Origin of the sequence: Wenjunlia tyrosinilytica, assembly GCF_014646055.1 — a bacterium.
Taxonomy (GTDB): Bacteria; Actinomycetota; Actinomycetes; order Streptomycetales; family Streptomycetaceae; genus Wenjunlia; species Wenjunlia tyrosinilytica.
The window spans coordinates 57,672-156,422 of the sequence record NZ_BMMS01000023.1 but is presented as its reverse complement, the minus strand read 5'-3'; the positions used below and the strand labels follow the sequence as shown (position 1 = coordinate 156,422).

Sequence of the window (98,751 nt, the reverse complement as noted above, 5' to 3'; positions counted from 1 at the left end):
ACGGTCTCGGACTCGGACACGTTCTCACTGGTCATCGATGCATCTTCCACGATCGGGAGTTACACCGAACGATTTACAGTCCCTAGGCACTCAGCAGCAGAAGGCCGAGGGTGACTGCGAGCGCCTGGTGCTCGTGCTCCTGGTGGGGCGGTGGGGTCCGGGGTGCCCTCCGGGCCCGGGTTGCCTCGGGTCCGGGTCGTGTTCGGCGGTGTGCGGGAGCTTCTCGTTGTGATCCGTGTCCTGTCAGCGCCGAACCCGCGAGAGCAGCAGCTCCCACACCTCGACGACGCCCTCTGCTTGATCGAACTTGGACCGGCGCAGGCGGATCGGTCCGGGCCGCCGCGGTGCAGTGGTTCGTGATCGCAATGCGGTGTGCTACCGGCTGTTGCGGATCGAGGGGTTGACGGGCCGTTCGTTGTCGTCCGCTGCCGGCCGGGCCCGTGGTGGCCGGTGCCGGCCGGGTGGGGGCGGTCCAGCGGTCGGGCGGGGCACGCCGTGGTCCCGGTGGGTCGTGACCGGGAACGCGGTCCCGCCGGTCAGGGCTGATCGGGGTCGGTGTGGATGTCGCCGAGATCGACGAGGGAGCGGCGGCCGAGGACGAACCACACGGCTTGCACGGGCTCGTCGCCGATGGTGAACAGCCGGTGGGGAACGGTGGAGTCGAACGCGATGGAGTCGCCGGGCCCGAGCTCGCAGGTGTCGAAGCCCACGGAGACGCCGAGGCGGCCGCTGATGATGTATCCCCACTCCCGGCCGCCATGCCGTTGGAAGTGGCCTTCGAGGCTTGACGCACCCCCCACCTCGTAGGTCACATGGAGAAAGTCGGCACCCGGTACCGACCGGGGCGTCAACTGCTCCCACCGCACCCCCCCTTGCAACTCGAGCGTCTTGCGGTCGGCTGCCCGCTGCACCATCGCGGACAGCGGCTCGGCGAGCCGCGCGGGGTGCTCATCGGGTGCGCTGGGCTGCGCCTCCGCGGGGAGGGCGGGCAGGGCCTGCCGGGGGCTCGGGCCGCTGTGCCCGCTGTCGAACAGGTCGTCGAGGGACCCGCCGAGCTGCGTCACGATCGCGTAGAGCGTACTGACGGACGGCTGGGACTTCCCCGTTTCGATCTGCGAAATCAAGCTGGCGGACACCCCGATCCGGCGGGCCAGCTCACGGATGCTCCACTTGCGGCGCATGCGCTCGGTCCGTAGTCGCGGCCCTAGATCCGCCGCGAACCGCTCGGGGGTGGGCCCGGTCTGCCCGGACATCTGCGTCATTGAACCGTCTCCTCGTGTTTACAGTCAGCGTACACGTGCGCGGGTGCCACTGGACAGGCAGTGTCACCGGCGGAACACATCTGGTCATACAGCGCATACGGTGGCGAAAGCAAAGCTTGACACGTCCAAGAATGAAGAGTAATCCTTAACGCCGTTGAGTAATACTGTACGAGACAGGGGGCCTGTCCAGTGGCGCAGGATGTTGTCTCCGAGGCGGAGGTTCCGGCAGCACGAACCGTAGGGACGCTGCGGCGCCTGTCCGCCGGATTCGGTACCGAAGCGCAGGTCTTCGTGGTGCTGGCCGTCCTTCTCCTGGTGTTCGCGGTGGCCTACCCTTCCTCGTTCGCGACGGCTGGAAATGTGGTGAACGTCGGCCGCCAGGCGGGGATCTTGCTGGTCGTCGCGGTGGCGCAGATGTTCGCCCTCGTCGTCGGCGGGTTCGATCTGTCGGTCGCGGCGAATATGGCCTTCGCCAGTACCGTTTCGGCGTTGGCCATGACGCATCATCACGGCGTCGTGGTGTCGGCCGCCTTGGGGGTGGCGAGCGGGGCGGTCGTCGGTCTGGTCAACGGAATCGCCATATCCGGGTTCGGCGTCAGCCCTTTCGTCGTCACCCTGGGCATGCTGACGTTCCTCGGCGGCTTCGCCAACCAGCTCGCGGGCGGCGCCTCGATCGCGGGACTGCCGCCCTCGTTCATCGAGTACTGGGGGAGCGGCAGCTGGGGCGTGATCCCGTCGGCCGTGGGAATCGCCGCCGTGGTGATGGTGCTGGCCTGGCTGGTGCTGTCCAGGCTCCGGATCGGTCTTTACATCTTCGCCGTCGGAGGGGGCCGCGAAGCGTGCCGGCTGGCGGGGATCCGGGTGGTCGGGGTGGAGATCGCCGCATACACCATGTGCGGCACTTTGGCCGCGCTGGCGGGCCTGATGCTCTCCGCGCGTGTCGGCATCGGGCAGGCCGGGCTGGGGCAGGGCTACGACCTGCTGTCCATCGCGGCGGCGGTCATCGGGGGTGTGGCCATCGGCGGTGGTACCGGACGGCTGTCGGGTGTCCTTCTCGGCGTCGTCTTCTTCTCGGTGCTGACCACCGGGCTCAATATCGCGGCCGTCACGGAGTTCGCCCAACAGATGATCATCGGCGTGGTTCTGGTGGCCACCGTCCTGCTCGCCCGTACCGGCAGTCTGACGCAGCGGCTTCTTCCCCTCGTCCACCTGCTCACAGCACGACGCCACCGACCGGGCGACCCCGCATAACCAGCGCTTTTCGAACTTCGAGTCCACCTGCGGAGGAGACGACAGTGCACATGACACGGCCACGGCCCCGAAGACGGCACCCCATCGCGGCGACCGGCGCAGCGGTGGCGACCCTGCTGGTCGCTGCCTGCGGTACCGGCGCGAATAGCGGTACCCCCGCGCCGGGTTCGGACACCAGCGGCGGCTCCCCACTGCATCGATCACTGCACTGTGATGCCAGGTACAGCCCCGAGCAACTGCTGGGCCATTCGGTTCCCAAGGCCAAGAAGCGGTTCCGCGTCACCGTGATGGAAGCCAGTCTGGCCGGGTACTTTTACCAGGCCGTCGCCTACGGCGCCGAGAAGGCGGCTCGCGAGGCCGGTGTGGATCTTCGTATCGTCGCCGGAAACGGCTTCACCACCCCCGGCCCGCAGTTGTCCCAGGCCGAACAGGTCATCCAGCGCGGCACCGACGCGATCGCCTTGATGCCCGTGGACACCAAAGGATCCGTCCCGATCGTCGCCAGGGCCAAGGCGGCCCACATCCCGCTCATCGACTTCGGAACGGAAGTCGACAGCCAGGACGTCACCGCGTCGGTGCTCCAGGACGACTATCTGATCGGGAAGATCGGGGCGGACCAGCTCGCGCGGGTGGTGCCGTCCGGCGGGCCGGGTATCGTGATGGCCGGTCCGGCGACGGCCACCTGGTCTAAGAAGCGGATCGCCGGCTTCATGGACCAACTCCACGCCAAATACCCGAAGTTCACGGTCGCGGCGGCGCCGACCGGTCCGGTGGACCCCGCTGCCGGGCTGAAGGACTTCACGGATGCCACGCAGACGCATCCCGACATCAAATGGGTCTACTCCGTCTTCTACTACCAGCTGCTGCCGGACTCCCTGACCGGGCGCTTCCACGGCATCCCGTTCGTCACCACGGGATACGAGCCGACCGCTGTCAAGTCGCTGCAGAACGGAACCCTCGCCGCCACGATCCCCGTCGACAACGTCTGGATGGGTTATATGGCCGTCGTGCAGGCGGTCCGATCGCTCAACGGGGAGACGGTCCCGAAGACGACATGTCTGCCGGTATCGCAGTTCAACAAGTCGGACATCGGAACCGCGCAGGCCAACGCAGAACTGTATCCGGCATCGTTCACCGCCTCGTCCGGGTGACGATCCGACGGCGCGTCGGCCGGTGAGCACGGGCACACCGGACGCCTTGCCCGGGCGGGACCGCATCGGCATCGCTGCGGTCCAGCCGACGGCTTCCCCCGGCGTCCCGCCGCCCACCACGGCCGCACCGCTCTTCCGTGTGCCCGGCAGCCGGACCTGGCGCGATGCAGTGATCTCCCTCGCCTTTTCAGAAAACTCAAGGAGCATGCGATGACGACAGCACACCCCGCACTGCTGCCCGCTCCCGGGTGTGCAGGGGTGGACTTCGAGACCCGGGTCGACTTCGATCGACTGCGCTCCTTCCGGCTGGACCGAGCCCGTGCGGCGCTCGACGCGTCGGCACTCGGCGCTCTCCTCGTCTTCGACACCAACAACATCCGCTACCTCACCTCGACGGTGATCGGAGAGTGGGCTCGCGACAAGATGACTCGCTATGCGCTGCTGGCCCGGTCGGGCGAGCCCATGGTGTGGGACTTCGGCTCGGCCGCCCGGCACCATCAGCTCTACGCCCCCTGGCTGAAACCGGAGAACAGCCGGGCCGGAATGCTCGGACTACGCGGCGCTGTCGCGCCGGACGCCGGACTGATGGAGCGGGCCGTCCGCGAGATCCGCGGAATCCTGGCCGATCTGGGACTGGCCGATCAGCCGCTCGGCGTGGACATCGTGGAACCGGCCATGCTCTTCGAAATGCAGCGGCAGGGTCTGGACGTGCGTGACGGACAGCAGATCATGCTGGATGCCCGGCAGATCAAGTCCGCCGACGAGATCACCCTGCTCTCACAGGCCGCGGCCATGGTGGACGGTGTGTACCAGACCATCGCGGAGGTGCTGAAGCCGGGCATTCGGGAGAACGAGATCGTCGGCATCGCCACCAAGCAGTTGTACGACATGGGTTCCGACGACGTCGAGGCGATCAACGCGGTTTCCGGCGAGCGGTGCAACCCGCACCCGCACAATTTCTCCGACCGGCTCATCCGACCCGGCGACCAGGTGTTCTTCGACATCATCCAGTCTTTCAACGGATACCGCACCTGCTATTACCGGACCTTCACGGTCGGACGGGCGACGTCCGCCCAGCGTGACGCCTACAAGCGTGCCCGGGAGTGGATCGACGCGGCGATCCAGCTCGTCAAGCCCGGCGTTTCGACGGACCAGATCGCCCGGGCCTGGCCCAAGGCACAGGAATTCGGATTCGGCAGCGAGATGGACGCCTTCGGCCTGCAATTCGGACACGGCCTCGGTCTGGCGCTGCACGAGCGCCCCGTCATCAGCAGGCTCAACAGCCTGGAGCATCCTCAGGAGATCCAGGAGGGCATGGTCTTCGCTCTTGAGACGTATTGCCCGGCCGCCGACGGACATTCGGCGGCACGCATCGAGGAAGAGGTCGTGGTGACCGAGGACGGAGCCAGGGTCATCACACTCTTCCCGGCTGAGGAGTTGTTCGTCGCCAACGCCTACTGACCAGACCGTCGGTCCGGCAACACTCGCAGTACACGGAGATCAGATGTGATGACCAGCACCGTCCCAGACCTCCCGGATATCGCTTCGGAAACCCGTATGGAGCTGTACCGCCTCCAGTTGGAGATGCGGCACTTCGAGAAGCGGGCATACGACCTCTTCATGCAGAGCCTGGTGAAGGGGACCAGTCACCTGTCACTCGGCCAGGAAGCCATCGCCGCGGCGTTCGGAGTCGCCATGATGCCGGGCGACTGGACCTTCGCCACATACCGGGGGCACGCGCACACCCTGGCACGCGGGGTGCCGATGACCGCGGTACTCGCCGAGCTCATGGGCAGAGCCAACGGACTGATGGGGGGAAAGGGCGGCTCGATGCATCTCACCAGCGTCGAGCACGGTGTCATGGGCTCGTACGCGATCATCGGCGCCCACCTGACCATCGCCAACGGAGCGGCGTGGTCGGCCCAGTACCGCCGCTCGGGCCAGGTCGCCGTGTGCTTCTTCGGCGACGGCACGACCAATATCGGCGCATTCCACGAGGCGGTGAACTTCGCTGCGGTCTGGAAGCTGCCCGTCGTCTTCGTATGTGAGAACAACCTGTATATGGAGTACACGCCGATCGCCGCCGTCACGGCGGTGGACCGGCCGGCGGCAGACCGTGCGGCGGCCTACGGGCTGGAGCCCGTCGTCGTCGACGGCAACGACGCGGACGTGATGTACCAGACCGCGGTACGGGCCGTCGAACGCGCCCGGTCAGGTGCCGGACCCAGCCTGATCGAGGCGCTGACCTACCGCCACGGCGGCCACTCGCGGGCCGATCCGGGAAAGTACCGTCCGGCCGAGGAGATCGCGGCATGGCTGGAGCGCGACCCCGTTCCGCTCTACCGTTCCAGGCTGCTGTCCCTGGGAGTGCCGCGAGCGGAGCTGGAACGCCTGGAGCAGGCCGTGGCCGAGGCGGTCGACCTGGCCACCGAGGAGGCGAAGGCCGGGCCGCCGCCGGCCCCGGAACTGCTGATGAGCGACGTATGGGCCGATGGAGGCTCGTCATGGCGCAACTGACCTACCGCGCGGCGGTGGCCCGGGCCATCGCCCAGGAGATGCGCCGGGACGACAGCGTGGTCTTTCTGGGCGAGGATGTGGCGGCCGCCGGCGGGGTGTTCAAGGCGACCCCCGGCCTGTTGGACGAATTCGGCGCCGAACGGGTACGTGACACGCCGATCAGCGAACAGGCCATCCTGGGCGCGGCCATGGGCGCCGCGATGACCGGACTGCGGCCCATCGCGGAGATCATGTTCGCCGATTTCTTCGCGGTGGCCTGGGATATCGTCGTCAACGAGATAGCCAAGTCACGTTACATGACAAACGGTCAGGTGAGTTTTCCCCTGGTCATCCGTTCGGGGAACGGCGGCGGCCTGCGCTTCGGTGCCCAACATTCACAGAGCGTGGAGAACTGGGCGATGGCCGTCCCCGGACTCAAGGTGATCGCGCCGTCGAACCCCAGGGATGTGATCGGACTGCTCGCCGCCGCCGTACGCGATCCCGACCCCGTGCTGTTCTTCGAGCACAAGGCGCTCTACGCCGCCAAAGGCGAGGTGCCCGACGGCGAGATCGTCGATGAACTCGGTACCGCGCGGGTGCTGCGCCGCGGGCGGGACTGCACCATCGCCGCCCTGGGGGCGATGGTGCCGCGTGCTCTCGCCGCCGCCGGACAACTGTCGTCCCAGGGTATCGAGGCGACGGTCGTCGATGTCCGCTCGCTGGTCCCGCTGGACACCGCCACCATCTTGGAGACCGTGGCCGCGACGGGCAGATTGTTCACGGTCGAGGAGAACCCCCGGCTGTGCGGCTGGGGAGCCGAGCTCGCTTCGATCGTGTCGGAGGAGTGCTTCCACGACCTGGACGGACCGATCGTCCGGATCACCACGCCGCATGTCCCGCTGCCCGCCGCCGACGTTCTTGAGGACATCGCCCTGCCGTCGGTGGCCCGCGTCGTGGAGTCGGTCCGCACCGCCGTCGGATGACGGACGCACGGCGACCGGCACTGGGATCGGGAAAGTCACCGAGGGAGGCGGCGGTGCCGGGCCGCTCGGCCAAGGGCTCCCCGGCCGTAGTCGGCCTCCCCCATCCGGTCCATCGTGATGAAGGTGAGGGGGTGGCGTCCGGCTTCGCGCATTTATTGTACGAATAGGTGACAGTCAGGGGTTTGACGATGGAGGTGGGGGTGTGAGCCGTCGTGGATCCCGCAAGGTGGAGCAACCCGACGTTGGGGTGCTCGTCGGCCGCCTGCTGTTCTCCATCGGGGAGGAACTGGATCACAATAGGCAGGTCGATTCGCCGGGCTTGCGTCACGCTCGGACCGGCGCCCGACGCTGACACGTCCCGATGTGTCAGCGGATGTCGGCGTCCTGCCTCCTCGTTCCTTGTGCCCGAGCGGTGAACTGCTCGTCCTGCCAAGGGCGTTATGGGCCCGAGGGCGTCACCGACCGGTGCGCGCCGCCAGGGCCGCCGCCGAGGGCCGCGAAGCGCCGTCCCGTCACCGGCTGCGCGACTGACCGCGTGGTCGGCCGCCGCCCCTGGGCCGGTGCAGAGGTTCTCCGGGGCGCATGGCGGGCAGGCTGCGGCCCGGTCGGGTGCCGGCGCGGCGACGCGCTCCGATGATTAGTGACACTTGACGCACTTCTTTCAGCCGATGTTAAATAACGCTCAACATCAGGGACCGGTGCCGTACCGACTCCCACCCTCCTGTCTCAAGCGGCTACGCCGTAGCGTGCGACGCTGAACAGCCTCTTCGAGTAAACCACAGTCCTCACCAGGGAGTGTTCACTATGACTGCCCAGACTGGGCGCGGCCGGGTGGTCCGCGACGTCGTCGATGGAGAGGGACTGTACTTCTCACGGTTCGCCACCGCCGGTCCCTATGTGTTCATGTCCAGCCTCCCGGTGGACGAGACCGGGAGGCTGCCCGGTGAGTCGGAGGTGAAGGCGCCCTACCACCTCTCGCCCGCGGCCCACTGCACCCTGCAGACCCGGTATATCTACCAGCGCTACGTCGACATGCTTCCGGAACTCGGTTCATCGATCCGGGACGTGGCCCAGATCGAGCAGTACATGCCGGCGAAGAAGTACGGCGACGCATACACCGAGGAGAGCCGGTCCCCCGGCTTCCTCGACAAGGCCAGGCCGACCAGCGCCAACATCTCCACCGGCCCCCTGGTCCCCGGATTCGCCACGATCGCGCACACCGGTATCGCCGTCAGCCCCGAGAGAGGCTTCACCAAGCAGATAGCGACCGCCAGCGCCGGATACCACGAGAGCCTGACCGAGCGCACCTATGGCGATTCGTTCAGCGAGGAGGGGCCCTTCAACGAGGTCATCACGGTGGGCCCCTACGTGTTCACCGTCGGGGACACCGCGATCGACTACGCGGCGCACGACATCCACCAGGACGCCAAGGTCGACGACATCGTCTGGTGGGGGAGCGAGATCCGCAGCGAGACGGAGTTCGTGCTGACCAGGCTTGAGACGTACCTCGCCCGGGTCGGCGCCTCGCTCGACGATGTCGTCCATATGACCGTGTACCTGACGGACCTGGCCGACCTGTTCGAACTGGACAAGGTATGGCGGCGGCGGTTCACCGGCGCTCCGCCGGCGCGCACCGTCGTCCCATGCCAGGGACTGGGTATCCCCGCCTTCGAAGGAAGCGACCTCCACCATCGGGATCGTGCGGTGCGCATGGAGCAGATGAGCCAGTCGGTGCGCCCCGGGCTCGGCTACCAGCGGGAGATCGTCAGCACCGGAAGAGAGCCGCTCGGCCACGAATCGGAGGCGGTCAAGGCGGGTCCGCTGCTGTGGGTCTCCCAACTCCTGGCTGGGGACGCGTCGGGCCTGCACAGCGCCCCGGATGTGATGAGCCAGCTCGACTGCATCTTCGATCGGCTCGACGAGGTGTGTCGGGCCGGGAACACCAGCATCGACAACCTGGTGCGGCTCCGCGCCTTCGTCACCGATCCGACCGACGGCTACGCCGTCTACCGGATGCTCAAGCGGGTCATGCCGGACAGTCCGCCCACGGTCTGCGTCACCGCGGTGCCCGGCCCCCTGCATGTGCCCGGCTGTTCCGTCCTGGTCGACGCGGTCGCCTATGCCGAGCCCTCACAAGCGGTCTGAGGAGCGACCTCACCAGCCTTCACGCCAACCAGGAGAGTCCATGACAATCGCCGAACTGGAGTCGGTCGCGGCGCGATGGTCTTCCGACGACGAGGCGGGGTCGTTCCCGGTCCACGAGGCGGCGACCGGGAGACTGCTCGCCCGGATCCGCGCCGCCGACGCCGCAGAGATCGACGCGGCGGTGCGCGGTGCGCACCGTGCCTTCACCGAGGACTGGCGCCATCGCACCGGCGCGGAGCGGGGCCGGATGCTCAGGCGGGCAGCCCAACTCCTGCGCGAGCACGCGGACGAGATAGCCGAGATCGAATCGCGCGAGGTCGGCAAGCCCATCGAGATCTCCCGGCACTACGACATGGTGGTGTGCGCCGAGTCGTTCGAGTTCTTCGGGGCGCTGGCGGACAAGATCCACGGCGATTTCTTCCCGGGCGGCCCGATCGACACGTACACCATCCGCGAGCCGTACGGCGTGGTCGCCGGCATAATCCCGTTCAACTGGCCGCCGGTGCATACCGCCGCCAAGGCGGCGCCCGCGCTGGCGGCCGGCAACGTGGTCGTCCTCAAACCCCCCGAGCAGTGTCCGCTCACCGTTCTGCGGATCACCGAAATCCTCCAGGAGGTCTTCCCCGGACAGGTGGTCCAGGCGGTTCCCGGTCGCGGTTCGGAGGCGGGCAGGGCTCTGACCGGTCACCCGCTGGTGCGACGGATATCCTTCACCGGCTCACCGGCCACCGGACGCGCCGTCCTCAAGGACGCCGCGGAGCACTTCACCGGCGCCCTGCTGGAGCTGGGTGGCAAGTGCCCCCTGATCGTCTACGAGGACGCGGATCTCGACCTCGCGGTGAGCGGCGCCGTCGAGGGGACCTTCTTCAACCAGGGAGAGGCGTGCACATCCGCCTCGCGGGTGCTGGTGCACGACGCGGTCGCCGACGAATTCATCCGCCGGTACATCGCCGCGACATCCCGTCTGGTGGTCGGGGACGGCCTGGACCCGCGGACGCACATCGGAGCCATGGTCACCGCGGAGCACAAGCGGAACGTGGAGGCGTTTGTGGAAACCGGGCAGCTGGAGGGAGCGGTGCTGGCCTTCCGCGGCCGGATCCCGGACGACCCGCGCCTGGCGGGGGGCTACTTCGTGCCGCCGACGGTCTTCACCGACGTCACCCCCGGGATGCGGATCGCACGCGAGGAGATCTTCGGACCCGTGGCGTCGGTGATCCGCTTCGCCACCGACGAGGAGGCCATCGAGATCGCCAACGGCACGGATTTCGCCCTGGTGGCCGCCGTCTACACGCAGGACGACCAGCGCGCCAGACGGGCCGGTCGGGAGATCGACGCGGGAGTGGTCTTCGTCAACAACTACAACCGCATGTTCCTGGGTACGCCGTTCGGCGGCAACCGCGCCAGCGGATACGGAAGGGAGCACGCGGCCGAGACATTGCAGGAATTCCTGCGGACCAAGAGCGTCAGGACACCGTCCGGCAGATCGCAGGTCCCCACCTGGAGCGGAGCCCGCGGCACCTGAGGCGCGCGGTATCGGACCGGGTCGGCTGCCGTGGCACCGGCCGCGGTGCGGCCCGCAGGCCCCGGGAAGCGATCGCCTCGGTCGGCCCCCGGTGCCGCGCGACCGCCATCCACCGGGACGGATCCCGGGACAGACCATGCAACTACCGAGGCGGAAGGAGACCGGGAGCATGCAGCACGCGGAATCCCGGCTGTGGGACCTGAAGGACAAGGCAATCGTGGTGACCGGCGCGAGTTCCGGGATCGGCGCGCAGATCGCGAAGACGATGGCCGCGGCGGGAGCGCGGGTCCTCCTCGTGGCCAGGGACGCCGGGCGGCTTGCCGCCTGTGCCGAGGACATCACGGCCGCGGGCGGGGAGTGCGAGGTCTGCCAGGCGGACGTGACCGCGCCGGATGCCGCCGAACACGTCGTCGCCGCCGCGCTGCGCGTCTTCGGCCGGATCGACTGTCTGGTCAACAACGCGGGCGTCTTCACCATGAAGCCGTTCACCGAGACCGGAACCGACGAACTGGACGCCCAGTACGCGACGAACGTGCGGGCACCGTATGCCCTCACCCGCGCCGCGGTACCGCACATGGGCCGCGGCTCGACCGTGGTCTTCGTCGGCTCCAACCTCGCCCAGTTGGGGCTCGCCGGCACCGCCGCGTACTCGGCCAGCAAAGGAGCGGTGGAGTCCATGGCTCGTGCGCTGGCCGTCGAGCTTTCCGAGCGGGGCATCCGGGTCAACACGGTGGCACCCGGGATCATCCGCACCCCGATGACGTCGTATCTCGACGATCCCTCGGCGTTGGCAGCCGAGACGCGGCGCACGCCGGCCGGCCGCGTCGGCGCGCCGCAGGACGTGGCCGCCGCGGTGCTCTACCTCAGCTCCCAGGCGTCCGGATTCATGGTGGGCTCGGTGCTCACCGTCGACGGTGGCATCAGCGCCTACTGACCCCCGGCACGCCCGGGACCCGCGCCGCCCGGGCCCCGGGCGATCAAGGACAGGACCTCGGCAATGACACTGCAGGCCACGGCCTCGCGCCCACGGAAGACCCACGGCACCCCGGCGCCCCGGACGATGCCAGGACCCGCGCAGCTGTGCCGCCGTCCACCGGCGTCCGCACCGCCTCTCGGCCACGGTCCCGGCGCCCCGACGCGGACCTGGGCACCGCGGCCCGGCCGACGCGTCGGCGCGGGGGTGGACTGACATGCGCGTCGACGTCCACGCCCACTACTTCCCCGAGCGCTACCTGGACTTCCTCGACCGGCACGGTGGCCCGCCGACGGCGATCGCCCGCGATCCGTTGGCCGGGGACGCGGGCATGGGCCAACGGCTCGCCGCGATGGACGCCGCCGGGATCGGCCGGCAGATCCTTTCGGTGGCTCCCGTCCTGCCCGACATCGCACGCGCCGACGCGGGTGTGACGGCGGCTCGCCTCGCCAACGACGCCTTCGCGGCGCTCATCGGGCGCCACCCCGACAGGTTCGCCGCCTTCGCAAGCCTGCCGCTCCCGCACATCGACGCCTCACTCGCCGAGCTCGCACGCACCGCCGACCAGCTGGGATTCCCCGGCGCGGTGATGGGAACCTCGATATTCGGCCGCTCGCTCGCGTCGCCCGAACTGGCCCCGGTCTTCGAGGAGTTGAACCGAAGGCGCGCCGTGTTGTTCCTGCATCCACTGGGCACCGGGACCGGACCGCTGACCGCGGAGCACGGTCTGACCTGGCTGGTCGGGGCGCCATACGAGGACACTCTGGCCGCAGCGCACCTGATGCTGTCGGGGCTGCTCGACCGCTTCCCCGGCATCGACATTATCGTGCCCCATCTCGGCGGAACGCTTCCCTTTCTCCTCCAACGCCTCGACGACCAGTACCGGCGCCACCCCAACCAGGCCGCCGCGCCGCCCAGCCGACTCGCTCGACGGCTGTGGTACGACACCGTCAACTCGCATCCCGCGGCGCTGCGCTGCGCCCGCGACAGCGTCGGGGCCGACAGACTGCTGCTGGGCACGGACTTCCCCTATCTGCCGGGGCCGATGTTCACCCGGGCGGTCGAGTACATCGCGGACTCCGGCATCCCGGCCGGCGAGGCGTCGGCGATCACCGAGGGCAACGCCCTGCGGCTGTTCGCGCGGAGCGGTCGCGTGCAGGCGGGGCCCACAGCCGAGGGCCGAGGCGATCCGCACGCGGCTGCTCGTAGCAGCGACTGACGAGAGACGGAACAGGTGGGTTGGATGACCATGCCAGCGAAGAACGGCGCTGCGGCTGTTGAACTTGCCGGCGTCACCAAGAGGTTCGGGGGCGTGACCGCTCTCGACGCGGTGAACCTGCGCGTCGACTACGGCCAGGTGCATGCCGTACTCGGTGAGAACGGCGCAGGCAAGTCCACTCTCATAAAGATCCTGACCGGTGTCATCAGGCCGGACCAGGGAAGGATCACCGTCAACGGCCGGCCGACCGCGTTCCGTCATCCGCGGGCCGCCATGGCCGCCGGGATCAGCCTCGTCCCGCAGGACATCGTCGCCGTGCCCCGTCTGACCGCCGGCCGCAACGTCCTTCTCGGGCTCGAATCCCGGAATGCCCGCAAAGGCCGGCTGAACCGCCGGGAGCTCACCGCGGCCCGCCAGGCGCTGCTGCAAGCTGGGGCGGAGTTCGACGCCGCGACGAGCGCGGGGTCACTGAGCGTTCCGGAGCTCAGACTGGTCCAGGTGGCCAAGACGCTCGCCCGTCCCGGCGAAGTGATCGTCTTCGACGAACCCACCGCCGTACTGTCCGAGCCGGACGCCGAATCAGTACTCGACCGCCTGGAGGCGTTGCGGGACCAGGGCAAGGCGATCGTCTACGTCACCCATCGCCTGGGCGAGGTGATGCGGATCGCCGATCGGGTGACGGTGCTGCGCGACGGCCGAGAGGTGGGGAGCTTCGCGCGCGGCGAGTACGACCGTCAGCGCATCATCGATCTGATGAGCAGGGTGACGACCGGTCCGGCTCCGGAGCCCTCCGGCGGCGTGCCCCGGCGCGAGCGCGCCGAGCGCAAGCGGGTTCTCACGGTCACCGGGCTCGGCCTGCCACGGGCCTTCACCGATGTCGACCTCGCCGTGCACCAGGGCGAGATCGTCGGTATCGCCGGGGTGCAGGGCTCCGGCCAGGGCCAATTGCTGCGGGCGATCGCCGGCCAACTGCCGTACACCGCGGGCACGGTCCAGATGGCCGGCACGCTGTTGCGCCCCGGCTCGGTGCGCGAGGCATACTCCCACGGGCTGGTGCTGGTACCCGCGGACCGGCGTGGCGCGGGTGTGGTCACCGGCATGTCCATCCGCGAGAACACCGCGCTCCCGGTGCGGGCCCAACGGGACATCCGCCGGTTCGGCTTCCGCCGGGCGCGGCGTGAGCGGGAACTCGCACAACGATACGGGCGGATGTTCGACGTCCGCAGTGCCGGTACCGAGCAGCGCGTCGGCTCGCTCAGCGGCGGAAACCAGCAGAAGATCAGCCTGGCCCGTGCGGTGGAGAGCGCACCGACCGTGCTGTTGGTCGACGAGCCGACGCAGGGCGTGGACGTGAACGCGAAGGCCGAGATCAGGGCGGCCCTGCGCCGCCTTGCCGCCGACCGGTGCGAGGGTGTCGTGATCGCCAGTTCCGAATTCGAGGATCTGCTCGGACTCGCCGATGTCATCCATGTGATGAGGGGCGGGCGCGTCGTCACGGTGGTCCCGGGCCCCAGCGCCACCTACGGGGAACTGCTCGGGCACGCCGTCGGTTGAACGCCCCCGAGTCCGACCGGGAGCCTGCCGCCCGCCGGCCCGCCGTCGACGCGGCCTGCCCGGGCTACTGGGGCTCCGAGGGTGGGAAAGTTGCGGCCTGCCGGGGCTACTGGGGTCCGGGGATGGGGAAACCAAGACCAACCGCATGGCGCACCGCAGAGAAGTCTTGACTCCGGGTGCGTGAGGTCCTCGCATGCCAGAGCGGGGCCGGCCGGGACCGGCGGGCGCCGGGTGAGAAGACGATCACTCTCCGGGAAGGACACGCCGGACGGACGGCACGGCGCTCAGACACCGAAGACTGACGGGCCGACCCCGCCACAGATCATGCTGATGCATTCCTCTTGTTGTTGCAAGGTATTCGCAATAGAGGCATAGGCTGTCCCCAGACGATCACTCACCCGGAAAGGGGACGTGCCTGATGGGCACCTATGCGCTTCCCGACCTGCCCTACGACTACGCCGCGCTGGAGCCGGCCATCACCGGGCAGATCCTGGAACTGCACCACGCCAAGCACCACGCCGCCTACGTCAAGGGCGCCAACGACACCCTCGAGCAGATCGCAGAGGTCCGCGACAAGGACCAGATCACGCCCACCTCGCTGGTGGGGCTGGAGAAGACCTTCGCCTTCAACCTCTCCGGCCACGTCCTGCATTCGATCTTCTGGCAGAACCTCTCCCCGGACGGCGGCGACCGACCCGACGGCGCCCTCGCCGACGCCATCGACGAACACTTCGGCGGCTTCGAGCAGTTCAAGAAGCAGCTCACCGTCGCCACCGCGTCCGTCCAGGGATCCGGCTGGGGCGTCCTGGCCTGGGAGCCGCTCGGACGCCGCCTGATCGTGGAGCAGGTCTACGACCACCACGGCAACGTCGGCCAGGGCAGCACCCCGCTGCTGGTCTTCGACGCCTGGGAACACGCCTACTACCTGCAATACAAGAACGTCCGCCCCGACTACGTCACCAAGCTGTGGGACCTGGTCGACTGGGAAGACGTCGCCGCCCGCCACACCGCGGCAACCGGCGCCTGACCCAACATCACAACATCACCCGGCGGGCCGGGAAGCCACTATGGCTTCCCGGCCCGCCAACTCGTTTCGGCGGCCCTCCAATCAAGATCAGAAACACACGCACTCAAGATCCCCGACAGCGTCACGCACTTAGGCAGCGGCGGCATGAGGGTGGTCTACCTGGCCCGTTCAGCCTCCGGAGAGAAGGCGGCCGTCAAGGTGGTGCGCCGGGAGTGGACCGAGGACCCCCAGTTCCGGGCACGCTTCGAACTCGAGGTCGCCGCGGCCCGCATGGTCCACAGCGCCTTCAACGCCCCCGTCATCGACGCCGACCCCTACGCGCCCCGACCCTGGACGGCCACCCTTTCGTCCCCGGCCGGTCCCTGGACGAGCAGGTGCGCGAAGGCAGCCCGCTCACCGCGGAGCAGTTGCAGGACCTGGCCAAGGCACTGGCCAAGGCACTGATCGACATCCACCGCACCGGGGTGGTGCATCGCGACCTCAAGCCCACCCACGTCCTGCTGACCGCGGACGGCCCGTGCGTGATCGACTTCGGGATAGCCCGCGCCATGGACGGCAACCCCCTCGCCCGGGCCGGACAGGCCGTCGGAACCCCGCCGTTCATGGCACCCGAGCAGTTCACCGCCCGTACCAGGCCGGACCCCACACCGACCTCTTCGCCCCGGCTGCGTACTGGCCTTCGCCGCCACCGGACGCAGCCCCTTCGACGCGGGCAGCCCCCACGCCACCGCCTACCAGGCCGTCCACGAACCCCCGAACCTGGACGGACTGCCCACCCCCTTGCTCTCCCCTGGTGACCCACTGCCTGGCCAAGAAGCCCACCGACCGGCCCGCCCCGCAGGAACTGCTGCACACGCTCAGCGCCCCGCGCCCCGCCCCCACCAGACGAAAGCAGCTGCTGGCACGCATCCCGGTCCGCCCGCCCCGCCCCGGCCGACTCACCACACCGGCGGCCGCCGTCGCCGCGCTCGCCGCGCTGTGCACGCTGAGCTTCCTCGCAGGCGGAGCCGTCGCCGACAGCGACGCGCCGCACCGTCCCAGCCGACCGGCTCCGAAGCCGCTGCCCCCTCAACCATGGGAAGCCCGAGTCCCCACGGGCGGGCACGATCCCATGGAATGCATCGCGGAACCGCATGACATCTTCTGCGGCCGGCCCTACGCCACGTACCTCGCCCGGCCCAACGGGTCCCTCATCCGCCTGGACATCGAGACCGGCAAGCGCGCATGGCAGCGGGACAGACCGCCAGCCTCGAACAAGATGGGCTTCGACGGATGCGACAGCCCCTCGGGGTCTCCGCAGGACACCTCATCGCCCGCCGCCCCCGCACGCTGTGTGCCCTGGATGCGAGAACCGGCAAGACGGCTTGGACACGGCCGCTGCCCGATGTCATGCAGTGCGACCTGGTCGGCTCCACGGTGTACCTCGCCGACCCCAAGATCGTCGCCATCGGTGTCCGGAAGGGCCGGATTCGGTGGACCAAACCCTTGCCCCACCGGACGCAGTTCATCGCCACCGAGCAGGGCATCTACACCCTTGCCGACCGCGGCCTCAAGATGGATCTGACCGCACTGGACCAACGCACCGGCCGGCCCAAGTGGAACACCCTCGTGCCAGACCACTCCCTGACCTTGGCGAAGTACGACGCGATGGACCGCGAGGCACGCGGCCTGCCTGTTGCACGCGACGTCGAGCTGTACCTCGCCCAGCTGACGTCCTCGGTCGTCGAGACCGGCGTCTGGCGTCGTGACGGACCTGTTCGCCGAGGCCGGCCTGGAGACCGCCGACCTGACACCTCTGAACGGCGCGCTCGTCGTCCAGTCGCAGAACAGTGAGGCCCCCACCTGGCGGCGAGGCGCTGCGGCGGCTCATCGAGCGGAAGATGCGCGAGGTGACGCGGCACAACATCGTCCGGCGCACGACCTTCTCCGAACGACTGTAGGATCTGATGGTCCGGTACATGAGGCAGCAGTACACGAGCGCGGAGTTCATCGCCGAGCTCGTCGAGATGGCGAAGCAGGTCATGGGACCCTCGCCGATCAGGCTGGCAAAGGCACCTTCCGTCGGCTCGCCGAGCGCGGCATCAACGGCGCCTTCTCTGAACTACGAGTGAGGGCGGCAATCAAGGTTCGGTCGTCGGCCTTGCCTTGCCGAAGGTCAGAGTTCCTTCACGTGAGAGGCGCGCTCGTGGTCGTGTTACGAGCGCGATGGGAGAAGCCGCCCGTATGTCGTCCGTAGCAGTCGGCTGGACGAGTCGAGTGTGTACGCGGCGACTTTGGGGGCCGCGCTGGACAGGAAGCCCGATCCGCCATTGTTCAGGACCGTCTTGCCGGCTTTTCCCGCAGCGACCCAGTCGATCTCGACGGCGAAGGCACAAAAGCAAGTGTTGTTCTCCAGGGTGAGCTCGAACACCTCGGGGTCGTTCGACGAGATCTTGTAGGGAAAGGTCACCGGCGGGTGCGCAGCCGCCTTCGCGATGATGGGTGGATCACTCTTGTTCAGATCGGTCCAGAACGGTCTGACGTCCACTGCCGCTCCGCACCCTCCGTCCGCGACGGCGATGCCGGTGGCGGGAGGGTCCTTCCGCTCCAGGTCCAGCACACGCATGCCCACCAGCAGTACGGCCTCTTTGGACGACGTCTGGCTGGTGATGTCGACGGCTACCGGCCCCAGGCGCCTCTGCCCCTTGTGCTCTCCCCTTCGGTAGTCGTCGGCCGTCTCCGCGTAGTAGTTGACGCTGGAGGCACAGTGCTCCTGCGCCTGGATGTGCACGTATGACGGGAGCTTCGCATTGCCGGGATTCACCGGCCGTGGCACCGGTATCCCCTTCGGCGTCCCGCCGAAGGACCCCAGCGCGTACACCGTGTACGCGCCTCCCGCGACCAGGACCAGCGCCAGTGCCGCTGACCGTCCCGTCGCCCGCCGCCACCACTTGCGTGCCTGAGGCTTAGCCGGGGGCACACTGTAGTAGTGGATGTTCTGGACGCCCTCGGTCTGGAAGGGGCCTTGGAAGGTGTTGTCGCGGAATGCGAAGTCGTCCTGCGCGCCGTACTGTCTGTTGTCGTCGGTCATGTGGCGGCGCCGCGGTGGATGTGCTGGACGCCCTTGACCTGGACCGGACCGCCGAAGGTGTTGTGGTGGAACTCAATGTGGTCCCCGCCAGGCTGGCTGCCGGGTGCCCGGGCAAGGGATTGCAGGTGGGCCAGCGCCTGCTCAAGATCGGACGCGAATCCGGTATCGGTCTCGTCGGCTTCCTCCAGCATGAGCAGCACCCGCTGCCGGGTCCGGTCGCTGGGCGACTCACGCCCGCTTGCCGCTTCCTCCGTCAGCCGGTGCAGCGCGGGGTCGTCTCCGAGTTTCCGGCTCACCACGTCGTGCAGGCGGTCCATCCCGGCGTCCAGCGCCCGGTCGACTTCCCCGTCCGCCCGCCCAGTCACGCGCTGAGCCTTCCGGACAGCCCACGCGAATAAGTACCCGATCGCGATCTCGATGCCCGTCACCGTCACCCCCCACGGCCAGTGCTGACCCCACAACAGACGGTACCGCCTACTGGGCGGCGAATCAGGCCGATCGGCCCGAAAAACACGCCTTACAACTGGGTGAGTTCGTCCGTACGCAACTGAGGAGAGACGTCCGTACGCGGACACCCCGACCAGTGCAACGCGCTGTGTGGTGTCCTCGGGCAGCGCCAGGACGGCGTCCAGGGCCGGGCGTGGCAGCGAGACGGAACGGAAGAACGGCTGGACCCTGGCCGAGACCGCCGGTGACACAGGTCCCCGGGGGATGCAACGGCTGGTGAACCACTACCTGTGGGACACCGACGCCCTGCGTGACGACGTCCGCGACGCGGTCGTGGGGCACATCGGCGATCCCCAACGGGGAGTTCTACGGCGTCGGTGAGTTTCCACCGTGCCTCGGGTGCCGCAGGGGCCGGCCACAGGCGCCCGTGCCGTCCCGGCTGGGGGTGTGCGTGCCCCGCGCGGCCTACCCGCGGGTGAAGAGCCGTTGTCGGCAGTGCTGTCCGCTTGTTGGGCAGGTGGCCAGGTGCCGGCCGACGCGGTTACGGCATCAGGCGGCGAGGGATTCCTGACTCGCCGGCCTGCAGGCGCCGTTGCACCGGGTTGGTGCTCAGCTTGCGCGTGGGCCCCATGACAGTGGCGTCCGGGTCGGGCACGGCCGCACGCTGGTCGGCTCCGTACTGCGGCGGCTGCCAGCACACCCACAGGCTGCGGCGCAGCGGGCCAGGCCTGCGCACCCCCAGCCCGCCGGAGGCCGAGTGCGCCGGGATCTCGACGATCTCCTGCCATCGACCGGGGTCCGGGGCCGGTTCGGCGCGGTGAAGGGGGACAGTGACCTCGACGTTCCCGGTGTGGATACCGGTTTGCACGTAGGCCTCGCCGTCCTCCGCGTGCACGAGCCCGTTGTGGTGGGGAGGCAGTTCCGGGCCGAGGCCGCCCTCCTCGTCGCTGATCAGGAACTGGTGGTAGGAGGCGGAGACGGCTGCACAGCCTTGTCCGATCGGCTCGTTCATGGCGTGGTTCCGGCGTGTGAGTCGTGTGGTCAGGGCTTGATCCAGACCTGGAACCTGTCCCTTCGCGGGCAGGCAACTTCGAGGTGGCGCGGCGCGCGTTGTGGAGTTGCAGGCGGCAGGTCGTACCCGGATCCGGCCGATAGCGGCTGTGGTCGGACGACCGGTTGGACAAGAGCATCTATTCCGTGGTCTCCCGCTCCTGCGGCCAGGACCTGATCACCGCCGGTACCTACACCGAGATACTCGCCCGCCTGCTCCCCTGCGCCGCCTACGGGGCCTGCGACTGGCGCGGCGGCTGCCATCTGCGCCGTCAGTACTGCGGCTACGGGTTCGGGCGTCGGCGCGGGTACGGGTTCTGCAGGGAGTGGGATGAAGGCGGATGGGGTCGGCGGTAACGGTGAGCCGGGCTCTCCGCGCCGTGTGCCGATCGGAGTCGGAGCTCCGGTTGGGGCGTGTTTGCCAGACTTCGCGCGGAATCCTGGTCACCGCCTGGCCCGTGCTGGAGGGCCTGCTCACCCGCCCGCCCGGCGGATCCACCAGAATCTGCGTCGGCTCCAGCACCGCCCCGACTGAGGCTTTCGGTTCGGGGTGATGGTGGTCTCGGTGGTGGGTGCATCCCGGTGTCATCGGTATCCCGATGGGGGCCCGACCGCGAGACAGCGGGCCCGGCGGGAGCAGATGCGGTTCGAGGCTGCCGAGTTGGTCGTGCGAGGGGTGACGTCGCCGCAGGTGGCGCGGCGGTTACGGGTCTCCCGCAAGTCCGCGTATGCCTGGCATGCCGCCGGTGGGACGGCGAACCGGAGTCCTGCGGTCCAGGGGGCCGTCCGGACGGCCGTCACGGATGACACAGGACCGGCGGGCCCGGTCGGCTTCCGAACCGGGGAAGGGCGCCGCGCACGGCTGGGTGGAGGACCGGCGGTGGAGGCCTGCCCGGGTGGCCACTGCGATCGCGGTTCCATGTCCGTTTCGGCCCGGCGCGGACCTGGCGCATCCTGCGCCGGATGGGCTGGGCGGTGCGGGGCCCCGGCGCGGCGTACTGCCGAGCGGGACGAGGACGCAGTGGCCACCCGGATCAAGGAGGCCTGGCGCAGGTGGAAAGCCGGCCGCAGGTGGAAGGACAGTGAGGGATCAGGACGCCCGGCTGTGCTTCGAGGACGGGTCGGGGCAGATGCTGCGGCCGCCGACGGCACGCACCTGGTCCCGGCGCGGACACACGCCCGCCGTCACGGTCCGCGCCGCGGGATCGCGAGGGATCCCGCTCGCCGGCCCGGTCTGCCACAAGGCCCGGTGACCGCACCCGGCCGATCTTCCGGATGCTGGTGCGCCACGGCCGCACGTGCGAGAAGAAGGGCTTCGGGGAGAAGGGCTTCGCCCGCCTCCTGGACGCCGCCCATCAGCGTCGCGTCGGTGACCTCGTGCTGCTGTGGGAGGACTGCACCCACCACTGCACCGACCACGTGGACGCCGCGATGCGGCGCGAGCTGATCGCGGCTTCTCGCAGTGGCCCAAGGATTCCCTCGCGGCCGCACGCATGCCGACTCCGATCCGGTCAGCGGGACTCCCACGGGACTCCCACCTGATGTCGAGACCTCGCTGACAGGCGCAGATGCCGGTGCGGGCCCGAGGATCCGGGGCCGCGCGAACGGGTCTCAGCCGGCGATGGCGCTCGCGACGTACGCGCGCGCCCCATCCTCCAGCCGGGCCTGCAGGGTGAAGAACAAATCGGCGGCGCGGATCCCGATCCAGTCCGGCGGGAGCAGTTCGTGCGGCAGCCCCGGGTCGAGGTAGGGCAGGTGCCGCCAGTCGGTGAGCGTGCGCACGTAGTCGATGAAGGCGTCCCGCTCATCGACCGCGGAGCGCTGCCGCCACCGCTCCAGTACCGGCGCGTGCTCGTCGACGAACTCGGTGTACAGCTGTTCCAGCTGGTCCAGGTCCCACCACTGGCGTACCTTCGCCTTCAGGTCGCTGAAGGCGAGGTGATCCGCGCGGAAGAGGTCGGCGTAGCCGTCGAGGCCCAGGCGCCGCAGCACCTCGGAGGTCGGTTCGTGCAGGTGCGCAGGCGCGATGTACACCCCCGACGCGGTGGTGCCGAACCCGAGCCGGTTCAGGCGGGAACGCAGCAGGTGCCGTTTGCTGCGTTCGGACTCCGGCACCGAGAACACCGCCAGGAGCCAGCCGTCGGCCAGGGACGAGCGCTCCCGCCGGAAGATCCGGTGGTCGCCCTCCCGCAGCACCGCCATGCCCTCCTCCGACAGCGCGTAGCCCGCCGCGCCGCCCCGTCGCTCGGCGTGCAGGATGCCGCGCCGCTTGAGTCGGGAGATCGAGGACCGTACGGCGGGTGCGTCGATACCGAGGTCGGCCAGGAGGTTGATGAGCGACCCCACCGACAGCCAGCCGCCCTCGGTGCGGGAGTACAGGCCGTACACCGTCACGATGAACTGACGGGGCTGCGCCGTCCGTGGTGCCCCGCTGCCCTCGGCCGGTTCGCTCGGTTTTGCTGCGACCGTCATGTGAGCAGGATAGCAATGGCGAACAGCCGCCGTGCCGGGGCAGGTACGGCGGCTGTTGCCCGGGGGCGCAAGGGCGCTAGCGTGCCGCGGGCGGCGGGGTCGTCGCATACCTGCCGGACAGCAGGGATCCGGCGCCCGGGGCGACGGCGGGCAGGTTCAGGGCCCCCATCATCTGATGGGCGGTGGCGACGGAGGCCGAGAGCACCGGCTTGCCGATTTCGTTCTCCACGATCTCGATCGATTCCAGTGACGGCATCTGGACGCACGCCGACAGCACGATCGCGCCGGCGTCGGAGTGGTCGAGCCGCCGGACGATGGGGATCAGTTTCTCGGGGTCGTGCGCGGCGACCTGAAGGTTGTCCGGGATCTCCAAGGCGGTGTAGTCGGTGACCTCGACCCCCTCGTTGCGGATGTAGGCCACGACCAGCTCGGTCAGCGGCCGCAGGTACGGCGCAACGAGGGTGATCCTGCCGGCCCCCAGTACCTCCAGCGTGCCGACCAGGGCACCGGCGCTGGTCACCACCGGCGCCGGCGCGCCGTTGTCCGCCGCGACCTTGGCGAGCGTCTGCTCGGAGGTGCGGTGGTAGCCGTGGCCCATGCTCATGATCGCCACCAGGCAGGCGTAGCCGAGCACATCCACGTGCGCGTCGGAGAGTTCGGCCGCGCACCGCACGTAGTCGGCGTCCATGGCGGCCAGCTCCTCCTTGCGTACCTCCTTCATGCGCATCCGGCTGGAGTGGAAGGTGAACCGCTCGGGCTCGACCGTCTCCCGGGCCCGCAACAGCGCCGGGATCTCGGTCTCCATCGTGACGTTCGAGCTCGGCACGATCTGGCCGATACGGAATCTTCTCGCGCTCATCGGACGTCCACCACGGGGTTGCGCAGGGTACCGATGGACTCCACGGTCGCCTCGACCACGTCGCCGGGCCGCAGGAACTGCTGCGGGGTGAAGCTCGCGCCCACTCCGGCCGGTGAACCGGTGGCGATCACGTCGCCGGGCTCCAGGGTCATGCCCGCGGTGATGTCGGCGATCAACTCGGGGATCCGAAACAGCATGTAGCCGGTGTTGGACTTCTGCTTGACCTCGCCGTTCACGCGCAGGGACAGGTCCAGCCGGTGCGGGTCCGTGACATCGCCGGCGGTGCGGATGGCCGGCCCGAACGGCGCGTAGGAGTCCTGGCCCTTGGAGTAGAACCACTGCCCGGACCGCCTCTGGTCCCGTGCGCTGCCTGGGCGGGCTGTACTTCGCCGCCCTGGCCAAGCAGCTGGACCCCAGCCGCGAGATCACGGTCTGGGAGCGCAACGCCGACGACGACACCTTCGGATTCGGCGTGGTCTTCTCCGACGAGACCCTGGACGGCATCGCGGCCGCCGACCCGCGGATCTTCGCCCGCATGGAGAGCGGATTCGCCCGCTGGAGCGACATCGACATCCACTACCGCGGCCAGGTGCAGACCTCGGGCGGACACGGCTTCGCGGCGATATCCCGCAAGCTCCTGCTGCAGATCATGCAGCGGCGCTGCGCCGAGCTCGGGGTCGAGGTGCGCTACCGCACCCTGGCACCCCCGGCGGACGAGCTCGCCCGCACCCATGACCTGGTGATCGCCGCCAACGGCTTCAACTCCATCACCCGCGGCAAGTACGCCGACGTCTTCCAGCCCTCCCTCGACGAACGCGACTACCGGTTCATGTGGCTCGCCACCGACCGGGCTCTGGAGGCGTTCACCTTCATCGTCGCCGAGACCGAGTGCGGGCCGGTGCAGGTCCACGCGTACCCCTTCAGCGCCGACCGCAGCACCTTCATCGTCGAGATGACCGAACGCACCTGGCGCAACGCCGGATTGGACGTCCTGGCCGCGCGGGAGTACGGGCCCGGGGAAAGCGACCACGACAGCGTCGCCCGCTGCGCCGACCTCCCCGTGACCACCTCGGCGGCCACCGGCTGCTGACCAACAACTCCAAGTGGGTGCGCTTCACCACCGTACGGAACGCCACATGGCGGCACGCGAACATCGTGCTGCTCGGCGACGCCGCCCACACCGCGCACTACTCCATCGGCTCGGGCACCAAGCTGGCCATGGAGGACGCCCTGGCACTCGCCGCCAGCCTCGAGCAGCCCGGCGACCTCGCCGCCGCGCTCGACCACTACGAGCGCACCCGCAAGCCGGTGGTGGAGTCCACCCAACGCGCCGCCCAGGCCAGCCTGGAGTGGTTCGAGAGCATCGACCACGCGATCGGCACCGAGCCCGCGCAGTTCGCCTTCAACCTGCTCACCCGCAGCCGCCGGGTCACCCATGACAACCTGCGCCTGCGCGACGGTGCGTACATCGCCTCACTGGACCGCTGGTTCGACCGTCGGCAGCCCGGCGCCGCAGCGGTACCCGCCCCGCCGCTGTTCCAGCCGTACACGCTGGGCGGCCTGCGGCTTCGGAACCGGATCGTCGCGGCCCCCGTCGCCTTGTACAGGGCCCAGGACGGGATGCCCGGCGACATCGATCTGATACACCTCGGCGCCAAGGCGCTCGGCGGGGCGGGCCTGGTGCTGGCCGACATGACGGCGGTGAGCGAGACCGGTCGGGTCACTCGGTTCCAGCCCTCCTTGGCGGGGGTGACCTCGGTGAGCAGGCGGACGGGCTGGGCGTCGTCCTGAGTGGTCATCGTGCGGGGTCCTTCACAGAGACGGAGGGCAGGGTGTGAAGTGGTGCGGGCCGCGGCGCCGGCGGCGCCGCGGCCGCAGGGGGTCACTGTCGGCGGTAGCCGTAGCCGCCCAGTTGACGGGCGAGTTCCGCGACGACGGTCTCGTCGCGGCCGAGGATCAGGCTGGGCAGCGGCTGGCCCTTGGCGATGGCCTCGCGGATGAACGGGCCGACCTGGAAGTCCTTCCAGACGGGGCCGCGTTCGCTCTGCGGCCTGACGGTGAAGCCGTGGCCGGCGGCGGCCAGGACGACGGCGCAGTCCAGGGCGGGGCTGGCGTTGTGCACGGCGGCTGCGGCACTGCGGTGGATCAGTGCCTCGGTGATGGCGGCGGAGGTGTCGCCGACGTGGTGGATCTCGGGGAACGTCCGCTTGAGCACGCCGTCGTGCTCGCGAACGGCGCGGGGCAGGACGAGGTGGTCGCGGTCGGCGGGCGGGCGGGGGGTCTCCTTGCTGAACTCCTCCCACTCCTGCTCGGGAAGGCGCAGTCGCCACGCGCTGGAGCAGTCGGCGGTCAGCGCGCAGTTCGCGGTCACGACGCTGGCGCCCACCGGGTGGCCGGGGATGTGCACCAGCATCGAGATCGAGGCGGCGTGGTGGTCGCCGACGGAGAGCAGGTTCTTCGGGGATCCGGTGATGGAGATGGAGGCGAAGGAACGCTTCCGTGCCAGAGCGTGTTTGGCCTGGGCCAGGCATGTGTCGGCGGACTCGGCCTGGGCTCCGATGACGTCGACGTTCCCGTGGTTGTCGCGCATGTACTTGTCGAACGCGGTGAGGATCGCCTCGATGGTGCGCTGGGTGATGGTGCCCCAGTGCTCCTCGGCGTGCGGGGCGCCCACCGGCGGGCGCCGGTCGGGGGTGAGGTGGAAGTCGTCGGTGTCGGAGAGCAGGCGCATGAAGCGCTTGGCGTCGCGGGCTTGCGGCATGGAGACGGTGCGGTCCGAGTCGTCGATGTCGACGGCCTGGTGGAGGGCCGTGCTGGAGCTTCGCAGCGCACGGGAGACCACTTCGGCTCCGCCCCGGGCTATGCCGACCGCGGTGGTGCGCGGCGGTCCGCCGCCGTTGACGCTGGGGTTCTGGTTCACGTTGGCCCATCCTCCTGATGACCGAACGGGTGTAGAGCGGCGGGAGGGCCCGCGCACGTCTACGACGAGGGCAGCTCAGACTACAACCCTGCATGTAGGAGCCATGTCGACACATATACTCGACACGCATGACTTGTCGCTAATCACTTTAGAAGTCTATACATCGCACCGGCGAACAATACGTGCAATTAGAACTACACAACTACAAGAAGGTCAGAAACCAAGCAAGGGTGACTGTACTGTAGTGCCGCCGGGGAGCGTCTCCGGTGGCAGCCGCTCACCCACACGACTGCCGGAGTGTGCGGAGGAGGCGTGCCATTCCACCTCTCGGTCGGAGCGTCAGGCACGCCCAACGTCCGTAGAAGGGGCTCACGTGAGTGACCGTCAACGCGAGAACAGTCGGGCCGAGAGCAGGGAGCGGCAGGTCGTCGTCTCCGTACGGCTGAGCGAGGGCTTGCTGCAGCGTGTTCATGCCTTTGCGGCGGTGAAGGACTCCACGGCCAATGCCGTCATCCGACAGGCAGTTGAGGACCACATCCGCCGTGAGGTGCGCACCAAGGAATTTCAGGAGGCAAGCCGGGCCCATGTCCAACGCGCACAGGCCGAGGTCGAGGCCCTGACGATTGAGGAGGGGGACCAGGATGTCGCCTGAAGACCGCACGGGCTGTACGCCGACAGGGCAATCCACGGCGCAGCACTGAAGGCGCAGCACCAGCTTTTGATCACCGCCGACCGCTCCTACCGGGCGGCCGTGGCGAACGCGTGATCCGCGGGGGTCCGGCACCGGTGCCGGACCCCCACTTTTCGCTCCCGTGCCCCGTGTCGCAGCGCCCCAGGAGCGCCGGAGGCGACGCGTGCCGTGACGAGCGAGGGTGCACTTGGCCCGCCATCGGCCATCATCGTGCGACCTGCCGTCCGGCCGCCCGTTCGGGGCCGACCGGGGGTTCGCGGCCCGGGGCCGCTCACGCCGCTCTCGACGGCTCGAGACGTCCGCCGATCCGACGGGCGCACCGCCCGTCGGCACCTGCCGCCTCCCCTGTATCCGCTCATCCACCCGCTTCGTCACATCCCTTCAGGGACCGCATCCGCAGCAGGGCTCAGGCCTCGGGCTCACGCAGCTCCGGTCGATCGCCGGGCGGACTCCCGGGCCTGCCACTGCTCTTCTCGCGCACAGCGCGAGAACCGCCCGCGGCCCAGGGGGTCACCCTGCGGCGACGCGGGGGCGCATCCGCCGACGCAGCGGGGTCGCGCGCCGGACGGAATTCACCAAATGATCAAGGACTCCCAGTGCGACGCTACGACTACAACACGTGTTCCCACCGTTAGTCCAATCGTGGTATTTCCATACCGACATAAACTCATCCAAAAGATAATGAACAGCTGCCCATATCCCGTCAACTCCGCATATGTCCAATAGAACTGACTCACGATCGAGCGTGAAGGTCGCTCACAGACCGTGGTCCCTCTCGTCCGCGCCATCGCCACAGGACGTGCCTCACCGCCGACGGAATCGCCCCCCGGTTCCCCCCGGGCCGGCGCCCGGCAGCCAACCCCCGCGAAACCTGGGTCGGCGCGTCATCGCCCCACCGCGAAGAGCTGTCTGAGGCGGGCCTGGACCAGCGGCAGGCCGACAACGGGGACGTCGTAGTGTCCCGCCCCTTCCAGGACCGAGAGGTTGATGTCGTTGCCGTTGGCCACCATCTTGTTGATGACGTTGTAGGTGACGGAGTTCGGGCTGGTGATGTCATCCGTCCCGTACAGCCACAGGACCGAGCCCGGCAGGGTCGAGCGTTCGAGCCTGCCTTGGTTCTGTTCGAAGAACCGTCTGATCTCCGGAAGCGAGTTGGGCCTGTCTCCGCGGACCCCTGGATAGGTGTTCAGGCGGTGGGACGCAGATGCACTGAGGTAGCTTTGGATGTCCTGCCTGACGGCGGCGTTCAGGTCGTCGATGCAGGCCTGCCAGTCCCGACGGTAGAACTTGAGCATGTTCGGGCCGTAGACCTGGCGCGGGTCGACGTCGTAGCCCGCGTAGCGTTCGGTCTTCGTGAAGTAGATGGTTTCCGCGTTGGCGAAGACCAGCTGGTCGATCTGGTGAGCCGTCGGGGGGAGCCCGGACCGGGAGGCGTTGTCGATGTCCTGCCACAGGATCGTGTTCATGGCGGGAACGTCCGGCACGGGGGCGAGGGTGATGGCGCCCCGGTACTCAAGGGCGGGGTCCGCCTTCGCGGCCGAGGCGGACCTGTAGGCGGCGGCAAGCGCCGCGAACCCGCCTTCTGACCATCCCGCCGGGGCCCACTGCCCGGACAGTCTGCCGCCGAGGTATCGCTGTGCGGCGACCGCGGCGAAGATCATGGAGTTGCCCTCGCTGGACAGGTCGTAGTAGCCGTGCCCCGTCGTGACGCCCGCGGACACCGGTCCCAACCCCTCGTAGTCCGGCGCGACGACGGCGATGCCCATCGTCAGGACGGCCGCCAGCAAGGCGGCGTTCGGACCGTCGATCCACGTGCCGTGCTCCTGGAGCTGCACGCTGGGAGCGCAGTGCGGTGCCCATCCGGTGGTTCCGTGCCCCCACACGAACAGCGGCCGGCCCCCCGCCGGAGGTGCCTTCTTGGGAAGGAACAGCATGGCCGTCGCTTTGACCTGCTTGCCTTGCATACCTGGCATGCGGTAGACGATCAATTCACCGTTGGCCACGGCGGAGATGTCCCGGGGCACGTTGCGCAAAGGGGTGGGCGTACCCACCACGTCGCCGTCGCGTGCCGAATCGGAGGGGCCGACCGGACCCCCCGAGGGAGCGATGAACCCACCGATGAGGAGCGCGGCCAGCAGCACGACCGCGCACGCCCTCCCCTTGCGAAGGAACGCCCTCCGGCGAAGTCCGCGCCGGCCCGGCCCCTTCGGGCGACCGGCGTCCCCGGGGGACGGCCCGGGCGGAGGATTGTGGATGGCTGCGTCGGACATACCCGCGACCCCGCCTTCGTCTTCTTGCCACCCTGTGCTTCCTGCGGCGCGCTGAAGCGTTTGCGAGTCCGCGGCTCAAGGACGGAAAGGCCGTGTGCTCATGAGTGACCGTAGGCGACAGGGTGCGGCCGCGCCTGCCGAGGGCCGGTTCGGTGCGTCATTCGGGGTTTGCTCCGCGCCGGATCGACGGTGGGCTGCGTCGCGGAGGAAAAGCCTGACGGGTCCTCCGACGACTCCGTCGCATGTCCGGGTGAGCATGTCCGGGTGAGGCCGCGCCTGCCGAATGGCCTATCCGAGTTGCTTTGAGCAGGCACAGCCCGCTCTTGCTGCCTACCGTTACCCGAGGAACAACCCCTCGATCTTGATCATTCCGGATTGCAGGGGTGAACCGGACAAAGATTTCAAACACTAGCGGCACCGCCATCGCAGAAGGGGCCGGGTGCCAAGGAGGTCGGCAATGGCGACGCGACAGCCGCGGGCTCCCCGGAGACGGAGAAGGACCCGCCGCACCGTCGGTGCCTGCGTGCTCGCTGCGGGATGTGTCGTCGCAAGCGCCGTTCCCTCGGCCGCGACGGGTCCGCAAGCGGGCGCAACCCACCTGTGCGCGACGACACCCTTCCCTCCGTCGGAATCCACTCCGCCCCCGATCCTGTCGGGCAGCGACGTGTGGAGTTTCGTCTCCGAGCAGGGCCTTAACCCCATGCGGGTGACCGTGACGGCGAACAAACCGGGGACGGCTCGCGGAGACGTCTTTGCCGCCCCGTTCAGCGCGGACCAGATGGTCGGCCAGACCGGGGCACTGGTCAACGACAACTCCGGTGATCCGGTCTGGTTCCGCCCACTGCCCTCCACGAACCTCCAGAACGCCGACTTCAAGGTCCAGACCTATTACGCCGGCGGCGGGGACCGGGGGCAACCGGTGCTGACCTGGTGGCAGGGCACCCTCGCGCTTCCCCCGGCCTATACCAACCTGCCGGCCGGTGCGCCGGAACCGGGCGGGTGCTACTACATCTACGACACCCACTACCGCCTGCTCAAAACGGTGTTCGCGCATCACGGCTACTACCCGGACGAGCACGAATTCACCCTGACGCGCAGAGGAACGGCGCTGTTCATCGCCTCCAAACCGGTGCCCATGGATCTCACTCGCTATGGGGGCCCGAAGAACGGGGCCATCGAGAACAGCGAGATCCAGGAGGTCGACCTCGCCACGGGCAGACTCCTCTACTCGTGGAACGCGCTGGACCACATCGACCCCGCCGATTCCGAGGAGGCGGCCTCGAGTGCGTCGTCGTCCGGCGGGGTGTGGGACGCCTTCCACATCAACTCGGTCGACGAGGGTCCTGACGGCCGGCTGTTGATCTCGGCCCGGAACATGTGGGCGGTTTACGACGTCGAAAAGAGATCCGGGAAGGTCCGCTGGCAACTCGGAGGGAAGAAGAGCGACTTCACCTTCGGGCCGAACGCGGACTTCTACTGGCAGCACGATGCCCGATTCCGGCCGGGAAACCGGATCAGCATGTTCGACGACGGCTGCTGCGACCTTCCGGACGGCGCCCCCGAACAACGGTCGCACGGCCTGATCCTCAACCTTGACCTCCACAGCCGGAAGGCGACCGTGGACAGGACCTACTACCACCAGCCGCCGTTGGAATCACCGACCCAGGGAAACACCCAGGCCCTTTCCAACGGCAACGAATTCATCGGGTGGGGCCAGAGCCCGTACTATTCGGAGTACGCGGGTGCGGGGAACACCGAGGGCAGCGGCTTGCACAACCTGCTCTACGACGCGAAGCTGCCGGGCTCCAACATCTCGTATCGAGCGTTTCGGAACGAGTGGATCGGCACGCCGTACTACCCGCCGAGAACGGCGGCACGGTCCGACGGCGGGCACAGCGTCGTCTACGCCTCCTGGAACGGCTCGACGCAGACCAGAGCATGGCGGGTACTCGCCGGACCCGACGCCGATTCCCTGTCGGTCGTCGTCGAAAAGGCTCCACGGTCCGGATTCGAGACAGCCGTCACCACGAACGCCCCCGGACCGTACTTCCAGGTGAAGGCGCTGAACGCGCAGGGCAAGGTCCTTGGGACCTCCCACGTCGTGACCCTCTCCAGCCGACAGTCGACGAAGGACACCAAGAGGTAGTCGCTGCATGGCCACGGCATGCCCACGGCATGGCTGAAGGGGCAGAGCCAGCCCCCGGCCGCCCTCCGCTCGGCCGTGCGAGAAAACGATCTCTGTCCGGCTCTTCGGCGCCGCGGCCGGTAGTGGTACTTCCTCGTCCGCCTCGAACTCGACGTCCAGGCCGCGGGTCGAACGCGTCCGGGCGCGGTCAGCTCCGTGGTGGCGCAGGCGCTGTTCGCCGGACCGGCGCGACGGCCGGCTGGGCGCCGGGCTTCCACCCGCGGATCAGGTGGGGCAGGCGCAGCAGGTCGGGCCACCACGGCAGCGCCTGGCCGGCGAGTGCGGCGACGTCGCCCCACTCGGCTTCGTACTCGATGCGGGGATGCGCGGTGCCGGAGGCGACCACGGCGGGTCCGGCCAAGCCATGTCCCCGTCCGGGGCGCACACGGTGAGCACACCGTCCGGGATTCCGGCTTCGGTAGGGGCGGATGCGACATCGGTGGCGACCTCGCGGTCGTCGCTGTGCACGATGCGGATCGTGACGAGGGCGGTGTGCCGGTCCAGCACCGGCCCCCTCACCGTGTCCGCATGCAAGGTTTGCCCGGGGGTGCTGCACGAGAGGGCTGGAGGAAACGCCCGTTCCTCGAGAACTCCGAAAAGCGCCGACCCATCACCACCCGGACGCGCGTGGTGATGGGTAGTGCAGGTGACCACCCCGACGCCGTGCCGGGCCGGGTGACCTGACCCGACGACGTCCGCGGCAACCAGGCGGCCCCGACGTCGTGCAACGAATCATCCGCCGACACACCTGCCAGTGACCACAGTCCGCGCCACCCCTGCCTCGTGGTGGTGCGGGGCGGCCGTGGCCGCTCGTGGCCCAGCAGGGCGGACAAACGGCAGGCCCCGGGGGCGCAACCCCGGGGCCCTGCCTACAGGACCCACCTGACAGAGAGGCGGACCTGATGGTCCACATCATGGCAGTCGTGATCACCGCGGCTGACGACCACCCCACCCAGCAGGACGAAGCGCTGCGCCGGGCCCGCGAGGCCGACAAACGCAGGACGGGCGGTGCCCGATGAGCGAGCGCCTGACCGAAGACGTCGCACGCAGGCTCGACCGGATCAGGGAGGCTGCCGCCGCCGCGGAGCGCGCCAGGCACTTGCGGGAGGGCCGGTAGATGGCATCCTGCCCGCTGTGCTCCGACTGGGGCACCCTCCCCGGCGGTGACCCCTGCCCCGTCTGCCGCAGCCCCAGCGCTGCCGAAAGGGCCGGGCCGGACGGATCAAGACCCGATGCGCAGACAGGCACGTCAAGCTCCGGGCGGACAGGTCTGCTGTTGGTCGGCAACCCGTCCACCAGGAGCTTCACCTCCACGGTGGTAGGGACCATCGGCACCCCGGAAGGCCCGACGGCGGTCGCAGGACGACTGGACGCCGGATGCCCCACCGCTACGGCCGCGACGCCGCCCGGGTCTCCTCCTGGACGTGCGGGTACTGGGCGGTTCGGTGCTGGAAGGCGAGCACCTTGCGGTTCTGGACGACACCCCGGCGGATCTCGATGGCGCGCCCGATCGTGTCGTCGGCGTCCCAGCCGTCGGGGCCCTGGAGCACGACGTCCAGATACGGCAGGAGGGCCTCGCTGTTCTCCCAGGTCGCGGAGTCCCACAGGTAGGACGGGCTGTGGTCCACCCCGTAGTACCTGACGTGGTCGCCGACGGTGAACATCGGGTCGGTGAAGGTGGTGGGCCGGGCCCAGTCGAAGCCCATGCCCTCGTCGCAGGAGACGTCGATGACCAGGGTACCGGGGGCCAGCTTGGGCAGGTCCTCGTCTATCAGGAACATCAGCGGCGCGTCGGTGTCCTGCAGCACGCAGTTGACGATGATGTCGTGCCCGGCGAGGAACTCGGCCAGCGGCAGCGGGCCGTCCTCGGTGAGGGCGACACTGCGTCGCGGGTCGAGGGTCCCGTCGGCCTTGTCGTGGTCGAAGTGGACGATCCGCGCGGAGTGGATGGGAGAGCTGACGGCGGTGACGCCACGCGCGGTGAGCACGTCGACGTCGTGCACGCCCAGGGCGCTGAGCGCGGTCACCGCGCCGCGGGCGGTCGCGCCGAAGCCGATGACGACCGCGCGATGCCGCCGCCCGTAGTCGCCTGTCACGCCGGTCAGCTGCATGGCGTGCAGGACCGAGGAGTACCCGGCCAGCTCGTTGTTCTTGTGGAAGACGTGCAGGTTGAAGGCGCCGCTGCGGGTCCAGTGGTTCATCGCTTCGAAGGCGATCAGGGTCAGCCGCCGGTCGATGGCGGTCTGGGTGACCTTCTCGTCCTGGACACAGTGCGGCCAGCCCCACAAGACCTGGCCCTCGCGCAGTTCCGCCAGGTCTTCGGGGAGCGGTTTGGCCAGCAGGATGACATCGCAGCCGGCGATGAGTTCCTCGCGTGTGCGGAAGCCCGCGACGAGTGGGGCGAGCCGGCTGTCCGGGACGCCGAAATACTCCCCGTAGTTCTCCTGGAGGTAGATGCGCTTGCGGAGACCGGCGTCGATTCGGTCGAAATGAGCGGGGTGAACGGGCAGACGATGCTCGTTCTCCTTGCGGGTCTGCGACATGATTCCGAGCGTGAGCTGCTGCAAAATACCCCTTTGGTTGCTCCCTGTTTAGCACACCGGGGCAGTCCGGCAGCCGGTCGCGACGGGCGGGGCCGAGAAGCCGGGGACAAGTGAGCCGCTCCTTTCCCACCGCCGCAGCGCTCTCTGTCGTCCTGCTCGCGCCCGGCCAGGGGCGCTGGGACCTGCTGGCCGTGCCGCCGGATACGACCGAGATCGAAAAGGCCTGGTGGCCCAAGCCCTGCCCAGCCGCTGCTCCGCGAAGGCCGGCGCGCGGCCAACTCCCCCCGCCTGGACGCCTCGCAGGCGGGAGAGCCAGAGCCTTTTGGGCCCGGTTCGGAACGTGAGCGCTGCGCTCAACGAGCTCCATGGCCCGGAAAACGTCCGACTCGTCGTCTGGTTCCACTGAGCACGAAGCCTCACGCCGGTAAACGCCCAGGCAATCAGTTGGCCGGGGCCGCGTCCGGGGACACCTCACCGTACGGCTGATCGCGCCGGCCGAACGGATGCGGGTGCAGCGCGGGTTCCGGCCGACGATGTCCGCGGCCCGGCCGGCGGGCGGCCCAGGGCGTGGAGGGGCGGCGTACGCCGACGCGGTGTCGGAGTACGCCGCCCTCGGGCGGGACGAGCTGCGGGATACGGCCCGCGCGGTCGTCTCGGCTACTTCGGGTCGCGGTTGAAAACCGCCTTCGACCACAAGTAGCCGAGCGCGGAGAGAGCCAGGCACCAGACGATGGCGAGCCATCCGTTGTGGCCGATCTCGCTGCCGAGCAGCAGGCCGCGCAGGGTCTCGATGGCCGGGGTGAACGGCTGGTACTCGGCGATCGGCTGGAACCAGCCGGGCATCGCGTCGACCGGGACGAAGGCGCTCGAGATGAGCGGCAGGACGATCAGCGGCAGTGCGTTGTTGCCGGCCGCCTCGGCGTTCGGGCTGACCATGCCCATCCCGACCGCGATCCAGGTGAGCGCCAGGGCGACCAGCGCGAGCAGCCCGAACGCCGCCAGCCACTCCAGGGCCGTGGCATCCGTGGACCGGAAGCCGATGGCCACGGCGACGGCACCCACGATGACCACGCTCATGACCGACTGCAGCACGCTGCCGACGACGTGCCCGATGAGTACCGAGCCGCGGTGGATCGCCATCGTACGGAAGCGGGCCATGATGCCCTCGGTCATGTCGTTGGAGACGGACACCGCGGTCCCGACCACGGTGCCGCCGATGGTCATCAGCGCGATGCCCGGCACGAGGTAGGCGATGTAGGCGGAGCGGTCGGCGCCGCCGCCGCCGATGCCCGCGCTCATCACGTCTCCGAAGATGTAGACGAAGAGCAGCAGCAGGACGACCGGCGTGAGCAGCAGGTTCAGGGTGAGGGACGGGTAGCGCCGCGCGTGCAGGAGGTTGCGGCGCAGCATCGTGGACGCGTCGCGCACAGCGAGGGCCAGGGAGCTCATCGGACAGCCTCCTTGGGCTGGTTCGGCTGGTTCGGCTGGTTCGGCTGGTTGGAGCCGGTCAGGGCGAAGAAGACGTCGTCGAGATCGGGGGTGTGCACGGTGAGTTCGTCGGCCTCGATGCCGGCCCGGTCCAGCCGGTCGAGGATGGAGCGCAGTTCGCGCTGGCTGCCGTCGCTGGGGATCTGCAGCGACAGCGCCTCGTCGTCCCGGGTGACCTCGCGGATCGCGTCGGCTGCGCACCGGTAGGTGGACGGGTCGCAGAAGCGCAGCCGCACGTGCCCGCCCGGGATGAGCCGCTTCAGCTCGTCCGCGGTCCCCTCGGCGGCGATCCTGCCCTCGTGCAGCACCGCGATACGGTCCGCGAGCTCGTCGGCCTCCTGCAGGTACTGCGTGGTGAGGAGAACGGTCACCCCGTCGGAGACCAGCTCGCGGATGATCTGCCACATGTTGTGGCGGCTGCGGGGGTCGAGGCCGGTGGTGGGCTCGTCGAGGAAGATGATCCGCGGGTCGCCGACCAGGGTCATGGCGATGTCGAGGCGGCGCTTCATGCCGCCGGAGTAGCTGGAGGCGGGCTTGTTGGCGGCTTCCACCAGGTCGAAGCGCTCCAGCAGCTCGGCGGTGGTGCGGCGGGCCTCGCGCTTGGACAGGTGGTGCAGGTCGGCCATGAGGAGCATGTTCTCCTCGCCGGTGATCAGGCCGTCCACGGCGGAGAACTGCCCGGTGACGCCGATCGCGGCGCGCACCCCGTCCGGTGACGTGGCGACGTCGTGGCCCGCGACCTGGGCCCGGCCGCTGTCGGCGGCGATGAGGGTGGACAGGATGTGCACGGTGGTGGTCTTGCCGGCGCCGTTGGGCCCGAGCAGCGCGAACACGGACCCGGCCGGGATGTGCAGGTCGATGCCGTTGAGCACGGTCTTGTCGCCGTACGACTTGCGCAGACCGGCGGTGGAGACGGCGGCGGGCGACTGCCGACCATCGATCCTGGACGTGGGCATGACAGAAGAGGGCATGGAACCTTCCCTTGCGAAGGCTGAAGTGGCTGGGGAGTGGGCGGGTTTGCGGGGGGCCGGTGTTCAGGCCCGGGCGCGGCGGATGTCGATGTTGCCGTAGCGGGTCCGGGCGCGGACCTCGACGGTGTCCTCGGTCCTGTCCGGAGTCTCGGAGGCGGTGAGTGTGTTGCGCACCTGCCCGCGGTCGGAGCTGACGTTGAGCCAGGCGGCGGTGCCCTCGCGGATGCCGACCTCGATGGCGCCGTGGGAGGTCTCCAACTGCACGGTGCCGCGGGCCACTTCGGCCGCGCGCAGGGTGCCGTTGGCGGTGGTCGCGGCGACCGAGCCCTCGGCGCGCGCGATGTCGATGTCCCCGTTGGCGCCGCTCACCCGCAGATCGCCGGTCACGGCGCCGACGGTCGTGGTGCCGTGCGAGTTCTTCAGGACGGCGTCACCGTCCACGGTGCCGACGCGCAGACTGCCGGAGCTGGTGGTGATCTCGGCCGTGCCCTCGACACGGTCGACGGTGATGGACCCGTGCGACGCCTTCAGGTGCAGCGGCCCGGTGGTGTCGAGGCACACATCGCCGGACGAGGTCTTCACGCGGACCTCGCCGAGCCGGCCCTCGCCCAGCACCTGGGCCCAGGCGCCGGTCATGTCGATCCGCGAGCCCGTGGGCAGCTCGACCGTCACGTCGACGGTGCCGGTGCGGCCGAGCAGATTGGGCTTGGGCGTCCTGACGGTCAGTGCGCCGCTCGCGTACGAGACCTCGGTCTGCTCGGCCGTGCGCACGTCCTGGTCCTTCTTGGGGTCGCGGGGCCGCACGTCGACGAGGGTGTCGAGACGGTCACCGGCGCAGAACCGGATGGAGCCGGCTTCCACGTGCGCGGTGGCGCAGATCGCTTCGGGAGTGTCGAAAGAAGGCATGGCTGTACCGTCCTGTTGGGTCTTGGGAGCGTCCCCGCCGGTGGGGACGTGATGCCGGTGAAGTGGGGCGGGCGGGGCGCGGCTAGCGCACCCAGCCCGTGAAGCTCTGTCCGATGGTGTGGGTCTTCTCCGTCGTACGCGGCCGCGTGCCGCCGTCGACCGCGGCCGACACGGCCCGCACCAGCCACGCGTTGACCGACAGGCCCTCGCGGCTCGCGGCCTCCTCGGCGCGCGCCTTGAGGTGGGCCGGCAGACGCAGATTGACGCGGGCGGTGCCGCCCTCGTCGCCGTCGGCGGGCGCCTGCGCCATGAGCGGTTCGACGGGCGCGGCGGCCGCTTCCATGGGACGGCCGTCGGCGGGCGGCGGCGTCACCACGAAGTCGGGGTCGAGCCCGCGCAGCCGTACGTCGACCGAGCCGGGGGCGAGCTCGCGGGTGATCTCGTCCATCGCGGCGGAGAGCACATTGAGCATGATCAGACGGGTCGCCGACTCCAGAGGAGCGGTGAGCCGCTCGGCCAGCTCGCGGGCATCCTCCCCGCCGGCTTCGGCGGCCACCGCGAGTTCGCGACGGAGGGTGTCGACATACGGGGTGAGATCCATTGCGCCATAGTGGCACCACTATGGCGCCTCGCGCAAGTCCGGGTGACGCCATGCGCGGAGCGAGCTTGAGAGCGGCCGCCCTGAACTGCGGAAACGTGGGAGAGGACGACCTGAGCCGTTGTGGCACCATGCGCGCCCATGCGCTTTTGGGAGCGCGGAATGGCGCCGAGTGGCACCGTATGATGCCGAGTGATGCCACCTGGCGCCATGCGGCGCCATGCGATGCCAAGGAGGTGGGTCCGCCCCGCCTCGCGGCCTGCCCCTGGGTCGGGCCCACCGGAGGCGGCGCGATCGGGCCCGCCCCGCCCAGCCAGGGCATGTGCGAGGTCGTGATCAGACGCGCCGACCCGAATCCGCTTCAATTGGACCTGCGGCGTTTTCGTCCGAAGCGATGACTGGCGTGCGACCGCACCGCTGCGTCAAGAGGTTCTCGAAGAAGATGTGACGGAGGATGTCGGGAACGGCCTGGCGGCTCCGTCTCGGGAACAGATGCGGCCACCGTGGCCGTACCACACCAAAGGAGGATCTCAATGACGATCCAGCGGATGGACAACGTCCTCATCGTTGTCGCCGACCTTGACGCCGCTATTTCATTCTTCGTCGAACTCGGCATGGAGCTGGAGGGCAAGGCGCCGATCGAGGGACGTTGGGTGGAGCGTGTCATCGGGCTCGACGACGTCCGACAGGACATCGCGATGCTGCGGACCCCGGACGGCCACGGCCGAATCGAGCTGGCGATGTTCCACACGCCGAAGGCGATCGGCGCCGAGCCGAAGGACGCGCCGACGAACACGCTGGGCATTCGCCGCATCATGTTCGCCGTCGACGACATCGAGGACGTCGTTGCCCGCCTGCGCACCCACGGCGCCGAACTCGTCGGCGAGGTGGCGCAGTACGAGGACAGCTATCGGCTCTGCTACGTCCGCGGCCCCGAGGGCATCATCGTCGGACTGGCCCAGCAGCTCGGCTGAAGACTGCCGAAGGGACCGTACCCCCGGAGAACCACCCGGGCACCCGCACCCGGGAGGTGTGCCCGACCGCCGGTCGCCTACGCACCCGCGAGCTCCCCTAAAACGGGTCCATGTCAAAGGCGGCCCCGGCGGACGAGTTGTCCGTCGAACGCACCAGTTGGACCCAGCCGAACAGGGACCGGTAACCCTTGCCCGGGTAGTCCACCACAGCGGTGCAGCATGGGAAACCATGGGCCGAGGGGGGCTTGCCGATCACAGCGGGATCATCGACGCAGTCCAGCGTCACCGTCACTGCACCCTGCGTGTCGTCACGTAAGAAGGCAATGATCACGACTTCACCCTGCCGTTCGCACACTTCAGCGGCAAGGGCGCGGACAGGTGAAGAGCCCACTGCATGGACCCGGCGATGTCCCACGCCGGTACCGATTCGCCATGACAGATCGCCTGTTGGGGTGATGCATTCCGCATCCGGGTCAAGCAGCCGCTCCGTCTTCGGGTCGTTCAGCACGGCCCGTACACACGCGTCGCAGATGCCGTTCTTGTCAGAGCTCCGGGAGTCCTCCGGCCGGGCTCGAACTCTTCCCGGAGCGGTCACTTCCGCTGCTGGATCTCCGGCCGGAGTCCCTCGAGGGCGCTGAAGCGGCCATTCTCCGGCTCAAAGAGCTTACGGATCAGTTGTCGAACACCCTGCCCACTCTCTATGACTGTCTTCGTCATCTGCACGACAAGTGAGCAGGCGCCGCCCCCTGTCTCCGCGTCCACCGTGGAGACAGGGGGCGGTTTTCGAAAGGCTCAGTCCTCGACCCAGCCGTGGCGCTTTCCGAAGTCCACCACGCGGCGCCGGATCGCGAGGATCTGCTCGCCCGTGAGCGAGGGTGCCGCCGCCAGAAGCAGTTCCGTCATTTCCTTGCGGAACTCGTCCTGGGAGAGCACGTCACACAACTGCTCTCCGTCGCCCGCAGGTCCGAGGGTCCCGGTCGGGACCATCTCCGTCGGCTTTCGCTCGGCGGGTTCGGCGAGCCGGACGGACGACGCCTTCTGGCCCCGCTCCCCCTCTTCGATCTCGAACTCGACCTGAAGACCGGAGCGCAGATACGCCTCCGGCATCAGCAGATCGTTCACATGGAGGAAGACGTCCTCTCCGCCGTACGCCGGCGAAATGAATCCGTAACCCCGCGTACTGTCAAAACGCACCACACGACCCGCAACCACAGCAACTCCCACAGAAACGCGACACCACTACCCGAAGTCAATGACCACTGCGCGGCTCGTGATCGGTCCCGGACTGTCGGGGTGCTGCCATCCGACCCGAGTTACGCGCACACTTTCATACTAACCTCGATCTTTCGTGATTGGCCGTCATCTCTTGCCGGCGGCCGATCTGCGTTCGGCGGAGTTTTCGGGTGTGCCGGCGGCCCGACTGTCGCGCGTCGGGCCGGGCGCCGGGTTCCTCCGGTGGGGCGATGCAACTCGTAGGGACGGGAACGTGCTGGTCAGCCCAGGCCCGGAAGGCCTGCGAGTCGCTGGATCGCCTCAGTGATCACATCGGTCCAGGGCCAGTGGCGGGCGAATCCGAGGCGCCGGCGGCGGGCGACGGAGCGCGGTGCCGCTACTCAGCGATACCCGAGGGCCCGCAGCTCCTCATCAGTGGTCGAGTCGTCGTGCGGCCCCGGGCGGCCAGGTGTCACAGGAACCATCGAAGGCAACCACCCCCAAGCCATACCCCGGGCCACTGGATCCTCCGGACCGTACGACAGCCCATCCGACCCATCAACAACGTAGGACCACCCCCCATCATCCGTTCGACAGGAGGCAAAGGTCATGGGAGGCAAAGGTCGTGCCGGGCCCGGAGGCCAGCGGCCCTCTTGCAGGATCGCGTGGGATGCGCTGGGGATTCCGGGTGCTGTTCACGGACACCATCGCCGACGCCGACACAGCCCTGGACGTGGGAGACGCGTTGTAGGGCGGGCGGGCGCTGGCGCACGGGAGGCGAAGCGGGTGCGCTTCACGGTCGGCGGCAGTGACTGGGCAGACGAACCATACGCAGGCAGAGCCCCGCCATCGGCGGGGCGCCCTTTCGCATCGTGGCTCGGCCCGCGCTACGACAGCGCGGTGGGACGACGTGGCGGGGGGATCCGGTCGAGCAGTTCCCACAGCGGGCGGGAGCCGGCGGCCCACTGGCCCAGGAGGTGGCGGTCCACCAGGTGCAGCTTCTGCTGCCGCCCGAAGGTGACGGCGGGGGCGGTGAACCGTCCGTTGGTCACCAGCACCACGACGTCGCCTTTGTGGACAGGGCGCCCGGTGCCGTTGAGCACCTGCAGGTCGGGGGTGCCTATGGCGGATCCGGCCAGACCGGCTTGCCGGTGCTTGCACTGGATGACCCAGCGCCTCCCGAGCGGGTCGGTGGCCAGCACGTCGGCGCCGTTGTCGCCGCGCCCGCCCACCTGCTGGGCCTGCGGGCAGCCGTCGCGCCGCATCAGATCCCGCACGGCGAACTCGAACTGCCGGTGGTGCAGCGCGTCGAGCTGGGTGAGCTGGTACCGCAGCGCCCGGGTCTGCACCCGCTCCCACTGCAGCCGCTGCGAGCGCCGATGCCCCCATGCTCCGCCGACGCAGGCCGCGACCGCCGCGGCCAGGACCAGCAGCCACCAGTGCTCCAGCAGCCACCGCACCGCGGCCACGGCCGCCACCAGCGCCACCGCCGCCACGGACAGGACCAGCAGAGCCTCACCGTCGGCGTTCTTCGCGGACCGCCGCTTCCTCGAGCCCCGCCGCGCGGGGGGACGGCGGGCGCTCACGAGCCGCCGCCGTAGTGCGTGACGATCTGGTAGCCGACCCAGCACAGCACCACCACCAGCACGTCCGTGCCGGTGACCAGCTGCCAGCCGTGGTGCTGGCAGCGGTTGAACAGGCCCTTCCTCGGATTGCGGCACCGCCCCTCAGCGCGGGTCCAGCCCCCGCACGTCGCCACCGCCGCCGCACCGATCGCCCATAAGCCCCACAGGACAGCCAGCGTCCCCAACGTTCCACCCCCCGGTGAATCGGAAATGACCTCCTATGGGACCACGCACCACTGACAACCGGTACCCGTCCGTCAGTACGCGCACGCCCTGCGTTACCGCGGCGGTTGCCCCGCTGCCGCACCCCCGTCGTCAGCGGGGCGCCCTGCGTCAGGGCAGCCACGCGGACCCCGGGCCGAGAGCGAGAGCGGCCGGGCCCGCGGCACCTTCGGGGCTGCGCGGATCAGTCCCCGTGCGGATGGTGCTGCTGGACCGGCGCAGCGGTCGGCCCGTGCGGTGGCGGCACCGTGCTCTTCGGCGCGTCGACCGTGATATGCCCGCTCGACAGCGCCCATATCAGCAGCAGCAGGAGGAAGGCGCCGAGCCCTCCGCCCGCCGCTGTCGGAGCGCGGCGCTCGTGCGCGCGAACGCGTGTCCCATCGCCGCGGTGGTACTCCCTGACGTGAACCACGTGGACCCCCAACTCGTCCCGTAACCGGTTCCCCGCGTCAACTCCCCAGGAGAACACCCGGCACTGACAGCCGGCCCCGCCGGTTGCGTGCCGGAGCCCGATGGTGTGCGGCTCCGCGCTGAAGTACCGCCGCAGGCACCGGGTCCTGGTCAGCTTCTTCAACCTTCGGCGGAGCCTCAGTGACACCGGTAGGCTCTCCGCGGTGACCTTGATGGAGACGCAGGGCCTCGCGTCGATGGCCGACGAGGCGCAGTTGCGTTGGATGGCGCTGGGGGACACGACTCGGCAGCCGCCCGTGGTCATGCTCCATGGCGGTCCGGGGCTGCCGGACTATCTGGGCGATGTCGCCCCCATGGTCGCCGACCTCGCGCCCGTGTACCGGTACGACCAGCGTGGCACGGGCCAATCCCCGTGGCAGGGCCGCCATTCCTTCGCCCGGCATGTCGACGATCTCGCCGAGTTGCTCGACGCATGGGACGTGCCCAAGGCCGTGTTGATTGGACACTCCTATGGCACCGATCTGGCGAGCCGGTTCTGCCTGACGCACTCTGACCGGGTTGCCGCAATGCTGCTGATGTGCGGGCCATTCGTCGGCGATTGGCGCACCGGGGACCGAGAGGAGCGCGGCCGCCGCATGTCCGCCGCGCAGCAGGAGCGGCTCCGCTTATTGGAGGAGGTGCCGGACCGCACGGAGGAGCAGGAAGTCGAACTGCTCACGCTGGCCTGGTTCACCGACCACGCCGATCCCGCACGCGGGTGGCACCTGGCAGCCCAGGATGCCCGGCAGCGTCGCCCGGTCAACTGGGCTATGAACGGCGCCCTTGGCAAGGAAGGACGCATGGATCCGCTCGATGAGCACCTTGCCGAGCTACGTGCGTGCCTGCCGGCGCGGGCGGAGCTCCTCGGCGGGGCCGACGATCCTCGTCCTGTGTCGGCACTTGAATCGCTCGCGCTCCGGCTCGCTCTTCCGCTGACTCGGATCGAGGGCGCAGGGCACGAGCCCTGGTTGGAGCAGCCCGACGTTGTGCGTGCACACCTTCGGCGATTCACGCAAGGCGCCGTTGGCACATAGGGCTTCGACGGGTTCGCCGGCCGGCCTCGTCCCCGGCTGTCGGCATCGCGGCATTCGATTCGAACATGCCGCGCCCGGTCATCAACAAGTCGACGATGGCTCACGCGCTGGTCACCGGTGAGCAGCGCGAGTTCAGCGCCTTCGGGCCGCGTGCCGCCTACGGTGGGGCCGCCGTCGCGCCTGTTGGTCGTGGTGGCACGGTGCGGGCGGCGGGGACACGGCAGAGGAGGAAGACGGATGACGGAGACCGCGAGCTGGATGAAGCGGGTGCCGGGACGCAGATGGACGGTGCGTGTGGACGCCGCCGGTCGTGGCAGTGCCGCGGTGCGCATCTCGTGCAGCCGTCCCTCCTGCGCCGTGCAGCGTCTGCCGTCCGCGGCCGACGAGCCGCATTCATCGGAGCCCATGACGTCCATGGGGCGGCCGCGCTGCCATTGCCGTCGACGGTGGTGCCGGGCCCGGCGGTGACGCGTCAGTTGCAGGGGCTGACGCCGCAGCCCCGGCTCGTATGGGTGGAACTCCGGCAAGACCGTTCGCATGGGATGGTGCGGACGGAGGTGCGGTGCGCGAAGTGCGGCTCCCGCCTCGGCTCGTTTTCGAGGGCGAGGGCTGTCCGACGTGGACGGACCCATATCGCGCTCGCGGAGAAGCGCTGTGCGGCTCAGCCGTGGCGCAGGCCCCTTCCGGGCGGCGGCCCAGGCTCCTCACTGCTGGACTAGCTGAACCGTGGGGTGCGTCTCGTCGCCGGCGAGCACGGCATCGACGGTCTGAGTGAACTCGACGAGTTTGTCGGCGCTCAGCCCGGCGGCCGTGACCAACGGTCCCTCCGAGGCAACCAGCCACGACTGGTAGTCGCGTAGGAATTCCCGGAACTGCGCGACACGACCGTCGTCGGTCAGATAGTCGTCGGCGCACACGTCCGTGAGGCCGTTGGCCTGCCGCCCGATCGACCTCAGCCAGAAGGCCTGCCATTCGCGCAGCCACGGCACCGCGCGATAGGTGGGATTGGCCTCGACGTACATCGCCGCCAACGCCATGAACGTCTCTTGCTGGACGTCGTGCGCGTGTGCCCAGTGCTCGCGGAACCTGAACATCGACCAGCTCACGGGATGCCCGCCTTTCCGTGTCCAGGCCGGCCCTTACGACCGGTTCCATGTGGTGGCCGCTACCGAACGGCCCGCATCCGGCAGCAGCTCACGAACAGCGCCAACGACCGTGATAGGCACGGTAGCCCGCAGGGCCCCACGGCTCCCGCGGTTTTTCCGACACGCCAATATCCTCGCGGCCGCAGCAGGGCACCGGGACTCCACCGAAGTCGGTGAGCGGGCCACAGTAGACCTCCGTGGACGCTCGTGTGTTCGAGTAGGGTGGGCGCCTCGAGAGCCGACAAGGGGGGACTTGATGGCTTCGTCCGCCGACGACTGGCAGTCGCGGGTGTACGAGCTCTACTGGGAAGGCGTGGAGGCCCGCACGCAGGCTCAGCGAGCCGAAGGCGCGGAGCGCCGTCGGCTGCATCTGCGGTCGCTGGACCAGCACAGCCGGGCGGCAGGGATCCTGCGCGCGGAGCTGGACGCACGCCCGGACGAACCGCGGCTGAACGAACAGCTCGCGTCGCTGCTGTACTCCATGGGGTCCTCGCAGACCGCCGTGGACCTGATCGACGAGGCCCTGTCGTCACTCGATGAGAGCGAAAGCCGCTACGAGCTATCCCGGCTCGCGTCACCGCAGCTGGCGATACGGCTCGGCGACGTCCGTGCACGCCGCGCCGTGGCCCACTGCGCCGCCGGGCACGCGGCTTCCGCGCTCACCGACACCGACCTGGCCGTGGAGGCCTATGTAGGAGCCGGGTTGCAGAGCGCGGGGCCTCCCCGCTCGCTGGACTTCGCCCGCCTGCTCAGCCTGGCCGCGGTCGTGCACGCACAGCACGGTGACCCGGACCAGGCCCTGTTCTGTGCCGGACAGGCCCTGGGCCGGTACCAGGACGCGATCGACACCCTGATCGCCGACCCAGACGCGCACATCGGCTACGCCACCGACATGGCCGCGGCGGTCGCATCCCGGATCGAAGCCGCCCGGGCCAACTGGGACCACGCCCTGGCCGTGGACGGCTTCACGCTGAGCACCGCCGAGCAGGGCTGGGGCGACCTCGCGAGCGCGCTGGCCCGCACAGGCGTGCACCTGCGCGCCGCAGGCCGCCCAGCCGAGGCAGCGCCACTGCTCGCCCGGGCGGCCTGCCTCGATCCGGCCGCCGTTCCGGCCCAAGAACGCATCCTGGCCGAGGGGGTACCGGTCACGCTCGGCGAGGCGGTTCTGCGAGCGGGAGCGGTCTTGGGCGAGCCCGTCGAGGCCCTGCACCGTGCTCTCGCCTCCGGCGAGTCCGCCTCCGTGACGGGCCGGTTGCCGCATCCGGAGGCGGCCCCGCCGTATGCCCGGCGCCTGGGCCAACTGGCAGCGGACCTGCGGCAGTCGGAGGGTGACCCGGATGTCGCCTGGCGGCTCGCGCTGGAAAGCCACCTGTTGTACGACACCGCCTTCCGGCACCTCGTCGGGGATCCGCGAAACTGGCTGCGGGAGCACGGCGACGGGTGGACGCAGACCGGGATCACCGCCCTGCATCTGGCCCTTGCACGGGGCGGCGAAGCGGTCCACGACGACCTGCGCCGCCCGCTGGCAGAGCTGTCCGGGCGCCTGGAGGAACTGGCGAAGGCGGGCCATCCTGTTGCCGCGGCCGCGGAGCTCGCGCGGATGACAGCAGGATGAGCCCCTGGGCTGGACCGTTGCCGTGCCGCGATCCTGCGGGAACACGGGTTCAGCGTGGCGCCGCACAGTGGCCGGCGCAGCGCCCGCAGGTAGGGCATCCGCAGGCCTGTTGGGCGCGTCCGCGGAGGCCCCGGGGGGACAGTGGCTCGTGTTCGGGCTAGGGGCCTGGGGCTCACGTTCGGGCTCGTGTTCGGGCTCGGGGGCGAGAAACCCGACCCAACCACCGTGACTGGACCGGTGGCACTGCTCACCCAGGACCGCCGTACCTTCCTCGGGGTGGTGTTCGGGGTGGGGCCCGTGGCCGGGCCCGGGCTCGTGGCCGGGCTTGAGAAGACAGCATGGGGCGGCCGGGCGATGCGTGGTCGCTCTGCACGGTGCGGCGGGAGATGGGCACGGACAGGGCTCGCATGGAGCCCTTCGCCTTGTCGAGCAGGAACCGGACCCGCGCCTGCGGTCTTCGGCACCGGCTTGGTGAACGCCTCCCGCCGCCCCCTCCCACGAAGGCGGTTCAGCCGACCGGCTTCCGCAGCACAGCCTGCCTGGCCTCCGGCTTGCGCACCTTGTCAGCCGGGACGAAATCGAAATCTGGCACTGAGGCGTTCTCGGCGAACCCGGCTGAGCAACGCGTCGTTCCCTTGAGCCGGCGAACACGGCTTCACGCCGGAGGCACTTCGGTTGGTGCTGCCGCGTCGGCGATGATTGCCTGCAGTGCCGCGATGTGGCCGTTGAAGGCATCCCGGCCGGCGCTGGTGAGCCGGGCGCGTACCTTCCGGCGGCTGCCGCTGAGGCGGCGTTCCGTGGCGACATACCCGGCTTCTTCGAGTGTCGTGATCTGCTTGGACAGCGCCGAGTCGGACAGTTGGAGCCGGTCCTTGAGGAAGGCGAACTCCGCCCAGTCGGCGGCTGCCAGTGTCGCCACCAGCGACAAGCGGGTGCTGGGATGGATCAGCTCGTCGAATTGCGCCTTCGTCATGCCCGCACCCAACGGCGCACAACGCGCAGGATTTCCGGTCCACCGAACCCGACGACGGCCGCGACCAGCACCGCCGCCCAGATGCCGGCATGGTCGGTGCCGTCGGCGTCGAGCGCGAGCGCCGCAAGGACGGTGAGTCCGATGAGCCCGAGCAGCATGCCGATCACCACCAGTGGGATGCGGCGGCCGGCGACCGCCGCGCTCACCTGCAGTCGGTCGGTGCGTCGGCGCCCGTCGAGCAGGCGCGACGCAAGCACTGCGTGCCCTGCGCCAAAGCCCAGGGTCGCGATCCCGGCCGGCCAGGGCGGCAGCACGTTGCCGAGCACGCCCAGCAGGAGCCAGCCGGCCGCCAATGCCCACCAGTAGCCGCGGGGCAGGCCGACTTCCCCGGCTACCCCGCGCCGGGCACTGTCGGCCGCGTAAAGGGCGGTGCGGGCCTGCTCCGGAGTGATGTTGTCCACGACGAAACCTCACTTTCCTATCGGGAAAGTAAGAGTTCCACTTTCCCACTGGGAAAGTCAAGAGCCGCCCGGGCGCCGTCGGCGTTCTGCATCTGGTGCAGGGGTACCGGGTGCGGGGTGGTCGCGGCGTGGACGGCGACCGCGACGACCCCGGGCCCCAGGAGACGGCCGGCTTCGCGATGGTCTGCGGCATGACCCCCATCGCACCCCCGATCAGCCGTGACCGCATCCCGGACCGGGGGGTCCTTGCCGCTCACCCCAGATTCGAACAATTATCGAACGATAAGTGAGACACCTCCCGAGCGGCAGAACGGCCATGGGCGCAGGCGGTCCTGCGGCTGCCGGACGGCCAGAGCCTGCGCGCCACGGTCTCGCACAGATTCCAGGAGGCCGACGGGAGCTGGTGGTTCGGCCTCGCCGCCGCCCTGTGCTGCGACAAGCGACTGGTCCGCCGCACCACGTAGGACACCGTCTGAACAGCGTTGATGCGCCGACCGCTTGGGCCCGCCATCGTTTGCCGACAGGCGGGGCGGCAGCGGCCTGCGCATCATTGGCTGTCCGTGCGATTTTTTCGCGCTCACCCTCCATGCGATGCCCTGATCCTGTCCAGCACGAGTGCTGTGGCAGCTTGGACGGCGTACTCGTACTCCGCATCGCGGTCGAACCGCGCGAGATGCGGGGCGGCTTCGATCACGTGGGGAAGACCCGAGTCCTCCAGTGTCTTCTGCCGCGCGGCGATGCCGCCCGTGTCCGAGATACCGAGGGTGGGGCCCGCCTGAGCTTCCCGGAGCAGGGTGCCGATCAGCGAGGCCACGAGAATGCGCATCAGCTGCACCGATTCCTCGGTCGGGCATCCCGCTGATCTGAGTGCGCCCAGGAGTGCTTCGACCGGTGCGAGTCCTTCGATGGATGCGAGCTGGCGGGTCAGCACGAGGGGTGCGGCTTCGGGGTGGAGGAGCGCACGGTCACGGAAAGCGTCGGCGATCGCGGGCAGATCGATGCGCAGGTCGCCGGTCGCCGGCGGGATGAACACCCCGCCGAGCAGGTGCTCGGCGACGGCGTCGAGAAGCCCGTCCTTGCCGTCGACGTGGTTGTAGAGGCTCTTGGCGTCGACTCCGAGGACTCGCGCGACGGAACGCATGCTGACCGCGGTGACCCCGCCGGTGTCGATGACCTCGAGGGTGGCGTCGACGATCGCGTCCCTGGAGAGCTGAGAGGCGCCCTTGGGGGGCCGGCCGCGTCGGGCTCCGGCGTTGGCGTCCGCTGATCGAGTCATGCGGTTCATTGTGCCGGAGCCGATTGATTAAATCCACGCCGTGGATATAGTGGCCCAGCAGATACCCACGATGTGGGTAAACCTTGTGTGCAAGGAGTGACGATGCGCTTGCCCTGGACCAGTACCGAGGTGAAGGATCTGCCCACGGTCGGCACGGTGGTCGATGCGGTGACCGACCTCTCCCGCTCCGAGGAGCCGCCCGGGGCACGGTTGCGGATTGCCCGGCAGCAGGCTGCGGCATTCCGCGGCGAGTTCACGTCGACCGGAACACCGGACAGCGTCGTGACGTGCGACCTGGTGACGTTGCCCTATCCGACGCGGTTCGGGTTGTTCCGGGCCTCGAAAGCGCTGGCGCCGTTCCTGTCGATCACGAACCGGATGCAGGTGATCCGCTGGACTGAGTCCGGCGGCCGCAAGCGGGTGTTGCTGTTCGAGCCGAGCGACCATGAGCTGGGGCGGTACACGCCGTACTTCGACACGTTGGCCCAGCACACGCCGAGCTTTCTGGAGCGGCAGGTCGTGACTGAGCACGGCACGGTGCCCAGTCATCTGGCCCGGCTGGGGATCGAGCCGGTGGAGGTGGACTATCTGATGTTCGACCACCTCCACACCCAGGACCTGCGGCGCTGGGTGGGGACCACCGCCTTCCAGGACGATCTCGGGCAGGCACCCGAGGCAGCGTTCCCCAACGCGAAGGTGATCGTGCAGCGCGACGAGCTGGCTGCGCTGGCAGACCTTCACCCGTTGCAAAAACCCTGGTACCAGCCTGGTGCCTACTCCGATGTCCCGGCTGAGGCGTTCCTGCCGGTGAACGGCTCGGTGGTGCTGGGCCCCGGCGTGGCGGTGCTGAAGACCCCCGGCCATGTGTTCGGAAACCAGTCCCTGGTTGTCAACACCGACACCGGTATCTGGGTGTCCAGCGAGAACGTGATCGCCGCTGAGGCGCTGGTCCCGGAGTACTCCAAGCTCCCGGGCCTGGCGAGGTGGGCCCGCGCATGGCAGCAGGAGGTCGTGCTGAACGCGAACACGATCGAGACGACGGCTGATCAATACAACTCGATCGTCATGGAGAAGGCCCTGGCCGACCGCAGCCAGGCCGATCCGCGGTTCCTGCAGTTCTTCCCCTCCAGTGAGCTGACCGGTGCCTGGACCAATCCCGGCACGAAGCCGACGTTCACCCACGGCGCGATTCGCCACGGCGCCCAGCCCGCCTGAGACAGGAGAAACAAATGTCCGCCGTACCCGCCGACCCGTCACCTACCTCCCGGTTCACGCTGCCTGCCGAGGCCGTCCTGCGAGCCCGGGAGCGGCTCGTGCTCGACCACTTCCGTGACGAGGTCCTCCAGGATTGGGATGCCACGCTCTCGACGTTCCCCCACCCGCACTACGAGCTGATCGCGCAGATGCTCGTGTACGACGGCGACTCCGAGGTCCGCGGTTACTACCACGACACCCGGGTCGCGTTCCCCGACCAGGATCACGAACTGATCGCCTTCAGGCACAGTGCCGATGCGGTGATCGTGGAGTTCTGGCTTCAGGGCACCCACCACGGCATGCTCGGCAAGATCCCGCCGACCGGGTCGAAACACCGCACCCGGATGACGGCGTACTTCATCTTCGACGAGAACGAGCACCTGGTCACCGAGCGCATCTACTTCGACCAGCTCACCATCCTCAAGCAGTTGGTAGCGGGCCTCGACAAACGCAGGCCCGCCGGACTGCTCAAGCTCGCCCGCGTCCTTCGCGGCGCGCTCTCCGCAGCCGGGGCGGAGCCCGATCCGCGGCTGCTGATCAGCACCGAGCCGAACCTCGGCCCCCAGGACACAGGAGCACGATCGTGACCACGAGAACCAACGAGACCGCCTCGACCCTGCGCGCCCTGATCGGCGGTGAGGGAGCGCAATGGCTGCGGGAGGAGATCGCCCTGCCCGAGCAGCGTGGCGCCGTCCGCATCCAGGTCCACGCTGCCGGCCTCAACCGAGCCGACCTGTACGCGCTGGAGAGCTCCCACACCGCCAACTCTGAGGGCGAGGGCGCGTTCACCGCGGGAATGGAGGTGGCCGGGGTCGTTGAGACCGCAAGCCCGCGCGCTCCGCACCCGCCGGCAGGTACCCGCGTCATGGGCACCACGATCGGTGCGTTCGCCGACCACCCGCTGTGCCACCCGCGGCTGATCGTCGAGGACTGAGACGCCCATGAAGGTCCACCACCTCAACTGCGGCACCATGCGCCCCTGGCGGGCACCCGAGGGACTGGTCTGCCACGTCCTGCTCGTTGAGACCGACAACGGCCTGGTACTCATCGACAGCGGCCTCGGACTCAAGGACGCCGCCGACCCAGCAGGACGCTTCGGAGCAGCACGCTTCTATGTCCGCCCCGCCTTTGACACCGCCGAGGCAGCGATCCGCCAAGTGACCGCACTCGGCTACGCCCCCCAGGATGTCCGCCACATTGTCCTCACCCACTTCGACGCCGACCACACCGGCGGACTCGCCGACTTCCCTTGGGCCCAGGTCCATCTCACCACCACCGAGAACCACGCTGCCCTGCAGCCCGAAGGAGCCATTGAGCGGGGCCGCTACCTCGCATCCCACCGCGCCCACGACCCACTGATCGTCCCGCACACCGTTGAAGGCGGTGAGCCGTGGCGGGGGTTCCCCAACGCCAAAGAACTCACCGAAATCGCCGCCGGCATCGTCATGATCAGCTTGCCCGGCCACTCCCGGGGCCATGCTGCCGTCGCTGTGGACGCAGGCACCCATTGGGTTCTCCACGTCGGTGACTGCTTCTACCACCGCGGACAGATCGACGGCACCGGCCAGGTCCCGAAGTCCCTGACCACGATGGAGCGAGTCGTTGCCTCTGACTGGTCCAAAGTCGAAGGCAACCACCGCCGTCTGAGCCGGCTCTGCGCCGAGAACCCTCTCGACCTCCTGCTCGTCAACGCCCACGACCCCACGCTGCTGCACCGAGCCCAGAACAGAACCACACCGTAGGAACACCCTTGAACGGTGTCCGACCAGGACTCCCAGAAGGCGCCTCAGGATTGCCGAGTCGCGGTCGGGAGCGGAACGTAGGGGAAGTCGGCGCGGGGGACGCCCGCCGAGGAGGCATCGAGGCCGAGCGCCACGCGGGTGCCCAGGACGATTTCGAACATGGCCTCGGGGGTGCAGTCCGCGAAGGGGCGACCGTTGCGGCGTTCGGGCGTGAACGACGCCTCGGTGCCGATCTCGTAGCGCAGCACGTCGGGAAACAACAGGTCCCGGACCCGCTCGGCGTGTGCGGACGCGTCCGCGGTGCCTGCCATGGCGGCCCGCGTGGCCGAGGTGTCGCGCATGACGCGGGGGCCGTACAGCACCCGATCCTCATCGGGTCGGGTCGCGTTGAAGTCGATCCCGCGCTCGGCGTCCTCCAACTCGAACAGGGTGTTGATCAGGGGCGTCGCGCAACGGTTGATCTGGCGCCAACCGCCGGCGTCGGTGGCCAGAACGGACACACCCCAAAAGCCGATAGTGTCCGCCGCGAGCACGTGGTCGGCCACTTCCAGCACGATGGCGCCGACGTCCGTCCCTTGGAACGGATTCTCGGCCCGGTCGGTATCGAACCCGGCCAGGTCCAGTCCTTTGCCCTCGGCCAGGGCGGTCCTGACGGCGGTCACCACCGTGCCCTCGATCCAGAACGGATCCGCCGCAGGGCCCGCCCACGCGCGGATCCCACCATCGGCGGAAACGCTCACCGCGTCGGTGGCACCTCGCAGGAGTTCGACTCCCGCCGCGTCGCGATCGGTGGCCTCAGGCCCGTGGAGGACCCGCAGTGACCACCGCTGGGGGTGGTCGTGATCGGCGGTCGCGTCGGCGTCGTCCTCGGCCTCGATGGCATCGAAGACGAAGCGGAACGTGATGTCCTCGACCGCGTCGGCGTCGAGGTCGACCTTGAATTCGTACATGCCCTCGGGATGGAAGCCGTGGCGCCCGGACAGCGGGTCGACGTTCATGACGAAGACGGTGCCGGTACTGCCCCGGAACAGGTAGACATCGCTGATGTCCAAACGGGGATCCCGACGGGCGAGTTCGGAGTCGAGGTGATGGGACAAGGGATACCTCCACAGGTGGGTTTTCGGTGTCGTCTCCGCCGATCGTCAGCCATCGGCATCATCGGTATGCGTCGGCATACGGATCGGTGGTCGGTACGACGGTCGGTTCGATAGTCGGTACGACGGTCGGTTCGGTGCTCGCGCGCTGGCCGCGGGCGGGTTCACCGCCGAATCTCCTCGACGGCGCACGTCGGCGGGCATGGCATCATGCCGCCACGCGTGGACAGTTCGAGCACCGTGCAGTGGTGCGACCCGAGGCGCCGGATGATCCGCGCTCCCTTCCGGTCGTCGAGCGAGAACACGAACGGCCCGGGTATCAGCACGAATTCGAACGCGCCGCGGGCGACCAGCACGAGCAGTCCGCGGTTCCGGGAGCGGGTCGCGGGAAAGGCGCCCGTTGTCGGAAAAAGAACTCCGGTGTGGGCAACCCGAGTTCGCGTGTCCGGGTGGTGATGGCCCCACGATGCACGGACATGCGCCACGCGTCGAAGGGACAGCAGCGCAAGTACGCGGCGGCGGAAAGCCCCTCGGGTGTGGGCGCAATGTCGGTGTGCACGCCTACCTCCTGACAGGGTCTCCTTTCCGTTTGCCCGCGGCCGCCGGGCGCGGGCGGCCCGCTCGCGCCACATCACGCGTGCGTCGGATCGCGCGTGTGCCCGATCGCGCGTGTGCCGGATCGGTGCAAGGCCGGATCAGAGCGCCGGCCCCGGCGCGGCGGTGGATCGGAATCGCTTCCGGTACTCCCCCGGCGGGATGGACAGTTGGCGCATGAAGGCGCGCCGCATGGCCTCCGCGGAGCCGTAGCCGGTGTCCCGGGCGACCTCGTCCAGGCCGTCGACGGACCCCTCGAGTCGGCGACGGGCCGCGTCGAGGCGTACCCGGTCGACGTACCGGCCCGGCGTCATGCCGACCTCGTCCTGGAAGACGCGGGCGAACTGCCGGGGGGACAACATCGCGCGCCGGGCGAGGTTGTCCACCGACAGGTCGTCGGAGGGATTGTCGGCAATCCACTGCTGGACCTGACGCAGCGGATCGCGTTGCGCGCGCCGCCCGCGCTCGTGGGCGTCGAACTGCCCCTGGTCGCCGGACCGATGCCGGGACACGACCAGCTCGCGGGCCACCGCCAGTGCCGCCTCGGCGCCCAAATCCTCTTCGACCAGGGCGATCGAGAGGTCAATGCCGGCGGTGACGCCGGCGGAGGTGGCGACCCGGCCGTCTCGGACGTAGAGCGGCTCGGGTTCGACGAAGGTATCGGGAAAGCGGTCGGCGAGCAGGTCGCAGAACGCCCAGTGGGTGGTCGCCTGCCGCCCGCCCAGGAGTCCGGCCGCCCCGAGCAGGAAACTGCCGGTGCAGATGCCGACGACGCGCTCGGCGCCGTCCGCGAGTTCGCTGAGGCGCGCGGTCAGCCGCGGATTCGGCGGGTTGTCGACGGGGCCGCCGGGCACCACCAGGGTGTGCGGGGATTCGCAGTCGTTCAGGTCCGCGTCCGGCAGGAGCCGGAGGTTCACGCCGTACGCGGTACGGACCGCGCGGCCGTCGAGCGAGGCCGTGGTGATCCGGTACGCCTCCGGCCCCGCGGCGGCGAAGACCTCCAGCGGGCCGGTCACATTCAAGGCCATCACCGGGTCCTGCAGAACGGCGAGCACCGTACGCGTGTTCACTGGTCCACCGTCCTTTCCCCGCATCCTTCGAGGCCGTCGCACGCTCAGCATCGCACCGAGTCGTAATGGCGGCAATGACAAGAAACCCAACTTTTCTGCCATGACGATGAGTGATGATCCACTCGCTCTTCGGGGTGCGGTGCCCATGCCGCCGACCCCGACGTGGGCTCCGGGCCGTGAATCGGGCCGGAGGAGGACCGGCGGAATCCGCGGCGAGGGCGTCAACGCCGTGGGATGGTCACGCCGTACGACACCGCGCCGGGGTCTGCGCCGAGGCGTTCGCCGGATGACGCGACGCGCCACACGGCCGACGCGGCCGGGAACCCGGGGTCACGCGGTGAGCGTGTGCTCGTCGTCCGGCGGCAGCAGGTCGAGCAGCGCGCGCAGGGGAGCCGACAGGTACGAACTGCCGCGCCAGATCAGTGCCTTGGCGTAGGCGATGCGAGGCGCGACCGGTACCACCGTAACCCGCGGATCCCTGGCGATGCCTCCGGCCGCTCCCGCGGCGAGGGCGATGCCGACACCGGCCGCGACGAGTTCCAGTTGCAGCGCGACATGGTTGGTGGCGTAGGCGGGTCGCAGGGGAACCCCTGCCGCTTCGAAAGCGGCACGCAGCCGGGGGTACAGGCCGCTGTCCCGGCCGTAGGTGATCAACGGGACCGAGGAGAACTCCTCCAGGTGCAGGACCTCCTGCCCGGCCTGCGGTTGGTCGGAGGCGACCAACGCCACGATCTCGTTGCGCACGAGCACCCGGTGCTCGGCCGGATCGAGGCCGTCCATCGGCACGGCGACGAACACCGCGTCCAGGGACCCCTGGCGCACCTGGGGAACCAGGGCGGCACTCGCGCCCTCGACGAGTTGCACGCTGATCCCGGGATGGAGCCTGTGGAACGTGCCGAGCAGTGCGGGCAGGCTGCTGCTCTCCACCCCGTCGGCGGCTCCCAGCACGAGGTTCCCGGTGAGCAGGCCGGATCGCGCGGCGAACTCGGCCTTCGCGGCGGTGATGGCCGCTGTCACCGCACGGGCGTGCGGCATGAGGGCATCGCCCGCGGCAGTCAGGCGGACGCTTCGGGAGTCGCGCTCGAACAGCGCTTCGCCCAATTCCCGTTCCAAGGAACGGATTTGCTGGCTGATGGCGGGCTGTGCGACATGACAGCGGGCCGCGGCCCAGGTGAAGGACCGTTCCTCGGCCACGGCAAGGAAGTACTGCAGTGTGCGAGCCTCCATGACCTCAATGTATATGAACTTCTTATAGCTGCGAAAAGATCCAGGTCTTTGACCTATGGGTCGTCCGAGGACAGCCTGGAGGCACGTTCCGCAGCACCGCCATCAACCACCAGCAAGGAGTCTCGACTCATGCCTCTTATCCGCATCGACCTCGTCAAGGGCCGTACCGAGGCCCAGGTCGGCGCCGTCGCCGACGCCATCCACGGCGCCGTCGTGGACACGCTGGGAATCCCGGGCCGCGACCGGTTCCAGCTCATCACCGAGCACGAGCGCGGCCACGTCATCGCGCAGGACGCCGGCCTGGGGTTCGAGCGAAGCGACGGCGTCGTGATGGTTCAGGTCTTCACGCAGGCAGGGCGCTCGACGCAGACCAAGCAGCGACTCTACGCCGCGATCGCTCGTTCCCTGTCAAAGGTGGGCGTGGCCGGGGAGGACGTGTTCATCGGATACGTCGAGAACACCGCGGCCGACTGGTCCTTCGGCTTCGGCCGCGCCCAGTACGTCGATGGCGACCTCGAAATCCCCGGCAGCGCATCCACCTGCTGAGCGGAGGAATCGTTCGTCGAGGAGCGCCGGAGTCGAGTCGAGAAGCGCCGGAGTCGGGGAGTGCCGGAGTCGGGGAGTGCCGGAGTCGGGGAGTGCCGGAGCGGCCCTGGGTTCTCGTCCCGTCCTGGTTTTCACGGTGCGCATCATTTGCTCCGGCAGGCCGCGTGCGTGGCAGCCGCTCGTCCGCACGCGTCGGACACCGGATCGGCGCATGGATCGACAACCAACGCCACGTGTGGGTGGGGCGCCCGGTGCCGGGCAGGCCGGTGATCGTGAACGCGCACTGTCCCGACCATCCGCAGGATCCGGCCGGTGGGCCCCGCCCGCCCAAGGTCAGCGACCACAACTCCTACCGCGACCCCTGCAAAGAGGACGCCGTCGCGCTCCTGGCTGGGACCATCGAACGGGAGGGTGCCGCGTGACCGCCACGGCCCTGTACGAGATCGAGACCACCGAGGCCGACAACGGCACCACGCCCCCCGAACAGCTCTGGACCCCCGGCGAGGACGCGGAGCGGGACGGCCCGTGCATCGCCCACCTCGATCCCGAGACGGCCGTCACCAGCGTGTGGACCGAGACCTGCGCCTGGGTCGGGACCGTCACCCATCCCGACACCGCCGGTGACCTGATCGACGCCTACGAGAACGGCGGCCGCCAGCGATGACTACCGCGACCGCGCGGCGCACCGTGCTGGAGCGCTTCCCAGCCGGTCACCCTCGCGGCTCTGCACCACGACAACACCCAGCTCCGCCAAGAGCTCGCCGCAACCGGAGGACGGGTCACCCCACTGCGCCCCACGACTTGCAGGAATACCCCAGCGAAGGGCACGGAATGATCGCGCACACCGACATACCCGACGACGACCAGACGCCCCTGCCGCGCTACTACGAATGCCCGGACACCTACCACCCGGCGCCGGACGATCCCCCCGCAGTGTTCCTTGCCGGCGGCATCACCGGAGTCGAGAACTGGCAGAAGCCGGCGACGGCCGCGCTCGCCGACTTCAACGTGATCGTGCTGAATCCCCGGCGGCGTCACTTCCCCATCGACGATCCCGGCCAGACCTCAATCCAGATCCAGTGGGAGCACCGCTGCCTGCACCTTCCAAGCGTGCTGACGATGTTCTGGTTCCCACCGGGCGGTGTCCAGCCCATCGCCATGTTCGAGCTCGGCGCTGCCCTGGACAATCCCGCCCGCCGCCTCGTCGTCGGCGCTGACCCCGACTACCCGCGGGTCGAAGACGTCCGCTGGCAGACCCGGCTCGCCCGCCCTGACACCACTGTGTTCTCCACGCTCACCGAGACCCTGGCAGCCACACAAGCACAGCTCTCGCAGCACCGGAACGGGTGAACATAACGACCCCGACCGCCCGAGGAGACACCCATCTCATGAGACACCCCGCCCGTGAAGAACACTTCCACGGCCACCTGCTCCCCCGCACCGCCGACGACAGCCTCGCCTCCCCTGGACCCATTCCGCCCACGACCAGGAGCCCGCCCGATGAAGCGCCCCTTCTTCCGCCGCCGCGGCCATGCGCCCGGCGCCCTCACCCCCGATGACCAAGCCGCCGCCGACCAGTTCCGGGCGATGCTCACCGCCCGCAAGAACCCCAGCCCTGGGCTCCGGGCAGCGGCCGGGACATCGCGGTCGGAGTCGGCCGGTACACCCAGTGCCGCCACGCCGAGCGCGACGCCGACCGTCTCACCGCGCAGCCGCAGGCCACCGGCGCGACGGGCACCACCGCGAAGGCGACACCGCTCGACGTCGGCGACCACCGCTCCTACCGCGCCCCCTGCAAAGGGGACGCCGGCGCGCTCCTGGCGGCGATCAGCGAACGGGAGGGTGCCGCGTGACCGCCACGGCCCTGTACGAGATCGAGACCACCGAGGCCGGCAATGGCACCACGCACCCCGCCGAACAGCTCTGGATCCCCGGCGAGGACGCGGAGCGGGACGGCTTCCTCGCCCACCGCGGCCTGCACATCACCGGCATCCGCTGAACAAGCTGCGGGATCAGTGACTGCCTGTTACGCCTGGGCCTGCGCTGGAAATCCGGCTGCGAGTAGCTGGCGCACAGGAAATCCCGGCGGGATTGATCGTGCGGGGGGTTCACCTGCTGCGCGGCTTCTTCGAGCGGGCGGGGTCGACGCGTGCTCGCGACCGGCCTTGCCCTGGCGACCTTGCACCGGAACGTCGGTAATCCCTGTTTCGGCCAGTGTAGGTCTGGTTCGCGCCGGTTGTGGCGCATCGGGGTTCATGGGCCGTCGGGCGGGACAGCGATATGGACCGTACGGGGACTGGCCCGTGGGGACGGGCGCACGCCCAGCAGAATCCAGGGGGGTTTCAGCAGTGGCTTTTCTTGTTTACAACATCCTCACCGACCCGGCTCCGCTCCAGGTGTCGGAGGCGGGCGGAACGTCCAAGGGAGCGGTCTACATCGTCGCCTCCAACCCGAAGGACCAGGACATGGCCTGGGTTTCCCTCACGGTGCAAGTGCCCTTCGGGCAACAGGAGGATGCCCTGACGCCCGATCCGAAGGCGATCACGGCTCGGGTCCTGCCGGACAAATCGAGGATGCCGGGGGAAGAGCCGGTGACCAACTGGGACGCCACGACAGGTGTCTTCACCGTGACCCCCCAGCCCACCACGTACTTCAAGGCGAGCGGTTCCATGATCCTCGCGCTGGAGGGCTTCCCGGTCTCCAGCACGCCGGGGCCGGTCCTGCTGCGGGTGACGGAGACGGTGTGGAATGGTCCCTGGAAGCAGGACTCCCCCGTGACGCTGAGCCTGCTGAAGCAGGCCCCCAAGGCGCCGCGCAACTTCCGTCCGAAGCAGTCTCTGGTGGCCGCGGGCAAGAGCGTCGTCCTGCAGTGGGAGGGATCCGACACCTTCACCTACCAGATCCATGGACCGGACGGCCCCTCAAAGAACCCCCCGCACACGGCCGGGACCGGCTGGGAGTGGACGCCGGCGGCGGGCGAGGAGCCGAAGCGGGACGCCACCTACACCCTGACAGCCACCTCGTCACCGCAGCAGCAACAGCCGGAGTACATCCTCACCACCACCGTCCACCTGCGCAGCCCCGAGTTCGAGAGCGTCACCGCCACCAACGGACTGCACACCCCGTGGGTCGAGGGCACCGCGGACAAGGGGCGGATCACGTTCACCGCACAAGGCGCGCAGATCCACAACGACTCCAACGCGCCTGGCACCGTCACGGCCGCCAAGGCCGACGTCGACAGCGTCACCACCACGTCGGTGCAGGGCCGCGGCAACGACGCCGGCTGGATCCAGTTCCCGCCCACCGGGATCACGGTCGGCCATGGAGCGGGAAGCGACTTGGGTACCGTCACGGCTGACAAGGTCGGCGCCGCGAACGGCGTGAACACCCCGTGGGTCGGCGACCGCGACGGCGGCAAGGGCTGGGCCGAGTTCCCGCAGTCCGGCGTGAACGTGCGCAAGGACGGACAGCAGGCGTGGGGCACCGTCGCCGGCGACAAGGCGGACATGAACGGCATCAACACCGCGTGGGTGCAAGGCCGCACAGCCGACGACGGATGGATCGCCTTCCCATCCGCCGGGCTGAACGTGTACCAAGGCGCCGGAAACCATCAGTGGGGAACCGTCGCGGCCGCCAAGGCAGACCTGGACGACCTGGTCACTCGCCGGGCCCAGGTCAAGGAACGCCTCATCCTCCAGGGCGGGCTGACCGTCGACAACGTGCTGGAGACGCAGGACGGCCCGCCCCGCCTGGTCGTCCGCGGCCGGCTGGACGCCGAGGGCGAGGTGAACGCCGCCGGGAACGTCGTCGCCGGGGGTGACCTCACCGTCAACGGCGATCTGCGGCCGATGCGGAACCTGGAGGTCGGGGGTGCGGTCCACGCGGGCGACCTGACGGTCAGGGGCAAGCTGACCACCGAGGACAACCAGTTCAAACTCGTCGTCCACGGGGAGTCGCAGTTCGAGGGGAAGGTGAACGCCAACGGGCACCTGTCGGTCCGCAACGGCGGCGGCTGGATCCTGCACACCAACGACGACCAGATTTCGGTCAACGGCGGCCTGCGCGTCCAGGAGGATTCGCTGTTCATCGGGAAGGTGAACGCCAACGGGCACCTGTCGGTCCGCAACGGGACCGACTGGCTCATGCACGTCAACGACGACCAGGTGGCGATCCAAGGCAACCTGCGCGTCCACGGCGCATTCCGCTCCGACAGCTGACGGCCCGTGCCCGGCCGCCCCGCCCCACCGAGCACGGGCTCGGGCAGCGGCCGGTGCGCCAGGCCGCTTGGCTCAGAGCCGCCGGGGCGAGACGGACGGTGCGCGGCCGCATCCGGATGGATCGCGGAAGCTGAACGTGAAGGCCGGCTCGGCGAAGTCGAAGGCCTCTCCGCCAGCCGTGCTGCAGCTGAGGAGAAGATCGCCCAACTCGATTCCAGACAGGAACGCAGGGACCGTTCAGCCTTCCTGGGAATCCCCACGTTCGACCAAATGGCCGCGCGCACGAGCGACGTGAAGACGCTCTGATCAACTGGGCAGGTTCCGGCGCCGGAACGGGGCCCTGATCGGCTTGCCAGGACCCCGCGCGGCGTTGGCTCAACAGGCCGACTCGCTAGTCTTCGATCACGGTGCCACCTCGCTTCTGACCAGCGAAAACAGCCCTAACCGACGCAGTGCCGGACGCGACGATCACAGCCACCGCCGATGCCTGCTCCGCTGACACCACGTTCAGCAACACCAGTGCACACAGCACACCGGAAGCCATCGCAACGCCGCCAGCGAGCAGCGAGCGACGACGCCTCACGGGGAGGGCTAAACCTGGCTGGAGTGGGCGCCCTTCGTTGTCCGCCTTAGCATGGTCCATGAAGACGGCTCCTTTCACGGGAGATCGGATTCATCACCGCCGGCGGCCTCCTGTGACAGCAGGGGGCCGCCGCCTTTTCAGGCAGCGGCCCGCAGACGCCGGTTCACCCTCATGGTCTAGTGGAACCCCTCCTCAGGCAAACCCACGCGCCTCACCTTACGCCGAATGGTGGGCGCCCGTGCTCGGCTGAAATCAAACCTGAGTGCCTGCTCACTGGCCCTCTTTGGCCTGAGCAAGTAGGCCATCTCGAAGTCCAGCCTGCTGAACGTCGAGTCTTGAACTGGGCAGACGGAGTACAAACGATGCAACCGGCCGCGAGATTGGAGCCGAGACCCTCCACGACATGGTCGACCCGATCAAATGCGACTCAGCCGCATGCCCCTTTTGCTCTCATTCAGGGGTGAAAGTGAAGAGTCACGGTCAGGGGTTCCGCATTCGTGACTCGTGCGTGGCCGGCGGTGTCCGAACAGCCTTCTCCTGGTTCAGAGAAGGCGCCTTCCACCTGGACTCCGCCTGGCAGCACGACTTGGAGACCGTCGCCGCGCTCATCGCCACCACCAAGGCGACCACCCGGTGACCGGCCGCTCCCGCACTCGCCTGGAACGCGTCCGCGCCTCGGTCGGCATCGCCCAGCTCGCCCTCCAGCAGATCGAGGACGACCTGACCGCCGACGACGCCGAAGGCCCGGAGCTCGCCGCGATGCGCTCCGTGCCGGGAGTGCTGACCCGCCGAGTGCGTGCCATGTTGCGTTTTCGGGGCGCGCACGCTGAGTCGAGGCCGTGGAGCCGTGCGAGCAGAAGCCTCCTCCCGCTCGGCGTGCATGTTCACGCGTCCCCGTCCTTCTCCCGCGTCTCGGCGAGCCGGAGTAGGGCGTCGGTGTTTCCGATGTTGGCGGCTTGGCGGGCGAGACGTTCCGCCCCGTCGCGGTCCCCGGCCTTCTCCCGCATCTCAGCAAGCCGGTACAGGGCGTAGGTATGTCCGGCGTCGGCGGCTTGGCGGGCGAGGCGTTCGGCCCCGTCGTGGTCCCCAGTCCTCTCCCGCATCTGGGCGAGCCGGAGTAGGGCGTCGGTGTTTCCGGCGTCGGCGGCGCGCTGGTAGGCGGCTTCAGCCCCCTCGTGGTCCTCGGCCCTCTCCCGCATCTGGGCAACCCACAAGAGGGCGCTGGTGTCGCCGACGCTGGCGGCACGCTGGTACAGAGCCTCGGCCCCGTCGCGGTCCCCGGCCTTCTCCCGCATCCGGGCCAGCCGATGGAGGGCGTCGGTGTTTCCGGCGTCGGCGGCGCGTTGATAGGCGGCTTCGGCACCCTCGTGGTCCCCTGCCCTCTCCCGCATTCGGACGAGCCACAGCAGGGCGCTGGTACTGCTGGCGTCGGCGGCGCGCTGATAGGCGGCTTCAGCCCCCTCGTGGTCCTCGGCCCTCTCCCGCATCTGGGCGAGCCGGAGTAGGGCGTCGGTGTTTCCGGCGTCGGCGGCGCGTTGACAGGCAGCTTCGGCACCCTCGTGGTCCCCGGCCTCTTCACGTATCCAGGCAAGCCACAGCAGGGCAGTGGTGTTTCCGGCGTAGGCGGCCTTGTGCCATAGGGGGTTGGCCCACTGGTTGCGGTAGCGGTTGGATGCGGAATCGGCGAGGTGGGCGAGATCATCGGGGCTGGTGAAGTGGTGATGGGCAGCCTCCCAGAAGGATGCCGGGGGGCACAGCCTGCGACGTGTGCGCTGTCCGTGTTGTTCGAGGAAGTCGGCGAGCCGGTACAGCGTCGGACGTGCGGCGTCCGGGGTGGAGGACGCGTCCATGGGGCGGCGGGTGCGGCGGGTGCGCACGCGGCGCAGCGGGGCGAGGTTGCCGTGCACGGGTGTGGCGAGTTCGGTGAGGGCCTGATCGAACCAGTCGTCTTGGAGGAGGTCGAAGTCGTCGTCGCCCAGGTAGTCCTCTGCGGCATGGGCGAGGAAGGCCATTGGCAGGTGCAGACTGGCCCCGAGGCGGCGCGCGTCCATCGCCGCCTCGAGCACTGCGCGAGCTGCCGGGGTGGCGGCATGGTAGCGGCGCAGCAGGTGTGGCGCTCCGGCCAGGAACTGGGTCAGCCGTGCGTCGCGGGCATGTTCCAGGGCGTGGGCGAGTTGCTCGTCTCCGGCATCGGCGAGGGCCTGCATGGCGGCGATGGCGTCGGTGTCGAAGTGATCGGGCAGTGTGATCAGGTGCCCGTCCAGTAGCTCGCGCACCCGCGAGTGGGGGTCCGGTAGGCCCGGGTGGGGCATGGTGGTGTAGTTGCGGGCGTATTGCGGCCACAGTGTGCCCAGGACCAGTACTGGTCCGCAGGCGGAGTTGGTTAGCAGGGTGTGTAAGGCCGCTGCGATCCTCTCGCCTACGCCGGTACCGGCGCCCAGGTAGTGCTGGGCCTCGTTCAGCCAGACCACCGTGCGCGGGCCGACTCGGTCCAGGTCGGCCAGGGCGGCTTCGGCGCGGGTGGGATCGAAGGGGTGCCACAGCTGCCAACCGCGCCCGGCCAGGGGCTGGACGGCTTCCCAGCAGGCGCGGGTTTTTCCGGTGGAGGAGGAGCCGACGAGCACGGCGATCTGGCTGTGCCCGTCGGCTGCGGTCTCGACCAGGTTGGCCAGGATGGCATCGTGCAGGCGCGGTACGTAGTGGGGGAGGATGGCTGTTGGCCTCGGTTGCCGGGGTGAATTCGGGCGGCGGCGGTGGTTTTGGTGTGGGACGTCGACGGCTGGGTGGACTTCAAGGGCAAGGGGGTCACAGGCCGCGATCGGTTGCCCTACCCCGGGGGGAACGGCCGGGGACGCTGTTGGGCCGATGGCGGCCCTGCGTAACTCGAGCAGTGGCTGAACGTCCAGTTCCAGTGCGGCCGCGAGGGCGCCGAGGGTGTCGGCCGAGGGCACCGTGCGCGCGGAGTGGCTGAATGCCTGGCTGACGGTGGTGCGGCTCAATCTGCTGCGGTTGGCCAGCTGTGTCTTGTCCAGCCCCTGCTTGACCCGGGCCGCCTCCAGGCGGTCGTGCAGGGCGCGCAGTGCCGCCGGGTCGTGGAGCCCTTCCGCAACCACCCGCCCCTGCTCCCCCCGCTGTTGACGTTGGCTGTCCGCTGGTGTTCATCTTCGACCACTCGCACCACGGCGAACACCTGCTTTGCCAGATTCGGCACCGCTGTCTACCACGTTGTGCCGAAAGGGGAACCACGCATCATGTCCGATCGCACCGTCATGATTCTGCTGGCCTGTGTTCTTGCGGTGATCGTCGCTGTCTTGGCCGCTGCCGCCGCCGGCTACCTCGCCCGCTGCGACCATGCCACCCCTCAGGCCGCCCTCAGCCGCGCCGCCCTTGTCTTCGCAGCCACCCTCACCCTCGCCGCCAACCTGACAACTGCACTCGTGGCACTGACCGGTTAGATCTTGAACGAGCGCGCTGCGAGTTGTCGGCCGGGGCCGCCTGCTCGTGGAGCCCGCCCGGCCTGCGCATTCTTCAGGTTCCTTCTGGAGCGAGGTGCCAGTCACCGCCCGTTCTCGCCAAACCGCGAAGTCGCTTCCAGGATCGCGTCCTGCATCGCGGGACTGCCCGTGTGTCCCGAGTCGTCGACTACCGTCAGCTCCGCGTCCGGCCATGCTTTGGACAGTTCCCACGCGGTCTTCAGCGGGCTGCCCAGGTCGAGCCGGCCGTGGATCAGCACGCCCGGGATCCCGGCCAACCGATGTGCGTCGCGCAGCAACTGCCCGTCCTCAAGCCAGGCGTCGTTCGCGAAGTAGTGCGCGCAGATCCGGACGAAGGCCATCAGCGCGTCGTCGGGCTTGTCGCTGTAGTGGCCCGGATGACCGAGTGCCTCGTGGGCGATGACGGCGTCCTCCCAGGCGCACCAGTCGCGCGCCGCCTTGGCTCGGACCGCCTCATCCGGGCTGTTCAGCAGCCGGTCGTAGGCGGCCACGAGATTGCCGTCCCGGTCTGTCTCGGGCAGTGCGTCGCGGAATGCTTCCCAGGGGCCGGGCAGCAGGCGTCCGACGCCGCGGTAGAGCCATTCGGTCTCCTCGGGCCGGGTCATGGTGACACCGACGATGACGATCTCGGAGACCCGCTCGGGGTAGCGCTCAGCGTAGGCGAGGATCAGCGTTGAGCCCCAGGAGCCGCCATAGAGGAGCCAGTGCTCGATGTCCAAGTGCTCGCGCAGCCGCTCCATGTCGGCGATGAGGTGGTCTGTGGTGTTCTGATCGAGGCTGACAGCCGGGTCGGAGGCATGAGGACGGCTCTGACCACAGCCGCGCTGATCGAACAGGACGATCCGGTAGACCTCGGGATCGAACAACTTGCGACTGCTGCGGCGCCCACCGCTGCCGGGGCCGCCGTGCACGCACAGCGCCGCCTTCCCATTGGGATGGCCGCTCGTTTCCCAGTAGATCCGGTGGCCGTCGCCGACATCGAGGAGACCGCGCGCGTACGGTTCGACAGGCGGGAACGGCTCGGCCATGACGGTCTCCTCCTGAAGGGCGTGAAGAACAACCTCGCGAGATTAGTCGATGGTTGGAGGGACGTCTCCCGATTTGTCCTCGGCTCGGGCGGGGAGGAACTCGGCCCAGTCAGGTTTGGCGCAGGACTCAGCGGAGCTCGGTGCGGCGGTGCATCCCGGTCACGTCGGCGAGGATCGGGCTGCGGAGATCAGCAGTGAGGGCGGCCAGCGCCGCATTGCGGGCGGTGCGACCCGGGATGCCGTGGCGGCTGGCACGACAAGTGCCTGGCTTCGTCCGGGAAGTGACGACCTGGTGACCAGTCCCGGTTCGGAAGGCCATCCGGCGCATGGCCTCAGTTGAGAAGTTCGGACAGCCGGGCGGCTTGCCGCTCGGCTGTTCCCGGCGGGTTCCGGGGATGCAGAGGGTCGTCGAAGGACAAGAGGAGCAACCACACGAGCGCCAGCAGCCTGCGGCATTCCGGCAGCCGGGCACGTTCGGCGTCGTTCAGGTCAAACAGATCGAGAAACGCCTCCACATCGAGAGGCGGGCCGACCCAGCTGGCAACGTGTTCCGTGATCTCCGCCAGCTCGAAGGGCCGGTCGCTGAGGCCGGAGTCCTCGAAGTCGACGACCCGCACACGAGTGCCGTCCCACAGATAGTTGGCGAGGTTGCCGTCCCCCGGACCGAAAACCATCGGGACGTCCGGTCGGCCGGCTCGCTCCATGCCTGAACGGGTCAGCCAGTCAAGGCCGCGGTCCATGGCCTCGCCCACTTCCCCGCTGACTCGCGAGCGAGCCTGCGGCACCCAGGCACGGATCTGGGCGATGAGTTGATGCTGCCGGCCAGGCCGGACGGGAACCCCAGCCAGGACATCCGCCGGCACAGCCGCATACAGGTCGCTCGCCGCCGCTGCCAGAGCCTTCAGCTGCTGATCGCCAAGCGGCTCTCCTCGCAGCGGCTCACCCGGCACGCGCGACATCACCACCACAGGCTCCTCCGCCGCAAGGTCCGCGCTTTGGGGGACGGGGGCCAGGCCCGGTGCATACGCAGCCAGCAGCGTCAGTGCACGCCACTCCCGCTCGCACTTTCCACGACTCTCACGCCGAAACCTCTTGATCACGCTGTCGGGCCGGAGGTCGACAGCGTGAGTACTCCAAGGAACGGAAGTCATGAGGAGCGATCATCCCAGCAACCAGATCCTCACAGCAGCCTTAGCCTCAATACCAATGACTTTGGGCCTTTTCGGTCGTTGGGTGCAGGGTGCCAAGGCCCGGACAGACGAAGTCATCGGTAGGTGATCGGGTTTCGGATCGGATTGCGATCGGGGTACTGACCCGCGTTTTTGCCGGAGCTGGTCGATGAGGCGGTTGCCGGGTGCGGTCGGGTCGAGCAGCGTCGCCAGCCGCTGCTGGCACGGGTGGTGATCTACTTCGGGCTGGCGATGTGCCTGCTCCGGACAGGGATATGACGAGGTCGCACGCCTGTTGTCCACCTGTTGGAGGAGACCGGCCGCGGGGCAGGGGCGTGGCGGGTACCGACGACGGCGGCGATCGGCCGGGCGCGGCTTCGGCTGGGGCCCGAACCGCTGAAAGCGCTGTTCGCCCGGGTGTGCCGGCCGGTCGCAACGGTGGAGACGGCAGGCACTTGGTATCGCGGATGGCGGCTGGTCGCGGTGGGGCGTGAAGGATTTGAACGGGGACGGGACGATCGCGAGGGAAGGCTCGAGCGCTACGACCTCGGCTTCTTCGTCGCCTTTCTGTGCACACCTCTTCTGGGCGAGGACCTCGCCGAACGGCCTCCCCTCTATCACCCCACCTCGTTGCTCGCCCGCGAGACGAACGGCGACCTCGCGTTCCCGCTCCCGCGCCGGCGCGGCCGAGCGGCCCGCGCCACCACGGACGCACAACGCAAGATCCTCAACCGAGGTGCTGCCCGCCGCGTCGTTCGAACTGGCTGCACGCTCGTCATACCTCGCCGGCACGGCTGGACCAGCGACCTCAGCGGGTGCGCCGCGGTCTTCGGACACTATTGCCCCGAGGGTCTCGAGCGGCTGCGCGTGGCCGCAGACACAGGCCGCAGCCCCACAGCAGATCCCGCGATCCTCAACATGCTCATCGACGACCTCGGTCCCGGCTCGCAGCCGAATACAGATCCGTGCACGGCGCGAAGGGGCCCCGACCATGAGCCGAAAGGCGCGGGGGGCCGTGCCACGAATCCGACACGCATCCATTGGGCGCCGACCCTGATGCCGATGAGCGCGGCTGTCTCAACGAAGTGTGCGTCTCCCTCCCACCGCCAACCGGCAGCACCCCGGGCTGCGCACATCCCAGGCGGACACCGAAAGCATTCAAGGCAGCAGCAGCCCGGAGACGCTGTTGGTGACGCGCACCTTCCCGAGGGCGGTACGGCGACCGTACCGGCGTGTCGGCCCGTTCGGCCGCGGGCGGCGACGTCGGGGACGGCGCCGCAGTAGCCGCCGACAGCCCCGCAAGCGCGAGCCGTCCTGAACCGTCCGCAGCGATGGACGGCTGCGGCCACCAGGGCGGTCGGCGCGGGGGCGACCCGGCAGGTCAGGCAGGAACGCGCGACACTTCGCGGTACCGGTGATACCGTTGGTATCATGAGTGAACCCAAAGCCATGAGCCTGCGATTCCCCGACCCCGGGCAGCGCGCGGCCATCGCCGCCGCCGCCAAGGCCGCCGGTGTCAGCATGCAGGAGTACATCCTCTCGGCCGCCTACGAGCGCGCCACCGCCGTCGAGAGCGCCTTCCTGGAGCACTTCAGGGCCTCCGCCGCCCGCAGCGGCGACGCCTTCGCCGCCGAGCCCGGCACCACCGACCCCAGTACGGAGCAGCGCGCCGCCGAGCAACAGGCCCGCCGCGACCTCGAGCGCGACGGGCGGGACCACGCCGCGTGACCCAGCCCGAACCGCCTCGGATCGACGTCTCCTTCCTCCTGCACGCCGCCGAGCTTGTCCCAGGTGACCCGCAGGTCGACGACTACGGCACCCTCTACGCGGCCGTGCACCGCGTGTACGCGAAGGCCATGGACCGCGAGATCTACGGCTCCGACCATCTCAAGGCGGCGGCCCTGCTGCAGACGCTGGTGAAACTGCCCTGCCTGGAGCACTCCAACGAGGCCTTCGCCTGGCACTGCGCCGAGGCATACCTCGCCCTGCTGGGGCACCGTCTGGACTACACCCCCAAGGACGCGGTGGTCCTGGTCCGCGAGGCCGCCTCCGGCGCGCTCGGCGTCGCCGGGATCGCCCGCCAACTGCGGAACTGGACCACCACCTGACCGGCAACGAATCCGGCCACCTCGCATGGCCGCGGCGTCCTCGACAAGAGAGAGCAGTGGTCCACCCACTCGGACGTTCGTGGCATCCCGCGGTCACAACCGCCTTCAGGCGACGGGAAGGCGGGTGCCGACGACCACGCTGAGGTCCGGCGCGAGGCGCAGTTCAGTGGTGTGGAGGTCCGGATGTTCCACCCAGTGCAGGCGGGGCAGGTCGCGTGCGCCATTGAAGTGCGGAGGCCATGTGGTGCCTGGGGCGAAGTCGTCGATCACCACCGCTCCGCCGGACTCGAGCAGACGCGCGGGGTCTGCGGCGTCGTTGTCCTTGCCCTGGCCTGCGCAATCGAGGACGAGCAGGTCGTAGGCGCCATGGTCCTCGATGCGCCGCCAGTCCCCCATGGATGACTTCGATGTGGTCGCAGTCTCGGTAGACCTCGGTGTCGATGCGGGCATGCTCCTGGTCACGCTCGACGCTGACGAGCCGGGCGCCGGGGGCAGCTCCGGAGGCCGACCAAGGCAGTCCGAGGCCGCCTCCTGTCCCGGTCTCGCCGATGCGGTGCGAGGCGCCCGCGGCCGGCAAACTGGAGCAGCCTCCCCTGATCAGGTCGGCGGGAGTACGCGAAGTCGGTGTCGAACAGCTCCTCGTCGTCGACCGCGTCCATGTCGGCCCGGTAGGCGACGGTCGGCCCGGCACCCGCACCATCGAGCACCGCCACCACGCCGTGGCCGCCCACCCCTGTCCAGACCGCGAGCCCCGCGGCACGCAGCCGGTCGGCGACCAGAACAGAGGTGCGCCATTCATCGCCCGCAAGCTCGGGGTGCCGGTGGATCTCCCGGCGCAGCTCGATCAGCTCTTCCTCGATCCCGGCCGCCAACTCCGCGATCACCTCGCGGTCCAGAGCCGATGACATACCCCGGAGATTACCGGACCCGGCGCCGACGAGAGCTGCCCTGGGAATGCTTGCGCGTCCGCGACGAGCGCTGCTCGATCTCCGCGCGAGCCTGCCGGGACTGGACTGGTGTGCCGCCTCATCCGCCTGCGCCGACTGCACGCATTCCTTCGCGGTGATCAGTAGGGTCGCCGGCATGCGGGGTGTGCGGGTGGTGTTGATCGGCGGGACGTCGAATGTCGGGAAGTCGACCGTGGCCCGGGCCGTGGCGGACAGCCTCGGGTTCGAGTGCCTGTCCACCGACGCGCTGGCGCGGCATCCGGGACGGCCCTGGCGAACCCCGGGCCGGGAGGTACCGACGCACGTCGCCGAGCATTACCGATCGCTCACGGTCGACGAGCTGATCACCTCCGTTCTCGACCACTACGTCCGGCTGTGGCCCCGCATCGAAGGGCTGATCACGTCCCGCACGACGACAAGCGGGGCCGGGGCAACAGTGGCGGGTCTGGTCCTGGAGGGCTCAGCGCTCTGGCCCGTCCGTGTCGCACAGCTGGTCACCCCGCACACCGCCGCGGTATGGCTGACCGCCGACGAGACTGTCCTGCGCGCACGGGTGCACGCGGCCGGCCGCCACGACCAAGCATCGCCCGAGGAACGAGCCCTGATGGACACGTTCCTGTCCCGCACCCTGCGCTTCCAGGCACTCATGCTTGAGGCAGTCGACCGGCTGGACCTCGACCGCATCGACACGGGCAGCGGACGGTCCGTCGAGAACCTGGCCGACGCGGTGCTCGAGACCGTCGACAGGCAGCACGCGGTGGGGCGTTCGCCCACGCGGTGATGGCCATGACGCCGCGGCAGCCAGTTGCCCCTACCATCTCGATCGAGGCTGCAACCAGCTCCTTCCTCCGGCCTGGTGCCGGCCTTCTCCCATCAGACTCGGGGCTGAGGGTGGACACCTACAAGGGCACGATCGAAAAGTCGGCTACTCCTCGACAGCACTCCCCCGGAACCCGCTCTGGGCAACTGGGACGACGGCGGGCGCGGTATCACCGCAAGGCGTCGCTTGGCCTGACGGTCACGCGGCGCAGGGTGCGCAGTGGACTTCGTGATGTGGAGCTCCGTAGTGATCGGAGCCCCGGATGTCAACGATGGCCGTCAGTCTCGATCGGGCGGTCGAGGCGGACGGCCGTCTCACGGCGCCTCGCGCGGGGAAGAGCCGCTGTCGTCGGTGAAGACTCGGTTGCGGCGCACGGAGGACCAGAAGGACCAGGCGATCAGCACGACACCGACGAGGCCGGTGATGATTTCGTTGATCTGGTACTGGATGGTGACCAGAAGGATGACTGCGAGTGCCCCGATGGCGTAGTGGGCGCCGTGCTCGAGGTAGACGTAGTCCTCCAAGGTGCCTTGGCGCACGAGGTAGACGGTGAGGGAGCGGATGTACATGGCGCCGATGCCGAGGCCGAGCGCCATCCAGAAGATCTGGTTGGTGATGGCGAATGCGCCGATGACGCCGTCGAAGGAGAAGGAGGCGTCGAGCACTTCGAGGTAGAGGAACGTGAAGAACGCGGCCTTGCCCGCCAGGCCGCTCGCTGGGGGTCCGTCGTTCGCTTCCTTGGTCTTCTCTTCGGCGTCGTGTTCGCGGTCTTCCTCTTCCTCCAGCCGGTTCTCGAAGTGTCCGGAGAGACCGCCGACGATGAGGTAGGTGATCAGGCCTGCGACGCCGGAGAGGAGAACCGTGGCTGTCTTGTCCGTGTGGCCGTAGCTCTGGTGGGCGTGGGTGGCCACCGTCAGCGCTGACACCAGGAGGGCGGTCAGGGCGGTGCAGACCGAGAGCATGTCGATCTTGCCCAGTTTTGCCAGCGGGCGCTCGATCCAGCGCAGCCACTGGATGTCCCGCTCCCCGAAGATGAAGTCAAGGAAGATCATCAACAGGAACATGCCGCCGAACGCGGCGATGGCCGGGTGGGCGTCGGTGACCAGGTGCTCGTACTTTGTGGGTTCGTCGAGCGCGAGCTGGACTGCGGCGATCGGGCCCTTCTGCGCGGAGAGCGAGACAATCAGCACGGGGAAGGCCAGCCGCATGCCGAAGACTGCGATCAGAATGCCGACACTGAGGAAGATTTTCTGCCAGAAGGCGTTCAGCTTCTTGAGTACGCCGGCGTTGACGACGGCGTTGTCGAAGGACAGCGAGATTTCGAGAACGGACAGGAGCGCGACCACGGCCAGGGCTTCCCAGCCCCAGAAGAGCCCCGCGAGGGTCAGGCCGACAACGGTGATCGCAAAGGACCAGCCGAACGTTCTCAGCAGCATGGCTCACCTGTTTCTGTCCATCGATGTGACTGACGCGTCCTGCGGACACGCCCCGCATGGCGGGGAGCAAAAATGATCTCGACATCCAGGCCCAGGCTGCCCCGTCCGGCAGCCAACGACACCTGCGCCCCAACGAGCTGGACGCCTGCGCCGACTGTGGCTGGACGTCCTCGTTGGGCCTTACAGGCCGGTCTCTTCGGACCCAAGGAGAGCGGAGTACGCACCTTCGGCCGCGCGGCCGGGAGCGCTGCCTGAGGGAGTGTGGGCCAGGAAGTCCTCCGTACTCCCGGCATGCAGTATGCGGCCGGCGCTGACGACGACGACATGGTCCGCTTCCTCCGCGAGGTCGGTGACATCGTGCGTGGACATCAGCACCTGCACGTCCTCCGTGAGGCTGTTCAGTGTGTCCCGGAAGACACGCCGCTGACGCGGATCCATGCCGGCGGTTGGCTCGTCGAGTAGCAGAATCCGCGCTTTGTGGACGAGTGCACCAGCAACGCCCACCCGGCGCAGTTGGCCTCCGGACAGCCGAGTCGTCTTCGTGCCTGCCTGGTCGTCCAGTTCGACGCGTGACAGGGCCTGGGCTGCCTGTTCCCATGCCTCGGAGCGGCTCATGCCCTTGAGCCAGCCTATGTAGGCGACGTATTCACGGACGGTGAGGGAAGGGAGGGGGGAGATGTGCTGCGGCATCCAGGCGACAGCGCGACGGTAGGACTTGGTGTGCGAGGCGACGCCGTCGAAGGTGACGGTTCCTCTGCGAGGACGGCTGACGCCCGCGGCCAGCTTGAGGAGGGTGGACTTGCCGGCGCCGTTGGGGCCCAGAAGAATCGTCAGACCCGATGGCGCTGTGAAAGAGAAATCGTCCAGGACGGGCGCGCTCCAGCGTCTGTAGGCGTAGGTACACGAGGCCAGTTCCAGAGTCATGAGGTCTTCCTTGAAGCGTGGAGCTGGGCGGCGATGCCAAGGCCGAACATCAGCGTCGAGCCGGCGATGGCATGCCGGACGTGGGCGGGTTCGGGAAGGATCGTCCACGGATAGGGATCTCTTCCGATACGGAAGCCGAAAAGGAGCACCACAACGAGCCATGCCACCGGGACCATGACCGCGGCCTGGCCGACGGCAGTGCGCGCACAGAGCATCATCCCGATCAAGAAGGCGGTATTGCGTCCAGCGGCTACCGCCTGCGCAGAGCCGACCAGCGCGCCCGTGACGCAACCCAGCACGATCGCCGCCACCGCGGTAGCCGCGGTCAGTGCGGCGTCCATGTACGCACCGTTCACGGATCCGCCCACGCACGAAGCCATACCGAAAGTCAAACAGGGCGGTTGAGTTGACACACCCGGGCCGGGCGAACACGGCGACGTGTCCGCCCAGCTTTGCCTCGTCGTCCGCCTCCGCCGAGCAGACAGTGGATGCCCGCGCGGCCAGCCCCCGGGCTCTCCTCATGCCTGGCGCGCGGCGAGGCGTCGGGCTGCTGCGCGGCGCTGGCTGTAGGGGGTCGATCACGACCCCAGAGCCCTTGCCCGGCGTGTGGTTCCACGTATGGATCTTGTCCGCGATCCGAATGAGACGCTCGTCGTCAGGGGGGACGTCGATGTAGAAGAGGGACTCATCCGGTTTGCGGTCGTCGCCGCCCCAGCGGACGAGGCCTTCCAGGTCGGCGAGGATGTCTCGGATCACCAGTTCCTGCAGGGGGAGGAAGCCGCCACGAACTCCGCTCGGGTGGCGAGTACCGGCGTCCACTTCTGGACAGCGCAGACCACCACGACACCGACCATGCCCAATGAGGTGCCCACCAAACCTCCGAGAAGGCCCAGGAGCGTCGACTCCGCCAGGAATTGGACCGTGATATGGAGACCTCGTGCTCCGAGGGCTCGGCCCAGTTCGATCTCCGCCGTGCGCTCCATGACGGACACCAGCGTGGTGTTGGCGATGCCTACCGCGCCAATGAACAGGCACACCAGTGCCAGCAGGAGAAACAGCTGGGACAGATCGCCGCCGACGTCGGAGCGCAACGCCTTGGGATCAGGAGGCGGGATCGCACTGAAGTACTCCGGGTGCTCGGGGCGCAGCGCGAGGGCGGCCTCGTCCGCGATTTGGCGTGCCGCGCCGAGCCGGGTGGAGACGAGCATCTCGGCGCGATCGTCGCTGGGCGGGGCCCCAAATGTGCTCGGCGGTGGTACGCGGGACGACGACGGACAGGAGCAGTTCGGGCTTGCGTACGACATCGTCCAGTATGCCGATGACGGTGAACGGCGTGTTCCCGATGAAGACGGCGGGCTGGGTGTCGAGGGTGGTGATGCCCAGTCTCACGGCGATGGCCGAGCCCAGCACCGCTACTTGCCGGCGCTTTGAGTCGTGGTAGGAGTCGAACACCCTGCCCTGCGCCAGATGGGGGCCGGCGGAGTCCAGGAGGCCCGGCGAGGCGGCGATGACATCAGTGCGGACATGTGGGTCGTCGGACTGGGTCAAGGGGGTGGATCCGACGGTCTGGTCCGCGCTGAGCCGGACTTTCCAGTACACCCCTGCCGCTGTGACTCCGTTGAGCCTTCCGATGCGGGCGTCGGCGTCCTGCGGAAAGGCCAGTGGGACTTCTGCGGCGTCGCCTCCTCCGCTGTCCTTCACTGTCACCTGCGTCGCGGTCAGCTTGTTGAAACGGGCATCGTTTTGGGACGCCGTGGTGCTCGTCAGACCGAGCACGGCTATGAAGGCGCCGACGCCCAGCACGGTGCCCAGCGGTGAGGGCGGATCTGCCGGGACGCTGCAGAACTCCGGCCAGTGCCTCTGAGAAGAGCGGCCCCGTTTGGGCTTGTCTCGGCGATCCCCCGAACGGGCCGTGGGGCGGTTACGCCTCGTCCGCGGGCTGGAGGCCGGTGATCATGGAGACGATCTCGTTGTGCGTGGTCTTCGCGGTTTCCCGGACGCCGATCTGCGCGCCGCGGCGCAGCACGGCGATCCGGTCGGCGACCCGGAAGACCTGGTCGAGATTGTGGCTGACCAGCAGGATGGCTCGCCCTCGCTCGCGCAGTTGCCGCATGAGCTGTTCGGCCCTGGCGGTCTCCGCAACGCCGAGGGCGGCGGTGGGTTCGTCCATGAGCACCAGTGAGGTGGCCCAGTGGGTGGCCCGGGCTATGGCCACGCCCTGGCGCTGTCCGCCGGACAGTTCACGGATGGTGGCCCGCGCGGAGGGGATCCTCACATCGAGTTCGTCGACGAGAGCCTGGGTCTGGGATGCCATGCGCTTCTTGTCCAGCCTGCGCAGCGGCCCGGTGACCAGTTCCCGGCCGAGGAACATGTTCATGTACACCGGCTGCATGTCGGCCAGGGCCAGGTCCTGGTAGACGACTTCGATGCCGTGGCCGCGGGCGGCGCTGGCGTCCGGGAAGTGGACTTGGTCGCCGTGAAGCGCGATCGAGCCGGAGGTGGGGTGGTGGACCCCGGAGACGATCTTGACGATGGTGGATTTGCCGGCGCCGTTGTCGCCGACCAGTGCGACGATCTGCCCCGGGTGGATGTCGAGGCTGAAGTTCTCGACGGCGACGACTCCGCCGAACTCCTTGCGGATGCGGTCCAGGCGCAGCGCGGGCGCGGCGCTCGGGGTGGCCGTGGTGCTCATTGGTTCTCCTGTGTGCGGCTCACGCCGAACCGGGCGCGGGCGTGCCGTCGGTGGTCCGGAGGCCGGCCACCCGGGGGGTTCCGGTCGAGAGGCCGTTCGGGCCGGCGACGCGGGCGCGGTGGCGAGATGAGGGCCGGGAAGGTGCGGGCCGGGTCACGCCTTCTCCTCGCGCAGGGTGAGGGCGACGGCGACCAGGATGATCACGCCGCGGGCGATCATCTGCTGGGAGACCGACAGGCCGCCGAGGATGAGGCCGTTGTTCAGCACGCCCATGACCAGCGACCCGACGAGAGCGCCGACGACGGTGCCGGAGCCGCCGAAGAGCCGGTTTCCGCCGACGATCACGGCGGCGATCACGGTCAGCATGTCGGTCTCGCCGAGGGTGTACGTGGCGCCGTGCAGCCGGCCGGCGTAGAGCAGCCCGGCCAGAGCGGCGCACAGGCCGCTGATCACCAGCACCGCGACCTTGACCCGTTCCACCTTGACCCCGGACACCCGGGCGGCCCGGGCGTTGTCGCCGACGGCGAGGACGTGCGCGCCGAACCGGGTGTGCCGGTACACATAGTGGCCGACGGCCACCGCGGCGGCGCTCCACAGGACGAGGGTCGAGATCCCGGCCATCGAACCGGATCCGAACAGCCCGTTGAAGTACTCATGGGTGATCGGCACCGATTGCAGGTTGGTCATCACCCGGGCGAGGCCGGCGACCAGGCCCAGGGTGGCCAGGGTGACCAGGAAGGACGGCACCCGCACCCGGGTCACGAACAGGCCGTTGAACAGGCCGACCCCGGCGCCCACGGCCAGCGAGGCGGCGACGGCCAGCGGCATGCTGTCGTAGTCGCGCAGCATCACCCCGGCGACCAGGGCGGACAGCGCCACCACGGACCCGATGGACAGGTCGATCTCGCCGGCGGTGAGGACGAGCACCAGGCCGACCGCCATCACGGTGATCGGGGCGGTCTGCTGGACGATGTGGACCAGGTTCGGGGTGGTGAGGAATCCTGAGTCGCGCAGGGTTATCGAGAAGACCACCATGATCAGTGCGAACCCCGCGTAGACCACGTAGCGGCGGGGGTCGGCCGCCCGCAGACGATCCAGGATCGCGGGCGGCGTGACCGCCGCCCGCGCGTTCTGGTGGGCTCGGGTCCTCACTTGGCGGCCTTCAGTACGGAGGCGGGCGGCTTGCGGTGCAAGGACTGGTGCCAGCCCTCGCGAAGGTTGTCCTTGGTGACGGTGAGCGCGGGGGCGACGAGGAACGGCGGCGCCTTCTTGCCGAGCAGGCCGTACGCGGCGTCCGCCGCCAGGGCTCGGCCCAGTTCGTAGGCCTGGTCGGCGACCATGCCGATGACGTTGCCGCCGGAGACCATGTCGAGGGCGATCGGCTCGGACAGGTCCAGGGTCACCACCTTGGTCTTGGTGTTGCCCGCGTTGCGGAGCGCCGACAGCACACCCTCGGCCGGTTCGGCCCAGGTCACGTAGACGCCGTTCAGATCCGGGTGCTGGGAAATCATCGCGTTGGCGATGTCCTCCGCCCGCGCCGGGTCGGCTATCCCCTGCTTGGCCACGATCTTGATGCCCGGGTGGTCCCGCTCGATGGTGGTCTTGAACGCGTTGTCGCGCTGGTTGGTGACGTAGTACTTGGCGTCGTGGTAGATCCAGCCGATCTCGCCCTTGCCGCCCATGGACTTCGCCAGTGCGTCGGCGGCCTGCTTTCCCATCTGGAACAGGTCGTCGGTGACCACCGATTCGTAGTCGACGCCCTGCCGGTATCCGGTGGGAACGTTCGAGAGGAACACCAGTTTGGTCCCCGCCTGCTTGGCCGGGCGGAAGGCCTCGGCCGCGGTGGTGGGGTCGAGCGGGAGGGAGATCACCGCGCTGGGCTTCTTCGCCAGCACGGTCTCCACGTCGCTCTTCTGCTTGGCGGCGTCGAAGCCGGCGTCGGTGGTGGCGACCACCTTGACGCCGAGCCGGGCGAACTCGTCGTCGGCACCCGCGGTGACCGCGTTGGTGAAGTCGGAGGATGTGTGCCACAACAGCGCGGCGGTGTAGTGGCCGGCCTTCACCTTCGCCGCGTCGGCGGCGCTCAGAGTGAGGTCGCTGGTGGCGGTGGGCTTCTCGCCGTTGGGGCCACGGGTCTCGGTCAGCGGCGCCGCCGCGGTGGTGGTGCCGGTCGGCGACTTTTCGGTCTTGGGTGCGCCGGTCGTCTGGGCGCCCGTGCTGCAGGCTGCCATGGCGAGCAGTGCGGCGGAGGCGACGATGGCCCCCGCGGTGTTACGTGATCTCATGATGTCTTGCTCCGTGGTGCGGGGGTGGGTGGGGGGCGTCCGCGTCGCGGACACCGCAGAAGTCGGCGATGAAGGTGGCGAAGACGCCGACGGCGTCGAGGTACTCGTCGACGGGGACGTGTTCGTCGAAGGTGTGGCAGTTGCGGATGTCCCCCGGTGCGCAGTACACGGCGGGGACACCGAGCCGGGTGGACAGGAAGGGGTTCTCCGACCAGTAGGGGGCGCCCTGGACCTCGCCCCGGTCCGGGCGCATCGTCCGGATCGCCTCCCGCAGCCGGACGACGCCGATGGTTTCGGGGTCGGTCTCGTTCGGGGTACCGCCGACGGCGTGGTCCCTGGGGGCGGTGTACGCGACGGTGGCATGGACCCGCTGGTCGGTGACCGCGGCCGCCACGACGCGGTCCAGCTCGGCCTTGGCCCGGTCCAGACTCTCCCCGGGGAGCAGTTTGCGGATCAGGTCGATCCGGCACTTCCCCGGTACGGCGATGTAGCCGCCGCCGGTGATGCCGGTGACGAGCAGGAAGGGACGGCCGACCAGCGGATGGCTGGGCCGCCGCTCCAGCTCGTCGGTGTACGCCCATAGTCCGGACAGCACCTCGTGGGCGGCGCGGACCGCGTCGACACCCAGTTCGGGCGCACCGAAGTACGCCGAGCGGCCCTCCAGCGTGATTTCGGCGATCAAGAAGCCCATCTGGGCGGTGTAGACGTGCAGTTGGGTGGGCTCCACGTACACGGCGAAATCCGGCCGCGGGATCTGTCCGCTCTCGATCCGGGGCACGATGTCCTTGATCCCGGCGCTGATCCCGCTGCCCGGCTCGCCGCTCTCCTCGTCACCGACGAACACGGCGCAGACGTCGCCGCGCGGTGCCAGCCCCACGCGCCGCAGCGTTTGCAGCGCGGCGATCACGGTGCAGATTCCGGCCTTGAGGTCGCCCACTCCACGCCCCCACACCCGGCCGTCGACGACGGCACCGCTGAACGGGTCCTCCCGCACGTCGCCACGCCAGTGCTCCTCCCAGCCGCGGACGTGCACGGTGTCCAGGTGGCCCACGAACATCAGTCCCGGTCCCCCGCCGGCGCCGCGGACGACGCCCCAGGCATTGGGGCGCCCTTCGGCGAACTCCTCGACACAGACCTGATCGGCACCGGCCTCGGCCAGGCGCTCGGCCGCGAACCGGGCGAACGCCTCCTCCTCGCCGGTGACGCTGGGCACGGCCACGGCCTGCCGCAGCAGAGCCAATGCCTCGTCACGGTCCACTGCGGCCAGGATCCGGTCCCGGACGTCCGGCTCGAGGCTCATCGGGTCCCCCCCGGATTCGGTGCCGCCACGTCCCCGTCGGCGGCATCGGCGGTGCCGCTGGGCGGTGTCGGGAGCACCAGCGGGGTCAGCGCGGTCGCCCCGAACAGGTCCTGGTGCGCCGTGCGCAGCGCCACAGCCATCGAGCCGACCAGCGGTGCGCGATGGCCCAGAGCGCTTGTGTGCACTTCCGGGGGCTGGAGCATGAACCGGCCGAGCCAGTTGCGAACCGGTTCGAGGAGCTCGGTTCGTGAGCCGATGCCGCCGCCGAGTACCACCAGCTCGGGATCCAGCACGCCGGCCACCGCGCAGATGGCCTGTCCGATCAGGCGCCCTTCATCGTCCAGAACCAGCTGGGCGGCCGCGTCGCCGTCGGCCGCCGCCGCGAAGATCTCGGGGACGCCGACCTCCCGGCCCCCGGCCTCCACATACCGCCGGACCAGGCCGGCGCCGGCCGCGGCCTCCTCGAAAGCACCTTTGACCTGGTTGGCCCGGTCAAGGGGGTCCGCGCCGATGGGCAGGTAGCAGATCTCTCCCGCTGCCCCGTTGCAGCCGCGGCGGATCTCGTCGTCGGCCACCACGCCCATGCCGATGCCGGTGCCGACGGCGATGAACACGAAGTCACTGCTGTCCTGGCCGAGCCCCTGCCAGTGCTCACCGAGCACGGCCATGTTCACGTCGTTGTCCAGGAGCAACGGCACACCGAGGCGCCCGGTCAGCTCGTCCTGCACACGCAGGTCACCGAAGCTGGGGATGTTGACGGCGAAATCCATCACACCGGTCTGAGGATTCAGCACGCCCGGTGTGCCGATGGCCACGCACAGCACCGCGTCCCAGGACGCGTCGGCAAGGTCGGCCAGGCGGCGGCTGACCGAGCAGACCTGCTCGATCACGTGCCGTCCGCCCAGCGGGTCGGTGGACTCCACGATCTCGTGGAGCAGCCCGCCCCCCAGATCACCGATCGCCGCCCGCAGCTTGGTGCCGCCCAGGTCCACGCCGATCACGAACCCCGACCGCGGGTTGAACTCGTACGCCACCGGGCTGCGCCCGACTCCCCCGCGCACCCGCCCGGTCTCCCGGACCCAGTCGGCACCCTGCAGCTGGCGGACGATCTCCGACACCGTCTGCTTGGACAGCCCCGACCTTCGCGCCAGCTCCACCCTGGTCACCGGCCCCGTGTGAATGATCAGCTGCATCAGCGTCTGCGTGTTGACCTGTCGCAGCAGGGGGCCGGCCGGCGTCATCTCGCGCACCTCGACTCCATTCGTTCGGCAAGTTGACGAACAGAGTCCGCCGACGAACGGGCCCTGTCAAGGGTCACCGAAAAACTGGAATGCACCAGGTGGAAGGCGGGTGCCGCGCGCTGCCCAGGAGGTGGGGGACCCGGCACCGCCCCGGAGGCGGCGCCCCCAGGCTTCGACATGGCTTCGCCGCCACCCGCACGGTCGCGTCGGCGGCCGCCGGGTCGAAGCCGGACCACGCGCCGGTCGCGATGCTCAGGCGCGGCCCGCGCCGCTGGAGGACCTCCGGGAGAAACCGCGGAAGACCGCGAGCCTGCTCGGCGACTTCATCCGCACGTGCGAGAAGGCCGTGGCCCTGCAGTGAAACGGCACCGTGAACAGTCAGCTCTGGCGGGATGTCAAATCATGGGACGTCAAACCGCGCTCTCTGCCTGGTTCCTGCTCGACCCCGGCGTCCATCTCGTCTGCGCGTTGCGCCGCCGGCTCGGCCAGGAACTCAGGCAGCGCCGGGTCGCCGATCGCGGCGACGGGGAAGACGGGCGGCTTCGCGCCCCGGCGGGCGAGTCCGGTCGGCGCCGGTTCGCCGGCGAGCATCCACCCCCAGGTCGTCAGCGAGATCCGGTGGATCCGCGCGGAGGACTTCGCGATGCCCGCCCCGGTGAGGTAGCGCTCGACCGCCGCGGTGTACGACGCCGGAGGGGCCGGTCGTCTGCCGTCACCGGACCGGGAAGCGGGCTGCTCATGAAGGGGCTGTTCATGCAGGGGCTGTTCACCCGGTAGGTCCGGCTCCAGGTCGGTCAGTAAACGGGCTGCTCATGCAGGAGGGCTGTCCCGGAACGTGTCGGGGCCGGCAGCCGGACGAGGACCGAACATCCATGTCCAGCGCGGCCTTCGTGGCGGCTGGTCGGCGCGGCAGGCGGTGTGTCAGAAGTCGACGCGTTCTCGGCGGTCTCTTCGAGGGCCGGGCCGTCCACCGCGTCCCGCGGCCTGGGCCCGACCGGATTCCCCGGTTCAACGCCGTCGCTCTCACCGGCAGTTCTCCGATCGATGGGTTTTGAGCTTGTGGGGCAAAGATCCCCACCCTCGCGGCATTCGAACTCCAGTTCAGGAAACCCTGCGCTGCAGGGCGGTCGGCAGCAGCCGATGACCGCACGGCCCCGGTTGTCCCCAGCAGGGGCGGCCTGGGGACCGTCCCTGCGGGTTCCGGCGTCATGGTCTCCTGGACGAGGCCATGGCCGGTCGGCGGAGCGGGGATTGGAGATCCCGCGGCGGGAGCGCTTCTCGGATCACACGGCGTGCATGGGCTCGGGGCGGATCCACGCCGACAAGGCACTGCGGCTCGTCGTAGCGAGGGAAGCCGGAGGGGCAGTCAGGGGGCGATCAGGGGGTACGGGTCTTCGTCGACAGACCTGTTCCGGCCGTTGCAGCGCCTGGCCACGGCCGGGCCCGCCCCTGCTACGGGATCGGCGAACCGGAGGGAAGGGTGCTCTTTCGGACTTCCATGGACGAGTTCGGCCAAGTGGTCGCGGGCGACGGGGCGTTCGAGCATGAGCAGGGCGCCCACCGGCCTCAAGTTGGCGGAGGCTCCTTGTGGTGAGCGCGTACGGGGTCGCTCAGGGATGCGTAGAAGAGGGGCGCGGTCGGCAGCCTGCAAGACCTGGGCGCACACCGTCAGCTCCGCCGCATGTCCGGCGCCTGACGAACAACCCCATCGCCCGCTACCGCGAACTCGGCAGCGACTTCCACACCCTCAACCTCGGCCCCGCCCGCAAGACCCGCGACCTGGTCCGCCGGCTCAAAGCCCTCGGCCGCAACCCACCCTCGCCCCGGCAACCACCTAACGCAATCCCCGCTCAAGCCGACCCCCAGCCAGAAGCCTCCCGGCCCCTCACCGCCGAGAGGCCGCCTCGCCGTACCCGCCTGGCCGTCGAGTTTTCCGGTCAGCCAATCATCCCGGCCCGGGCGAGGCAGCGTGCGAGGTCGGACCGCGACCGGATACCGAGCTTGCGGTAGATGCGGGTCAGATGCGCTTCCACGGTCTTGCGGGACAGGAACAGCGCAGTGGCCGCCTCGGTGTTGCTGAGGCCCTCGCCGATCGCCCGGGCCACCTGGAGTTCCTGCGGCGTCAACTGGTCCACGTCCGGGGGCGACGCCTGCCGCTGAACGGGTCTGTGGCCGGCCGCGGCCAGCTCTGCCGCGGCGCGTGCCGCCCAGGGCAGGGCACCCAGCGCCTCGAAGGCCCGCTGGGCGTCGAGCAGCGGCCTGCGGGCGGCTGCTGGGCGCCGCAGACGCCGCAGCGCCTCCCCGCACACCAACCAGGTACGGGCCAGCTCGAACGCCATCGGCCGTCCCGCGTGCGCCTGCTCCGCGGCCGACTGCCACTCCAGCACCTCGTCGGCGGAGGTGGCGAGCATGACCCGGCACCGGGCGTGGGCCGCGACCGGCCACGCCAGGCCGGTCGCCTGTGCGCGCTCCCGCAGCCACTCGGTGACGTCGGCCGCCCGTGCCGGCTCGCCGGTCCTGCTGTGCGCCTCGGCCAGTTCGGCCACGAAAGGCATCAGATTCGGATTGGCCAGCCCCATCTCCCGCGCCACCGTGAACGCCCGCTCCAGATGGGCCCGGCACGGTCCCAGGTCTCCCGCGGTCAGCGCCGCCGCCCCCAGGGCGGCCTGGGCGAACGGCTCCAGGCCGCGGACACCGCCACAGTGCTCCTCGTAGGACGCGACGCGCTGCTCGCACGCCGCCCGGTCGCCCCGCAGCCCGTCCAGCCGAGCCAGCAGGAGCAGCGCGTACCCGGTCATGGGCCGGTGCCCCAGGTCCCGCGCCCAGCGCAGCGCCTCGGCCCCGTCGGTGCGGGCCGCCGCCCAACGGTTCCACGACTCCATCTCGCAGCGCACCACCAGGGCCTGCGGGAGCAGCGCGGGGACACCGTCGAGCCGGGCCCGGTCGATCACGGTGCCGATCATCTCGCGCGCGGCGTCCTCCTCATCCACCCAGGAGAGCGCCTGGCCGGTCAGCAGCGCCTGCCGCAGTTCCTCCGGCGCCTTGTCCCCCCGGAGTTCGTCCCGGCCGCGCAGCAGCAGCCGACGGCTCTCCCGCACCCGCCCGGCCAGTGCCTGCACAGTCCCCTGCACGACCCTGGCCAGCCGCTGCTCCGGCTCCGTGCCCAGGGCGGCGGCCAGTCCGGCGCAGCGGGAAGCGCTGTCGGCCGCGTGGGCGAGCCGGCCGCCCATCACGGCCGGCATGGTGGCCGAGCCGTACAGCGCGCACGCCCACGCCCGGTCCGCCGGCTCGGCCACGGCCGCCGCCGACTCCAGCAGGCGGTGGGCCCCGACCGGGTCGCCGGCCCAGCTGCGGACCCGCCCCCGCAGCAGCTCGATTTCCGCGGCCAGCCCGGGATCGGCGTTGTGGCGCAGAGCTTCTTCGCACCACTGGGCGGCGTCGCCGGTGACGCCGGAGTGGAAGGCGTCCTGGGCGGCGTTGAGCAGCCTGGCGGCCTTCTCCGGTGCGGCGGGGGACAGTTCCCCCGCCCGGTGCCACATCCGGGCCGAGGTGGCCAGCGCCGCGCGCAGCCGCGCCTGCCCCGCCTCACCTGCGAGGGCTGCCGCCACCGTCTCGTCCGGTCGGCACGCGGCAGCGGCCAGATACCAGGTGCGCAGTTCGCCGGACGACTGCTCGGCGAGCGCGCGGTAGGCGCGCAGCCGCTGGGCAACCGAGCAGTGTGCCAGCACCAGGGGGCGCAGCACCGGATGCCGCAGCTGGTATTCGCCGTCGTGGGCGTGGACCAGGCCGGCCTCCTCCGCCGCCTCCAGGGCGCCCAGCGACAGCCCGCCGGCGTCCAGTGCCCGTTCCAGGACGGCGAACTCCGGTGCGTGGCAGAGCGCGACGTACACCAGGGCGTCGCGGGTGGTGCGGGGCAGCGCACGCATCCGTCCCCACCAGGCCTGTTCCACCAGGGGGCCGGGGGTCTGCCACTCCTGGTCCCGCTGTTCCCCGCCGCGGGACCGGCATCGGGCCAGTGCTTCGGCGTGCTCGACCAGGACCAGGGGATTGCCCATGCCCAGCCGGGCCAGCCGGGCGACCGCGGTGTCGGCGGGGTCCAGACCCCGCCGGTGCAGCAGCTCGCGGCAGGCGTCGTCGCCCAGCGCCTCCAGTACCAATTGGGGCACCCCTTCCCAGGAGGCATCCTGGTCCGGCTCGGTCCGGACGGCCATTACCAGCGCCACCCGCTCGGTGGTCAGGCGCCGCGCGACGAACTGCAGCACCCGCCGCGACAGGGGGTCGCCCCAGTGCAGGTCGTCGACCAGCACCAACCGCGGCTCGGCCTGCCCGGCGGCGGCGAGCACACCCAGCGCCCCGGCGCACACCGCGTACGGGTTTGCGTCGACGGCGTCGGCCAACGCCAGACATCCCTCGAGCGCCCGGCACTGGGCGCTGGGCACCTCGGCGAAGTACCTGCGCAGCGGGAGCATCAGATCGGCCAGGACGGTGTACGGAAGGACCGCCTCCGACTCCACACCCCGGGCCCGAAGCACATCCATGCCGCTCTCCCGGGCGGCGTAGTCGAGGAGCACGCTCTTGCCCATGCCCGGGTCGCCGCGCAGCAGCAGCGCCGACCCGCGGTGGGTCAGCGCGGCCAGCATCCCGTCCAGCAGACCGCATTCGCGCTCGCGCCCGACCAGCGTCTGCCGGCCCAACGATGTCGGCTCCATTGCGCCCCCGGTGCCCCCGCTGCGGCAACGCGTCGCGCCACCTTGGTCAGGGTGGTCTCTCCCCCATGAGCACCAACGACAATCCGCGCATCACCGCGTAAATCTGTCGATCAGTCGCATCCGGTCCCTTTGCAGGGAGTTCCCCGCTTCCCTTTGCAGGGAGTTCCCCGATGCGTCATGGGGACCGTTCCGGCGGGCTACGGGAGCAGAACGCCCCGGGAGGACGCCGACCGGCCGAGCGCCCGGCCCGGGCCCGGAGCGGCGCAGGCGGCGGGGGCCCGGCAGAGCGCCACGGGTAGGGACTTCCCCGATGCGGCCCATGGGCCGGTGCGCTGCCCTGGTGACGACAGGGGATTTGGCGCGACGGGCGACGGCGGACGAGCACCTGCGCTGCCCGTCCGGAGAGCCACTGCCACAGTGCCGGCCCGGACCAGGGGTGCAGACGACATGACCGTTGCGCAATCCTCCCCCCGACTGCGCCTGCTGGGTCGCTTCGGGCTCGACTGCGGTGCCGGACCCGTCGACGTGTGCGCGGGCGGGCAGCGGATCCTCGCCTACCTCGGGCTGCACGGGCACGCCACCCGCACCTCGCTGGCCGGCACGCTGTGGCCCGACCTCACCGAGGAACGCGCGCGCGGCAATCTCCGTACGACCCTGTGGCGGCTGCGCCGCGGGCGGCAGCCCGTCGTCCGCAGCGAACACGACCATCTGTCGCTCGCGGACGCGGTGGACGTCGACACTCACGCGTTCGCCGAGTGGGCACTGCGGGTGGTGAGTTCGCCCGAGACCCTCGGCGTCGACGAGGTGCCCCAGCTGCTGCGCCTGGACGGCGACCTGCTGCCGAGCTGGGACGAGGACTGGGTGGCCTTCGAGCGCGAACGCATGCGCCAGCTGCAGCTCCACTCCCTCGAAACAGTCGCCCGGCACCTCATCGCACGGGGACGCCATGCGCTGGCCCTGGAGGCCGCTTTGGCGTGCGTGCGCATCGAGCCGCTGCGCGAGAGTGCCCATCGGGCAGTCGTGGCGGTGCACCTCGCCGAGAACAACATGGTGGAGGCGGTCCGGCACTACCGCGCGTTCCGGGAGTTCCTGCTCGACGAACTGGGGCTGGAGCCCTCGGCGCGCTTCCTTGCGATGCTGCCCCCGGCCGGCGACCAGCCGCCGACGGCCGGACGACGCACCTCCGGCAGAGCCGAACTTCTGTCTGCGCACCCCCTGCAAGAGGGCCGGCATGGCTGACGACCCGGGTGCCACCGGCGCCCTTCTCCTGATCACCATATGGTCCCAGGCCGACTCGGGGACCCTGTGCGGCCGCGTCATCCGGACCGCCGACATCCGCAGCGCGGGAGAACCCACCCCGCTGACGGGACGGGACGCGGTCATCGCCGTGGTGGAGCAGTGGCTTGACGCGTACGAGGCACTGCACGACCAGTCCCCGGCGCCCCCCGACGGCCGCGAGTGACGCGGCGGAGACGCTCGTGAGACGGGGCGCTCCCTACGGTGCTCTCGTTGCCGGGCGCCGACGCCGCGGGCCCGAAGGGGCACGCGGCATCTGCGCGGACACCGGGACACACGAGCACGAAAACGGAGCCGCGATGGACGGGCCAGGCGTCACCGAGGGATTCGGCCTCCTGCCGGCGCTTCGCCGTCTGGACGCCCTCCTCGGCCGCGCCATGGACACCGCCGCCGTCGTCTACGGGCCGCAGGCGGCCACAGATCCCTACCGCGGCCTGGCCATCGGCCCGGACGAGGTCGACCGGCTGCTGAGCCGGGGCCCCGGCGAGCCGCTGTTCGGCGCCGACGCGCCCGCGGCCGACGGTCCGGACGACGACCGGGGCAACGAGCTCGCCTGGCTGGGCCGGACCTTCGGCCTCACCCCCCTCGACCTCGATCTCCTGGTCATCGCAGCGGCACCGGAACTGGACCTGCGCTACGAGCGGCTCTACGCGTACCTCCAGGACGACGTGACCAGACGGCGGCCGTCGGTGGACCTCGCACTCAACCTGCTGTGCCCCTCGGCCGCGGCGCGCCTCACAGCGCGCGGCAGGGTCGCGGCCGACGCGCCCCTCGTCCGGCACGGTCTCCTCCATCTGCTCCCGGATCCGAACCAGCCGCATCAGCCCCTGCTCTCCCAGGCGATGAAGGTGGATGAGCAGATCCTGCATCTGCTCATCGGCCAGTCGGTGCTCGACTCGCGGCTCGCCCGCTGTGCCCGGTTCGTACAGCCGCGGGGCAGCCTCGCCGCTCTCCCCCTCGATCCGGAGACGCTGCGGGCCCTGCCGCGTCCGGCAGACGGCGCCGGGCCCGGGTCGGCGCTCCCCCGCCTGTACTTCATGGGCCCGGCGGACACCGTTCAGCTCAGCGTGGCCGAAGCGCTGGCCGCGGAGCGAGGACTGCCGCTGCTGGTGACGGAACTGGAGCGCGCGGCGGGCGCCGCGGCGCCGCTGGAGGAGGTCGTCCGGATCGCGTTCCGCGAGGCGTGGCTGCGCCGCGGAGCGATCTTCGTGTCGGGAGTCGACGCGCTGGACGGGGGGTCGGCCTCGGGAGCGTACGACCGGCTGGTCCAGGAGGTCGCGGCCGGCCGGGTGCTGACCGTCCTCGCAGGGCGGAAGCCATGGGCGCCGCCGACGCACCGCCCCGGGGACCCGGCAGGCGTGGCCGTGGTGCCGTTCCCGGTGCCCGCAGCGGGAACGCGCCGCGCGTGGTGGCGGCGGGAGCTCGAAGCGCGCGGGGTCACCGCCGGCGACCGGGCCGTCGAGCGGCTGTCCGGACAGTACCGCCTCCCCGTCTGGCGCATCCGCGAGGCGGTCGCGACCGCCCGCAACCGGGCGGAGTGGACGGGCGCCCGGCCGCAGGACGAGGACCTCCTCGCCGCCGCCCGTGCCCAGTGCGGCCGGGAGCTTGCGTCCCTGTCCCGCAAGGTGGAGCCCGGGTACGCGTGGGACGCCCTCATCCTCCCGGAGGAGGTGCTGACGCAGCTGCGCGAGCTGTGCGACCAGGTGGCGCACCGTCAGCGGGTGCTCGAACAGTGGGGTTTCGGGCGGGTCCTGGCACTGGGCCGTGGGGTGTGCGCCCTGTTCGTGGGTCCGTCCGGCACCGGAAAGACGATGGCGGCGGATGTCTTGGCCGGGGAGCTGGGGCTCGACCTGTACAAGATCGATCTTGCGACGGTGGTGAGCAAGTACATCGGCGAGACAGAGAAGAACCTGGAGCGCATCTTCGAGGCGGCCGAGAGCGCCAACGCGGTGCTCTTCTTCGACGAGGCGGACGCGATCTTCGGCAAGCGCTCCGAGGTCCGCGACGCGCACGACCGCTACGCCAACCTCGAAGTCGCCTATCTGCTCCAGCGGATGGAGAGTTACGACGGCATCGCGATCCTCGCGACCAACCTCCGCGAGAACCTCGACAGCGCCTTCCTGCGGCGGCTCCACTTCATCGTGGAGTTCCCGATGCCGACCGAGCGGTACCGGGAGCGGATGTGGCGGCAGTTCATGCCCGCCGGCGCGCCCGTGAACGACACCGTCGACTTCGCCTTCCTTGCCGGGAGGTTCCGGTTGTCCGGCGGCAACATCAAGAACATCGTCCTGTCGTCGGCGTACAGAGCCTGCGCCGACGGCGGCCGGATCGGCATGGCCCACCTCGTCCGGGCGACCTGGCGCGAACACCAGAAGATCGGCCGGGTGCTCTCCGAGGACGACATGGGCGAATACGCGGCGCTCCTCGCCGAGGACTCCCGTGACGAACCGTTGGGGGCTGAGCGCTGATGTTCCAGGACCTCGACCTCACCGTGCGCGCCCTGCTGGAGGACGCCGCGGTTCCACCGTCGCTGGCGGGCGTCGACATCACGTTCAAGACACCCGACAAGGCATTCGACTTCAGCCAGCCCACGGTGAACCTCTTCCAGTACGGGGTGCACGAGAATCGTGTCCTGCGTGATCCGGTGCCCGTCGTGGAACAGGTCGCCGGGGTCTTCGTCCAGCGTCGGCCTCCGCTGCGGCTGGACTGCGACTACCTGGTCACGGCGTGGTCGAAGAAGCCGGACGCCACCGGGGTCGAGGAGGAGCACCGGCTGCTGGGCACGGCGCTGGCGAAGCTCAGCCGGTTTCCGGTGATTCCCGCCGCCTACCTGCGCAATTCGCTGGTCGGCCAGCCCTTCCCGGTGCCGACATGGGTGGCGCAGTCGGATGACAGCAAGAGCCTCGGCGAGTTCTGGAGCGCGCTCGGGATCCCGCCCCGGTCGTCGTTCCATCTGATGGTCACCGTCGCAATGGACCTGCGCGACACGGTGACCGTGGGCCCGCGGGTGGTGACGAGCACGGTGGTCGTGGACGACGACCTCGACCCGGCGACCGCCGGGGAGCCGCTCTTCGCCATCGGCGGTGTCGTCCGTGAGGCGGGGACGAACACGGCTCTGGCGAACGCGACCGTCACGCTCGACGGCATGCGGTCGACCGCGTCCGACACCTCCGGACGCTTCCTGTTCTCCCAGGTCGGCGTCGGCGCCCACACCCTGACCGCCGTCGCGCCCGGGTTCACGACGGCCAACCGGGCCATCACTGTTCCGGCCGCCGCCATCAACGACTACGACGTGGCGCTCTCCCCCTGAGCGGCCCGGGGCGCAGTCGCGCCGAAAGGAGCCCCGATGCCCAACTACCAGGCACCCGGTGTCTATGTGGAAGAGGTGCCCGTCACCCCGGCGATCACCGGAGTCGGCACCAGCACGGCCGGCCTCGTCGGGGTCTCGACCGGGGCGAGGATGCCGTCCCGGCCCGACGGGTCGCCGTACCCGCTGGCACCGGCCGGAGAGCCCCAACTGATCACGGACTTCGACCAGTTCAAGCGGGCCTTCGGGGATTTCGACCCGGGGAACCTCGTTCTGGCCCACTCGGTCCACGGGTTCTTCAGCAACGGCGGGTCGGTGTGCTGGGTGGCCCGGGTGGCGGACCTCGACGACGCCGGTGAGGTCCAGGACGTGCTGGACAGGTTCGCGGCGATCGACGAGGTGGCGATCGTCGCGGCGCCCGGGGCGCTCAACGCCGCGGTGCAGACCGCCCTGATCAACCACTGCGAGGACGTCAACCTGCAGGACAGGTTCGCCATCCTCGACGGTCAGGAGGTCACCACGGTGACCGCCGCGGACATCAAGGGCGGCCTGGAGGGCACGGCCGCCGGCACCAGCGACTACGCGGCCATCTACTTCCCGTTCGTCAAGGTCTTCGACCCCGACAGCAAGGCCGTGATCGCGATCCCGCCGAGCGGCCTGATGGCCGGCCTCTACGCCCGGGTCGACACCGCGCGAGGCGTCCACAAGGCGCCCGCCAACGAGACCGTGCGCGGCGCGCTGGGTCTGGCCTACCAGACGTCCAAGGCCGAGCAGAGCAATGTGAACCTCCAGGGGATCAACGTGATCCGCTCCCTCAACGGCGCGATCCGGGTCTGGGGCGCCCGCACCCTGGGCAGCCCGGACCCGACGAAGATCCCCTACATCAACGTCCGCCGGCTGATGAACTTCCTGCGCGAGTCGATCGACGAGGGCACCCAGTTCGCCGTCTTCGAACCCAACAGCAATCCGCTCTGGCAGAAGATCAACCGGTCGGTCACCGCCTTCCTGACCAGGGTGTGGCGCGACGGCGCCCTCTTCGGTACCCAGCCCGAGCAGGCCTTCTATGTGAAGTGCGACGAGTCCACCAATCCGCCGGAGACCCGCGAGGTCGGGCAAGTGATCACCGAGATCGGGGTGGCCCCGGTCAAGCCGGCGGAGTTCGTGATCTTCCGGATCGCCCAGTTCCCCGAGATTCCCACCACGTAGCTTCCCACCCGCGAGGAGATACCCATGGCCACCGGCTCACGCGTGGATCCGTACCGCAACTTCAACTTCCTCGTCGAGCTCGACGGGATCACCCAGGCCGGTTTCACCGACGTCTCCGGCTTCGGAGCCAGCACCGACCCGGTCGAGTACCGGGAGGGCGGCGACAACACGGCCAACCGCAAGCTGCCCGGCCAGACCAAGTACCCGAACATCACGCTGAAGTGGGGGCTCACCGACTCGCGTGAACTGTACGACTGGTACCGCGACGTCACCAAGGGCGTGGTGGTGCGGCGCAACGGCAGCATCATCCTCAACGACCTCGCCGGCCAGGAGGTGGTGCGCTGGAACTTCTTCGACGCCTGGCCGACCAAGTGGGACGGCGCGGACTTCAGCGCCAAGGGCACGGAGGTCGCCATCGAAACCCTCGAACTGGCCCACGAGCGGGTCGAAAGGGCCTGAGCATGTTCCAGACCGAGGTCGACTTCGTTCTTCCCCTGGGGTACGCCGACGAGGACGGGACCCTGCACAGGAAGGGAACCATGCGGCTGGCCACCGCCGCGGACGAGATCCATCCACTGCGCGACCCGAGAGTCCAGCAGAACGAGGCGTATCTGATCGTCATCATCCTGTCGCGGGTCCTGACCTCCCTCGGCTCGCTCTCGCAGATCAACCCGAAGGTGGTCGAGGGGCTTTACGCCGCCGACCTCGCCTACCTCCAGGAGCTCTACAACCACACGAACCAGCACGGCGCCGCGGCCATGGAGACGTCCTGCCCGCGGTGCGAGCACCAGTTCCCGGCGGCGGTGAACGCCGCGGGGGGATCCTGAGCTACCCCCTCAAGGCGCTGTACGAGGAGGTGGCTTTCATCGCTTATCACTTCCACTGGCCCCCCGAGTCGGTCATGAATCTGGAGCACGCCGACCGCCGCCGCTGGGTGTCGGAAATCTCGGTCATCAACCAACGCGTCAACGAAGGGACAGCGACGTGACGCCGAACCACGCCGACGGGGCGCACCCGGTGCTGCGGGCTGTGCGCGGCCGGCGGAAAGGTCCGCCCGGGACCCGAACCGGGCCGAACCGCTGGTGTGCCTGGGCGCGCGGGATGAGCAGTGACCGCATCAGGGCGGAGCGGTCACGCAGGGCGGCGGGCATGACGTTCCTGACCCCGTGGGGGCAGCGCTCCCCGGCGGCGGTGGTCGCGCGTCCATGGCCTGCCCGCTCCCATCCGGCCCTGGTGCGGTCGGCGGTCGACGTGGTGCCGGTGTCCAGGTCGGCCTGCGGCCACCGCGTCGGCGCTCCACCGCAGGCCCCCGTGCGGTGGCCGACCGGGCATCGGGCACCGGTACCTCTCCGGCGGCTGACGGCGTCCGTCGGCCTCCCGGGGTACGAGCGGGCGCCCGGCGCGGCTCCGGTCGGGTCGGCCGGGCCCGCCGGTCCTGCGGGCCCGACGGGACGGGTCGTGCTCGGCCGTCGCACCGCGGTGCCCGCAAGCGGTGGGGCGGCCTCGGCCGACATGGCGCTGCGGCGGGTGATCACCGAGCTGGTCACCCGGGTCGTGGGCAGCCACCGTCGGGTGGAACGGGACGCCCGCCGCCAGGGAGTGGTCCACGGACGGCTCGGTGCCGCCGCGACCCCGGTCGGGCAGCAACCGCCGGTCGTCGCGCGGCTGTCGGCCCCGCCCGGGTATCCCCCTGGGGCGGCGGCAGCGGCCCGCGGCGGCCCGGATCCCGCGCAGGCCGATCTGGAGCGCCTCACCGATCGGATCGTGACCCGGCTCGACGACCGACTGACCGCGCAACGGGAGCGGTTCGGGCGCGTGTTCTAACCCGCATGTCCCGGCCCCTCGCATCCCCCGACGGAGACGCTGATGGCACTCGCCAAGCTCCAGGTGACCGTTGAACACACGGGAGAAGTCATCTCCGTGCCGTTCAACCCGGAGGAGTACACGCTCAACCAGGACAACTCCTTCGCCTCTCAGGCCGTCCCCGGGCTGTCGGGTCCGATCCTCCAGTTCGCCAACGGCAACATGCAGACCCTCGAGATGGAGCTGATGTTCGACACCTGGGACACCGGCAGCCCGGTGAAGCAGGACGTCCGGGATCTCACCGGCCGGGTCGTACGGCTGCTGGAGATCGACAAGGACCTGCACGCGCCGCCCGTGCTACGGGTGCGGTGGGGAAGCCTCGACTTCCGCTGCGTCCTGGCCAGGGCCAACCAGAAGTACCAGATGTTCGCCGACGACGGCCGACCCGTCCGGGCACGTGTCTCGGTCACCTTCAACCGGTTCATCGACCCCGAGCGGGAGGCCAAGGAGGTGGGCCGCCAGACGGCCGACTTCTCGAAGTTCCACGCGGTCGTGGACGGCGAGACCCTCAGCGGGATCTCGGCCCGGTACTACGACGATCCGCGGCTGTGGCGCGCGATCGCGCTCGCCAACGCGCTGGGCGACCCCCGGGCCCTCGCCGCCGGGCAGGCACTGCGCATCCCCGCGCTTCCCTTCCACAGCCCGGAGACGGGCGAGGTCGTGAGCTGACATGGCCCGGTTCCCCGCCTACGCCCCCGAGTTCCGGGTCGAGATCGACGGCCGGCCGATCCCGGCGGCGCTGCGCGGCTGCGTGAGCCGTATCACCTACACCGACGGTATGCAGGGCGCCGACCGCGTCGAGGTCTCGATCGCCAACGAGAACCTGCGCTGGCTCGACCATCCGCTGCTGCGCATCGACCGGCCCTTCACCCTCGCGCTGGGGTACGCGCCCGACCCGCTGGAGCGGGTCTTCGTCGGCGAGATCACCGGTGTCAACGCGTCGTTCCCCAACGGCGGCATGCCGACGCTGACCGTCGTCGCGCACGACTTCCTGCAACGGCTCACCACCGGCACCAAGGACCGGAGCTTCATGCTGAACGTCCCGGCGATCGGGCACTTCCCGCTGCCGGACCCGCTGGTCACCTCGCTGGTGTCGGCGTCCAACCTGCTGATCCCGCTCAACGACCCGGTCGGAGCGGCGCTGTCCTTCTTCACGCTCGCGGTGGCCTACGCGGTGAGCCCGGTCGAGGCGAAGCGGGGGGTGCGCCTCCAGCAGTCCGAGAGCGACTTCGACTTCCTCGGCCGCATCGCCCGGGAGAACGGCTGGGAGATGTACATCGACCACACGCTGGAGCCGCAGGGGTCGGTGCTGCGCTTCCAGTTCCTGGTCCAGGACTACACCCCAGGTCTCAGCCTGGCCTGGGGCCAGTCACTGGCCGACTTCACCCCGCGGCTGACCAGCGTGGGGCAGGTTCTCGGCGTCCAGACCCGGGTGTGGCTGCCCAGTATCAAGGCCGAACTCGTCGTCATCCTCGGCTGGGACTACGACCGCGCCGCCTTCGACCTCCAGATCTTCCCCGGTCTCGGGGACGTCGAGAGCGTGGTCGGCGCGGCGAGGGCCCGCTCGCTGCTCAAGGTGGAGGCCGTCGGCCCGGACATGGTGCCCAGGAAGCTCTTCAGCGAGCTGCTCCCCCGGCTCAACAACCGGCTGACCGGGAGCGGCAGCACAGTGGGCAACCTCGCGGTCAAGGCCGGGCGCGTCATCGATCTGCGGGGTCTCGGCGACGAGTTCAGCGGTCTGTACCGCGTCACCAGCGCCACGCACACCATCGACGGCGGCGGGTTCAGGACCTCCTTCGACGTGCGCAAAGAGGTCTGGTTCGGCTCGATACCCACCCCGAAGGGGGCCGACGGGCCGGCCCGCGTGAACGGCCGGCGCATCGGTTGAGCGCAGAACTCCCGCCGACTGAAGGAGCGATGAACGTGTCTCTGCTCGAGTGGGGTACCGCGTGGGAGGACCTCGGACGCAAACCCGGTGTCAGCATCGCCGCGGGCACCGTCACCAACAACGTGGACCTGCTGCTGGAAGGCAAGATCCTGGTCCGTGTCCCATCGCTGGACCAGGAGGTGTGGGCGCGTCTCGCGGCCGCCGGCGCGGGCAACGGAGCGGGCTTCTTCTATGTGCCCCGCATCGACGACGAGGTACTGGTCGCCCTCGCCGGAGACGACCCCCGTGACGCCTTCGTGGTCGGAGGGCTGTGGAACGACCGCGACAGGGTGCCGGTCGGCGACCCGGTCACCGCGCTCGCCAAGCGGATCATCCGCAGCGGTCTGACGGCCGGCGCCGGCCACGAGATCGAGATGGACGACCTGGCGCAGTCGATCACCATCACGACGTCCACCCAACAGAAGATCACGATGAACCCGGCCACGATCGAACTGACCAACCTCGCCGGCACCGTCTCGATCAGCCTGAACAACGCCACCCAGGGCGTGACCATCACCGCCGCCGCCAGCATCGCGCTCGAAGCCCCCCGGATCTCGCTGAAGGGCGCGACGGTCGAGATCAACGGTGCGGCCACCACCACGCTGAAGTCCGCCGGGGTCTGCAATGTGACCGCCCCGCTCGTGAAGATCAACTGAACCCCCGACGGGAGAGACCGACCATGCCACCTGCCGCACGCGTACTCGACCCCACCGGCCACCCGGGCGTCGTCGCCGGACCGGGCGTGCCCACCGTGCTCATCGGCGGCATGCCCGCGGCCGTCCTGGGCGACACGCACACCTGCGCCATGCCGCCACTGGCCGGGCCCCATCCGCCGAGCCCGATCGTCGGGGCGAGCCTCACCGTACTGATCTCCGGACGGGGCGCGGCCAGGATGGGAGACCTGACCGGGTGCGGCGCGCCGATCGTGGCCGGCCTGCCCACCGTCCAGATCGGGGGGTGAGCGATGGTCACGCGGCAGGCCGCCCCCGACCCCAGGGCATTCCTCGGCTCGGGCTGGAGCTTCCCTGTCGGGGTGCGGCCCGACGGCTCCGTGGCGACGGCCACCTACGAGGAGGACGTCCACCAGGCGATCCGGATCGTGCTCGGCACCAACCCCGGTGAGCGGGCGATGCGTCCGGACTTCGGCGCCGGCCTGGACCGCTTCGTCTTCGAACCGGTCAGCCCGACGACGATGACGCGGGTCAGGACCCGGGTCCACGACGCGCTCGTCGACTGGGAACCGCGCATCGACATCCTGGACGTCGTCGTGACCTGCGCCGACCCGGAGCAGCGCAACCGGCTGGACATCGAGGTCCAGTACCGGGTGCGGGCCACCAACGGGGTCCACAACCTCGTGTACCCCTTCTACCTGGAGGAGGGGACGCCGCAGTGATCCCGTCCCTCCGCCCCGACGCCGGCCCCCGCGACGCCGCCGCCTTCGTCGCGGCACTGCTCGCCCGCCGTTCCGGCTATGTGCCGGAATGGCAGCCGGGGGCGAGCGGCCCGGACATCGCCCTCGCCGAGGTGCTGGCCCGCTACCTGGCCTCGATCGCCGCACGGCTCGACCAGGCGCCCGACAAGCACCACCTCGCGCTGCTCGATCTGCTCGGCGTCCGGCTGATCCCGGCCCAGGCCGCCCGCGCCCCGGTCGTCTTCACCCTCTCGGCCACCGCCGACGACCTCCGGGTGCCGGCGGGTACCCGGCTCGCGGCCAAGGCGCCGGACCCGCTGGGGCCCTCCGACGGCCCGCCCACCACCCCGCCGGGCCCGGTGTGGTTCGAGACCGAGCGTGCGACCGGGCTGGCGTCGGGGCGGCTGGTCGAGCTGCGCAGCCTGTGGCCGGGCCGGGACCAGGCCATCGACCACATGCCGGCGCTCACCGCCGGGCAGCCCTTCCGGCCCTGGAACCCGCCGGACCTGCGGGATCTGCCGCACCACCTCTACCTGGCCCATCCGACCCTGCTCGCGCTCTCCGGCGAGAGCCGGCTCGCGGTCGAGTTCGAACTCGGTCAGGGTGCCTCGGAACCGCTCGACGCGGCCTGGGAGTTCTGGGACGGCGATGTCTGGCGGCCGTTCGGGAGCACCGCCGCGGCGGGCGACGTCTGCGCAGCGGCGCAGCAGGACAGCACAGCGCGCTTCCAGCGGACCGGCACCGTCCGTCTGGAGACCGAATGCGCGCAGACCAGGAAGACCGCTGTCGACGGCATCGAGAACTACTGGGTGCGCGCCCGGCTGGTCGAACCGCTCCTGCCGGACCCGGCCCAGCTGCTTCCGGAGGTGGAGCAGATCCGCCTGTCCACGGTCATCACCCGCCGTATCGGCCAGGCCGTGCCCGTCGACGACGGGACGCCGGCCATCGACGGGGGCTTCCCGCCCGACACTGCGGTCGCCGACGACGCCGAGGCCGACGTGTCCGTCCCGTTCTATCCGTTCGGCCTGCAGCCCCAACCGGGCGCGGTCTTCTACTTCTCCTCCGCGGAGGTCTTCACCAAGCCCGGCGCCGAGGTGCGGGTCTGCTACGTCCGCACACCGACCCCTCAGGACGAGGTACGGGCCGCGGACGACGAGCCGCTCACCCACCAGGTCGCCTGGGAGTACTGGGACGGCCGCGCCTGGACGGCCGTTCCGGGCTTCACCGGCAGCCCCGTCGACCTCGACCCGGACCCGCCGGGCTTCGGCAGCGTCACGCTCACCGTTCCGCACGACATGGCGGAGACGACCGTCGCCGGCATCGAAGCGCGGTGGATGCGCGTACGGCTGGTCAGCGGCGGCTTCGGATTCAAGAAGACGGTCAGCTGGACCGACTCCGCGCAGCAGGACCCCGTCACCAACACCTTCACCTATGTGGTCAGCCGGCCCCCGGCCCTGTCGGTGTTCAGGCTGGGCTATTCCTGGACGTTCGGTCCGTTCGCGCCCGAACGGGTGCTCACCTGCAACGAGTTCCGGTACGCGGAGCACACCGAGGAAGCCGTCTGGCCGGGCCGGGTGTTCCGGCCCTTCACGCCGCCGGCCGACACCACGCCCGCGCTGTACCTGGGATTCGACAAGCCGCTTCCGGCCGACCGGATCGGCATCTTCTTCGGCATCGAGGAGAACCCGGCCGAGACGCTGGGGCCGGCCCAGCTGTGGGAGTACTGGGACGGCGGGACCTGGCGCGCCCTGACGGTCGACGACGAGACCCGTCGGCTGCGGCTGCCCGGAATCGTCGGACTGACCGGCCCGCAGGACAGCCGACCCGTGGCCCGTTTCGGCACCGCCCGGTCCTGGCTTCGGGTGCGGCTGAAGGAGGACGGCCCACCGGGCGCGCCGTCCATCCGCGGTGTCTTCCCCAACGCCACCTGGGCGGTCCAGCACCAGACGGTGACCGATGATCCGGTCGGGGCGGGCACCGGCGTGCCGGACCAGGTCCTCGCGTTCCGTCAGGTACCGGTCCTGCCGGGACAGCAGGTCGAGGTCCGCGAGTTCGCCGGCCCGCGCGCGGCCGCCGAGTGGCGCGTCGTCGCCCTGGAGCTGTTCGCCGGGGACCGGCGGACCGTCCGCGACATCGAGGCGCTGCTCGGAAGGGAGTCCGGCGCGAGCGACGTGGAGTACGGCCCCCTCCGGCTGCGCCGCGACCGCAACAAGCAGGTGAC

Annotated in this window: 94 protein-coding genes and 6 pseudogenes (1 of these 100 cut by a window edge); 56 read left to right on the top strand and 44 right to left on the bottom strand. The window is 69.6% G+C overall.

Features of this window, described 5'->3' with window-relative positions:
* Positions 1 to 536 precede the first annotated feature (536 nt).
* Positions 537 to 1,262, bottom strand: coding sequence for a helix-turn-helix domain-containing protein (locus IEY86_RS24915; RefSeq protein WP_189134069.1), 726 nt, complete (start codon positions 1,260 to 1,262; stop codon positions 537 to 539).
* 189 nt (positions 1,263 to 1,451) lie between these two features.
* Here IEY86_RS24915 and IEY86_RS24910 point away from each other — a divergent pair, with 189 nt between their 5' ends.
* From IEY86_RS24910 to IEY86_RS36725, 14 genes are all read left to right on the top strand, one after another.
* Positions 1,452 to 2,513: an ABC transporter permease gene (locus IEY86_RS24910; protein ID WP_189134068.1), complete on the top strand. Its 1,062-nt coding sequence runs from the start codon at positions 1,452 to 1,454 to the stop codon at positions 2,511 to 2,513.
* 50 nt (positions 2,514 to 2,563) lie between these two features.
* Positions 2,564 to 3,664, top strand: coding sequence for a sugar ABC transporter substrate-binding protein (locus tag IEY86_RS24905; RefSeq protein ID WP_189134067.1), 1,101 nt, complete (start codon positions 2,564 to 2,566; stop codon positions 3,662 to 3,664).
* 210 nt (positions 3,665 to 3,874) lie between these two features.
* Positions 3,875 to 5,125, top strand: coding sequence for a M24 family metallopeptidase (locus tag IEY86_RS24900; protein ID WP_189134066.1), 1,251 nt, complete (start codon positions 3,875 to 3,877; stop codon positions 5,123 to 5,125).
* A 96-nt stretch (positions 5,126 to 5,221) separates the two neighbouring features.
* Complete coding sequence (locus IEY86_RS24895; RefSeq protein WP_229698724.1) at positions 5,222 to 6,181, top strand: thiamine pyrophosphate-dependent dehydrogenase E1 component subunit alpha; 960 nt, start codon at positions 5,222 to 5,224, stop codon at positions 6,179 to 6,181.
* Positions 6,169 to 7,143, top strand: coding sequence for an alpha-ketoacid dehydrogenase subunit beta (locus tag IEY86_RS24890; RefSeq protein ID WP_189134064.1), 975 nt, complete (start codon positions 6,169 to 6,171; stop codon positions 7,141 to 7,143). Before IEY86_RS24895 ends, IEY86_RS24890 begins: the two co-directional genes overlap by 13 nt.
* Positions 7,144 to 7,947: 804 nt before the next feature.
* Positions 7,948 to 9,288 carry a RidA family protein gene (locus IEY86_RS24885; RefSeq protein ID WP_189134063.1) on the top strand — a complete coding sequence of 447 codons (1,341 nt, stop codon included), beginning with the start codon at positions 7,948 to 7,950 and terminating at the stop codon, positions 9,286 to 9,288.
* A 40-nt stretch (positions 9,289 to 9,328) separates the two neighbouring features.
* Positions 9,329 to 10,810, top strand: coding sequence for an aldehyde dehydrogenase family protein (locus IEY86_RS24880; protein WP_189134062.1), 1,482 nt, complete (start codon positions 9,329 to 9,331; stop codon positions 10,808 to 10,810).
* A gap of 169 nt (positions 10,811 to 10,979) precedes the next feature.
* On the top strand, positions 10,980 to 11,744 hold the full coding sequence (locus tag IEY86_RS24875; RefSeq protein ID WP_189134061.1) for an SDR family NAD(P)-dependent oxidoreductase: 765 nt from the start codon (positions 10,980 to 10,982) through the stop codon (positions 11,742 to 11,744).
* 256 nt (positions 11,745 to 12,000) lie between these two features.
* Positions 12,001 to 13,002, top strand: coding sequence for an amidohydrolase family protein (locus IEY86_RS24870; protein WP_189134060.1), 1,002 nt, complete (start codon positions 12,001 to 12,003; stop codon positions 13,000 to 13,002).
* A gap of 24 nt (positions 13,003 to 13,026) precedes the next feature.
* Positions 13,027 to 14,556: a sugar ABC transporter ATP-binding protein gene (locus IEY86_RS24865; RefSeq protein ID WP_189134059.1), complete on the top strand. Its 1,530-nt coding sequence runs from the start codon at positions 13,027 to 13,029 to the stop codon at positions 14,554 to 14,556.
* 418 nt (positions 14,557 to 14,974) lie between these two features.
* Entirely contained in the window at positions 14,975 to 15,583 is a 609-nt protein-coding gene (locus tag IEY86_RS24860; RefSeq protein ID WP_189134058.1) for a superoxide dismutase, read from the top strand.
* Positions 15,523 to 16,380, top strand: a complete 858-nt coding sequence (locus IEY86_RS24855) for a protein kinase domain-containing protein (RefSeq protein WP_308425170.1) — start codon at positions 15,523 to 15,525, stop codon at positions 16,378 to 16,380. The genes IEY86_RS24860 and IEY86_RS24855 overlap by 61 nt, the downstream gene beginning before the upstream one ends.
* 475 nt (positions 16,381 to 16,855) lie before the next feature.
* Entirely contained in the window at positions 16,856 to 17,416 is a 561-nt protein-coding gene (locus IEY86_RS36730) for an outer membrane protein assembly factor BamB family protein (protein WP_229698723.1), read from the top strand.
* A 125-nt stretch (positions 17,417 to 17,541) separates the two neighbouring features.
* Complete coding sequence (locus IEY86_RS36725; protein WP_229698722.1) at positions 17,542 to 17,694, top strand: DUF3387 domain-containing protein; 153 nt, start codon at positions 17,542 to 17,544, stop codon at positions 17,692 to 17,694.
* Between the two features lie 83 nt (positions 17,695 to 17,777).
* Here the strand turns inward: IEY86_RS36725 and IEY86_RS24840 are convergent, their stop codons facing one another.
* Together IEY86_RS24840 and IEY86_RS24835 are read right to left on the bottom strand one after the other, a co-directional pair.
* Entirely contained in the window at positions 17,778 to 18,653 is an 876-nt protein-coding gene (locus IEY86_RS24840) for a hypothetical protein (RefSeq protein ID WP_189134056.1), read from the bottom strand.
* Complete coding sequence (locus IEY86_RS24835; RefSeq protein WP_189134055.1) at positions 18,650 to 19,081, bottom strand: chromosome partitioning protein; 432 nt, start codon at positions 19,079 to 19,081, stop codon at positions 18,650 to 18,652. Before IEY86_RS24835 ends, IEY86_RS24840 begins: the two co-directional genes overlap by 4 nt.
* 169 nt (positions 19,082 to 19,250) lie before the next feature.
* Here IEY86_RS24835 and IEY86_RS24830 point away from each other — a divergent pair.
* Positions 19,251 to 19,469, top strand: a pseudogene (locus IEY86_RS24830) (IS701 family transposase); the annotation flags it as partial.
* A gap of 172 nt (positions 19,470 to 19,641) precedes the next feature.
* Here the strand turns inward: IEY86_RS24830 and IEY86_RS24825 are convergent.
* Entirely contained in the window at positions 19,642 to 20,112 is a 471-nt protein-coding gene (locus IEY86_RS24825; RefSeq protein WP_189134054.1) for a hypothetical protein, read from the bottom strand.
* 164 nt (positions 20,113 to 20,276) lie between these two features.
* Between IEY86_RS24825 and IEY86_RS24820 the strand changes: the two genes are divergently transcribed.
* On the top strand, positions 20,277 to 20,507 hold the full coding sequence (locus tag IEY86_RS24820; RefSeq protein WP_189134053.1) for a hypothetical protein: 231 nt from the start codon (positions 20,277 to 20,279) through the stop codon (positions 20,505 to 20,507).
* 196 nt (positions 20,508 to 20,703) lie between these two features.
* A pseudogene (locus IEY86_RS38510) lies at positions 20,704 to 21,599 on the top strand (winged helix-turn-helix domain-containing protein); the annotation flags it as partial.
* A 162-nt stretch (positions 21,600 to 21,761) separates the two neighbouring features.
* Here IEY86_RS38510 and IEY86_RS24805 read toward each other — a convergent pair.
* From IEY86_RS24805 to IEY86_RS24795, 3 genes and pseudogenes are all read right to left on the bottom strand, one after another.
* Positions 21,762 to 22,622 carry a PaaX family transcriptional regulator gene (locus tag IEY86_RS24805; protein WP_189134050.1) on the bottom strand — a complete coding sequence of 287 codons (861 nt, stop codon included), beginning with the start codon at positions 22,620 to 22,622 and terminating at the stop codon, positions 21,762 to 21,764.
* Positions 22,623 to 22,698: 76 nt separating this feature from the next.
* Positions 22,699 to 23,481 (bottom strand): maleate cis-trans isomerase family protein, encoded by a 783-nt coding sequence (locus tag IEY86_RS24800; protein WP_308425169.1) that lies wholly within the window; start codon positions 23,479 to 23,481, stop codon positions 22,699 to 22,701.
* Positions 23,478 to 23,789 (bottom strand): annotated as a pseudogene (locus tag IEY86_RS24795) (fumarylacetoacetate hydrolase family protein); the annotation flags it as partial. The gene IEY86_RS24800 and the pseudogene IEY86_RS24795, both read right to left, overlap by 4 nt.
* 53 nt (positions 23,790 to 23,842) lie before the next feature.
* Between IEY86_RS24795 and IEY86_RS37880 the strand changes: the two are divergent.
* Complete coding sequence (locus tag IEY86_RS37880; RefSeq protein ID WP_308425168.1) at positions 23,843 to 24,571, top strand: FAD-dependent monooxygenase; 729 nt, start codon at positions 23,843 to 23,845, stop codon at positions 24,569 to 24,571.
* Positions 24,572 to 24,588: 17 nt separating this feature from the next.
* Positions 24,589 to 25,272 carry an FAD-dependent monooxygenase gene (locus IEY86_RS37875; protein ID WP_308425167.1) on the top strand — a complete coding sequence of 228 codons (684 nt, stop codon included), beginning with the start codon at positions 24,589 to 24,591 and terminating at the stop codon, positions 25,270 to 25,272.
* 91 nt (positions 25,273 to 25,363) lie between these two features.
* On the opposite strand, the gene IEY86_RS24785 is transcribed toward IEY86_RS37875, so the two are convergent.
* Positions 25,364 to 26,401 carry a hypothetical protein gene (locus IEY86_RS24785; protein WP_189134049.1) on the bottom strand — a complete coding sequence of 346 codons (1,038 nt, stop codon included), beginning with the start codon at positions 26,399 to 26,401 and terminating at the stop codon, positions 25,364 to 25,366.
* Between the two features lie 373 nt (positions 26,402 to 26,774).
* Here IEY86_RS24785 and IEY86_RS24780 point away from each other — a divergent pair, with 373 nt between their 5' ends.
* The gene (locus IEY86_RS24780; protein WP_189134048.1) at positions 26,775 to 27,053 is read left to right on the top strand and encodes a hypothetical protein; all 279 of its coding nucleotides are present in this window, start codon (positions 26,775 to 26,777) and stop codon (positions 27,051 to 27,053) included.
* Between the two features lie 923 nt (positions 27,054 to 27,976).
* Here IEY86_RS24780 and IEY86_RS24775 read toward each other — a convergent pair.
* The gene (locus tag IEY86_RS24775) at positions 27,977 to 29,233 is read right to left on the bottom strand and encodes an alpha/beta hydrolase (RefSeq protein WP_189134047.1); all 1,257 of its coding nucleotides are present in this window, start codon (positions 29,231 to 29,233) and stop codon (positions 27,977 to 27,979) included.
* 829 nt (positions 29,234 to 30,062) lie between these two features.
* On the opposite strand from IEY86_RS24775, the gene IEY86_RS24770 reads away from it, so the two are divergent.
* Entirely contained in the window at positions 30,063 to 31,508 is a 1,446-nt protein-coding gene (locus IEY86_RS24770) for an arylsulfotransferase family protein (protein ID WP_229698721.1), read from the top strand.
* A gap of 187 nt (positions 31,509 to 31,695) precedes the next feature.
* On the opposite strand, the gene IEY86_RS24765 is transcribed toward IEY86_RS24770, so the two are convergent.
* The 6 genes from IEY86_RS24765 to IEY86_RS24740 all read right to left on the bottom strand — a co-directional run bounded on the left by IEY86_RS24765 (position 31,696) and on the right by IEY86_RS24740 (position 38,056).
* Positions 31,696 to 31,908: a hypothetical protein gene (locus IEY86_RS24765; protein ID WP_189134045.1), complete on the bottom strand. Its 213-nt coding sequence runs from the start codon at positions 31,906 to 31,908 to the stop codon at positions 31,696 to 31,698.
* 1,027 nt (positions 31,909 to 32,935) lie between these two features.
* Positions 32,936 to 34,114: a N(5)-(carboxyethyl)ornithine synthase gene (locus tag IEY86_RS24760; RefSeq protein WP_189134044.1), complete on the bottom strand. Its 1,179-nt coding sequence runs from the start codon at positions 34,112 to 34,114 to the stop codon at positions 32,936 to 32,938.
* Between the two features lie 633 nt (positions 34,115 to 34,747).
* Entirely contained in the window at positions 34,748 to 35,539 is a 792-nt protein-coding gene (locus IEY86_RS24755) for an ABC transporter permease (protein ID WP_189134043.1), read from the bottom strand.
* The gene (locus IEY86_RS24750) at positions 35,536 to 36,549 is read right to left on the bottom strand and encodes an ATP-binding cassette domain-containing protein (protein ID WP_229698720.1); all 1,014 of its coding nucleotides are present in this window, start codon (positions 36,547 to 36,549) and stop codon (positions 35,536 to 35,538) included. The genes IEY86_RS24755 and IEY86_RS24750 overlap by 4 nt, the downstream gene beginning before the upstream one ends.
* 63 nt (positions 36,550 to 36,612) lie before the next feature.
* Complete coding sequence (locus tag IEY86_RS24745; RefSeq protein WP_189134042.1) at positions 36,613 to 37,455, bottom strand: DUF4097 family beta strand repeat-containing protein; 843 nt, start codon at positions 37,453 to 37,455, stop codon at positions 36,613 to 36,615.
* An 82-nt stretch (positions 37,456 to 37,537) separates the two neighbouring features.
* Entirely contained in the window at positions 37,538 to 38,056 is a 519-nt protein-coding gene (locus tag IEY86_RS24740; protein WP_189134041.1) for a toxin-antitoxin system HicB family antitoxin, read from the bottom strand.
* Positions 38,057 to 38,586: 530 nt separating this feature from the next.
* On the opposite strand from IEY86_RS24740, the gene IEY86_RS24735 reads away from it, so the two are divergent.
* Complete coding sequence (locus tag IEY86_RS24735) at positions 38,587 to 39,027, top strand: VOC family protein (RefSeq protein WP_189134040.1); 441 nt, start codon at positions 38,587 to 38,589, stop codon at positions 39,025 to 39,027.
* Positions 39,028 to 39,124: 97 nt separating this feature from the next.
* Here IEY86_RS24735 and IEY86_RS24730 read toward each other — a convergent pair whose 3' ends face one another.
* From IEY86_RS24730 to IEY86_RS24710, 5 genes are all read right to left on the bottom strand, one after another.
* On the bottom strand, positions 39,125 to 39,535 hold the full coding sequence (locus tag IEY86_RS24730; RefSeq protein ID WP_189134039.1) for a hypothetical protein: 411 nt from the start codon (positions 39,533 to 39,535) through the stop codon (positions 39,125 to 39,127).
* A gap of 284 nt (positions 39,536 to 39,819) precedes the next feature.
* On the bottom strand, positions 39,820 to 40,239 hold the full coding sequence (locus IEY86_RS24725) for a cold-shock protein (RefSeq protein ID WP_189134038.1): 420 nt from the start codon (positions 40,237 to 40,239) through the stop codon (positions 39,820 to 39,822).
* An 887-nt stretch (positions 40,240 to 41,126) separates the two neighbouring features.
* Positions 41,127 to 41,825 carry a restriction endonuclease gene (locus IEY86_RS24720; RefSeq protein ID WP_189134037.1) on the bottom strand — a complete coding sequence of 233 codons (699 nt, stop codon included), beginning with the start codon at positions 41,823 to 41,825 and terminating at the stop codon, positions 41,127 to 41,129.
* Positions 41,822 to 42,049: a hypothetical protein gene (locus IEY86_RS24715; protein WP_189134036.1), complete on the bottom strand. Its 228-nt coding sequence runs from the start codon at positions 42,047 to 42,049 to the stop codon at positions 41,822 to 41,824. Before IEY86_RS24715 ends, IEY86_RS24720 begins: the two co-directional genes overlap by 4 nt.
* Positions 42,050 to 42,270: 221 nt before the next feature.
* Positions 42,271 to 42,498: a hypothetical protein gene (locus IEY86_RS24710; RefSeq protein ID WP_189134035.1), complete on the bottom strand. Its 228-nt coding sequence runs from the start codon at positions 42,496 to 42,498 to the stop codon at positions 42,271 to 42,273.
* A gap of 211 nt (positions 42,499 to 42,709) precedes the next feature.
* Between IEY86_RS24710 and IEY86_RS24705 the strand changes: the two genes are divergently transcribed.
* Positions 42,710 to 43,570 (top strand): alpha/beta fold hydrolase, encoded by an 861-nt coding sequence (locus IEY86_RS24705; protein WP_229698729.1) that lies wholly within the window; start codon positions 42,710 to 42,712, stop codon positions 43,568 to 43,570.
* A gap of 512 nt (positions 43,571 to 44,082) precedes the next feature.
* Positions 44,083 to 44,198 (top strand): annotated as a pseudogene (locus tag IEY86_RS24700) (peptide-methionine (R)-S-oxide reductase); the annotation flags it as partial.
* Between the two features lie 76 nt (positions 44,199 to 44,274).
* Here IEY86_RS24700 and IEY86_RS24695 read toward each other — a convergent pair.
* On the bottom strand, positions 44,275 to 44,676 hold the full coding sequence (locus IEY86_RS24695) for a hypothetical protein (protein ID WP_189134034.1): 402 nt from the start codon (positions 44,674 to 44,676) through the stop codon (positions 44,275 to 44,277).
* A gap of 295 nt (positions 44,677 to 44,971) precedes the next feature.
* On the opposite strand from IEY86_RS24695, the gene IEY86_RS24690 reads away from it, so the two are divergent.
* On the top strand, positions 44,972 to 46,330 hold the full coding sequence (locus IEY86_RS24690) for a hypothetical protein (protein WP_189134033.1): 1,359 nt from the start codon (positions 44,972 to 44,974) through the stop codon (positions 46,328 to 46,330).
* 655 nt (positions 46,331 to 46,985) lie between these two features.
* On the opposite strand, the gene IEY86_RS24685 is transcribed toward IEY86_RS24690, so the two are convergent.
* The 3 genes from IEY86_RS24685 to IEY86_RS24675 form a co-directional block, all read right to left on the bottom strand.
* Positions 46,986 to 47,303, bottom strand: coding sequence for a winged helix-turn-helix domain-containing protein (locus tag IEY86_RS24685; RefSeq protein ID WP_189134032.1), 318 nt, complete (start codon positions 47,301 to 47,303; stop codon positions 46,986 to 46,988).
* The gene (locus IEY86_RS24680) at positions 47,300 to 47,764 is read right to left on the bottom strand and encodes a hypothetical protein (RefSeq protein ID WP_189134031.1); all 465 of its coding nucleotides are present in this window, start codon (positions 47,762 to 47,764) and stop codon (positions 47,300 to 47,302) included. The genes IEY86_RS24685 and IEY86_RS24680 overlap by 4 nt, the downstream gene beginning before the upstream one ends.
* Before the next feature lie 577 nt (positions 47,765 to 48,341).
* Positions 48,342 to 49,040 carry a TetR/AcrR family transcriptional regulator gene (locus tag IEY86_RS24675; protein ID WP_229698719.1) on the bottom strand — a complete coding sequence of 233 codons (699 nt, stop codon included), beginning with the start codon at positions 49,038 to 49,040 and terminating at the stop codon, positions 48,342 to 48,344.
* Positions 49,041 to 49,142: 102 nt separating this feature from the next.
* Between IEY86_RS24675 and IEY86_RS24670 the strand changes: the two genes are divergently transcribed.
* From IEY86_RS24670 to IEY86_RS24655, 4 genes are read left to right on the top strand one after another with little or no spacing between them, the layout of a single operon-like run.
* On the top strand, positions 49,143 to 50,255 hold the full coding sequence (locus tag IEY86_RS24670) for an MBL fold metallo-hydrolase (protein WP_189134029.1): 1,113 nt from the start codon (positions 49,143 to 49,145) through the stop codon (positions 50,253 to 50,255).
* A gap of 14 nt (positions 50,256 to 50,269) precedes the next feature.
* Complete coding sequence (locus tag IEY86_RS24665) at positions 50,270 to 50,881, top strand: ester cyclase (protein WP_189134028.1); 612 nt, start codon at positions 50,270 to 50,272, stop codon at positions 50,879 to 50,881.
* Entirely contained in the window at positions 50,878 to 51,228 is a 351-nt protein-coding gene (locus IEY86_RS24660; protein ID WP_189134027.1) for an alcohol dehydrogenase catalytic domain-containing protein, read from the top strand. Before IEY86_RS24665 ends, IEY86_RS24660 begins: the two co-directional genes overlap by 4 nt.
* Positions 51,229 to 51,235: 7 nt before the next feature.
* A complete protein-coding gene (locus IEY86_RS24655; RefSeq protein WP_189134026.1) occupies positions 51,236 to 52,036 on the top strand; it encodes an MBL fold metallo-hydrolase in 801 nt (266 codons plus the stop codon).
* 44 nt (positions 52,037 to 52,080) lie between these two features.
* On the opposite strand, the gene IEY86_RS24650 is transcribed toward IEY86_RS24655, so the two are convergent.
* The 4 genes from IEY86_RS24650 to IEY86_RS24635 all read right to left on the bottom strand — a co-directional run bounded on the left by IEY86_RS24650 (position 52,081) and on the right by IEY86_RS24635 (position 56,021).
* Positions 52,081 to 53,133, bottom strand: a complete 1,053-nt coding sequence (locus IEY86_RS24650; protein WP_189134025.1) for a DUF4331 family protein — start codon at positions 53,131 to 53,133, stop codon at positions 52,081 to 52,083.
* Positions 53,134 to 53,294: 161 nt separating this feature from the next.
* The gene (locus IEY86_RS24645) at positions 53,295 to 53,486 is read right to left on the bottom strand and encodes a hypothetical protein (protein WP_189134024.1); all 192 of its coding nucleotides are present in this window, start codon (positions 53,484 to 53,486) and stop codon (positions 53,295 to 53,297) included.
* 339 nt (positions 53,487 to 53,825) lie between these two features.
* On the bottom strand, positions 53,826 to 54,794 hold the full coding sequence (locus IEY86_RS24640; RefSeq protein ID WP_189134023.1) for a GlxA family transcriptional regulator: 969 nt from the start codon (positions 54,792 to 54,794) through the stop codon (positions 53,826 to 53,828).
* A gap of 330 nt (positions 54,795 to 55,124) precedes the next feature.
* A complete protein-coding gene (locus IEY86_RS24635; RefSeq protein WP_189134022.1) occupies positions 55,125 to 56,021 on the bottom strand; it encodes a LysR family transcriptional regulator in 897 nt (298 codons plus the stop codon).
* A 129-nt stretch (positions 56,022 to 56,150) separates the two neighbouring features.
* Between IEY86_RS24635 and IEY86_RS24630 the strand changes: the two genes are divergently transcribed.
* From IEY86_RS24630 to IEY86_RS24600, 7 genes are all read left to right on the top strand, one after another.
* Positions 56,151 to 56,567, top strand: coding sequence for a tautomerase family protein (locus IEY86_RS24630; protein WP_189134021.1), 417 nt, complete (start codon positions 56,151 to 56,153; stop codon positions 56,565 to 56,567).
* Positions 56,568 to 56,839: 272 nt separating this feature from the next.
* Positions 56,840 to 56,989: a hypothetical protein gene (locus tag IEY86_RS24625; protein ID WP_189134020.1), complete on the top strand. Its 150-nt coding sequence runs from the start codon at positions 56,840 to 56,842 to the stop codon at positions 56,987 to 56,989.
* On the top strand, positions 56,986 to 57,231 hold the full coding sequence (locus IEY86_RS24620) for a hypothetical protein (protein ID WP_189134019.1): 246 nt from the start codon (positions 56,986 to 56,988) through the stop codon (positions 57,229 to 57,231). The genes IEY86_RS24625 and IEY86_RS24620 overlap by 4 nt, the downstream gene beginning before the upstream one ends.
* 167 nt (positions 57,232 to 57,398) lie before the next feature.
* On the top strand, positions 57,399 to 57,917 hold the full coding sequence (locus tag IEY86_RS24615) for a nucleoside 2-deoxyribosyltransferase domain-containing protein (protein ID WP_189134018.1): 519 nt from the start codon (positions 57,399 to 57,401) through the stop codon (positions 57,915 to 57,917).
* A gap of 499 nt (positions 57,918 to 58,416) precedes the next feature.
* Entirely contained in the window at positions 58,417 to 58,566 is a 150-nt protein-coding gene (locus IEY86_RS24610) for a hypothetical protein (RefSeq protein ID WP_189134017.1), read from the top strand.
* Positions 58,567 to 58,915: 349 nt separating this feature from the next.
* Positions 58,916 to 60,784: a polymer-forming cytoskeletal protein gene (locus IEY86_RS24605; protein WP_189134016.1), complete on the top strand. Its 1,869-nt coding sequence runs from the start codon at positions 58,916 to 58,918 to the stop codon at positions 60,782 to 60,784.
* A gap of 1,049 nt (positions 60,785 to 61,833) precedes the next feature.
* On the top strand, positions 61,834 to 62,004 hold the full coding sequence (locus tag IEY86_RS24600) for a hypothetical protein (protein WP_189134080.1): 171 nt from the start codon (positions 61,834 to 61,836) through the stop codon (positions 62,002 to 62,004).
* Between the two features lie 247 nt (positions 62,005 to 62,251).
* On the opposite strand, the gene IEY86_RS24595 is transcribed toward IEY86_RS24600, so the two are convergent.
* Positions 62,252 to 64,480: a tetratricopeptide repeat protein gene (locus IEY86_RS24595; RefSeq protein WP_189134015.1), complete on the bottom strand. Its 2,229-nt coding sequence runs from the start codon at positions 64,478 to 64,480 to the stop codon at positions 62,252 to 62,254.
* A 138-nt stretch (positions 64,481 to 64,618) separates the two neighbouring features.
* On the opposite strand from IEY86_RS24595, the gene IEY86_RS24590 reads away from it, so the two are divergent.
* Positions 64,619 to 64,822 (top strand): hypothetical protein, encoded by a 204-nt coding sequence (locus IEY86_RS24590; protein WP_189134014.1) that lies wholly within the window; start codon positions 64,619 to 64,621, stop codon positions 64,820 to 64,822.
* Positions 64,823 to 64,923: 101 nt separating this feature from the next.
* On the opposite strand, the gene pip is transcribed toward IEY86_RS24590, so the two are convergent.
* Together pip and IEY86_RS24580 are read right to left on the bottom strand one after the other, a co-directional pair.
* Positions 64,924 to 65,889 carry a prolyl aminopeptidase gene (gene pip, locus IEY86_RS24585; RefSeq protein ID WP_189134013.1) on the bottom strand — a complete coding sequence of 322 codons (966 nt, stop codon included), beginning with the start codon at positions 65,887 to 65,889 and terminating at the stop codon, positions 64,924 to 64,926.
* 332 nt (positions 65,890 to 66,221) lie between these two features.
* Positions 66,222 to 67,040, bottom strand: coding sequence for a phosphotransferase (locus IEY86_RS24580; protein ID WP_189134012.1), 819 nt, complete (start codon positions 67,038 to 67,040; stop codon positions 66,222 to 66,224).
* Between the two features lie 171 nt (positions 67,041 to 67,211).
* Between IEY86_RS24580 and IEY86_RS38180 the strand changes: the two are divergent.
* The 3 genes and pseudogenes from IEY86_RS38180 to IEY86_RS24565 all read left to right on the top strand — a co-directional run bounded on the left by IEY86_RS38180 (position 67,212) and on the right by IEY86_RS24565 (position 69,166).
* Positions 67,212 to 68,342: pseudogene (locus tag IEY86_RS38180) on the top strand (transposase domain-containing protein).
* A gap of 147 nt (positions 68,343 to 68,489) precedes the next feature.
* Positions 68,490 to 68,786 carry a type II toxin -antitoxin system TacA 1-like antitoxin gene (locus tag IEY86_RS24570; protein ID WP_229698718.1) on the top strand — a complete coding sequence of 99 codons (297 nt, stop codon included), beginning with the start codon at positions 68,490 to 68,492 and terminating at the stop codon, positions 68,784 to 68,786.
* Positions 68,783 to 69,166 (top strand): fic family toxin-antitoxin system, toxin component, encoded by a 384-nt coding sequence (locus IEY86_RS24565; protein WP_189134011.1) that lies wholly within the window; start codon positions 68,783 to 68,785, stop codon positions 69,164 to 69,166. The genes IEY86_RS24570 and IEY86_RS24565 overlap by 4 nt, the downstream gene beginning before the upstream one ends.
* A 105-nt stretch (positions 69,167 to 69,271) precedes the next feature.
* On the opposite strand, the gene IEY86_RS36710 is transcribed toward IEY86_RS24565, so the two are convergent.
* The gene (locus IEY86_RS36710; RefSeq protein WP_229698717.1) at positions 69,272 to 69,562 is read right to left on the bottom strand and encodes an O-methyltransferase; all 291 of its coding nucleotides are present in this window, start codon (positions 69,560 to 69,562) and stop codon (positions 69,272 to 69,274) included.
* A 62-nt stretch (positions 69,563 to 69,624) separates the two neighbouring features.
* Complete coding sequence (locus tag IEY86_RS38175; RefSeq protein WP_373287086.1) at positions 69,625 to 70,074, bottom strand: hypothetical protein; 450 nt, start codon at positions 70,072 to 70,074, stop codon at positions 69,625 to 69,627.
* A gap of 175 nt (positions 70,075 to 70,249) precedes the next feature.
* Between IEY86_RS38175 and IEY86_RS24550 the strand changes: the two genes are divergently transcribed.
* Positions 70,250 to 70,894, top strand: a complete 645-nt coding sequence (locus IEY86_RS24550) for an adenylate kinase family protein (protein ID WP_189134010.1) — start codon at positions 70,250 to 70,252, stop codon at positions 70,892 to 70,894.
* A 353-nt stretch (positions 70,895 to 71,247) separates the two neighbouring features.
* Here IEY86_RS24550 and IEY86_RS24545 read toward each other — a convergent pair whose 3' ends face one another.
* The 11 genes and pseudogenes from IEY86_RS24545 to IEY86_RS24495 form a co-directional block, all read right to left on the bottom strand.
* Positions 71,248 to 72,369, bottom strand: a complete 1,122-nt coding sequence (locus IEY86_RS24545) for a DUF475 domain-containing protein (protein WP_189134009.1) — start codon at positions 72,367 to 72,369, stop codon at positions 71,248 to 71,250.
* 180 nt (positions 72,370 to 72,549) lie between these two features.
* Positions 72,550 to 73,293 carry an ABC transporter ATP-binding protein gene (locus tag IEY86_RS24540; RefSeq protein WP_189134008.1) on the bottom strand — a complete coding sequence of 248 codons (744 nt, stop codon included), beginning with the start codon at positions 73,291 to 73,293 and terminating at the stop codon, positions 72,550 to 72,552.
* A complete protein-coding gene (locus IEY86_RS24535) occupies positions 73,290 to 73,634 on the bottom strand; it encodes a hypothetical protein (protein WP_189134007.1) in 345 nt (114 codons plus the stop codon). Before IEY86_RS24535 ends, IEY86_RS24540 begins: the two co-directional genes overlap by 4 nt.
* A 462-nt stretch (positions 73,635 to 74,096) precedes the next feature.
* Positions 74,097 to 75,148: pseudogene (locus IEY86_RS24530) on the bottom strand (ABC transporter permease); the annotation flags it as partial.
* A gap of 66 nt (positions 75,149 to 75,214) precedes the next feature.
* Positions 75,215 to 75,985, bottom strand: coding sequence for an ATP-binding cassette domain-containing protein (locus IEY86_RS24525; protein WP_189134006.1), 771 nt, complete (start codon positions 75,983 to 75,985; stop codon positions 75,215 to 75,217).
* Positions 75,986 to 76,138: 153 nt separating this feature from the next.
* Positions 76,139 to 77,137, bottom strand: a complete 999-nt coding sequence (locus IEY86_RS24520) for an ABC transporter permease (protein WP_229698716.1) — start codon at positions 77,135 to 77,137, stop codon at positions 76,139 to 76,141.
* A complete protein-coding gene (locus IEY86_RS24515) occupies positions 77,134 to 78,270 on the bottom strand; it encodes a substrate-binding domain-containing protein (protein ID WP_229698715.1) in 1,137 nt (378 codons plus the stop codon). The genes IEY86_RS24520 and IEY86_RS24515 overlap by 4 nt, the downstream gene beginning before the upstream one ends.
* Positions 78,257 to 79,570: a M20 family metallopeptidase gene (locus IEY86_RS24510; RefSeq protein WP_189134005.1), complete on the bottom strand. Its 1,314-nt coding sequence runs from the start codon at positions 79,568 to 79,570 to the stop codon at positions 78,257 to 78,259. The genes IEY86_RS24515 and IEY86_RS24510 overlap by 14 nt, the downstream gene beginning before the upstream one ends.
* The gene (locus IEY86_RS24505) at positions 79,567 to 80,811 is read right to left on the bottom strand and encodes an ROK family transcriptional regulator (protein WP_229698728.1); all 1,245 of its coding nucleotides are present in this window, start codon (positions 80,809 to 80,811) and stop codon (positions 79,567 to 79,569) included. The genes IEY86_RS24510 and IEY86_RS24505 overlap by 4 nt, the downstream gene beginning before the upstream one ends.
* 378 nt (positions 80,812 to 81,189) lie before the next feature.
* Positions 81,190 to 81,402, bottom strand: coding sequence for a hypothetical protein (locus tag IEY86_RS36705; RefSeq protein WP_229698714.1), 213 nt, complete (start codon positions 81,400 to 81,402; stop codon positions 81,190 to 81,192).
* A 1,346-nt stretch (positions 81,403 to 82,748) separates the two neighbouring features.
* On the bottom strand, positions 82,749 to 85,505 hold the full coding sequence (locus IEY86_RS24495) for an AAA family ATPase (RefSeq protein ID WP_229698713.1): 2,757 nt from the start codon (positions 85,503 to 85,505) through the stop codon (positions 82,749 to 82,751).
* 462 nt (positions 85,506 to 85,967) lie between these two features.
* Here IEY86_RS24495 and IEY86_RS24490 point away from each other — a divergent pair, with 462 nt between their 5' ends.
* From IEY86_RS24490 to IEY86_RS24425, 15 genes are all read left to right on the top strand, one after another.
* Positions 85,968 to 86,759, top strand: coding sequence for an AfsR/SARP family transcriptional regulator (locus IEY86_RS24490; protein WP_189134002.1), 792 nt, complete (start codon positions 85,968 to 85,970; stop codon positions 86,757 to 86,759).
* On the top strand, positions 86,752 to 86,982 hold the full coding sequence (locus IEY86_RS24485) for a hypothetical protein (RefSeq protein ID WP_189134001.1): 231 nt from the start codon (positions 86,752 to 86,754) through the stop codon (positions 86,980 to 86,982). Before IEY86_RS24490 ends, IEY86_RS24485 begins: the two co-directional genes overlap by 8 nt.
* Positions 86,983 to 87,115: 133 nt before the next feature.
* A complete protein-coding gene (locus tag IEY86_RS24480) occupies positions 87,116 to 89,284 on the top strand; it encodes an ATP-binding protein (RefSeq protein ID WP_189134000.1) in 2,169 nt (722 codons plus the stop codon).
* Complete coding sequence (locus IEY86_RS24475; RefSeq protein WP_189133999.1) at positions 89,284 to 90,126, top strand: Pvc16 family protein; 843 nt, start codon at positions 89,284 to 89,286, stop codon at positions 90,124 to 90,126. Before IEY86_RS24480 ends, IEY86_RS24475 begins: the two co-directional genes overlap by 1 nt.
* 36 nt (positions 90,127 to 90,162) lie before the next feature.
* A complete protein-coding gene (locus IEY86_RS24470) occupies positions 90,163 to 91,329 on the top strand; it encodes a phage tail sheath subtilisin-like domain-containing protein (protein WP_189133998.1) in 1,167 nt (388 codons plus the stop codon).
* Between the two features lie 24 nt (positions 91,330 to 91,353).
* Positions 91,354 to 91,788 carry a phage tail protein gene (locus tag IEY86_RS24465; protein WP_189133997.1) on the top strand — a complete coding sequence of 145 codons (435 nt, stop codon included), beginning with the start codon at positions 91,354 to 91,356 and terminating at the stop codon, positions 91,786 to 91,788.
* A 2-nt stretch (positions 91,789 to 91,790) separates the two neighbouring features.
* On the top strand, positions 91,791 to 92,156 hold the full coding sequence (locus tag IEY86_RS24460) for a phage tail assembly protein (RefSeq protein ID WP_189133996.1): 366 nt from the start codon (positions 91,791 to 91,793) through the stop codon (positions 92,154 to 92,156).
* Positions 92,157 to 92,185: 29 nt separating this feature from the next.
* Complete coding sequence (locus IEY86_RS37605; RefSeq protein WP_265805441.1) at positions 92,186 to 92,317, top strand: DUF6760 family protein; 132 nt, start codon at positions 92,186 to 92,188, stop codon at positions 92,315 to 92,317.
* A gap of 113 nt (positions 92,318 to 92,430) precedes the next feature.
* Complete coding sequence (locus IEY86_RS24455; protein ID WP_189133995.1) at positions 92,431 to 93,153, top strand: hypothetical protein; 723 nt, start codon at positions 92,431 to 92,433, stop codon at positions 93,151 to 93,153.
* Positions 93,154 to 93,195: 42 nt separating this feature from the next.
* Complete coding sequence (locus tag IEY86_RS24450) at positions 93,196 to 93,861, top strand: CIS tube protein (protein WP_189133994.1); 666 nt, start codon at positions 93,196 to 93,198, stop codon at positions 93,859 to 93,861.
* Position 93,862: 1 nt separating this feature from the next.
* Positions 93,863 to 95,080 carry a phage late control D family protein gene (locus IEY86_RS24445; protein WP_189133993.1) on the top strand — a complete coding sequence of 406 codons (1,218 nt, stop codon included), beginning with the start codon at positions 93,863 to 93,865 and terminating at the stop codon, positions 95,078 to 95,080.
* A gap of 29 nt (positions 95,081 to 95,109) precedes the next feature.
* A complete protein-coding gene (locus IEY86_RS24440; protein ID WP_189133992.1) occupies positions 95,110 to 95,775 on the top strand; it encodes a phage baseplate assembly protein V in 666 nt (221 codons plus the stop codon).
* 23 nt (positions 95,776 to 95,798) lie between these two features.
* Complete coding sequence (locus IEY86_RS24435) at positions 95,799 to 96,080, top strand: PAAR domain-containing protein (RefSeq protein WP_189133991.1); 282 nt, start codon at positions 95,799 to 95,801, stop codon at positions 96,078 to 96,080.
* Positions 96,081 to 96,083: 3 nt separating this feature from the next.
* Positions 96,084 to 96,512 carry a GPW/gp25 family protein gene (locus tag IEY86_RS24430; RefSeq protein ID WP_189133990.1) on the top strand — a complete coding sequence of 143 codons (429 nt, stop codon included), beginning with the start codon at positions 96,084 to 96,086 and terminating at the stop codon, positions 96,510 to 96,512.
* Positions 96,509 to 98,751, top strand: the 5' portion of a protein-coding gene (locus tag IEY86_RS24425) for a putative baseplate assembly protein (RefSeq protein ID WP_189133989.1). Its footprint extends 928 nt past the window's final position; 2,243 of the gene's 3,171 nt are visible here — the first part of the coding sequence; the start codon lies at positions 96,509 to 96,511; its stop codon lies off the right edge, out of view. The genes IEY86_RS24430 and IEY86_RS24425 overlap by 4 nt, the downstream gene beginning before the upstream one ends.

Coding starts and splice junctions, on each gene's coding strand:
- IEY86_RS24510 (WP_189134005.1), bottom strand. CDS start 79,570: ATGAGCCTCGAGCCGGACGTCCGGGACCGGATCCTGGCCGCAGTGGAC.
- IEY86_RS24840 (WP_189134056.1), bottom strand. CDS start 18,653: ATGACCGACGACAACAGACAGTACGGCGCGCAGGACGACTTCGCATTC.
- IEY86_RS24825 (WP_189134054.1), bottom strand. CDS start 20,112: ATGAACGAGCCGATCGGACAAGGCTGTGCAGCCGTCTCCGCCTCCTAC.
- IEY86_RS24580 (WP_189134012.1), bottom strand. CDS start 67,040: ATGACTTCCGTTCCTTGGAGTACTCACGCTGTCGACCTCCGGCCCGAC.
- IEY86_RS24655 (WP_189134026.1), top strand. CDS start 51,236: ATGAAGGTCCACCACCTCAACTGCGGCACCATGCGCCCCTGGCGGGCA.
- IEY86_RS24895 (WP_229698724.1), top strand. CDS start 5,222: ATGGAGCTGTACCGCCTCCAGTTGGAGATGCGGCACTTCGAGAAGCGG.
- IEY86_RS24875 (WP_189134061.1), top strand. CDS start 10,980: ATGCAGCACGCGGAATCCCGGCTGTGGGACCTGAAGGACAAGGCAATC.
- IEY86_RS24735 (WP_189134040.1), top strand. CDS start 38,587: ATGACGATCCAGCGGATGGACAACGTCCTCATCGTTGTCGCCGACCTT.
- IEY86_RS24885 (WP_189134063.1), top strand. CDS start 7,948: ATGACTGCCCAGACTGGGCGCGGCCGGGTGGTCCGCGACGTCGTCGAT.
- IEY86_RS24485 (WP_189134001.1), top strand. CDS start 86,752: ATGGCTGACGACCCGGGTGCCACCGGCGCCCTTCTCCTGATCACCATA.
- IEY86_RS38175 (WP_373287086.1), bottom strand. CDS start 70,074: ATGTCATCGGCTCTGGACCGCGAGGTGATCGCGGAGTTGGCGGCCGGG.
- IEY86_RS24800 (WP_308425169.1), bottom strand. CDS start 23,481: ATGAGCGCGAGAAGATTCCGTATCGGCCAGATCGTGCCGAGCTCGAAC.
- IEY86_RS24440 (WP_189133992.1), top strand. CDS start 95,110: ATGAACGTGTCTCTGCTCGAGTGGGGTACCGCGTGGGAGGACCTCGGA.
- IEY86_RS24635 (WP_189134022.1), bottom strand. CDS start 56,021: ATGGAGGCTCGCACACTGCAGTACTTCCTTGCCGTGGCCGAGGAACGG.
- IEY86_RS36705 (WP_229698714.1), bottom strand. CDS start 81,402: ATGCTCGCCGGCGAACCGGCGCCGACCGGACTCGCCCGCCGGGGCGCG.
- IEY86_RS24685 (WP_189134032.1), bottom strand. CDS start 47,303: ATGACGAAGGCGCAATTCGACGAGCTGATCCATCCCAGCACCCGCTTG.
- IEY86_RS24505 (WP_229698728.1), bottom strand. CDS start 80,811: ATGACGCCGGCCGGCCCCCTGCTGCGACAGGTCAACACGCAGACGCTG.
- IEY86_RS24750 (WP_229698720.1), bottom strand. CDS start 36,549: ATGCCCTCTTCTGTCATGCCCACGTCCAGGATCGATGGTCGGCAGTCG.
- IEY86_RS24445 (WP_189133993.1), top strand. CDS start 93,863: ATGGCCCGGTTCCCCGCCTACGCCCCCGAGTTCCGGGTCGAGATCGAC.
- IEY86_RS24740 (WP_189134041.1), bottom strand. CDS start 38,056: ATGGATCTCACCCCGTATGTCGACACCCTCCGTCGCGAACTCGCGGTG.
- IEY86_RS24540 (WP_189134008.1), bottom strand. CDS start 73,293: ATGACTCTGGAACTGGCCTCGTGTACCTACGCCTACAGACGCTGGAGC.
- IEY86_RS24670 (WP_189134029.1), top strand. CDS start 49,143: ATGCGCTTGCCCTGGACCAGTACCGAGGTGAAGGATCTGCCCACGGTC.
- IEY86_RS24770 (WP_229698721.1), top strand. CDS start 30,063: ATGCGGGTGACCGTGACGGCGAACAAACCGGGGACGGCTCGCGGAGAC.
- IEY86_RS24690 (WP_189134033.1), top strand. CDS start 44,972: ATGGCTTCGTCCGCCGACGACTGGCAGTCGCGGGTGTACGAGCTCTAC.
- IEY86_RS24450 (WP_189133994.1), top strand. CDS start 93,196: ATGGCACTCGCCAAGCTCCAGGTGACCGTTGAACACACGGGAGAAGTC.
- IEY86_RS24665 (WP_189134028.1), top strand. CDS start 50,270: ATGTCCGCCGTACCCGCCGACCCGTCACCTACCTCCCGGTTCACGCTG.
- IEY86_RS24490 (WP_189134002.1), top strand. CDS start 85,968: ATGACCGTTGCGCAATCCTCCCCCCGACTGCGCCTGCTGGGTCGCTTC.
- IEY86_RS36725 (WP_229698722.1), top strand. CDS start 17,542: ATGAGGCAGCAGTACACGAGCGCGGAGTTCATCGCCGAGCTCGTCGAG.
- IEY86_RS24705 (WP_229698729.1), top strand. CDS start 42,710: ATGGAGACGCAGGGCCTCGCGTCGATGGCCGACGAGGCGCAGTTGCGT.
- IEY86_RS24550 (WP_189134010.1), top strand. CDS start 70,250: ATGCGGGGTGTGCGGGTGGTGTTGATCGGCGGGACGTCGAATGTCGGG.
- IEY86_RS24905 (WP_189134067.1), top strand. CDS start 2,564: ATGACACGGCCACGGCCCCGAAGACGGCACCCCATCGCGGCGACCGGC.
- IEY86_RS36710 (WP_229698717.1), bottom strand. CDS start 69,562: ATGGGGGACTGGCGGCGCATCGAGGACCATGGCGCCTACGACCTGCTC.
- IEY86_RS24860 (WP_189134058.1), top strand. CDS start 14,975: ATGGGCACCTATGCGCTTCCCGACCTGCCCTACGACTACGCCGCGCTG.
- IEY86_RS24590 (WP_189134014.1), top strand. CDS start 64,619: ATGTCCGATCGCACCGTCATGATTCTGCTGGCCTGTGTTCTTGCGGTG.
- IEY86_RS36730 (WP_229698723.1), top strand. CDS start 16,856: ATGCGACAGCCCCTCGGGGTCTCCGCAGGACACCTCATCGCCCGCCGC.
- IEY86_RS24525 (WP_189134006.1), bottom strand. CDS start 75,985: ATGAGCACCACGGCCACCCCGAGCGCCGCGCCCGCGCTGCGCCTGGAC.
- IEY86_RS24755 (WP_189134043.1), bottom strand. CDS start 35,539: ATGAGCTCCCTGGCCCTCGCTGTGCGCGACGCGTCCACGATGCTGCGC.
- IEY86_RS24870 (WP_189134060.1), top strand. CDS start 12,001: ATGCGCGTCGACGTCCACGCCCACTACTTCCCCGAGCGCTACCTGGAC.
- IEY86_RS24435 (WP_189133991.1), top strand. CDS start 95,799: ATGCCACCTGCCGCACGCGTACTCGACCCCACCGGCCACCCGGGCGTC.
- IEY86_RS24570 (WP_229698718.1), top strand. CDS start 68,490: ATGAGTGAACCCAAAGCCATGAGCCTGCGATTCCCCGACCCCGGGCAG.
- IEY86_RS24460 (WP_189133996.1), top strand. CDS start 91,791: ATGTTCCAGACCGAGGTCGACTTCGTTCTTCCCCTGGGGTACGCCGAC.
- IEY86_RS24915 (WP_189134069.1), bottom strand. CDS start 1,262: ATGACGCAGATGTCCGGGCAGACCGGGCCCACCCCCGAGCGGTTCGCG.
- IEY86_RS24535 (WP_189134007.1), bottom strand. CDS start 73,634: ATGGACGCCGCACTGACCGCGGCTACCGCGGTGGCGGCGATCGTGCTG.
- IEY86_RS24630 (WP_189134021.1), top strand. CDS start 56,151: ATGCCTCTTATCCGCATCGACCTCGTCAAGGGCCGTACCGAGGCCCAG.
- IEY86_RS24470 (WP_189133998.1), top strand. CDS start 90,163: ATGCCCAACTACCAGGCACCCGGTGTCTATGTGGAAGAGGTGCCCGTC.
- IEY86_RS24890 (WP_189134064.1), top strand. CDS start 6,169: ATGGCGCAACTGACCTACCGCGCGGCGGTGGCCCGGGCCATCGCCCAG.
- IEY86_RS24430 (WP_189133990.1), top strand. CDS start 96,084: ATGGTCACGCGGCAGGCCGCCCCCGACCCCAGGGCATTCCTCGGCTCG.
- IEY86_RS24675 (WP_229698719.1), bottom strand. CDS start 49,040: ATGACTCGATCAGCGGACGCCAACGCCGGAGCCCGACGCGGCCGGCCC.
- IEY86_RS24480 (WP_189134000.1), top strand. CDS start 87,116: ATGGACGGGCCAGGCGTCACCGAGGGATTCGGCCTCCTGCCGGCGCTT.
- IEY86_RS24865 (WP_189134059.1), top strand. CDS start 13,027: ATGACCATGCCAGCGAAGAACGGCGCTGCGGCTGTTGAACTTGCCGGC.
- IEY86_RS24745 (WP_189134042.1), bottom strand. CDS start 37,455: ATGCCTTCTTTCGACACTCCCGAAGCGATCTGCGCCACCGCGCACGTG.
- IEY86_RS24900 (WP_189134066.1), top strand. CDS start 3,875: ATGACGACAGCACACCCCGCACTGCTGCCCGCTCCCGGGTGTGCAGGG.
- IEY86_RS24455 (WP_189133995.1), top strand. CDS start 92,431: ATGAGCAGTGACCGCATCAGGGCGGAGCGGTCACGCAGGGCGGCGGGC.
- IEY86_RS24465 (WP_189133997.1), top strand. CDS start 91,354: ATGGCCACCGGCTCACGCGTGGATCCGTACCGCAACTTCAACTTCCTC.
- pip (WP_189134013.1), bottom strand. CDS start 65,889: ATGGCCGAGCCGTTCCCGCCTGTCGAACCGTACGCGCGCGGTCTCCTC.
- IEY86_RS24880 (WP_189134062.1), top strand. CDS start 9,329: ATGACAATCGCCGAACTGGAGTCGGTCGCGGCGCGATGGTCTTCCGAC.
- IEY86_RS24615 (WP_189134018.1), top strand. CDS start 57,399: ATGATCGCGCACACCGACATACCCGACGACGACCAGACGCCCCTGCCG.
- IEY86_RS24805 (WP_189134050.1), bottom strand. CDS start 22,622: ATGACGGTCGCAGCAAAACCGAGCGAACCGGCCGAGGGCAGCGGGGCA.
- IEY86_RS24475 (WP_189133999.1), top strand. CDS start 89,284: ATGTTCCAGGACCTCGACCTCACCGTGCGCGCCCTGCTGGAGGACGCC.
- IEY86_RS24545 (WP_189134009.1), bottom strand. CDS start 72,369: ATGCTGCTGAGAACGTTCGGCTGGTCCTTTGCGATCACCGTTGTCGGC.
- IEY86_RS24515 (WP_229698715.1), bottom strand. CDS start 78,270: ATGAGATCACGTAACACCGCGGGGGCCATCGTCGCCTCCGCCGCACTG.